The sequence below is a fragment of the Thauera butanivorans genome (assembly GCF_048398245.1).
Classification (GTDB): domain Bacteria; phylum Pseudomonadota; class Gammaproteobacteria; order Burkholderiales; family Rhodocyclaceae; genus Thauera; species Thauera butanivorans.
Map to the genome: position 1 here is coordinate 1,107,777 of NZ_CP183038.1, position 110,322 is coordinate 1,218,098.

Annotated in this window: 113 protein-coding genes, 1 other RNA gene and 1 pseudogene (1 of these 115 cut by a window edge); 85 read left to right on the forward strand and 30 right to left on the reverse strand. The window is 67.1% G+C overall.

Translation table 11 applies throughout. The features are described 5' to 3' along the window. Positions 1-25 precede the first annotated feature (25 nt). Genes ACNQFN_RS05280 through murA form a run of 6 tightly spaced genes read left to right on the forward strand, consistent with a single transcriptional unit; the run spans position 26 to position 4,181 of the window. Positions 26-661: an MlaC/ttg2D family ABC transporter substrate-binding protein gene (locus ACNQFN_RS05280; protein WP_068636983.1), complete on the forward strand. Its 636-nt coding sequence runs from the start codon at positions 26-28 to the stop codon at positions 659-661. Next, positions 658-951, forward strand: a complete 294-nt coding sequence (locus tag ACNQFN_RS05285) for an STAS domain-containing protein (protein WP_418648201.1) — start codon at positions 658-660, stop codon at positions 949-951. Before ACNQFN_RS05280 ends, ACNQFN_RS05285 begins: the two co-directional genes overlap by 4 nt. Then, positions 948-1,844 carry an ABC transporter ATP-binding protein gene (locus tag ACNQFN_RS05290; protein ID WP_068636981.1) on the forward strand — a complete coding sequence of 299 codons (897 nt, stop codon included), beginning with the start codon at positions 948-950 and terminating at the stop codon, positions 1,842-1,844. Before ACNQFN_RS05285 ends, ACNQFN_RS05290 begins: the two co-directional genes overlap by 4 nt. A 37-nt stretch (positions 1,845-1,881) precedes the next feature. Beyond that, positions 1,882-2,655, forward strand: a complete 774-nt coding sequence (locus ACNQFN_RS05295) for an ABC transporter permease (RefSeq protein WP_068637002.1) — start codon at positions 1,882-1,884, stop codon at positions 2,653-2,655. A 10-nt stretch (positions 2,656-2,665) separates the two neighbouring features. Next, entirely contained in the window at positions 2,666-2,923 is a 258-nt protein-coding gene (locus ACNQFN_RS05300; RefSeq protein ID WP_068636980.1) for a BolA family protein, read from the forward strand. A 7-nt stretch (positions 2,924-2,930) separates the two neighbouring features. Further along, positions 2,931-4,181, forward strand: coding sequence for a UDP-N-acetylglucosamine 1-carboxyvinyltransferase (gene murA, locus ACNQFN_RS05305; RefSeq protein WP_418648202.1), 1,251 nt, complete (start codon positions 2,931-2,933; stop codon positions 4,179-4,181). Positions 4,182-4,278: 97 nt separating this feature from the next. On the opposite strand, the gene rnk is transcribed toward murA, so the two are convergent. Beyond that, the gene (gene rnk / locus ACNQFN_RS05310) at positions 4,279-4,686 is read right to left on the reverse strand and encodes a nucleoside diphosphate kinase regulator (protein WP_068637001.1); all 408 of its coding nucleotides are present in this window, start codon (positions 4,684-4,686) and stop codon (positions 4,279-4,281) included. Positions 4,687-4,860: 174 nt separating this feature from the next. On the opposite strand from rnk, the gene hisG reads away from it, so the two are divergent. Together hisG and hisD are read left to right on the forward strand one after the other, a co-directional pair. Beyond that, positions 4,861-5,505, forward strand: coding sequence for an ATP phosphoribosyltransferase (gene hisG / locus ACNQFN_RS05315; protein WP_068637000.1), 645 nt, complete (start codon positions 4,861-4,863; stop codon positions 5,503-5,505). A 10-nt stretch (positions 5,506-5,515) separates the two neighbouring features. Further along, positions 5,516-6,823: a histidinol dehydrogenase gene (gene hisD / locus ACNQFN_RS05320; RefSeq protein ID WP_068636978.1), complete on the forward strand. Its 1,308-nt coding sequence runs from the start codon at positions 5,516-5,518 to the stop codon at positions 6,821-6,823. Between the two features lie 44 nt (positions 6,824-6,867). Here hisD and hisC read toward each other — a convergent pair whose 3' ends face one another. Next, the gene (gene hisC / locus ACNQFN_RS05325; protein WP_068636977.1) at positions 6,868-7,941 is read right to left on the reverse strand and encodes a histidinol-phosphate transaminase; all 1,074 of its coding nucleotides are present in this window, start codon (positions 7,939-7,941) and stop codon (positions 6,868-6,870) included. 173 nt (positions 7,942-8,114) lie between these two features. On the opposite strand from hisC, the gene hisB reads away from it, so the two are divergent. The 10 genes from hisB to tatC all read left to right on the forward strand — a co-directional run bounded on the left by hisB (position 8,115) and on the right by tatC (position 13,610). After that, positions 8,115-8,702: an imidazoleglycerol-phosphate dehydratase HisB gene (hisB, locus tag ACNQFN_RS05330; protein ID WP_068636976.1), complete on the forward strand. Its 588-nt coding sequence runs from the start codon at positions 8,115-8,117 to the stop codon at positions 8,700-8,702. 61 nt (positions 8,703-8,763) lie between these two features. After that, positions 8,764-9,402 (forward strand): imidazole glycerol phosphate synthase subunit HisH, encoded by a 639-nt coding sequence (gene hisH / locus ACNQFN_RS05335; protein WP_068636975.1) that lies wholly within the window; start codon positions 8,764-8,766, stop codon positions 9,400-9,402. Positions 9,403-9,453: 51 nt separating this feature from the next. Then, positions 9,454-10,203, forward strand: coding sequence for a 1-(5-phosphoribosyl)-5-[(5-phosphoribosylamino)methylideneamino]imidazole-4-carboxamide isomerase (hisA, locus tag ACNQFN_RS05340; RefSeq protein ID WP_068636974.1), 750 nt, complete (start codon positions 9,454-9,456; stop codon positions 10,201-10,203). 19 nt (positions 10,204-10,222) lie between these two features. Further along, positions 10,223-10,984 carry an imidazole glycerol phosphate synthase subunit HisF gene (gene hisF, locus ACNQFN_RS05345; RefSeq protein ID WP_369404207.1) on the forward strand — a complete coding sequence of 254 codons (762 nt, stop codon included), beginning with the start codon at positions 10,223-10,225 and terminating at the stop codon, positions 10,982-10,984. Between the two features lie 2 nt (positions 10,985-10,986). Continuing rightward, positions 10,987-11,376, forward strand: coding sequence for a phosphoribosyl-AMP cyclohydrolase (gene hisI / locus ACNQFN_RS05350; RefSeq protein WP_217999612.1), 390 nt, complete (start codon positions 10,987-10,989; stop codon positions 11,374-11,376). Beyond that, positions 11,373-11,699: a phosphoribosyl-ATP diphosphatase gene (locus ACNQFN_RS05355; protein WP_068636971.1), complete on the forward strand. Its 327-nt coding sequence runs from the start codon at positions 11,373-11,375 to the stop codon at positions 11,697-11,699. The genes hisI and ACNQFN_RS05355 overlap by 4 nt, the downstream gene beginning before the upstream one ends. Continuing rightward, positions 11,696-12,043, forward strand: a complete 348-nt coding sequence (locus ACNQFN_RS05360) for a histidine triad nucleotide-binding protein (RefSeq protein WP_068636970.1) — start codon at positions 11,696-11,698, stop codon at positions 12,041-12,043. Before ACNQFN_RS05355 ends, ACNQFN_RS05360 begins: the two co-directional genes overlap by 4 nt. 10 nt (positions 12,044-12,053) lie before the next feature. Further along, positions 12,054-12,281, forward strand: a complete 228-nt coding sequence (tatA, locus tag ACNQFN_RS05365) for a Sec-independent protein translocase subunit TatA (protein WP_068636969.1) — start codon at positions 12,054-12,056, stop codon at positions 12,279-12,281. Positions 12,282-12,372: 91 nt separating this feature from the next. Further along, on the forward strand, positions 12,373-12,798 hold the full coding sequence (tatB, locus tag ACNQFN_RS05370) for a Sec-independent protein translocase protein TatB (RefSeq protein ID WP_068636968.1): 426 nt from the start codon (positions 12,373-12,375) through the stop codon (positions 12,796-12,798). Further along, the gene (gene tatC / locus ACNQFN_RS05375; RefSeq protein WP_068636967.1) at positions 12,795-13,610 is read left to right on the forward strand and encodes a twin-arginine translocase subunit TatC; all 816 of its coding nucleotides are present in this window, start codon (positions 12,795-12,797) and stop codon (positions 13,608-13,610) included. The genes tatB and tatC overlap by 4 nt, the downstream gene beginning before the upstream one ends. Positions 13,611-13,727: 117 nt before the next feature. Here tatC and ACNQFN_RS05380 read toward each other — a convergent pair whose 3' ends face one another. Beyond that, a complete protein-coding gene (locus tag ACNQFN_RS05380; RefSeq protein WP_068636966.1) occupies positions 13,728-14,885 on the reverse strand; it encodes a Do family serine endopeptidase in 1,158 nt (385 codons plus the stop codon). A gap of 74 nt (positions 14,886-14,959) precedes the next feature. Here ACNQFN_RS05380 and ACNQFN_RS05385 point away from each other — a divergent pair, with 74 nt between their 5' ends. From ACNQFN_RS05385 to ACNQFN_RS05430, 10 genes are all read left to right on the forward strand, one after another. After that, positions 14,960-15,709 carry a Nif3-like dinuclear metal center hexameric protein gene (locus ACNQFN_RS05385; RefSeq protein WP_418648203.1) on the forward strand — a complete coding sequence of 250 codons (750 nt, stop codon included), beginning with the start codon at positions 14,960-14,962 and terminating at the stop codon, positions 15,707-15,709. A gap of 61 nt (positions 15,710-15,770) precedes the next feature. Further along, positions 15,771-16,325: a DUF2889 domain-containing protein gene (locus ACNQFN_RS05390; RefSeq protein WP_068636964.1), complete on the forward strand. Its 555-nt coding sequence runs from the start codon at positions 15,771-15,773 to the stop codon at positions 16,323-16,325. Between the two features lie 223 nt (positions 16,326-16,548). Continuing rightward, complete coding sequence (gene sucC / locus ACNQFN_RS05395; RefSeq protein WP_068636963.1) at positions 16,549-17,709, forward strand: ADP-forming succinate--CoA ligase subunit beta; 1,161 nt, start codon at positions 16,549-16,551, stop codon at positions 17,707-17,709. Positions 17,710-17,721: 12 nt separating this feature from the next. Further along, on the forward strand, positions 17,722-18,615 hold the full coding sequence (sucD, locus tag ACNQFN_RS05400) for a succinate--CoA ligase subunit alpha (protein WP_068636962.1): 894 nt from the start codon (positions 17,722-17,724) through the stop codon (positions 18,613-18,615). A gap of 115 nt (positions 18,616-18,730) precedes the next feature. Beyond that, positions 18,731-19,453 (forward strand): FHA domain-containing protein, encoded by a 723-nt coding sequence (locus tag ACNQFN_RS05405; protein ID WP_068636961.1) that lies wholly within the window; start codon positions 18,731-18,733, stop codon positions 19,451-19,453. A 129-nt stretch (positions 19,454-19,582) separates the two neighbouring features. Further along, on the forward strand, positions 19,583-20,350 hold the full coding sequence (locus tag ACNQFN_RS05410; RefSeq protein WP_068636960.1) for a 3',5'-cyclic-nucleotide phosphodiesterase: 768 nt from the start codon (positions 19,583-19,585) through the stop codon (positions 20,348-20,350). A 53-nt stretch (positions 20,351-20,403) separates the two neighbouring features. Continuing rightward, the gene (gene rpe / locus ACNQFN_RS05415) at positions 20,404-21,099 is read left to right on the forward strand and encodes a ribulose-phosphate 3-epimerase (protein WP_068636959.1); all 696 of its coding nucleotides are present in this window, start codon (positions 20,404-20,406) and stop codon (positions 21,097-21,099) included. Then, positions 21,096-21,779 carry a phosphoglycolate phosphatase gene (locus ACNQFN_RS05420; protein WP_068636958.1) on the forward strand — a complete coding sequence of 228 codons (684 nt, stop codon included), beginning with the start codon at positions 21,096-21,098 and terminating at the stop codon, positions 21,777-21,779. The genes rpe and ACNQFN_RS05420 overlap by 4 nt, the downstream gene beginning before the upstream one ends. A gap of 253 nt (positions 21,780-22,032) precedes the next feature. Then, positions 22,033-23,505 (forward strand): anthranilate synthase component I, encoded by a 1,473-nt coding sequence (gene trpE, locus ACNQFN_RS05425; RefSeq protein WP_068636957.1) that lies wholly within the window; start codon positions 22,033-22,035, stop codon positions 23,503-23,505. A gap of 312 nt (positions 23,506-23,817) precedes the next feature. Next, on the forward strand, positions 23,818-26,445 hold the full coding sequence (locus ACNQFN_RS05430; protein ID WP_418648204.1) for an EAL domain-containing protein: 2,628 nt from the start codon (positions 23,818-23,820) through the stop codon (positions 26,443-26,445). A 90-nt stretch (positions 26,446-26,535) separates the two neighbouring features. Here ACNQFN_RS05430 and ACNQFN_RS05435 read toward each other — a convergent pair whose 3' ends face one another. Further along, positions 26,536-27,561, reverse strand: coding sequence for an AraC family transcriptional regulator (locus tag ACNQFN_RS05435; protein ID WP_068636955.1), 1,026 nt, complete (start codon positions 27,559-27,561; stop codon positions 26,536-26,538). Positions 27,562-27,783: 222 nt separating this feature from the next. On the opposite strand from ACNQFN_RS05435, the gene ACNQFN_RS05440 reads away from it, so the two are divergent. From ACNQFN_RS05440 to ACNQFN_RS05505, 14 genes are all read left to right on the forward strand, one after another. Further along, on the forward strand, positions 27,784-27,930 hold the full coding sequence (locus ACNQFN_RS05440) for a hypothetical protein (protein WP_169802972.1): 147 nt from the start codon (positions 27,784-27,786) through the stop codon (positions 27,928-27,930). Further along, positions 27,927-29,519 carry a sodium:solute symporter family protein gene (locus ACNQFN_RS05445; protein WP_418648205.1) on the forward strand — a complete coding sequence of 531 codons (1,593 nt, stop codon included), beginning with the start codon at positions 27,927-27,929 and terminating at the stop codon, positions 29,517-29,519. Before ACNQFN_RS05440 ends, ACNQFN_RS05445 begins: the two co-directional genes overlap by 4 nt. Next, a complete protein-coding gene (locus tag ACNQFN_RS05450) occupies positions 29,516-30,568 on the forward strand; it encodes a ketopantoate reductase family protein (RefSeq protein WP_068636953.1) in 1,053 nt (350 codons plus the stop codon). The genes ACNQFN_RS05445 and ACNQFN_RS05450 overlap by 4 nt, the downstream gene beginning before the upstream one ends. 7 nt (positions 30,569-30,575) lie before the next feature. Next, entirely contained in the window at positions 30,576-31,508 is a 933-nt protein-coding gene (locus ACNQFN_RS05455) for a 3-keto-5-aminohexanoate cleavage protein (protein ID WP_418648206.1), read from the forward strand. A gap of 202 nt (positions 31,509-31,710) precedes the next feature. Further along, positions 31,711-32,493, forward strand: coding sequence for a 3-hydroxybutyrate dehydrogenase (locus tag ACNQFN_RS05460; protein WP_418648207.1), 783 nt, complete (start codon positions 31,711-31,713; stop codon positions 32,491-32,493). Between the two features lie 12 nt (positions 32,494-32,505). Continuing rightward, positions 32,506-33,051, forward strand: a complete 546-nt coding sequence (locus tag ACNQFN_RS05465) for a CoA-transferase (protein WP_068636950.1) — start codon at positions 32,506-32,508, stop codon at positions 33,049-33,051. Between the two features lie 33 nt (positions 33,052-33,084). Further along, complete coding sequence (locus tag ACNQFN_RS05470; RefSeq protein ID WP_068636949.1) at positions 33,085-33,303, forward strand: hypothetical protein; 219 nt, start codon at positions 33,085-33,087, stop codon at positions 33,301-33,303. Between the two features lie 572 nt (positions 33,304-33,875). After that, the gene (locus tag ACNQFN_RS05475; protein ID WP_068636948.1) at positions 33,876-34,463 is read left to right on the forward strand and encodes an aminodeoxychorismate/anthranilate synthase component II; all 588 of its coding nucleotides are present in this window, start codon (positions 33,876-33,878) and stop codon (positions 34,461-34,463) included. Between the two features lie 14 nt (positions 34,464-34,477). Continuing rightward, on the forward strand, positions 34,478-35,524 hold the full coding sequence (trpD, locus tag ACNQFN_RS05480) for an anthranilate phosphoribosyltransferase (RefSeq protein WP_068636999.1): 1,047 nt from the start codon (positions 34,478-34,480) through the stop codon (positions 35,522-35,524). After that, entirely contained in the window at positions 35,521-36,318 is a 798-nt protein-coding gene (gene trpC / locus ACNQFN_RS05485) for an indole-3-glycerol phosphate synthase TrpC (RefSeq protein WP_418648208.1), read from the forward strand. The genes trpD and trpC overlap by 4 nt, the downstream gene beginning before the upstream one ends. Before the next feature lie 124 nt (positions 36,319-36,442). Then, positions 36,443-40,603: a translocation/assembly module TamB domain-containing protein gene (locus ACNQFN_RS05490; protein WP_418648209.1), complete on the forward strand. Its 4,161-nt coding sequence runs from the start codon at positions 36,443-36,445 to the stop codon at positions 40,601-40,603. A gap of 31 nt (positions 40,604-40,634) precedes the next feature. Next, positions 40,635-41,204, forward strand: a complete 570-nt coding sequence (msrA, locus tag ACNQFN_RS05495; protein ID WP_169802971.1) for a peptide-methionine (S)-S-oxide reductase MsrA — start codon at positions 40,635-40,637, stop codon at positions 41,202-41,204. 70 nt (positions 41,205-41,274) lie between these two features. Beyond that, positions 41,275-41,619 carry an FKBP-type peptidyl-prolyl cis-trans isomerase gene (locus ACNQFN_RS05500; protein WP_068636945.1) on the forward strand — a complete coding sequence of 115 codons (345 nt, stop codon included), beginning with the start codon at positions 41,275-41,277 and terminating at the stop codon, positions 41,617-41,619. 79 nt (positions 41,620-41,698) lie between these two features. Continuing rightward, entirely contained in the window at positions 41,699-42,157 is a 459-nt protein-coding gene (locus ACNQFN_RS05505) for an Lrp/AsnC family transcriptional regulator (protein ID WP_068636944.1), read from the forward strand. 37 nt (positions 42,158-42,194) lie between these two features. Here ACNQFN_RS05505 and ACNQFN_RS05510 read toward each other — a convergent pair whose 3' ends face one another. Further along, positions 42,195-43,541: a sodium-dependent transporter gene (locus ACNQFN_RS05510; RefSeq protein WP_068636943.1), complete on the reverse strand. Its 1,347-nt coding sequence runs from the start codon at positions 43,539-43,541 to the stop codon at positions 42,195-42,197. Positions 43,542-43,995: 454 nt separating this feature from the next. On the opposite strand from ACNQFN_RS05510, the gene ACNQFN_RS05515 reads away from it, so the two are divergent. Continuing rightward, a complete protein-coding gene (locus ACNQFN_RS05515) occupies positions 43,996-47,583 on the forward strand; it encodes an indolepyruvate ferredoxin oxidoreductase family protein (RefSeq protein WP_418648210.1) in 3,588 nt (1,195 codons plus the stop codon). Positions 47,584-47,699: 116 nt separating this feature from the next. Next, positions 47,700-48,749, forward strand: a complete 1,050-nt coding sequence (locus tag ACNQFN_RS05520; protein ID WP_068636941.1) for a Glu/Leu/Phe/Val dehydrogenase dimerization domain-containing protein — start codon at positions 47,700-47,702, stop codon at positions 48,747-48,749. Between the two features lie 109 nt (positions 48,750-48,858). Here the strand turns inward: ACNQFN_RS05520 and ACNQFN_RS05525 are convergent, their stop codons facing one another. The 3 genes from ACNQFN_RS05525 to ACNQFN_RS05535 are packed head-to-tail and all read right to left on the reverse strand — an operon-like array spanning position 48,859 to position 50,252. Then, entirely contained in the window at positions 48,859-49,365 is a 507-nt protein-coding gene (locus ACNQFN_RS05525) for an Hsp20/alpha crystallin family protein (RefSeq protein WP_068636940.1), read from the reverse strand. Positions 49,366-49,420: 55 nt separating this feature from the next. After that, on the reverse strand, positions 49,421-49,804 hold the full coding sequence (locus ACNQFN_RS05530) for an Hsp20/alpha crystallin family protein (protein ID WP_068636939.1): 384 nt from the start codon (positions 49,802-49,804) through the stop codon (positions 49,421-49,423). Between the two features lie 16 nt (positions 49,805-49,820). Next, a complete protein-coding gene (locus ACNQFN_RS05535) occupies positions 49,821-50,252 on the reverse strand; it encodes an Hsp20/alpha crystallin family protein (RefSeq protein WP_068636938.1) in 432 nt (143 codons plus the stop codon). Between the two features lie 155 nt (positions 50,253-50,407). Here ACNQFN_RS05535 and ACNQFN_RS05540 point away from each other — a divergent pair, with 155 nt between their 5' ends. From ACNQFN_RS05540 to groL, 5 genes are all read left to right on the forward strand, one after another. Then, positions 50,408-51,346: a DnaJ C-terminal domain-containing protein gene (locus ACNQFN_RS05540; RefSeq protein ID WP_068636937.1), complete on the forward strand. Its 939-nt coding sequence runs from the start codon at positions 50,408-50,410 to the stop codon at positions 51,344-51,346. 3 nt (positions 51,347-51,349) lie between these two features. Beyond that, positions 51,350-51,658: a chaperone modulator CbpM gene (locus ACNQFN_RS05545; RefSeq protein ID WP_068636936.1), complete on the forward strand. Its 309-nt coding sequence runs from the start codon at positions 51,350-51,352 to the stop codon at positions 51,656-51,658. 124 nt (positions 51,659-51,782) lie between these two features. After that, positions 51,783-52,415: a hypothetical protein gene (locus ACNQFN_RS05550; protein WP_418648211.1), complete on the forward strand. Its 633-nt coding sequence runs from the start codon at positions 51,783-51,785 to the stop codon at positions 52,413-52,415. Positions 52,416-52,625: 210 nt separating this feature from the next. Continuing rightward, positions 52,626-52,943, forward strand: a complete 318-nt coding sequence (locus ACNQFN_RS05555; protein WP_068636934.1) for a co-chaperone GroES — start codon at positions 52,626-52,628, stop codon at positions 52,941-52,943. Between the two features lie 31 nt (positions 52,944-52,974). Beyond that, positions 52,975-54,597, forward strand: coding sequence for a chaperonin GroEL (groL, locus tag ACNQFN_RS05560; protein ID WP_068636933.1), 1,623 nt, complete (start codon positions 52,975-52,977; stop codon positions 54,595-54,597). 152 nt (positions 54,598-54,749) lie between these two features. On the opposite strand, the gene recQ is transcribed toward groL, so the two are convergent. The 4 genes from recQ to ACNQFN_RS05580 form a co-directional block, all read right to left on the reverse strand. Continuing rightward, positions 54,750-56,609, reverse strand: a complete 1,860-nt coding sequence (gene recQ, locus ACNQFN_RS05565) for a DNA helicase RecQ (protein WP_418648212.1) — start codon at positions 56,607-56,609, stop codon at positions 54,750-54,752. A 116-nt stretch (positions 56,610-56,725) separates the two neighbouring features. Beyond that, entirely contained in the window at positions 56,726-57,358 is a 633-nt protein-coding gene (locus ACNQFN_RS05570; protein WP_418648213.1) for a cytochrome b/b6 domain-containing protein, read from the reverse strand. Continuing rightward, a complete protein-coding gene (locus ACNQFN_RS05575) occupies positions 57,355-58,965 on the reverse strand; it encodes a tetrathionate reductase family octaheme c-type cytochrome (RefSeq protein WP_418648214.1) in 1,611 nt (536 codons plus the stop codon). The genes ACNQFN_RS05570 and ACNQFN_RS05575 overlap by 4 nt, the downstream gene beginning before the upstream one ends. A 282-nt stretch (positions 58,966-59,247) precedes the next feature. Continuing rightward, positions 59,248-60,957 (reverse strand): Na/Pi cotransporter family protein, encoded by a 1,710-nt coding sequence (locus tag ACNQFN_RS05580; protein ID WP_418648215.1) that lies wholly within the window; start codon positions 60,955-60,957, stop codon positions 59,248-59,250. A 283-nt stretch (positions 60,958-61,240) separates the two neighbouring features. Here ACNQFN_RS05580 and coxB point away from each other — a divergent pair, with 283 nt between their 5' ends. From coxB to ACNQFN_RS05635, 11 genes are all read left to right on the forward strand, one after another. After that, positions 61,241-62,080: a cytochrome c oxidase subunit II gene (gene coxB / locus ACNQFN_RS05585; RefSeq protein WP_418648216.1), complete on the forward strand. Its 840-nt coding sequence runs from the start codon at positions 61,241-61,243 to the stop codon at positions 62,078-62,080. A 37-nt stretch (positions 62,081-62,117) separates the two neighbouring features. Then, the gene (ctaD, locus tag ACNQFN_RS05590; RefSeq protein ID WP_068636930.1) at positions 62,118-63,698 is read left to right on the forward strand and encodes a cytochrome c oxidase subunit I; all 1,581 of its coding nucleotides are present in this window, start codon (positions 62,118-62,120) and stop codon (positions 63,696-63,698) included. 110 nt (positions 63,699-63,808) lie between these two features. Then, entirely contained in the window at positions 63,809-63,925 is a 117-nt protein-coding gene (locus tag ACNQFN_RS05595) for a cytochrome oxidase small assembly protein (RefSeq protein ID WP_217999611.1), read from the forward strand. Then, the gene (locus tag ACNQFN_RS05600; protein WP_068636929.1) at positions 63,922-64,527 is read left to right on the forward strand and encodes a cytochrome c oxidase assembly protein; all 606 of its coding nucleotides are present in this window, start codon (positions 63,922-63,924) and stop codon (positions 64,525-64,527) included. The genes ACNQFN_RS05595 and ACNQFN_RS05600 overlap by 4 nt, the downstream gene beginning before the upstream one ends. A 3-nt stretch (positions 64,528-64,530) precedes the next feature. Next, entirely contained in the window at positions 64,531-64,755 is a 225-nt protein-coding gene (locus ACNQFN_RS05605) for a DUF2970 domain-containing protein (RefSeq protein ID WP_418648217.1), read from the forward strand. Between the two features lie 34 nt (positions 64,756-64,789). Continuing rightward, complete coding sequence (locus tag ACNQFN_RS05610; protein ID WP_068636928.1) at positions 64,790-65,665, forward strand: cytochrome c oxidase subunit 3; 876 nt, start codon at positions 64,790-64,792, stop codon at positions 65,663-65,665. Positions 65,666-65,684: 19 nt separating this feature from the next. After that, on the forward strand, positions 65,685-66,521 hold the full coding sequence (locus ACNQFN_RS05615; protein ID WP_418648218.1) for an SURF1 family protein: 837 nt from the start codon (positions 65,685-65,687) through the stop codon (positions 66,519-66,521). Next, complete coding sequence (locus ACNQFN_RS05620; protein ID WP_418648219.1) at positions 66,490-67,155, forward strand: hypothetical protein; 666 nt, start codon at positions 66,490-66,492, stop codon at positions 67,153-67,155. The genes ACNQFN_RS05615 and ACNQFN_RS05620 overlap by 32 nt, the downstream gene beginning before the upstream one ends. After that, positions 67,155-68,264: a COX15/CtaA family protein gene (locus tag ACNQFN_RS05625; protein WP_418648220.1), complete on the forward strand. Its 1,110-nt coding sequence runs from the start codon at positions 67,155-67,157 to the stop codon at positions 68,262-68,264. Before ACNQFN_RS05620 ends, ACNQFN_RS05625 begins: the two co-directional genes overlap by 1 nt. After that, positions 68,261-69,157, forward strand: coding sequence for a heme o synthase (gene cyoE, locus ACNQFN_RS05630; RefSeq protein WP_418648221.1), 897 nt, complete (start codon positions 68,261-68,263; stop codon positions 69,155-69,157). Before ACNQFN_RS05625 ends, cyoE begins: the two co-directional genes overlap by 4 nt. A gap of 98 nt (positions 69,158-69,255) precedes the next feature. Continuing rightward, a complete protein-coding gene (locus ACNQFN_RS05635; protein ID WP_418648222.1) occupies positions 69,256-69,858 on the forward strand; it encodes an SCO family protein in 603 nt (200 codons plus the stop codon). Between the two features lie 12 nt (positions 69,859-69,870). On the opposite strand, the gene ACNQFN_RS05640 is transcribed toward ACNQFN_RS05635, so the two are convergent. The 3 genes from ACNQFN_RS05640 to ACNQFN_RS05650 form a co-directional block, all read right to left on the reverse strand. Next, a complete protein-coding gene (locus ACNQFN_RS05640; protein ID WP_418648223.1) occupies positions 69,871-70,005 on the reverse strand; it encodes a hypothetical protein in 135 nt (44 codons plus the stop codon). A gap of 5 nt (positions 70,006-70,010) precedes the next feature. After that, complete coding sequence (gene rpoH, locus ACNQFN_RS05645) at positions 70,011-70,862, reverse strand: RNA polymerase sigma factor RpoH (protein WP_068636924.1); 852 nt, start codon at positions 70,860-70,862, stop codon at positions 70,011-70,013. 124 nt (positions 70,863-70,986) lie between these two features. Next, complete coding sequence (locus ACNQFN_RS05650) at positions 70,987-72,255, reverse strand: OprD family porin (protein ID WP_068636923.1); 1,269 nt, start codon at positions 72,253-72,255, stop codon at positions 70,987-70,989. A gap of 158 nt (positions 72,256-72,413) precedes the next feature. Between ACNQFN_RS05650 and ACNQFN_RS05655 the strand changes: the two genes are divergently transcribed. Then, a complete protein-coding gene (locus tag ACNQFN_RS05655; protein WP_418648891.1) occupies positions 72,414-73,724 on the forward strand; it encodes a DUF4160 domain-containing protein in 1,311 nt (436 codons plus the stop codon). Between the two features lie 87 nt (positions 73,725-73,811). Here the strand turns inward: ACNQFN_RS05655 and ACNQFN_RS05660 are convergent, their stop codons facing one another. The 3 genes from ACNQFN_RS05660 to ACNQFN_RS05670 form a co-directional block, all read right to left on the reverse strand. Further along, positions 73,812-74,855, reverse strand: coding sequence for a porin (locus tag ACNQFN_RS05660; protein ID WP_418648224.1), 1,044 nt, complete (start codon positions 74,853-74,855; stop codon positions 73,812-73,814). A gap of 173 nt (positions 74,856-75,028) precedes the next feature. Then, positions 75,029-75,430, reverse strand: coding sequence for a type II toxin-antitoxin system VapC family toxin (locus tag ACNQFN_RS05665; protein WP_068636920.1), 402 nt, complete (start codon positions 75,428-75,430; stop codon positions 75,029-75,031). Next, positions 75,427-75,720: a type II toxin-antitoxin system Phd/YefM family antitoxin gene (locus ACNQFN_RS05670; RefSeq protein WP_418648225.1), complete on the reverse strand. Its 294-nt coding sequence runs from the start codon at positions 75,718-75,720 to the stop codon at positions 75,427-75,429. The genes ACNQFN_RS05665 and ACNQFN_RS05670 overlap by 4 nt, the downstream gene beginning before the upstream one ends. A gap of 50 nt (positions 75,721-75,770) precedes the next feature. Between ACNQFN_RS05670 and ACNQFN_RS05675 the strand changes: the two genes are divergently transcribed. Beyond that, complete coding sequence (locus tag ACNQFN_RS05675; protein WP_418648226.1) at positions 75,771-76,856, forward strand: porin; 1,086 nt, start codon at positions 75,771-75,773, stop codon at positions 76,854-76,856. A 453-nt stretch (positions 76,857-77,309) separates the two neighbouring features. Further along, a complete protein-coding gene (locus tag ACNQFN_RS05680; RefSeq protein WP_418648227.1) occupies positions 77,310-78,107 on the forward strand; it encodes a symmetrical bis(5'-nucleosyl)-tetraphosphatase in 798 nt (265 codons plus the stop codon). Here the strand turns inward: ACNQFN_RS05680 and ACNQFN_RS05685 are convergent, their stop codons facing one another. After that, complete coding sequence (locus ACNQFN_RS05685; protein WP_088178850.1) at positions 78,108-78,974, reverse strand: lysophospholipid acyltransferase family protein; 867 nt, start codon at positions 78,972-78,974, stop codon at positions 78,108-78,110. Positions 78,975-78,994: 20 nt separating this feature from the next. Beyond that, complete coding sequence (locus ACNQFN_RS05690) at positions 78,995-79,762, reverse strand: GNAT family N-acetyltransferase (protein WP_068635989.1); 768 nt, start codon at positions 79,760-79,762, stop codon at positions 78,995-78,997. Between the two features lie 176 nt (positions 79,763-79,938). On the opposite strand from ACNQFN_RS05690, the gene ACNQFN_RS05695 reads away from it, so the two are divergent. After that, positions 79,939-80,874, forward strand: coding sequence for a carbohydrate kinase family protein (locus ACNQFN_RS05695; protein ID WP_068635990.1), 936 nt, complete (start codon positions 79,939-79,941; stop codon positions 80,872-80,874). 11 nt (positions 80,875-80,885) lie between these two features. Further along, positions 80,886-81,341 carry a glycine zipper 2TM domain-containing protein gene (locus tag ACNQFN_RS05700; protein WP_418648228.1) on the forward strand — a complete coding sequence of 152 codons (456 nt, stop codon included), beginning with the start codon at positions 80,886-80,888 and terminating at the stop codon, positions 81,339-81,341. A 26-nt stretch (positions 81,342-81,367) separates the two neighbouring features. Here the strand turns inward: ACNQFN_RS05700 and ACNQFN_RS05705 are convergent, their stop codons facing one another. From ACNQFN_RS05705 to ACNQFN_RS05735, 7 genes and pseudogenes are all read right to left on the reverse strand, one after another. Next, complete coding sequence (locus tag ACNQFN_RS05705; protein ID WP_418648892.1) at positions 81,368-82,369, reverse strand: DUF3426 domain-containing protein; 1,002 nt, start codon at positions 82,367-82,369, stop codon at positions 81,368-81,370. 255 nt (positions 82,370-82,624) lie between these two features. Next, positions 82,625-82,726: pseudogene (locus ACNQFN_RS05710) on the reverse strand (zinc-ribbon domain-containing protein); the annotation flags it as partial. Beyond that, the gene (prmA, locus tag ACNQFN_RS05715) at positions 82,723-83,625 is read right to left on the reverse strand and encodes a 50S ribosomal protein L11 methyltransferase (RefSeq protein WP_418648229.1); all 903 of its coding nucleotides are present in this window, start codon (positions 83,623-83,625) and stop codon (positions 82,723-82,725) included. The gene prmA and the pseudogene ACNQFN_RS05710, both read right to left, overlap by 4 nt. 4 nt (positions 83,626-83,629) lie before the next feature. Beyond that, complete coding sequence (gene accC, locus ACNQFN_RS05720; RefSeq protein ID WP_068635994.1) at positions 83,630-84,988, reverse strand: acetyl-CoA carboxylase biotin carboxylase subunit; 1,359 nt, start codon at positions 84,986-84,988, stop codon at positions 83,630-83,632. 7 nt (positions 84,989-84,995) lie between these two features. Beyond that, the gene (gene accB, locus ACNQFN_RS05725) at positions 84,996-85,451 is read right to left on the reverse strand and encodes an acetyl-CoA carboxylase biotin carboxyl carrier protein (RefSeq protein WP_418648230.1); all 456 of its coding nucleotides are present in this window, start codon (positions 85,449-85,451) and stop codon (positions 84,996-84,998) included. 348 nt (positions 85,452-85,799) lie between these two features. Beyond that, complete coding sequence (locus ACNQFN_RS05730; RefSeq protein ID WP_068635996.1) at positions 85,800-86,345, reverse strand: TlpA family protein disulfide reductase; 546 nt, start codon at positions 86,343-86,345, stop codon at positions 85,800-85,802. 11 nt (positions 86,346-86,356) lie between these two features. Beyond that, a complete protein-coding gene (locus tag ACNQFN_RS05735) occupies positions 86,357-86,905 on the reverse strand; it encodes a hypothetical protein (protein ID WP_418648893.1) in 549 nt (182 codons plus the stop codon). 143 nt (positions 86,906-87,048) lie between these two features. On the opposite strand from ACNQFN_RS05735, the gene mpl reads away from it, so the two are divergent. Continuing rightward, positions 87,049-88,401, forward strand: coding sequence for a UDP-N-acetylmuramate:L-alanyl-gamma-D-glutamyl-meso-diaminopimelate ligase (gene mpl / locus ACNQFN_RS05740; RefSeq protein ID WP_418648231.1), 1,353 nt, complete (start codon positions 87,049-87,051; stop codon positions 88,399-88,401). Between the two features lie 32 nt (positions 88,402-88,433). Here mpl and ACNQFN_RS05745 read toward each other — a convergent pair whose 3' ends face one another. From ACNQFN_RS05745 to ACNQFN_RS05755, 3 genes are read right to left on the reverse strand one after another with little or no spacing between them, the layout of a single operon-like run. Beyond that, the gene (locus ACNQFN_RS05745; protein ID WP_068635999.1) at positions 88,434-89,081 is read right to left on the reverse strand and encodes a BON domain-containing protein; all 648 of its coding nucleotides are present in this window, start codon (positions 89,079-89,081) and stop codon (positions 88,434-88,436) included. Next, positions 89,081-89,674 carry an SIS domain-containing protein gene (locus tag ACNQFN_RS05750; protein ID WP_068636000.1) on the reverse strand — a complete coding sequence of 198 codons (594 nt, stop codon included), beginning with the start codon at positions 89,672-89,674 and terminating at the stop codon, positions 89,081-89,083. Before ACNQFN_RS05750 ends, ACNQFN_RS05745 begins: the two co-directional genes overlap by 1 nt. 44 nt (positions 89,675-89,718) lie before the next feature. Beyond that, the gene (locus ACNQFN_RS05755) at positions 89,719-90,147 is read right to left on the reverse strand and encodes a YraN family protein (RefSeq protein WP_068636001.1); all 429 of its coding nucleotides are present in this window, start codon (positions 90,145-90,147) and stop codon (positions 89,719-89,721) included. A 111-nt stretch (positions 90,148-90,258) separates the two neighbouring features. Between ACNQFN_RS05755 and rsmI the strand changes: the two genes are divergently transcribed. The 19 genes from rsmI to ftsZ all read left to right on the forward strand — a co-directional run. Then, a complete protein-coding gene (gene rsmI, locus ACNQFN_RS05760) occupies positions 90,259-91,092 on the forward strand; it encodes a 16S rRNA (cytidine(1402)-2'-O)-methyltransferase (protein ID WP_068636091.1) in 834 nt (277 codons plus the stop codon). 103 nt (positions 91,093-91,195) lie between these two features. Continuing rightward, positions 91,196-92,230 (forward strand): dihydroorotase, encoded by a 1,035-nt coding sequence (pyrC, locus tag ACNQFN_RS05765; protein ID WP_068636002.1) that lies wholly within the window; start codon positions 91,196-91,198, stop codon positions 92,228-92,230. An 11-nt stretch (positions 92,231-92,241) separates the two neighbouring features. Beyond that, on the forward strand, positions 92,242-92,679 hold the full coding sequence (locus ACNQFN_RS05770) for a hypothetical protein (protein WP_068636003.1): 438 nt from the start codon (positions 92,242-92,244) through the stop codon (positions 92,677-92,679). A gap of 22 nt (positions 92,680-92,701) precedes the next feature. Further along, positions 92,702-93,146: RNase P RNA component class A (gene rnpB / locus ACNQFN_RS05775), an RNA gene on the forward strand. Positions 93,147-93,620: 474 nt separating this feature from the next. Continuing rightward, positions 93,621-94,064, forward strand: a complete 444-nt coding sequence (gene mraZ, locus ACNQFN_RS05780; protein ID WP_068636004.1) for a division/cell wall cluster transcriptional repressor MraZ — start codon at positions 93,621-93,623, stop codon at positions 94,062-94,064. A gap of 8 nt (positions 94,065-94,072) precedes the next feature. Continuing rightward, complete coding sequence (gene rsmH, locus ACNQFN_RS05785; RefSeq protein ID WP_418648232.1) at positions 94,073-95,020, forward strand: 16S rRNA (cytosine(1402)-N(4))-methyltransferase RsmH; 948 nt, start codon at positions 94,073-94,075, stop codon at positions 95,018-95,020. Further along, positions 95,017-95,286, forward strand: coding sequence for a cell division protein FtsL (gene ftsL, locus ACNQFN_RS05790; RefSeq protein ID WP_068636006.1), 270 nt, complete (start codon positions 95,017-95,019; stop codon positions 95,284-95,286). The genes rsmH and ftsL overlap by 4 nt, the downstream gene beginning before the upstream one ends. Further along, positions 95,283-97,055 carry a peptidoglycan D,D-transpeptidase FtsI family protein gene (locus ACNQFN_RS05795; RefSeq protein ID WP_068636007.1) on the forward strand — a complete coding sequence of 591 codons (1,773 nt, stop codon included), beginning with the start codon at positions 95,283-95,285 and terminating at the stop codon, positions 97,053-97,055. Before ftsL ends, ACNQFN_RS05795 begins: the two co-directional genes overlap by 4 nt. After that, entirely contained in the window at positions 97,056-98,555 is a 1,500-nt protein-coding gene (locus ACNQFN_RS05800; RefSeq protein ID WP_418648233.1) for a UDP-N-acetylmuramoyl-L-alanyl-D-glutamate--2,6-diaminopimelate ligase, read from the forward strand. Continuing rightward, positions 98,552-99,964, forward strand: a complete 1,413-nt coding sequence (locus ACNQFN_RS05805; protein WP_418648234.1) for a UDP-N-acetylmuramoyl-tripeptide--D-alanyl-D-alanine ligase — start codon at positions 98,552-98,554, stop codon at positions 99,962-99,964. The genes ACNQFN_RS05800 and ACNQFN_RS05805 overlap by 4 nt, the downstream gene beginning before the upstream one ends. A 1-nt stretch (position 99,965) precedes the next feature. Then, positions 99,966-101,054: a phospho-N-acetylmuramoyl-pentapeptide-transferase gene (gene mraY / locus ACNQFN_RS05810; protein ID WP_068636010.1), complete on the forward strand. Its 1,089-nt coding sequence runs from the start codon at positions 99,966-99,968 to the stop codon at positions 101,052-101,054. Further along, a complete protein-coding gene (murD, locus tag ACNQFN_RS05815; protein WP_418648235.1) occupies positions 101,051-102,454 on the forward strand; it encodes a UDP-N-acetylmuramoyl-L-alanine--D-glutamate ligase in 1,404 nt (467 codons plus the stop codon). Before mraY ends, murD begins: the two co-directional genes overlap by 4 nt. Further along, positions 102,451-103,677, forward strand: coding sequence for a putative lipid II flippase FtsW (gene ftsW, locus ACNQFN_RS05820; protein ID WP_088178851.1), 1,227 nt, complete (start codon positions 102,451-102,453; stop codon positions 103,675-103,677). The genes murD and ftsW overlap by 4 nt, the downstream gene beginning before the upstream one ends. Further along, positions 103,674-104,744, forward strand: coding sequence for an undecaprenyldiphospho-muramoylpentapeptide beta-N-acetylglucosaminyltransferase (murG, locus tag ACNQFN_RS05825; protein WP_418648236.1), 1,071 nt, complete (start codon positions 103,674-103,676; stop codon positions 104,742-104,744). The genes ftsW and murG overlap by 4 nt, the downstream gene beginning before the upstream one ends. 96 nt (positions 104,745-104,840) lie before the next feature. Beyond that, on the forward strand, positions 104,841-106,256 hold the full coding sequence (gene murC, locus ACNQFN_RS05830; RefSeq protein ID WP_418648237.1) for a UDP-N-acetylmuramate--L-alanine ligase: 1,416 nt from the start codon (positions 104,841-104,843) through the stop codon (positions 106,254-106,256). Further along, positions 106,253-107,167 (forward strand): D-alanine--D-alanine ligase, encoded by a 915-nt coding sequence (locus tag ACNQFN_RS05835; protein ID WP_418648238.1) that lies wholly within the window; start codon positions 106,253-106,255, stop codon positions 107,165-107,167. Before murC ends, ACNQFN_RS05835 begins: the two co-directional genes overlap by 4 nt. Continuing rightward, complete coding sequence (locus ACNQFN_RS05840) at positions 107,160-108,029, forward strand: cell division protein FtsQ/DivIB (RefSeq protein WP_418648239.1); 870 nt, start codon at positions 107,160-107,162, stop codon at positions 108,027-108,029. The genes ACNQFN_RS05835 and ACNQFN_RS05840 overlap by 8 nt, the downstream gene beginning before the upstream one ends. Further along, positions 108,029-109,258, forward strand: coding sequence for a cell division protein FtsA (ftsA, locus tag ACNQFN_RS05845; RefSeq protein ID WP_068636015.1), 1,230 nt, complete (start codon positions 108,029-108,031; stop codon positions 109,256-109,258). The genes ACNQFN_RS05840 and ftsA overlap by 1 nt, the downstream gene beginning before the upstream one ends. Before the next feature lie 157 nt (positions 109,259-109,415). Then, positions 109,416-110,322: the 5' portion of a cell division protein FtsZ gene (ftsZ, locus tag ACNQFN_RS05850; RefSeq protein ID WP_068636016.1), read on the forward strand. 242 nt of this gene lie beyond the right edge of the window; the window shows 907 of its 1,149 coding nt (coding positions 1-907); it begins with the start codon at positions 109,416-109,418; its stop codon lies beyond the right edge, outside the window.

A 110,322-nucleotide genomic window follows, 5' to 3' on the forward strand; every position in this document is an offset into this window, starting at 1 on the left:
GTGCAACCCCAGACGGAAACGCGACATGAACTTCTTCAACAAGCCACTCATCCTGTTCTGCTTTCTTGTCGCCGGGCTGATGCCGGCGGCCCAGGCCGCCGCCCAGCAGGGGCCGGACGTGCTGGTGCGCGACGTGACCAACGAGGTGCTCGAGATCGTGCGCGCCGACAAGTCCATCCAGGCCGGCGATCCGCAGCGGATCAGGGAGCTGGTGGATGCCAAGGTGTTGCCGCACTTCGATTTCCGCCGCATGACCATGCTGGCGGTCGGCCCCGACTGGCGCAGTGCGTCGGCCGAGCAGCAGGCGCGCCTGACCGATGCCTTCCGCACCCTGCTGGTGCGCACGTATTCCAATGCGCTGACGCAGTATCGCGACCAGACGATCGAGTTCAAGCCGACCCGCTTCGGCGAAGCCGACAAGCGCGTGCAGGTCCGCACCGAAGTGCGCCAGACCGGCGCCCAGCCGATCGGCATCGACTACATGCTGGAAAAATCCGATGCGGGCTGGAAAGTGTTCGACGTCATCGTCGCCGGTGTCAGCCTGGTCACGAACTACCGCAGCAGTTTCGCCCAGGACGTGCGCAGCGGCGGCATCGACGGTCTGATCAAGTCGCTCGAAGCGAAGAACCGCGCACTCGAAGCGGAGCAGCAGCGTTCATGAGCGATGCAGGTGCGGTGGCGGTGTTCGCGCCGCAGGGGTCGTTGACCATGCACAGCGCCGCGTCGGTGCTGGAAGAGGGGCGGCGGCTGGCCAAGGCCGGCGCCCTGGTGGTCGATATGGCGGCGGTGCCGACTGCCGATTCCGCGGCACTGGCGCTGGTCCTCGACTGGCTGCGCACCGCGCGCGAGGCAGGCCACGACATCGTGCTGCGCAGCCTGCCGCCGGGGCTTGCCAGCCTTGCCGCGCTTTACGACATCGACGCCCTGCTGCCGCTGGAGAACGGTGCATGACGGTGCCGGCCATCAGGGTCAGCGCCGTCACCAAGCAGTACGGAACGCTGAAGGCGCTGGGCGGCGTCGATCTCGAAATCGGCCAGGGCGAATTCTTCGGTCTGCTCGGGCCGAACGGTGCCGGCAAGACCACGCTGATCTCGGCGCTGGCCGGGCTGGTACGGCCCGACGGCGGTTCGCTCGAGATCATGGGCCACGACGTCGTGCGCGACTACCGCAATGCGCGGCGCAATCTCGGCGTGGTGCCGCAGGAACTGGTGTTCGATCCCTTCTTCTCGGTGCGTGAGCTGCTGCGCATCCAGTCGGGCTATTTCGGCATCCGCGGCAACGACGACTGGATCGACGAGATCCTTGCCAGCCTGGACCTGACGCACAAGGCCGACGCCAACATGCGCATGCTGTCCGGCGGCATGAAGCGGCGCGTGCTGGTGGCGCAGGCGCTGGTGCACCGGCCGCCGGTGATCGTGCTCGACGAGCCTACCGCCGGCGTCGACGTCGAACTGCGCCAGGGGCTGTGGCAGTTCGTGCGCAAGCTCAACCGTGACGGCCACACCATCGTGCTGACCACGCATTATCTCGAAGAGGCGGAAACGCTCTGCGGCCGCATCGCAATGCTCAAGGCCGGCAAGGTCGTCGCCCTCGACACCACCGAGAACCTGCTGCACCGCTTCGCCACCCACAGCCTGCGCGTCAGCGTGGACAGGGCCGAGGCGGCCGTCGCGCTCGGCGGCATGGCGGTCGAGGACGGCTGGGTGGAGTTCGCCTTCGAGGGCTACGACAAGCTCGAGGCGCTGCTGGCGCGCCTGCGCGAGGCCGGTGCCGGGCTGCGCGAGATCCAACTGGGCGAGCCGGATCTCGAAAGAGTCTTCGTGGAGGTCATGCACCGTGCCTGAAACGCGCCGTGGCGCGACGCCGCCGCGTATCGAGCCGATGGCCGCCGATGCGCCGCTGACGGGTTTTCGTACCCTGCTGTACAAGGAAGTGCTGCGCTTCTGGAAAGTGGCTTTCCAGACTGTCGCCGCGCCGGTACTCAACGCGCTGCTGTTCCTGCTGATCTTCTCGCACGTGCTCGACCGCCACGTCACCGTGTATGGCGACGTTGCCTACACCAGCTTCCTGGTGCCCGGCCTGGTGATGATGTCGGTGCTGCAGAACGCCTTCGCCAACAGCTCGTCCTCGCTGATCCAGAGCAAGATCACCGGCAACATCATCTTCGTGCTGCTGCCGCCGCTGTCCTATCGCGAGTTCTATGCCGCCTACGTCATCGCCGCGACGCTGCGCGGGCTGTTCGTCGGTGCCGCCGTGCTGCTGGTGGCGATGCCCTTCGTCGAACTGAGCATGGCCAGTCCGTTGTGGGTGCTGGCGTTCGCCGTGATGGGTGGGGCGATCCTGGGCTCCTTCGGCGTCATCGCCGGTATCTGGGCCGACAAGTTCGACCAGCTCGCCGCTTTCCAGAACTTCCTGATCCTGCCGCTGACGATGCTGTCCGGTGTGTTCTACTCGATCCATTCGCTGCCGCACTTCTGGCAGGATGTATCGCATTTCAACCCGTTTTTCTTCATGATCGACGGGTTCCGTCATGGCTTTTTCGGCCAGTCGGACACTTCGCCCTGGCTGTCGCTCGCGGTGGTGTCCGGCTGTTTCGTATTGCTCGCGGCCTTGACCCTGGCTCTGCTCGCACGGGGCTACAAGCTGCGCTCCTAAAGGATGAATCATGTTTGAAGCTAGCGAAATCAAGCGCCTGATCGAACAGGGCATGCCCTGCGAATTCGTCGCCATCGAAGGCGACGACGGGGTGCATTTCACCGGCATCGTCGTCAGCCCGGCCTTCGAGGGCAAGCCGCGCGTGCGTCAGCACCAGGCGGTGTATGCCACGCTCGGCCGCCTGATGGGCAACGAGATCCATGCGCTGCAGCTGCAGACCTTCACTCCTGCGCAATGGGAAGAGGGCCGTGGCGAACTGGGCATGTGAGGCCGCGATGGACAAACTGCTGATCGAAGGCGGCAGCCGCCTGTCGGGCGAAGTCGCCATTTCCGGTGCCAAGAACGCCGCGCTGCCCATCCTGTGCGCGGCGCTGCTGACGGCCGAACCGGTGACCTTCACCAACGTGCCGCAGCTGAAGGACATCGGCACCCTGCTGGCGCTGCTGGCGCAGATGGGGGTCAAGGTGGCGCGCGAAGGCGACAGCGTCACGCTCGACGCGTCGGGCTTGAACAATCCGGTCGCACCCTACGAGATGGTCAAGACCATGCGGGCGTCGATCCTCGTGCTCGGCCCGCTGGTGGCCCGCTGCGGCGAGGCGCGGGTGTCGCTGCCCGGCGGCTGTGCGATCGGCGCCCGTCCGGTGGACCAGCACATCAAGGGCCTGCAGGCGATGGGGGCGGAGGTGAAGGTCGAGCATGGCTACGTCCATGCCAAGGTACCGCGGCTGAAGGGCGCGCGCCTGTTCACCGACATGGTCACCGTGACCGGCACCGAGAACCTGATGATGGCTGCCGTGCTGGCCGACGGCGAAACCGTGATCGAGAACGCTGCGCGCGAACCCGAAATCGTCGATCTGGCGAACTGCCTGGTGTCGATGGGCGCGCGCGTGTCGGGCGCCGGTTCGGATGTCATCCGGATTCGCGGTGTAGACCGCCTGCATGGCGCGAACCATCGCATCATGCCCGACCGCATCGAGACCGGCACCTACCTGTGCGCCGCCGCAGCCACCGGCGGCTCGGTGCGGCTGACCGGCACCAGTTCGAGCTACCTGGATGCCGTCATCGACAAGCTGATGGATGCGGGCTGCGAGATCCTTGCCGAGCGCGATGCGATCCGCCTCGATGCGCCGGCCCGGCTCAATGCCGTCAGCCTGCGCACCGCGCCGTATCCAGCTTTCCCGACCGACATGCAGGCCCAGTTCATGGCGATCAACTGCGTCGCCAAGGGCGTCGCGATGATCCGCGAGACCATCTTCGAAAACCGCTTCATGCACGCGGTCGAGCTTCAGCGCCTGGGCGCGGACATCCGCATCGACGGCAACACCGCCGTCGTCCAGGGCGTGGACAGGCTGCAGGGCGCGACCGTGATGGCGACCGACCTGCGTGCTTCGGCCAGCCTGGTGGTGGCCGGCCTGGTGGCCGAGGGCGAGACGGTGATCGAGCGCATCTATCATCTCGACCGCGGCTACGAACGGCTGGAGGCGAAGCTGGCCGCGCTCGGTGCCAAGGTGCGGCGCCTGGCCTGAACGGGCAGGCGCCTGCAGCGGCGATCAGACGCCGCCCACGGGGTGCCCGGAGGCCGCGGAACCTGGAGAGCGCTCGGAGATCGCGTTCAAGGATCGCTCAGAGATCGAACTGGCCGTTGGCTTCGGGCTGCCAGGTCACTTCCAGCACCTTCAGGTGCAGTTCCTTGCCGTCCGGCGTGGTCCAGTCGATCGACTGGCCGGTGGCCAGTCCGAGCAGGGCGCTGCCGGCCGGCGAGAAGATCGATACCCGGCGCGCTTCGGCGTTGGCGTCCTTGGGGTAGGCCAGCGTCAGCTCGTATTCGCGGCCGGTGCCTTCTTCGAGGAAGCGGGCGCGGCTGTTCATCGTGATGACGTCGGCCGGCATCTCCTCGGGTTCGCGCACGTCGGCCCGTTCGAGCTCTTCGCGCAGGCCGTCGAGGTCGCTGCGGCTGCGGAAGGCGGGGAGGGTCAGCAGGCCCTCGAGGCGTTCGAGGTCGCTGCTGGAAACGATGATTGGCGGCTTCATGATGTCGTCCTGCGTGATGTCCTGCGCGGAAGACCTTGCGGAGCGCGCGGACATGCAAAAGAAAAGGCCGAACTGCCGCTCGCAGTTCAGCCCATTGGGTGTGCCCAGTCGGACGAAGGTTAACAGAAGCGGTGCCGGGTTACAATGTCGGCCCGTTCGACCAAGGCTTTTCACGTGTCCAGCATCACGCTCGCCCTGTCCAAGGGGCGCATCTTCGAAGAGACGCTGCCGCTGCTCGCGGCCGCCGGCATCGTGCCGACCGACAACCCCGAATCCTCGCGCAAGCTCATCATCGGCACCAACCGGCCGGACGTGCGCCTGGTCATCGTGCGTGCCACCGACACGCCGACCTACGTGCAGTACGGTGCGGCCGACCTCGGCATCGCCGGCAAGGACGTCCTGCTCGAGCATGGTGGGGCGGGCCTGTACCAGCCGCTGGACCTCGACATCGCCCGCTGCCGCCTGTGCGTGGCGGTGCAGAAAGGCTTCGACTACGCTGCTGCCACCCGGCCCGGCGGGCGCATCCGCGTCGCCACCAAGTACATCAATGCCGCCAAGGCGCACTTCGCCGGCAAGGGCATGCACGTCGACCTGATCAAGCTCTACGGTTCGATGGAACTGGCGCCGCTGGTCGGGCTGGCCGATGCGATCGTCGACCTGGTGTCCACCGGCGGCACGCTGCGCGCCAACAACCTCGAAGAGGTCGAGGACATCATGCCGATCAGTTCGCGCCTGATCGTCAACCAGGCCTCGCTGAAGCTCAAGCGCGAACTGCTGCAGCCGGTGCTCGATGCCTTCGCCGGCGCGATCAAGCCCTGAGGAACCGATCATGAGCCAGACGCCCATCCGCCGCCTCGACGTGCGCGAGCCCGAATTCCTGTCCACGCTGGACGCCCTGCTGGCCTTCGAGGCCGAGGCCGACGAGCGCATCGACGGCGCGGTGACCGAGATCCTGCGTGCGGTGCGCACCACCGGCGACGCCGCGGTGGTCGAATACACCCGCCGCTTCGATGGCCTCGAGGTGAATTCGATGGCGGCGCTGGAACTGCCGAAAGCCGAGCTGCACGCCGCGCTCGACGGCCTGTCGTCGGCCCAGCGCGAGGCGCTGACCGTCGCTGCCGACCGCGTGCGCATCTACCACGAACGCCAGAAGGGCGAGTCCTGGGAGTTCGAAGAAGCCGACGGCACCCGCCTGGGGCAGAAGGTCACGCCGCTCGACCGCGTCGGCCTCTACGTGCCGGGCGGGCGGGCGTCCTACCCGAGCTCGGTGCTGATGAACGCGATCCCGGCCAAGGTTGCCGGCGTCGGCGAGCTGATCATGGTCGTGCCGACGCCGCGCGGCGAGAAGAACCCGCTGGTGCTGGCGGCGGCGGCGATCACCGGCGTCGACCGGGTGTTCACCATCGGCGGCGCGCAGGCGGTGGCGGCGCTGGCCTACGGCACGCAGACCCTCCCGCAGGTCGACAAGATCGTCGGCCCGGGCAACGCCTACGTCGCCGAAGCCAAGCGCCGGGTGTTCGGCACCGTCGGCATCGACATGGTGGCGGGGCCGTCCGAAGTGCTGATCATCGCCGACGGCTCCGGCCACGCCGATTGGGTGGCGATGGACCTGTTCGCGCAGGCCGAGCACGACGAACTGGCGCAGTCCATCCTGCTGTGCACCGATGCGGGTTTCATCGATGCCGTGCATGACGCGATCGACCGCCTGCTGCCGACGATGCCGCGGCGCGAGACCATCGCCAAGTCGCTGGCCAACCGCGGCGCGCTGATCCGCGTCGACAGCATCGAGCAGGCCTGCGCGCTGGGCAACCGCATCGCGCCCGAGCACCTCGAGCTGTCGCTGGAGGATGCCGAAGCCTGGATCGACCACATCCGCCACGCCGGTGCGATCTTCGTCGGCCACTGGGCGGTGGAGGCGCTGGGCGACTACTGCGCCGGGCCGAACCACGTGCTGCCGACGATGCGCAGCGCGCGCTTCTCGTCGCCGCTGGGCACCTACGACTTCCAGAAGCGCACCAGCATCGTCAACATCTCCCAGGCCGGCGCCCAGCACCTGGGCAAGGTCGCGTCCATCCTGGCGCATGGCGAGGGCTTGCAGGCCCATGCACGCTCGGCGGAGATGCGCCTGAAGGTCTGATGCTGTCCGCCACCATCCATGACCGATGGTGGCGGTGCCATTTCTCAACGCCCGAGGATTTCCCTCAGGGCTTCGATCAGGATGGCGCACTGCTCGTCCGTCCCCACCGTGATGCGCAGGAACTGATCGATGCGTGGCGCCTTGAAGTGGCGCACGATGATTGCGCGCTTGCGCAGTTCGGCGGCCAGTTCGGCGCCGTCGCGCTGCGGATGGCGGGCGAAGATGAAGTTTGCCGCCGAGGGCAGCACCTCGAAGCCCAGGGCCCGCATCCGGCCGACCAGCGTTTCGCGGGTCGCGATCACCTTGCGGCAGCTTTCCTGGAAGAACGCCTCGTCCTCCACCGACGCCACCGCGCCGGCCAGCGCCAGGCGGTCGAGCGGATAGGAGTTGAAGCTGTTCTTGACCCGCTCCAGGCCCTCGATCAGCTCGGCGTGGCCGGCGGCGAAGCCGACGCGCAGGCCGGCGAGCGAGCGGCTCTTGGAGAAGGTGTGCACGACCAGCAGGTTGGGGTACTTGTCGACCAGCGTGATCGCGCTGTCGCCGCCGAAGTCGATGTAGGCCTCATCCACCAGCACCACGGCGTACGGGTTGCCGGCGACGATGCGCTCGACGTCGGTCAGGCTCAGCAGGCGGCCGGTGGGGGCGTTGGGGTTGGGGAAGATGATCGCGCCCGGCCGTTCGCCGCCCTGCGGAAGGTAATCTTCGACACGGATCGAGAAGTCGTCGGCCAGCGGCACCACGCGCTGCCCGATGCCGTACAGGCCGCAATACACCGGGTAGAAGCTGTAGGTGATGTCCGGAAACCACAGCGGCCGGTCCTGCTTCAGCAGCGCCATGAAGGCGTGCGCCAGCACCTCGTCCGAGCCGTTGCCGACGAATATCTGCTGCGGCTGCAGGCCGTGGCGGCGGGCCAGCGCAGCCTTCAGCGCGTCGGCGTTCGGGTCCGGGTAGAGCCGCAGGCTGTCGTCGGTGGCGGCGCGGATCGCGGCCAGCGCCCTGGGCGAGGGGCCGTAGGGGTGTTCGTTGGTGTTGAGCTTGACCAGCTTGTCGAGCTTGGGCTGTTCGCCCGGAACGTAGGGGGTCAGGCCGTGGACGACGGCGCTCCAGAAGCGGCTCATGTTCTGTCTGCTGTGCGGGGTTCGAAGGCGGGGGGAAACATCTCGCGCCGTGGCTGTCCACGCTGCGAGCTGCACGCTACTGCCGACCTGATGAGTGGTCATTCGAGGCGGCCATTTTGCCGGGCGATGTTATCATGGCCCGAACCTGCAACTCTTGAGTCTCACCAGCATCCATGCGGCAAGCCGAAGTCACTCGCAACACCCTCGAAACGAAGATCTCCGTGCGCATCGACCTCGACGGCACGGGCAAGGGCAGGCTGGATACCGGCGTCCCCTTCTTCGATCACATGCTCGACCAGATCGTGCGCCACGGCCTGATCGACCTGGACATCCACTGTGAGGGCGATACCCACATCGACGACCATCACACGGTCGAGGACGTCGGCATCACGCTGGGACAGGCCTTCGCCAAGGCCCTCGGCGACAAGAAGGGGCTGCGCCGCTACGGCCACGCCTACGTGCCGCTCGACGAGGCGCTGTCGCGCGTCGTGGTGGATTTCTCCGGCCGGCCCGGCCTGCATTACTTCGTCGATTACACCCGCGCCCGCATCGGCAACTTCGATGTCGACCTGGCGCGCGAATTCTTCCAGGGTTTCGTCAATCACGCCGGCGTCACACTGCACATCGACAACCTGCGCGGCGACAACGCCCACCACCAGTGCGAGACCGTGTTCAAGGCCTTCGCCCGCGCGCTGCGCATGGCGGCCGAGGTCGACGAGCGCGCGGCGGGGACGATTCCTTCCACCAAGGGCGCGCTCTGAGCAAAAACCTTCCGCGGCCGTGCGCAACGGCCGCCATCCTGCACGAAAGCGAGTCAAGCCGATGACCATCGTGGCCATCATCGATTACGGCATGGGCAATCTGCGCTCGGTCGCCAAGGCGATCGAGCACGTGGCACCCGGCCATGAAGTCTTCGTCACCTCCGATCCTGCGCGCGTCGCGGCCGCCGAGCGGGTCGTCTTCCCGGGGCAGGGGGCAATGCCCGACTGCATGCGCGAGCTCGATGGCCGCGGCCTGCGCCAGGCGGTGCTGGATGCGGCGGCGAGCAAGCCTTTCCTGGGGATCTGCATCGGCCAGCAGATGCTGTTCGAGCACAGCGCCGAAGGCGACGTGCCCGGTCTCGGCATCCTGCCGGGAGACGTACAGCGTTTTCCCGAGCAGAAGATGCTGGCAGCGGACGGCAGCCGCCTGAAGGTGCCGCACATGGGCTGGAACGAAGTGTGGCAGCGCGGCCCGCATCCGATGTGGGACGGCATCCCGGACGGCGAGCGCTTCTACTTCGTGCACAGCTACTTCGTCGTGCCGGCCGATGCTGCGCTGGCCGCGGCGGACACCGACTATGGGGTTCGCTTTACCAGTGCGGTAGCGCGGGATAATATCTTCGCGGCCCAGTTCCACCCCGAGAAAAGCGCTGCGGCCGGCTTGCGCCTGCTGGCGAACTTCATCCGCTGGCAGCCCTGAGCACCGGCACAGGCTGCCTCATTCCTTAGTCCCATCCATTCCAGAACCGGTATGCTGCTCATTCCCGCCATCGACCTCAAGGACGGTCACTGTGTTCGCCTGAAGCAGGGCGAAATGGACGACGCCACGGTGTTTTCCGAAGATCCCGGTGCCATGGCGCGCCACTGGCTCGACGCCGGCGCCCGCCGCCTGCACCTGGTCGACCTCAACGGCGCCTTCGCCGGCAAGCCGAAGAACGGCGCCGCGATCCGCGCGATCACCGACGAAGTCGGCGAGGACGTTCCGGTGCAACTCGGTGGCGGCATCCGCGACCTCGACACCATCGAGCATTATCTCGACAACGGCATCAGCTACGTCATCATCGGCACCGCGGCGGTGAAGAACCCGGGTTTCCTGCACGATGCCTGCGGCGCCTTCCCCGGCCACATCATCGTCGGCCTGGACGCCAAGGACGGCAAGGTGGCGGTGGACGGCTGGTCGAAGCTGACCGGGCACGACGTCGTCGATCTCGCGAAGAAGTTCGAGGACTACGGCGTCGAAGGTGTCATCTACACCGACATCGGCCGCGACGGCATGCTGTCCGGCGTCAATGTCGAAGCCACCGTGCGGCTGGCGCAGGCGCTGCGCATTCCGGTCATCGCCAGCGGCGGCATCACCGACCTGCGCGACATCGACGCACTGTGCGCGGTCGAGGACGAAGGCATCATGGGCGCGATCACCGGCCGGGCGATCTACGAAGGCACGCTCGACTTCGCCGCCGCCCAGGCCCGTGCCGACGAATTGAGCGGCACCACCGAATGACCTTCTCCATCGAGTACCGCTGATGCTGGCCAAGCGCATCATCCCCTGTCTGGACGTGAGCGCCGGACGCGTGGTCAAGGGCGTCAATTTCGTCGAACTGCGCGATGCCGGCGATCCGGTCGAGGTCGCCCGCCGCTACGACGAGCAGGGCGCCGACGAACTCACCTTCCTCGACATCACCGCGAGTTCCGACGACCGCGACATCATCCTGCACGTCGTCGAGCATGTCGCCGAGCAGGTCTTCATCCCGCTCACCGTCGGCGGCGGCGTGCGCGCGGTCGAGGACGTGCGCCGCCTGCTCAATGCCGGCGCCGACAAGGTCAGCATGAACACCGCGGCGGTGAATAACCCGCAACTGGTGCACGACGCCTCGAGCAAGGTCGGCAGCCAGTGCATCGTGGTGGCGATCGACGCCAAGCAGACCGCGCCGGGCAAGTGGGAAGTCTTCACCCACGGCGGGCGCCGCAACACCGGGCTGGATGCCATCGCGTGGGCGCGCAGGATCGAAGCGCTGGGCGCGGGCGAGATCCTGCTGACCAGCATGGACCGCGACGGCACCAAGAGCGGCTTCGACCTGGCGCTGACGCGCGCGGTGTCGGACGCGGTGCGCATCCCGGTGATCGCCAGCGGCGGCGTCGGCACGCTCGACCATCTGGCCGACGGCGTTTCCGAAGGCCGCGCCGACGCGGTGCTGGCGGCGAGCATCTTCCATTTCGGCGAACACACGGTGCGCGAAGCCAAGGAGCTGATGCGCGCACGCGGAATCGAGGTGAGACTGTGAGCATGAACGCGGCCTGGCTGGACGAGATCGAGTGGGACGAGAACGGCCTGGTGCCGGTGATCGCGCAGGAAGCGTCCAGCGGCGACGTGCTGATGTTCGCCTGGATGAACCGCGAGGCGCTGCAGCGCACGGCGGAAACCGGCGAAGCCATCTATTGGTCACGTTCGCGGCGCAAGCTGTGGCACAAGGGCGAGGAGTCCGGCCACGTGCAGAAGGTGCTCGACATCCGCATCGACTGCGACAACGATGTCGTGCTGCTGAAGATCGAGCAGGTCGGCGGCATCGCCTGCCATACCGGACGCCACAGCTGCTTCTTCCAGAAGTATTTTGCCGACGGCCGCTGGGAAGCCGTCGAACCGGTTTTGAAAGACCCGAAGGAGATCTACAAGTGATCGATATCGAAGTGCTGCGCCGTGTTTCCGATACCCTGGTCGCGCGCAAGAAGGCGGACCCCGACGCCTCCTACGTCTCCAGCCTGTACGCCAAGGGTACGGACGAGATCTGCAAGAAGGTCGCCGAGGAGGCTGCCGAGACCATCATGGCGGCCAAGGACCAGGACAGGCTGCACCTGGTGTGGGAAGTCACCGACCTGTGGTTCCACTCGCTGGTGCTGCTGGCCCACCACGGCCTGTCGGTCGAGGACGTGCTGGCCGAGTTCCGCCGCCGCGAAGGCGTGTCGGGCATCGACGAGAAGAAGTCGCGGACGGCGCAATGAGCGAGTGCATCTTCTGTCGCATCGCCCGCGGCGAGATTCCGTCGAAGAAGGTCTATGAGGACGAGCACGTCTTCGCCTTCCACGACATCAATCCCGCGGCGCCGGTGCATGTGCTGGTGATCCCCAAGGTCCACGTCGATTCGATGGCGCAGCTCGGTGAGGAACACGAGGCGGCGATGGGGCGTCTGATGGTAGCGGCGGGGCGCATTGCGCGCGAGCAGGGCTGCACCGACGGTTTCCGGACCATCGTCAACACCGGAAGGGTGGGACTGCAGGAGGTGTATCATCTGCACCTTCATATTCTGGGTGGCCCCAATCCCCTGCCGCCCATGTTGAAGCATTGAGGAGAGCGGTATGGGTTCATTGAGCATCTGGCACTGGCTGATCGTGCTGGTCATCGTCCTGCTGGTGTTCGGGACGAAGAAGCTGCGCAACATCGGCTCCGACCTGGGTGGCGCGGTCAAGGGCTTCAAGGAAGGCATGAAGGAAGGCGACGCCGACGCCGCCGCGCAGCAGAAGATCGCCGAAGGGCAGACGATCGAAGGCGAGGCGCGGGAAAAGGTCGACAAGTCCGCTTCCTGAGTCTTGCGTCCGGATGGAGGGGGCGCCCATCAGGGAGCGCCCCTTCGTTTTCGTGCGGCACATGCATGATGTGCCTCCATAGCGGCGAAACATGTTCGATTTCGGCTTTTCTGAACTCGTTGTGATCGGGGTGGTACTCCTGATCGTGGTCGGCCCCGAGCGCCTGCCCAAGGTCGCGCGTACGGCCGGGCACCTGCTGGGACGGCTGCAGCGCTACGTGTCGGACGTCAAGTCCGACATCCAGCGCGAGATGCAGCTCGAGGAACTGAAGAAACTGCAGGAGCAGGTCAAGCAGCAGGCGCAGGAACTCGAAAGCTCGGTGCGCACCGGCGTGTCCGATGTCGAGAACCAGATCGGCAGCACGGTCGATGATCTGCGCTCCAGTCTGCCGGATGCGGCGTCGCTGAAGGCATCATCCGAGTCTGCCGCTGTCCCCGCGGAGGCGAGCGAAGGCCAGCTCGAACTCGGACTCGATGCCAAGCGCCAGGCCGGCGCGGCGGACAAGACCCAGGCATGAGCACCCAACAAGAAACTTTCATCTCCCACCTGATCGAGCTGCGCGACCGCCTTATCCGCGCGCTGCTCGCGCTGGTGATCGTGTTCGTCTGCCTGATGCCGTGGGCGGGCGACATCTACGACATCCTCGCCAAGCCGATGATGGATACCCTGCCGGCAGGCACGAACATGATTGCCACCGGCGTGGTGACGCCGTTCTTCGTGCCGGTCAAGGTCACGATGATGGTCGCCTTCGTGCTGTGCCTGCCCTGGGTGCTGTACCAGGCCTGGGCCTTCATCGCGCCGGGGCTGTATGCGCACGAGAAGCGCCTGGCGCTGCCGCTGGTGGCCGGCAGCACGCTGCTGTTCATCGCCGGCATGGCCTTCTGCTATTTCTTCGTGTTCGGCATGGTGTTCAAGTTCATCGCCGAATTCGCCCCCAAGAGCATCGTGCCGGCGCCGGACATCGAACAGTACCTGTCCTTCGTGATGTCGATGTTCCTCGCTTTCGGCATCACTTTCGAAGTGCCGGTGGTGGTGATCGTGCTGGCCAAGGCCGGCATCGTCAGTGTGGCGAAGCTGCGCGAGGCGCGCCCCTACGTCATCGTCGGCGCTTTCGTGGTTGCCGCCATCGTCACCCCGCCGGACGTCGTCTCGCAGCTGATGCTGGCGATTCCGATGTGCCTGCTCTACGAACTGGGCATCATCCTTGCCAACTGGATGGCGAAGCCTGCGCCTGCCGCTGCCGAGGACGGCTACGTTCCACCGTCTATCGAGGACATGGACAGGGAGCTGGACCGCATCGAAGCAGGCGAGGGCGCCGACAAGCGCTGAGTGCGCGGCCACCGATCAAGGCGAAGCCGGCACCGATTCATCATCGGGTAGCACGGGAATACCGGAGCTTCAGCCGCGAACACTGCTGCTTTCGCGGCTGAAGCCGCTTGCGAAAGTTCAGCGATTGGCAGGAGTGGGACGGCGGCCGACGGTCACTTTCAGCTCCACTTCCTTGTCGCCGCGCAGCACGCGGAAGTCCGCAGTGTGCCCGGGCGGCAGCGCGGCGACCATGTCGAGCATGGAACGCGGATCGCGGACGCTGGTGCCATCGACCGCGATCAGCACGTCGCCCGGCCGGATGCCGGCACGATCGGCCGGGCTGGCACGCAGCACGCCGGCGATCAGCGCGCCCTGCGTGCCGCGCAGGCCGAAGGATTCCGCCAGTTCGGGGGTGATGTCCTGGATCTCGACGCCCACCCAGCCGCGCGTGACCTCGCCGGTGGCGACGATCTGTTCGAGCACGTTGCGGGCAATGGAGACCGGGATGGCGAAGCCGATGCCGAGCGAACCGCCGGAACGCGAGTAGATCGCGGTGTTGATGCCCACCAGGTTGCCGGCGCTGTCGACCAGCGCGCCGCCCGAGTTGCCGGGGTTGATCGCGGCATCCGTCTGGATGTAGTTCTCGAAGGTGTTGATGCCCAGCTGGCTGCGTCCCAGCGCGGAGATGATGCCCATCGTCACGGTCTGGCCGACGCCGAAGGGATTGCCGATCGCCAGCACGACATCGCCCACGCTCAGGGCGTCGCCGCCGGCCAGGGTGATGACCGGCAACTGGTCGTCGGTGTCGATCTTCAGCACCGCCAGATCCGTCTCGGGGTCGCGTCCGATCTGGCGTGCGCTGAATTTGCGCCCGTCGTTGAGCGCGATCTCGATCTGGTCCGCGGTCTCGATGACGTGGTTGTTGGTGATGATGTAGCCGTCGGGGCTGACGATCACGCCCGAACCCAGGCCCGAGGGGCGCTGGCTGGGGCCGCTGTTCGGACGTTCGCCGAAGAAGTGGCGGAACATCGGGTCGTCGAACAGCGGATGGCGGGTACCGGCGCCGGCCTTGCTGGTGAAGATATGGACGACCGCGGGCATCGAGCGCTGCGCGGCTGCGGCGTAGGAGCCGGAGGCGGCGGCACGCGTGCCGCTGTCGGCGGGCGCCTCCAGGATGGCGACGACGGAAGCGGGCGCGGTGTCGCGCAGCCACTCGGGCTTGAGTGTGCTGAGGACGAACAGGCCGGCGACGCTGATGGTCACGGCCTGGGCGAAGATGAGCCACAGACGGCGCATAATGTGATGGGTTCGAAAGAGGGTGGAGCCTGGCGGGCGGGATGCCCGGCCAGGCCGGAACGACAGGAGGCCGCATGCAACTCGGTGAGCTCACGGCGCGTCTGGACGCACTGCTCGACGCGACGCGTTTCAAGGATTATTGCCCAAATGGTCTGCAAGTGGAAGGACGTGCCGAAGTGGCGCGGGTGCTGTGCGGAGTGACCGCCAGCCAGGCGCTCGTCGATCTCGCGGTGTCCGGTGATTATGACGCCGTGTTTGTCCATCACGGTTATTTCTGGAAGGGCGAGGACGGGCGCGTCACCGGCATCCGCCGGCAACGGCTGAAGGGCCTGCTGGCCAACGACATCAGCCTGCTCGCCTATCATCTGCCGCTGGATGCCCATCCCGAGCACGGCAACAATGCCCAGCTGGGCAAGCTGATGGATTGGGTGCCGGAAGGGCGTTTCGCCGACCAGGATCTTGGCTGGCTCGGCCGTCCGGCCAGGCCGGCCGAGCCAGCCGGGCAGATCGCCCGCGCGTTGGCCGAGCGGCTGCAGCGCGAGCCGCTGCTGGTCGGGGATGCGTCGCGGCCGGTGCGGCGGGTGGCGTGGTGCACCGGTGGTGCCCAGGGTTACTTCGAGCAGGCGATCGCGGCGGGCGCCGATGTATTCGTGTCCGGCGAGATTTCCGAACAGACGGTGCATCTGGCGCGCGAGACGGGTATCCCGTACATCGCCGCCGGCCACCATGCGACCGAGCGCTACGGCGCGAAGTCGATCGCGGCCTGGCTGGCGGGCGAGCTCGGGCTGGCGGCGGATTTCGTCGATCTGCCCAATCCGGTCTGAGCCTTCCGTGCGCGATTGGTTAGAATCCGCTTCTCCATACGTCCGCGTACGTGAATAGAAGATGCCTCTGCCCGCCAGTTCCGCGCCCCGCCGGCGCATTCACACCCGGCGCATCGAAGTCGAGGGCTTCCTGCGCGAGGACGGCCTGTACGAACTCGATGCCTCGCTGACCGACGTCAAGGATGTCGATTATCCGATTGCGTCCGGCATCCGCCCTGCGGGTGTGCCGGTCCATCTGATGCGGCTGAGGATCGTCTTCGACACCACCTTCAACATCCGCGACGCGGTGGCCTGTTCGGATGGCGTGCCCTATCCCGGCTACTGCGACACCATCGGGCCGGCGTACCGGCAATTGATCGGACTGAACCTGGTGCGTGGCTTCCGCCGCACCATCGGCGAGATGTTCGCCGACGTCCGGGGCTGTTCGCACATGACGGAGATGCTCAATTCGCTGCCGACGGCGGCGATCCAGACCATCGCCACTTTCATGCGGGACAACGAGGACAACGGCGAGAAGCCCTTCCAGCTCGATCGCTGCCATGCCCTGGATACGTCGGCGGAAGCCGTGCGCCGCTACTATCCCAAGTGGTACCGGAAGCCCGGTGCGGCCGGCTGATCCGCACCCGCAGTGCACTGCGCAAAACTGGTTATAATTACGGAGTCTTGCGGCAGGCGAGCGCTCGCGCGTGCATGTCACGAGGCCGGGCCGGCTCTGCTGGCCGAAGGCGGCGGGCGGCGGTCGAGGGAGACGACGCCTGCCGTGGAGCGGGACGCTCCGAAGCATGCCATCAACCTGTTTGCGACGGGCCTGCCGTCGTGACTTCGAACGAAGGGCAACCATGAAGATTCATGAGTATCAGGCAAAAGAAGTTCTAAGAAAGTTCGGCGTCGTGACGCCCCGTGGCATCCATTGCACCAGCGTAGAGGGCGCGGTGAAGGCTGCCGAAGAACTCGGCGGCAATTTCTGGGTGGTCAAGGCCCAGATCCATGCCGGCGGCCGCGGCAAGGGCGGCGGCGTCAAGCTCGCCAAGTCGCTCGACGACGTCCGCAAGTACGCAGGCGAAATCCTCGGCATGCAGCTGATCACCCACCAGACCGGCCCCGAAGGCCAGAAGGTGCGCAACCTGCTGATCGAGGAAGGCGCCGACATCCAGCATGAGTACTACGTTGCCGCGCTGACCGACCGTGCCACCCAGAAGGTCGCCATGATGGCCTCCTCCGAAGGCGGCATGGACATCGAGGAAGTCGCGCACAACACCCCCGAGAAGATCATCAAGGTCTTCGTCGATCCCGCCGTCGGCCTGACCGACGAGCAGGCCACCGAGCTGGCCAAGGGCATCGGCATGCCGGCCAACTCGATGGCCCAGGCGGTCGACACGCTGAAGAAGCTCTACACCTGCTACATGGAAACCGATGCCTCGCTGGCGGAAATCAACCCGCTGATCCACGAAAGCAACGGCACCGTGAAGGCGCTCGACGCCAAGTTCAACTTCGACTCCAATGCGCTCTACCGTCATCCCGAGATCGTCGCCTACCGCGACCTCGACGAAGAGGATGCCGACGAGATCGAAGCTTCCAAATTCGATCTGGCCTACATCAGCCTCGACGGCAACATCGGCTGCCTGGTGAATGGTGCCGGCCTGGCGATGGCCACCATGGACACGATCAAGCTGTTCGGCGCCGAGCCGGCCAACTTCCTCGACGTCGGCGGCGGCGCCACCACCGAGAAGGTCACCGAAGCCTTCAAGATCATGCTCAAGAACCCCAAGGTCAAGGGCATCCTGGTCAACATCTTCGGCGGCATCATGCGTTGCGACACCATCGCCGAAGGCGTGGTTGCCGCGGCCAAGGAAGTGAACCTCTCCGTCCCGCTGGTGGTGCGCATGAAGGGCACCAACGAGGAGCTCGGCAAGAAGATTCTCGCCGAATCGGGCCTGCCGATCATCGCTGCCGACACCATGGCGGACGCCGCGACCAAGATCGTCGCTGCGGTCAAGTAAGGAGAGCTTCGAATGTCCATCCTGATCAACAAAGACACCAAGATCATCACCCAGGGGATCACCGGCAAGACCGGCCAGTTCCACACCGAGAAGTGCATCGAGTACGCCAACGGCAAGAATTGCTTCGTCGCCGGCGTGAACCCGAAGAAGGCCGGCGAGAAGATCTTCGACGTGCCCATCTACGCCTCGGTCAAGGAAGCTGCCGCTGAAACCGGCGCCACCGTGTCTGTCATCTACGTGCCGCCGGCAGGTGCTGCCGACGCCATCTGGGAAGCCTGCGAAGCCGACCTCGACCTCGCCATCTGCATCACCGAAGGCATCCCGGTGCGCGACATGCTGGTCGTGCGCAACAAGATGAAGGCCAAGGTTGCCGCCGGTGGCAAGGAAACCCTGCTGCTCGGTCCCAACTGCCCCGGCCTGATCACGCCGGATGAAGTCAAGATCGGCATCATGCCCGGCCACATCCACCGCAAGGGCCGCATCGGCGTGGTGTCGCGCTCCGGCACGCTGACCTATGAAGCCGTGGCACAGCTCACCGAAATCGGCCTGGGCCAGTCCTCGGCGGTCGGTATCGGCGGCGACCCGATCAACGGCCTCAAGCACATCGACGTGATGCGCATGTTCAACGACGATCCGGACACCGATGCGGTGATCATGATCGGCGAGATCGGCGGTCCCGACGAAGCCGAAGCCGCCCAGTGGTGCAAGGCCAACATGAAGAAGCCGATCGTCGGCTTCATCGCCGGCGTCACCGCGCCGGCCGGCAAGCGCATGGGCCACGCCGGTGCGCTGATCTCGGGCGGTGCCGATACCGCCGATGCCAAGCTCGCCATCATGGAAGAGTGCGGCTTCAAGGTCACGCGCAACCCGTCGGAAATGGGCAAGCTGCTGAAGGCGATGCTCTGATCGCCTGATCGTCCGATCCGAAAAACGCCGGCCTGTCCGGCGTTTTTTTTGCTTTAGAATGTCCCCGGACGGCCGGTGGAACTGCGGGCCGCGAACATCAAAGCGGGAACAGGCAATGCCGAAGTTGATCCTCAGCATGGACGGGCTCGTCCTCAAGGAGATCGAGCTCGACAAGGAGCGGATTTCGATCGGGCGCAAGCCGGACAATGACATCCAGATCGACAATCTGGCAATCAGCGGCCATCATGCGGTGATCACCTGCATCCTCAACGATGCCTTTCTCGAAGACCAGAACAGCACCAACGGCACCTACGTAAACGGCCAGCCGGTGAAGAAGCATGTGCTGCACCACAACGACGTCGTCGAGCTCGGCAAGTACCGGATCAAATATCTCGTCAGTGCGCCGCCGGCCGGCCAGGCGGCTGCCGAAATGATCGATACCGCTGCGCTGAAGGCTTTCGAACTGCCTCCGGCCGAAGCCGGCATCGAGCCCAGGCCCGGCCCCAGCGAAACGCAGATCGCCGCCGCCGGGGCGCTCGAACGTGCGGAAAAGGCCGTTGCCGCCGGTGCCGGCCGCGTCGGCGTGATCCAGGTATTGAGCGGCGCCAACAGCGGGCGCGAACTGGAACTGACCAAATCCCTGACCACGCTGGGCAAACCGGGCAGGCAGGTGGCCGTCATCACCCGCCGTCCGCATGGCTACTTCATCACCCATGTCGAAGGGGGCGCCTTTCCCACGGTCAATGGCAAATCGATCGACGTCCAGGCACATCCGCTCAAGGACCACGACATCATCGATCTCGCCGGCGTGAAGATGGAATTCTTCCTGCGTACCTAGCCCGGCAGGCGGCCGGAGGGCCGTGATTTTTTGCCTATCGATGCCCCCGGCGGAGTGATAAGGTTTCCTCCGACGACACAACTGGGAATCGTAGCGGCGTGCGCCCTGACAGGCGCGCCGTGATCGGGCATGGAACTGACGGTGCTGGGGTGCAGTGGCGGTATTGGCGGGGTGCTGGCGCGCACCACCGCACTGCTCGTGGACGATGACATCCTCATCGACTGTGGCACCGGCGTGGGGGATCTGCCGTTCGAGGCGTTGTGCGGAATCGATCACGTCTTCATCACCCACGCCCATCTCGACCACATCGCCTCGCTGCCGCTGTTGATCGACTCCGTCGGCGAGCTGCGGACGACGCCGCTGATCGTGCATGCGCTGCCTGAAACCATCCGCATCCTGCACTCGCATATCTTCAACTGGCTGGTGTGGCCGGATTTCTCGGCGATACCGGACAGGAACCATCCCTTCATGCGCTTCCAGCCCCTGAAAGTGGGGGAAACCACCCGGCTCGGCGCGCGCGCCGTCACTGCCTTGCCGGCCCAGCATACCGTGCCGATGGCTGCCTTCTGCCTCGACAGCGGCGAAGGCCAGCTCGTGTTCTCGGGCGATACCGCCTACTGCCCCGAGCTCATTGCCGCCATCAACGCGCAGCCGGCGCTGCGCCATCTGATCATCGAGACCGCCTTCGCCGACGAGCAGCAAGGGCTTGCGCTCGCCTCGCGCCACTTGTGCCCGAGCATGCTGCTCGAAGTGCTGGCGGAGCTGACCGGGCAGCCGGAAGTGCATGTCACCCATCTCAAGCCGGGCGTGGACGATCGCATCATGGCCCAGATCGAGGCGGGCGATTCGCCGCTGAAACCCCGCCGCCTGCTGCAGGGCCAGGTGCTGAACTTCTGACTGCTGCGGCTGGCGGTTAGAATCCCGGTTCGAACGCCTTCCCGGAGATTCCCATGTACCGCATCGCCCCCAGTCTGCTGTCCGCGGACTTCGCCCGCCTCGGTGAAGAAGTCCGCAACGTCGTTGCGTCGGGCGCCGACTGGATCCATTTCGATGTGATGGACAACCATTACGTGCCCAACCTGACGGTCGGGCCGCTGGTCTGCGAAGCCATCCGTCCCCATACCAGCGCACCGATCGACGTCCATCTGATGGTCAAGCCGGTCGACCGCATCATTCCGGACTTCGCCAGGGCCGGTGCCAACATCATCACCTTCCACCCCGAAGCGTCCGAGCACATCGACCGCAGCCTCGGCCTGATCCGCGACTCCGGCTGTCAGGCCGGCCTGGTGTTCAACCCGGCCACCCCGCTGCACCACATGGACCACGTCATGGACAAGCTCGACGTGGTGCTGCTGATGAGCGTCAACCCCGGCTTCGGCGGGCAGAAGTTCATCCCCGAAACGCTCAACAAGCTGCGTGCCGCGCGCGACAGGATCGATGCCTACGAAGCGCGTAGCGGGCGCCGCATCCTGCTCGAGATCGATGGCGGCGTGAAGACCGACAACATCGCCGAGATCGCCCGTGCCGGAGCGGACACCTTCGTTGCCGGTTCGGCGGTGTTCGGCGCCGGCAGGGACGAGGACCCCAACCGCTACGATTCGATCATCGGCGCGCTGCGCGGCGAACTGGTCAGGGTGGCGGCATGAGCGGGGCGGCACGCTTTTCGCCGCGGGCGGTGCTGTTCGACCTCGACGGCACCTTGCTCGACACCATCGGCGATCTGGCCGATGCCGCCAACCTGATGCTGGCCGAGCTGGGCCGGCCGCAGCGATCCCAGGACGAGATCCATCGCTTCGTCGGCAAGGGCATCCCGAACCTGGTGCGGCGCTGCATGACCGAGGGTAGGACTGCGAGCGAGACCGAGATCGACGCTGCCGTCGACGTCTTCCGCCGCCACTACGCGGTGGTCAACGGCAGGCGCGCCAGCATCTATCCCGGCATCGAAGAGGTGCTGCGGGCGCTCGATGCCCGCGCCATCCCGCTCGCCGTGGTGACCAACAAGGCCGAAGCCTTCACGCTGCCGCTGCTCGAACGCATGGGCATCGCCGGCTACTTCGGCACCGTGGTCAGCGGCGACACGCTGCCGGTCAAGAAACCCGATCCGGCCATGGTACGGCTGGCCTGCGAGCGCCTCGGCGTCGTCCCGGCCGAAGCCCTGATGGTCGGCGACTCCGCCAACGATGCGCTGTCGGCGCAGGGCGCCGGCATGCCGGTGCTGCTCGTCAGCTACGGCTACAGCGAAGGCGTGCCGGTGGACACCATCGAATGCGATGGGCTACTATCGGACGCGCTTCAACTGCTGGATCACATCGTTCCGGCACAGTAGCCGGCCCGGGCTTCCGATGGGCCGGTCCAGGCGAGTTTCGCCAGGCACTCCACTCATGCTCGACATCGTGATGCTCGCACTCCGGGATCGCTTCCTCGCCGCTTCCGCAACCGTCCAGCTGGGCTGGCACGGCGGCTGGCGTTGGCCTTTGGGCCACTGACGCGACCTCCCCCCGCGGGGTGTCGGCTGCGCCTTGCGCACCGCCCCGCCTGCTGCAGCACCTTCCGATCGAATCGACCCACGTGGAGCCCCCATGCTCGAACAGGAATTCAATGCCCTCGCCTCGCAGGGCTACAACCGCATCCCGGTCACGCTCGAGACCTTTGCCGATCTCGACACGCCGCTGTCCATCTACCTGAAGCTCGCCAACGAGCCCTATACCTATCTGCTCGAATCGGTGCAGGGCGGCGAACGCTTCGGCCGCTATTCCTTCATCGGCCTGTCGTCGCCGACCCGCATCGAAGTCTATGGCCGTTCCGCGCTGCTGCTCACCGGCAACCGCCTGGTCGAGCGCCGCGACTACGGTGATCCGCTGAACTTCGTCGCCGAGTTCATGAACCGCATCAAGGTGCCGCCGCGCGAGCACCTGCCGCGCTTCGCCGGCGGCCTGGTCGGCTGCTTCGGCTACGACACCGTGCGCTACATCGAACCCAAGCTGGCGCAGACCGAGAAGGCCGACACCATCGGCACGCCCGATATCCTGCTGCTGCTGTCCGAGGAAGTCGCCATCGTCGACAACCTCAGCGGCAAGCTGACCCTGGTCGTCTATGCCGAACCGGAAGTGCCTGGCGCCTTCAAGCGCGCCCAGAAGCGCTTGCGTGAGCTGCTGGCGCGGCTGCGGGCACCGGTGCGGATACCGGAGGAATGCTGCGCCGAGCCCGCGGAGGCGGTGTCGAGCTTCGGCGAGGACGCCTTCAAGGACGCGGTGCGCCGCGCCAAGCAGTACATCGTCGACGGCGACGTCATGCAGGTCGTGCTGTCGCAGCGCATGAGCAAGCCCTACGCGGCCAGTCCGATGGCCTTGTATCGCGCGATCCGCTCGCTGAATCCGTCGCCCTACATGTTCTACTTCAACTTCGAGGACTTCCACGTCGTCGGCGCTTCGCCCGAGATCCTGACCCGGCTCGAGGACGAGGTCGTCACCGTGCGCCCGATCGCCGGCACGCGCAGGCGCGGCGCCACGGTGGCCGAGGACGTTGCGCTGGAGCACGAACTGCTGGCCGATGCCAAGGAAATCGCCGAGCACGTGCAACTGCTCGACCTCGGCCGCAACGACGCCGGCCGGGTGTCGCAGACCGGCACGGTCAAGGTTACCGAGCAGTTCACCATCGAGCGCTACTCGCACGTGATGCACATCGTCTCCAACGTCGAAGGCCGGCTCAAGGACGGGCTCAATGCGCTCGCCGTGTTGCGCGCCACCTTCCCGGCGGGCACCGTGTCGGGTGCGCCCAAGGTGAGGGCGATGGAGATCATCGACGAACTGGAGCCGGTCAAGCGCGGCATCTACGCCGGTGCGGCCGGCTACCTCGGCTTCCATGGCGACATGGATCTCGCCATCGCGATCCGCACCGCGATCGTCAAGGACGGCCAGATCCACGTCCAGGCGGGCGCCGGCATCGTCGCCGATTCCGACCCCGACGCCGAATGGCAGGAAACCCGCAGCAAGGCGCGTGCCATGCTGCGTGCCGCCGAGATGGCCGAAGGCGGGCTGGACACTCCCAACTGACGCGGGATTCCGTGCATGCCGGCAAGGCGGAAGCCTGCCGGCATGCACGGCCCGTGCTGCGCACACGCCTGCCGGCCACGGGCCTGCGCGAACAGGGCGTTCGGGCCGCTTCACGCCGAGCCGCTGTCCTCGAGCCATACCAATCCGCGTTCGAAAGCATGGAAGCTGTCCGGTCAACTCCGCTCACCGACCGGGCATCGTCCGGCCATTGAATGCAAGTTGCTATCAATGGCCGCTTCATGCCAATTAATGCATTTACGGTCGTTCGCGACTCCCCCATGATGGGCCTCCCCGAAAAACTCACGACGGTCCATGTTCATCGAGCTTGCCAAAGGTGTCGCCCTGCTGCTGGCGCTGTGTTTTCTGCACGGCTTCAATGTGAGGCTATGGCGTCAGCGCCCGCTTGCGGGGCAGTTCGTCTCCGGACTCATCTTCGGCGGCGTCTGCGCGGTGGGCATGCTCACGCCGCTGGTGCTGGTGCCGGGCGTGATCTTCGATGCGCGCTCGGTGGTGCTCAGCATGGCCGGACTGTTCGGCGGCCCGCTGGTGGCCGGCGTCGCGGCGCTAATGGCGGCAGGGGTACGGCTGTGGCTGGGCGGACTGGGAACGGAGACGAGCCTGCTGGTGATCATGCTGTGCACCGCGTCGGGCCTGGCGTATCATCAGGCTCGCGCGCGCGGGTGGCTGGGGGTGAAGGCGACCACGCTGGCATGCTTCGGCTTCCTGCTGCACCTGGCGGTGGTGGCCCTGTTCCAGTTGCTGCCCCCCGACGTGGTACGGAGCGTCAACGAGACGGTCGCCCTGCCTTTCGTGCTCACCTTCACCGTCGCCACGGTGGTGCTCGGGCTGCTGCTGCGCGACGTGGAGGAGCGCCTGGCCACCGCACAGGCCCTCGCGGACACGGCGGCCCGGCTGCGCGCGATCACCCAGGCCATTCCCGACGTGCTGCTGGTGCTCGATGACCGCGGGCGCTGCGCAGAGGTGCTGTCGGCCGATTTGCCGCAACTGGCCGGCAAGTGCCTGCATGACGTGCTGCCTGCCGCGCAGGCCGACCGTTTCAGGGCGCTGGTCGGCGACACTCTGCGCTCGGGCCGCATGCATGGCATCGAGTACGAGATACGGACGCATGCGGGTGTGCGCCACTACGAGGGGCGTGCCCAGCCCCTGGGCACGCTGGTGAACGGCCAGGCTGCGGTGGTCTTTCTGGCGCGCGACATCACCGAGCGCAAACTGGCCGAGAGTGCCCTGCGTGAGTCGGAGCTGCGTTTTCGCTCGGTGCTGCGCAACATCCCGTCCATCTCGGTACAGGGCTACCTGGAGGATGGCACCACGACCTACTGGAACAAGGCGTCGGAGCGGCTTTACGGCTACACGGAAGAGGAGGCGATGGGCAGCAAGCTGCTGGATCTGATCATTCCGCCCTCCATGCACGACGCGGTACGCGCGGAAATGCGCCGCATGTTCGCCACCGGCGAGGTGGCTCCGGCGGGAGAGGTGCAACTGCAGCGCAAGGACGGCTCGCTGGTGGATGTGCTCTCCAGCCACGCCTTCATCCACGTGCCCGGCCAGCCGCCGGAGGTGTTCTGCATCGACATCGACATCTCGGGCCGCAAGGCTGCCGAGGAGGAGGCCCGCTACCTGGCGTTCTACGATGCGCTCACGCAACTGCCCAACCGTCGCCTGCTGGTGGATCGTCTGCAGCAGGCGACGGTCAACGGCATGCGTTCGGGGCTGAGCACTGCGGTGTTCTTCGTGGACGTGGACAACTTCAAGACCCTGAACGACACCCGGGGCCACGAAGTCGGCGATCTGCTGCTGCAACAGATCGCCGACTGCCTGTGCGAGTGTGTGCGCGAGCAGGATACCGTGGCGCGCCTGGGGGGCGACGAGTTCGTGGTGGTGGCGCAGAACCTGAGCGGCGAAGCGCCCGAGGCCGCTGCCCAGGCCCGCATGCTGGGCGAGCTGATTCTGGCCCGGCTGCGCCAGCCCTGGAACCTGGCCGGGCGTGAACATCATCTCTCGGTCAGCATCGGGGTGACGCTGCTGAGCGGCCGCCCGGAGCCCGTGGATGAAGTACTCAAGCAGGCGGACATGGCCATGTACCGGGCCAAGGACGCCGGGCGCAATACGCTGAGCTTCTTCGACCCCGACATGCAGCAGGCGGTGAACCGCCGCGCGATGCTGGAGGCCGAACTGCGCAACGGCCTGCGCCAGTCGCAGTTCCTGCTGCTCTATCAGCCCCAGGTGGACCAGGATGGACGGGTGATCGGCGCCGAGGCCCTGGTGCGCTGGCAGCATCCGCTCCATGGCATGGTGTCGCCCGCCGAATTCATCCCGCTGGCCGAAGGGTCCGGCCTGATCCTGCCGCTGGGCCATTGGGTGATGGAAACCGCGCTGCGCCAGCAGGCCTGCTGGCGCAATGATCCGGCGCTGGCGCACCTGCACCTGGCCATCAACGTGAGCGCGCGCCAGTTCCTGCAGGAAGACTTCGTGGCGCAGGTCCTGGCGCTGCTGCGCGATACCGGCGCCGATCCCGCACGGATCAAGCTGGAGCTGACCGAAAGCATGCTGCTGCACAGCGTGGACAACGCCATCGCCACCATGAGCGCGCTCCAGGCCCATGGCCTGGGCTTCTCACTGGACGACTTCGGCACCGGCTACTCGTCGCTGAGTTATCTCCAGCGGCTGCCGCTGGACCAGATCAAGATCGACCAGGGCTTCGTGCGTGACGTGCTGCTGCATCCGAGCGATGCGGCCATCGCACGCACGATCATCATGCTGGCAGACAGCCTGGGCCTGGATGTGATCGCCGAAGGGGTGGAGACGGCGGCGCACCACCGGTTTCTGCTGGAGCACGGCTGCACGTCCTTCCAGGGCTACCTGTTCGGGCGTCCGATGGCGCTGGAGGCGTTCGAGCGGCAGGCGCGCGGGGATGGCTGACAGGCGGAAACGCCGCTCGCCTTCCAGCTTGGCCAGGAGCGCCTGCAGGGCGCACTGAAAACGCCGAACCGGGGGGCGAGCCGGCGCGGCTCAGCGCCGAAGCTCTTCCGCGCCTTTGCCCGTCCAGCGCTTCAAGGCCCTGCGGAAGTTCGCGGCATCACTGAATCCCAGCAGCATCGCAATGTCGCTGGTGTTCATCCGGGTGGTCTTCAGGTATTTCAGCGCGAGCGAGCAGCGCACGTCATCGACGATGGCCTGGAATGAAGTCCCCTCCATTTCCAGGTGGCGCCGCAGCGTCCGGACGGACATGTTCAGCATGCGTGCGATGGTGTCCATGGATGGCGATTCGCCCGGCTTGCCCACCAGGATCTGGTAGACCTTGGTCGACAGGTCCGCAGGTTCCATGGTCTGTCCGATCAATTGATCGCACATTTCCTGAACCAGTGCCGCGGTGAGCCGATGCGCCATATGTGGCTTTTGATCCAGGATCGAATTGTCGTAGATCAGTTCGCAGCGCGGCTGGCCGAAAAGGCACGGGCAGCCCAGGTATTTCGGATAGATATGGGCATGTCGGGGTGGCGGATAGGAGAAACAGGCCCGCAAAGGGGTGTATTTGCAGCCTGCAACCTCTTGCAAATGGGTGATGTTGACGCTGAATTGCAGCTCGATCAGGAATTCACGCAATTCACGCGACGGATTCGAGACAAAGACCTCTGGAAATGTCCAGACGACGGTGTCGGCATGCTCCGCGAATTCGATCATGGTGGGCGGCGTGGTCAGGCGGCGGTATTTGACGGCGAGCCTGAAATAATCGCGCAGCGACATGCAGGACATCAGCGCATAGCCATATATCCCATATGCCGAAAGATGCAGGCGGGCTCCCGCCTCGAAAGCAATGGCAGGATCGCGGGACAGGGAAATCGCATTCTCGCAAACGGTCAGATACTGGCTTACCGACGTCAATGCGAATGCATTGGAGAGGTCTTCGACCGTCACCTGGCTTCCCCTGAGGCAGTCCTCGGGAGAAATGCCCTGCTCCGCAAGAATGTCGACGATCACACCGATCTTGTAGGGAGGATAAATGCGCTCATCGGGTAGCGGAAGTGATGGCTTCATGGCTGCTCTGCAATATGACCGTTTAAGACTCGTTGATGGCCGGAATTGATCTTTCGAAATTAAGAATCTCTATCGTAGCATCATCGGCACAAGAGTAGCGCCGGCACGAGCGCGCCAATGAAAACTACAGGAGACAATCAATGAGCCAAGCCCGCCACGACTGAATATCCATTCTTCGCATGATTGGTCAACCGTCAGTTGTACATGGAGGAGGAATCCAAAATGGGGATTGCACTACTTTTCTGGGGCGCGAGCATCGTATTCTGCATCGTGCTCTCTCTTTATCTCTGCAGCAAGATCGAGGCCTCCGGCGTACGCCGCTGGGGCGCCAGCGGCAGTCTTCTCGGCTATAAGGAGAAGACAAAATGACCTTCTGGCACTACATTGTCGCTGCGGCCTACATGGCCTTTTTGATCTGGGGCTGCCTCAAGAGCCTTGGCCAGGTCGAATCGCTGTCCGACTTCACCACCGGCGGCCACCGCATGGGGCTGCTGCTGGGCGTCGGCACCTCCGTCGCGACCTGGGTCAGCGTGGCCTCGGTCATGGGTGTGCCGGGCCAACTCTACAGCAACGGCATCGCGGCGATCATCGGCTGGGTCGCGGGCTGGTTCATGGCCACGGCGGTCATGCCGCTGCTGGCCTGGAAGGTGCGCCGCCCCGAACTGCCCGCGCGCACCTTTCCTGAGTTCATCCGCATGCGCTTCGAGCCGTTCGACCGCATCAGCAAGCTGCAGCTGATCGTCGCGGTGTTGATGTTCATCGGCTATTTCATCTTCTGCCACTTGCAGGTCGTGGGCTTCGGCATCGTCTTCAACACGATCACCGGCATTCGCTATGAGTACGCGATCTTCGCCTTTCTGATCGTGCTGCTGCTGACCTCGATCGGTGGCTTCTGGTCGGTGGCGGCCACCGACATGCTCAACGCGGCGATGATCCTGATCGGGGTGATGCTGGGTGCCGGCACCATTCTTTACGCGACCGGCGGCATTGGCCCGATCATGGAGGCTGTCGCAACGACGACCGCGCCGACCAATGTCGGCGGCCCGCCGCTGGAGCCGGGCGTCCTGCTGTCGCCGGCCGGCACCTTCGGTTGGTCGGTGCTGATGGGCATCTTCATGGCGAATGCCATCGGCGCCTCGGTCGCGCCGCACTGGATCAACCGCTTCATGGCGCCCAAGAACAGCAAGGCGGCGGTGCTGCAGATGATGTGGACGCTGATCCTGCTGATTCCGATCTTCGCCTGCCTGATCGTCATCGGTCTCGGGGCCAAGGCGCTGTTCCCCAGCCTGCCTGAAGGCAAGACCACCGACTACATCATGCCGCTGATCATGCAGGACTACGCGCCGCCCTTCGTCGCCGCCGTGACGCTGATCGCGCTGCTGGCCGCAGCGGTGTCCACGGCGAACTCGATGCTGCTGAACTGCGCGACCTCGATCTACTACGATCTCTACCGCTCGCTCTATCCCGACCGCGAATTCGACGATACCCGCGCCACGCGCCAGTTGCGTTTCTCGGTCATCGGCCTGGGCGTGCTGTCGGTGATCAGCGCAATCAAGCCGCCGATGCTGCTGGCGATGGGCTTCACCTATGTCTATGGCGCTTTCGGCGCGGCCTTCATGTGGCCGGTCTGGTTCGGGCTGTTCTGGAAGCGGATGAACCGTGAGGGCGCCTATGCCGGCATCGCCGTCGGCGCCACCGCCTTCATCGTGGCCAAGGTGATGGGGGCGGACAATCCCTTCCTGATCGGCGCCACCCTCTCGCTGGTCGCGACCCTGGTTACGGTCCGCCTGACGGCGCCGCCGCCGAAGGAGGCCTACGAGGCTTATTTCGATGCCGAGGTCAGTGCTTCCACCCTGGCCGTGGCCAGGCGCATCCGTCGCGACAGCGACCATGCGCATGGGCCTGCGGCGCATGCAGCCACTCCCATCCATCCCATCGCCAAGGAGGCCAATACATGAAAGCAGCAATCATAGGAGCGGGTTCGCTCGGCACGATCATCGGCGCATTGATGGCGAAAGGGGGGAGGCCGGTCGATCTGATCGACACCAACCGCGAGCATGTGGATGCGCTGAACCGCGAGGGCGCCCGTGTCATCGGCGAGATGGATCTGCTGGTGCCGGTCAATGCGCTGACGCCCGACGAGATGAGCGGCAAGTACGATCTGGTCTTCCTGCTCAGCAAGCAGACCGCCAATCAGGCCGTGTTGTCGAACCTGCTGCCGTTCCTGCATGAGGAAAGCATCGTCTGCACGCTGCAGAACGGCATTCCCGAGCAGTCCGTCGCCGCGGTCGTCGGTGCGTCGCGCACCATCGGCGGTGCGGTGGGCTTCGGTGCGACCTGGATTGGCCCAGGGGTATCGAAGCTGACCACCACCGCCGAGGCGGTGAGCAAGTTCGCCTTCGAGATCGGCGAGCTGGACGGCGTGATGCGCCCGCGCCTGACCCAGGTGCAGGAGTATCTCGCCTGCGTCGGCCGCACCGAACTGCTGGACGGCCTGATGGGCATCCGCTGGTCCAAGGTGCTGATGAATGCGACCTTCAGCGGCATGTCTGCCGCCTTGGGCTGCACCTTCGGCGACGTCATGGACGACCCGCGCTCGTTGCTGTGCGTGGCCTTCATCGCCGACGAGACGGTGCGCGCCGCCCATGCTGCGGGCCACCGCATGGCCCACATGCAGGGCGAGGATTTCGAGCGCTTCCTGCTGGCTTCGCCTGCATCCGTGCCCGAGGTGATTCCGCTGATCCGCACGATCTGGACCCGGCACCGCCAGTTGCGCGCCTCGATGCTGCAGGACCTGGAAAAGGGCCGTGATACCGAAATCAACTTCATCAACGGCATCGTCTGCCGGACCGGGCGCGAGCACGGCGTGGCGACGCCCTTCAATGACCGGGTGGTCGAGTTGGTCAGCGAGGCGCAGGCCGCGCGCAGCGTCCCCGACTTCTCGAACGTCGAACGTTTCGACGATCTGCTGCGTCCGCACCAGGCGCTTCTCAACCCGACCGTGTGAGGAAATCATGGCAAAGAAACAACCCGTCATCATCTCTTGCGCCATTACCGGCGCGATCCACACTCCGACCATGTCGGATGCGCTGCCCTATACGGCCGACGACATCGCCAACCAGGCGATCGCGGCGTCCGAGGCTGGAGCGGCGATCCTGCACCTGCATGCGCGTCGTCCCGAGGACGGCGGCGTCACCATCGACCCCGACGCCTTCGCTACCTTCCTGCCCCGCATCAAGGCAGCGACCGATTCGGTGATCAACCTCTCGACCGGCGGCAGCCTGATGAACACCATCGACGAGCGCATCGCTCCCACGCTGCGCTTCTCGCCCGAGATGTGCTCGATGAACATGGGCTCGATGAACTTCAGCTTCCATCCGCTGGCGAAGCGCTACAAGGACTGGAAGTTCGACTGGGAGCGCGACTACGTCGCCAACTCCGACACCTACATCTTCCGCAACACCTTCGCGGACCTCGAGAATGCGGCCAGTCAGCTCGCGCCCCACAACGTCAAGTTCGAGCATGAATGCTATGACGTCGGCCACCTCTACAACCTGCGCTTCTGCATGGACATCGGGCTCTACAAGGCGCCGGTCTTCATCCAGTTCATCTTCGGCATCCTCGGCGGCATCGGTCCCGACATCGACAACCTGATCTTCATGAAGCGCACGGCCGACCGCCTGTTCGGCGACGACTACCGCTGGTCGGTGCTGGGGGCGGGCGGGGCGCAGATGCCGTTTGCCACCACCGCCAGCCAGATGGGCGGCAACGTCCGCGTGGGGCTGGAGGATTCGCTGCTGGTCTCGCGCGGCAAGCTGGCTGAATCCAACGCCCAGCAAGTGGCCAAGATCCGCCGCATCGTCGAGGAACTGGGTGCGGAGATCGCCACGCCCGATGATGCGCGTGAAATCCTGCAGCTCAAGGGGAAGCAGAACGTGAAGTTCTGACAAGGCGGGTGCCTGCAGGGCGCATGCCTGTCACGCCTGTAATTCCGGCCCCGGCCGCCGCGGCCGATCGGCGGCCGGATCACGGCTGGCGTGCGTGCGGACCCGGCACGGGAGCCCTCGGGTGCGAAGGACTGCGGCTGCAGGATGCAGAGCGCAGCTTTCAGTGCGAAAGAAAAGCAGAATTCAAAAAGGAGTGCGTTCCATGGTGCAAGGCAAAGTTGCCCTCGTCACCGGCTCGACCAGCGGCATCGGCCTGGCGGTGGCCCGCCAGCTCGCCGGTTCGGGCGCGGCGGTGATGCTCAACGGCTTCGGCGATGCCGCCGAGATCGAGAAGCTGCGCGCGGGGCTGGCGCAGGAATTCGGCGTGCCGGTGCGCTACAGCGGCGCCGACATGAGCCAGCCCGAGGAGATCGTCGCGATGGTCGAGGAGACCGAGCGCGAACTCGGCGCGGTGGACATCCTGGTCAATAACGCCGGCATCCAGTTCGTCTCGCCGGTGGATGAATTCCCGCCGGCCAAATGGGAGCAGATCCTCTCGATCAATCTTTCCTCCAATTTCTACACCATCCGCGCCGCGCTGCCGGGCATGAAGTCGCGTGGCTGGGGCCGCATCGTCAACATCGCCTCGGCCCATGGCCTGGTGGCCTCGCCGTTCAAGTCGGCCTACGTGGCGGCCAAGCACGGCGTGCTGGGGTTGACCAAGACCGTGGCGCTGGAAGCCGCCGAGGCTGCGATCACCTGCAACGCGATCTGCCCCGGCTACGTGAAGACGCCGCTGGTCGAAGGCCAGATCCGAGACCAGGCCAAGGCCCATGGCATGAGCGAGGACCGCGTGGTGCGCGAAGTGATCCTCGCCTCGCAGCCCAACAAGCGCTTCGTCGAATCGCAGGCGATCGGCGACATCGTGCTGTTCCTGTGTTCCCCGGCGGCCGATTCCATTACCGGCATCGCATTGCCGGTGGAAGGCGGCTGGACCGCGCGCTGAAAGGATACCGCCATGGCTGGTTTGCAAAGAGAAACGGTCGCCGGGCTCTCCAAGGGCGACTCCAGCAAGGTCGTTTCTGCCGCAGATGCCGTGCGCCTGATCCGACCCGGCAATACGGTGGCCACCGGCGGCTTCGTCGGCATCGGCTTTCCCGAGGCCGTCGCCGCCGCGCTCGAAGAACTGTACCTCGATCCCGCAGTGCCCGCCGACGAGAAGCCCGGCGGCCTTACCCTGCTGTATGCCGCCGGCCAGGGCGGCGGCAAGCTCAATGCGCGCACCACCGAAGACCTGGTGAGCCTGATGCAGGTGCGCGGCGAGGAATACCTGTTCTATCCGGCCATGCCGATCGACGTGGCCATCGTGCGCGGCTCCACGGCCGACCCCGACGGCAACATCACCATGGAACGCGAGGCGCTGACGCTGGAGACGCTGTCCATCGCCATGGCCGCGCGCACAGCGGCGGCCTGGTCATCGTGCAGGTGGAGCACCTGGAGATCAAGACGCCGCAAGACGTGGATGCGATTGGCGCCCGGGTCGCACAGGTCTGCGAGCCCTTGATCCGGCAGGGCCGTCGTCAATTACGAAGGCTTCGTGCTCGACCGCGACCTCGAGGACCGCTATGCGGAGATGGTGCGCGGCTGCGTGCAGCGCTATTACTCCAGCGTCACGCGCTTCACCACCAGCGCCTTCATGCGCGCCAAGCTGGGCGAAACGCTGTCGCGGCGCAAGCTGGCGCCGTATATCTTCGAGAGTGAAGCGGAGGCGGTGGAGAGCCTGGCGGCCATGCAGACGGCTGCCCATGGCGGATGATTTCCATGCCCACGCGGTGCCAGTCCGTTTTGGCCCGGGAGGCAGCAAATCATCCAGTAAATACGGATCTGCATTCGGTCGGACAAGGGGGCGGGAAACCGGACACCGTGCTGTCGCATGGCAAGGCGACCCAAGTGCCCCTGGGCGGTTGAAGGCAAATCCGTAGCGACCACCATGCCGGCCAAGGTGCGGCCTTGGTGCCAGCGCCTCGCGCCGGGCAGTTCGAACAGATGATGATTCTGGCTCCCTGCCGCCTGTGCAGTGCGCGTACATAGTTGGATCGGGGCGGCTACTGCAGCCGACTCGCCGTAAGCCACCGACGGACTTGCCCCATCGTCAGGCGATAGCGTGCGTAATTCTCCGATCAGCTCGGATCAACTCATATCTGGCTCATTTGTAGGGCTGATTGACTGACGGTTTGTGCGATGGACGATACGTGCGAAAATGCGGCGCTTGCTGCGGGCAGCTGGATCATCGGCGCGGGGTATCGAACGAAAAAGCGGGTATCCACGTGGGTATCAACCGCGAATGAGCGGCACAAGCCCTAATGAAATCAAGAGGATAGACCGCTTATGCTGCTGATGATCGACAACTATGACAGCTTCACCTACAACCTGGTGCAGTATTTCGGCGAGCTTGGCGCCGAGGTCAAGGTGTTCCGCAACGACGAGATCACGCTCGAGCAGATCGCGGCAATGAAGCCCGACCGGCTCGTGATCTCGCCCGGGCCATGCTCGCCGGCCGAAGCCGGCATCTCGGTGTCGGCGATCAAGGCTTTTGCCGGCAAACTGCCCATTCTCGGCGTCTGCCTCGGCCACCAGAGCATCGGCGCGGCTTTCGGCGGCCGGGTGGTGCATGCGCAAAAGCTCATGCACGGCAAGACTTCGCCGGTGCGCCACCATGGTGCCGGCGTGTTCCGCGGCCTGCCCGATCCGCTGGTGTGCACGCGCTATCACTCGCTCGCGATTGAACGCGACAGCCTGCCCGATTGTCTGGAAGTGACGGCCTGGACCGAAGACGGTGAAATCATGGGGGTGCGCCACAGGACGCTCGACGTCGAGGGCGTGCAGTTCCACCCCGAATCGATCCTGACCGAGCACGGCCACGAGCTGCTGCGCAACTTCCTCGACCGCAGTGCGCCCGTGCCCGCTGCCGCCTGATGCCGAACGAAACGATGCCCGACATGATCACGCCCCAGCAAGCCCTGCAACGCACGATCGAACACCGCGAAATCTTCTTCGACGAGATGCTGTCGCTGATGCGCCAGATCATGGCCGGCGAGGTGTCGCCGGTGATGACCGCCGCGATCCTGACCGGTCTGCGGGTCAAGAAGGAAACCATCGGCGAGATCGCCGCCGCCGCCATCGTCATGCGCGAAATGTCGACCAAGGTCGAGGTCGCGCCGCCGCACGAGCATTTCCTCGACGTCGTCGGCACCGGCGGCGATGGCGCCAACACCTTCAACATTTCCACCACCACGATCTTCGTCGCCGCGGCGGCAGGCGCGCGCGTCGCCAAGCATGGCGGGCGCGGCGTGTCGTCGAAATCCGGCGCGGCCGACGTCATCGAGGCGCTCGGGGTCAATCTCGACCTCACGCCGGCCCAGGTCGCCGCGTGCATCGAAGCCACCGGCATCGGCTTCATGTATGCGCCGGCCCACCACAGCGCGATGAAGAACGTCGCCCCGGTGCGGCGCGAGATGGGCGTGCGCACGCTGTTCAACATTCTCGGCCCGCTGACCAATCCGGCTGGCGCGCCCAATACGCTGATGGGCGTGTTCCATCCGGATCTCGTCGGCATCCAGGCCCGCGTCATGGAGCGCCTCGGCGCCAACCACGTGCTGGTCGTGCATGGCCTGGACGGCATGGACGAGGCCAGCCTCGGCGGCGCCACGCTGGTGGGCGAACTCAAGGACGGCAAGGTCAGCGAATACGAAATCCACCCGGAAGACTTCGACATCCCGATGGCCAGCAGCCGCAACCTGCGTGTCGGGAATGCCGTCGAATCGCGCGAGATGCTGCTCGGCGTGCTCGACAACCGCCCCGGCCCGGCACGCGACATCGTCGTGTTCAATGCCGGCGTGGCCTTGTACGCCGCCAATCTGGTGGATTCGATCGGCGCCGGCGTCCAGCGTGCGCGCGAAATCATCGCCAGCGGCGCGGCACGCGCGCGGCTGGATGAGTTCGTGCGCTTCACCCAACAGTTCCGGAACGTGCAATGAGTGACATCCTGAAGAAAATCTGCGCGGTCAAGGTCGAGGAGGTCGCTGCCGCCGCTGCCGACAGGCCGCCGTCCGTCGTCCGGGCTGCGGCCGAGGCCGGGCCGGCCGCGCGCGATTTCGTCGGCGCCATCCGCGCCCGCCATGCCGCCGGGCGGCCGGCGGTGATCGCCGAGATCAAGAAGGCCAGTCCATCCAAGGGCGTGATCCGCGCCGATTTCCGTCCCGCCGACATCGCCCGCTCCTACGAGCAGGCCGGCGCGGCCTGCCTGTCGGTGCTGACCGACCGCGAATTCTTCCAGGGCGCGCCCGAATACCTGCAGGCCGCGCGCGCCGCCTGCGCCTTGCCGGTGCTGCGCAAGGACTTTCTCGTCGATCCCTACCAGGTGTTCGAAGCCCGCGCGATGGGGGCCGACGCCATCCTGCTGATCGCCGCCTGCCTGGATCTGGCGCAGATGCGCGACATGGAAGCGATCGCCGGTGAACTCGGCATGGCGGTGCTGGTCGAGGTACACGATGCGGACGAACTGGAAAACGCCTTGCGGCTGCAGACGCCGCTGATCGGCATCAACAACCGTAACCTGCGTACTTTCGAAGTCTCGCTGCAGACCACGCTGGACCTGCTGCCGCGCATCGCCAGAGCAGGCGCCGGCCGTATCGTCGTCACCGAATCGGGCATCCTGAAACCCGAGGACGTTGCGCTGATGCGCGGCAACGCGGTGCAGACCTTCCTCGTCGGCGAGGCCTTCATGCGTGTCGACGAGCCCGGCGAGGGCCTGCGCGCCCTGTTCGGCTGAACCGCGCCCGGTCGCCGAGGGGGCGCTGGTCGCCGCCTCCGGTGGTGCATCGGTGCCGGCCCGGCTGGTCCTGGGCCGCAGCGGCGGCAGCATGTGTCCCACCAAACCGTCAGTCTGAAAGTTCATGGACAAACCGGAACAGTCTTCGACCAAGGTGCAAGCGGGGCCGTCGCCGGCGGCCGGCCGCCGGCGCGGCCTGCGCGCCTGGCTGGTCGGCGGGCTGATCACCGTGCTCGCCGTGGTGGCGCTGGTGCTGGCCGCGTCCGCCTGGCTGCTCGGCACGCGCTCGGGGCTGGATGCCGCGATCTCCCTCGGCCAGCGCGCGACGGATGGCGCGCTGCGGATCGAAGGCGCGCGAGGGCGTCTGCTCGGGCCCCTGAAGATCGATGCGCTGCATTACCACACGGAGGATCTGCGCCTGGACCTGCAGGCGCTGGAGCTGGCCTGGCAGCCCGCAGCCCTGCTCGGGCGCAAGCTGGTCGTCGATCGCCTTGCGGTCGAACGCATCGATTTCGCCCAGCGCAACGAGGAAAAGGACGATGCCGAGCGCGCACCGCTGGTGTCGCCCGAGGATTTGCAGATTCCGCTCGCGATCGAGCTGGGCCGGCTGGAGCTGGGGCGTTTCGAGCTGCACGAATGGGCGCCGGAGCCGCAGGAGGGCGATGCGCCGCCCGCGGAAGGTTTCTGGATCGCCGAACTGAGCGCTGTGCTCGGCAGCGACGGCAGGCACCACCAGGTACGCGAACTGGCGCTGAAACTGCCGCAAGGCCAGGTCATGCTCGAAGCCGCGCTCGACGGCCTCAAGCCTTTCGCGCTGACGGGTGGCATCCGTTTCGATGGCGTCATCGAAGAGCGCCCGCTCGAGGCCAGGCTTGCCGCTTCCGGCACACTGCTCGCACCGCACGTCGAGCTCACGGCCGCAGCCGAAGGCCTGAACGCCCATGCGGTGGCCGAAGCCGCGCCCTTCGAGCCGATGCCGCTGCGTGCACTGAAGCTGGAAGCGGGCGAAATCGATCCTTCGGCTTTTGCCGAAGGCTTGCCGCACGCCGTGCTGCGGCTCGAAGCCGAACTCGTGGCTGTCGCCGAGGACGGCAGTCTGCCGGCCGAGCCGCAATCGGCCGGGCCTAACCTGGCCGGGCCGTTCCGCCTGCTGAATCGCAAGCCGGCAGCCGTGGATGCGGGCGGCATTCCGGTCGCTTCAGTGTCCGGCCGGCTGGACCTGAAACCCGCCGCGATCAGCGTCGACGCGCTCGACATCCGCCTGCCGGGCGATGGCCGCATCGGTGGCCGGCTTGCCTGGCAGCCGCCGGCTGCCAGCGATGCGGGCGCGGAGACGGATCGAGCAGGGCAGTCCAGGATGGCGGACATCGGGCAGCTCGTTGCCGTGCTCGAGCTTGCCGGCATCGATACCCGCGCCCTCGATACCCGCCTGCCCAGGCAGCGCCTGGCGGGCCGCATCGACGCCGAGGCGGATGCGCAGCGCCAACAGGCAGAGCTGGCGCTGACGCTCGGTACAGCCAGGATCGATGCGCGAGCCGAACTGCTTGCGCAGGCGGCAGGAGGAGCCGTGGCCGACGCTTCGGCGGCCGGCAAACCGGCGACCGCCGGCGGCGCTCCGGCCGCAGGCGAAACCGTTGCCGCTGCGCCCCCACGGCGTTTTTCGGTCAACGCCCGCCTGCGCGAAGTCGACCCGCGCGCGCTGCTCCCTGAAGCGCCGAAAGCACGCCTCAATCTCGATCTCGATGCCTCCGGCGAACTGCCGGAAGCCGGCCTGCCGCAGGCGGTACGACTCGTCTTCCAGATTCCCGACAGCCGCCTCGAAGATCTCGCGCTCGGCGGCAAGGGCCGCTTGAGGCTGGAGGGCGAGCGTCTGCCCGAAGTGGCGCTCGATCTGAACATCGCCGGCAATTCTCTGGTGGCCGAAGGCGCCTGGGGCGCCCCCGGCGATGTGCTCAAGTTCGCTCTCGACGCCTTGAAACTCGACGCGCTCGGCCATGGCCTGGCCGGCAAGGCCAGTGCCAGCGGACAACTGGGCGGCACGCTGGAGCTGCCGTCGGGCGAACTGCAGTTCTTCGGCGAGGCGCTGCGGCTGCCGGGCGGCGTGCGCCTGCTCGGCGTCAATGGTGTCGGCCGGCTCGATGCCGGCGCCGATGGCCCGTTCCAGCTGTCGATGGGGCTGTCCGGGCTGGGGCCGACCGCAAGGGACGCCGATGGCAGGGTGCAGCCCGACTGGCTGGCCAATGCCCGCCTGTCCGCCTCGGGCACCCGGGCGCGCCACGACATCGAGCTCGATCTCGCCACGCCGGAGCTGGACGGTGCCGGCGACACGCTGAAGCTGAGCCTGAAGGGGGGCGTGCAGACGCCGACCGCGCAGCGGCCCGGCCCGCGCTGGCTGGGCGAACTGAGCGCACTGGAGAGCGCCGGCCGCTTTGCCGCCCGGCTGCTGGCGCCGGCACGGCTCGATCTGTCGCCCGAGGCCGCCAGCATCGGCGAGGCACGGCTCGATCTGGGCGAAAAGGGCCGTCTGCACCTGCAGGAAACCGCCTGGTCGCCGCAGCAGAGTGTGACGCGCGGTACGCTGACCGGCCTCGCCTTCGGTCCGTTGACCCGCGCCGATGGCCAGCCGAGGCGGGGCCCCGGCCCGCTGGTGCTCGGTGCCGACTGGAACCTGAGCGTCGGCACGACACTGGACGGCCAGGCGCGCGTGTTCCGCGAGTCGGGCGACATCACCATCGAAGGCGAAACCCGCACCCGGCTCGGCCTGGAGACGCTGGAGGCGGTGCTGAAGGCCAGCGGCAACCGCCTGAGCCTGACGGCCCAGGCGCGCGGCAGCGAAATCGGCAGCGTGCAGGCCAGTGCCGGGCTGCAGGCGCAGCGCGGCGCGGACGGCATGTGGTCGCTGCCGCCGGACGCTGCGCTGTCGGGCGCGGCCGAACTCGACATGCCCTCGATCAGCTGGCTGGGCCGCCTGACGCCCGAGAGCGTCGAGGCGGGCGGCAGCCTGAAGGGCCGTGTCGAACTGGGCGGCACGCTGGCCGCGCCGCGCGCTTCCGGCCGCGTCAGCGGCCGCTCGCTGGAGATTGCGCTGATCGATCAGGGGCTGCACCTGTCCGGCGGCGAATTCGATGCCAGCTTCGACAACGATCGCGTGCGTCTCGAACGGCTGGCCTTCGTGTCGCCGAACCGCGTGCGCCCGCGCGAGAAGCGCATTCCCTTCGATCGCCTGACCGCGACGCCGGGCAGTTTCAACGCCAGTGGCGAAGTACGGCTCGACAGCGGCGACGGCGATTTCAGCTTCCGCGCCGACCGCCTGCCGCTGCTGCAGCGCGACGACCGCTGGATGCTGCTGTCGGGCGAAGGCACGGCGCGCAGCACCTGGACCTCGCTGGTGCTGAATGCGGATTTCCGCGCCGATGCCGGCTACATCGAATTTGCCGAAACGCCGCCGCCCAGCCTGTCGGACGACGTCGTCGTGCTCGGCCGCGACGAGGAGCCGAAAGAGGGCGGCTTCGCGCTCAGTGCCGACGTCGGCGTCAGCCTGGGCAATGCGCTCTACCTGTCGGCGATGGGGCTGGAGACCCGGCTGGCGGGCGAATTGAAGCTGCGCCTGCGTCCCGGCCTGCCGATGTCGGCGATCGGCAGCATCGCCACCGTCGGCGGCTCCTACCGCGGCTACGGCCAGAGCCTCGTCATCGACCGCGGCGTGGTCAACTTCCAGGGGCCGCTGGATGCGCCGGGGCTGGACATCGTCGCGCTGCGCAAGGGGCTGGCGGTCGAGGCGGGCGTGGCCGTCACCGGCAGCGCCAAGCGGCCGCAGATACGACTGGTGTCCGAGCCGAACGTGCCCGACCCCGACAAGCTGTCGTGGATCGTGCTCGGCCGCGCGCCCGATTCCGGCTCCGGCGCCGACCTCGGCCTGCTGCTGCCGGCTGCGCAGGCCCTGCTTGGCGGTCCGGGCGGCGGCATGACGGAGGAGTTGTCGCGCAGCCTGGGCTTCGACAGCTTCTCGATCGGGCAGGGCGAGCTCAACAGCACCTCGCGCGCAGCCAGCAGCCGTGTGCTCGGCAGCGGCTCGACCGTCGCCAGCGATCCGTCGGTGGCCGGCCAGGTGCTGAGCGTGGGCAAGCGCCTGAGTCCCGAGCTGTTCCTGTCCTTCGAACAGAGCCTGGGAGGTGCCGAAACCCTGGTCAAGCTCAGCTACCAGTTGTCGCGGCGCTTGTCGGTGGTGGCGCGCGGCGGCACCGATACCTCGCTGGACCTCCACTACGGTTTTTCCTTCCGCTGAGCGTGCCGGCGGGTCTGCCAGGCAAGGGAGCATGATCATGACGACTGAAACGAATGCGAATCCGGGCTTCGAAACCGCCATTTTCGGTGGCGGCTGCTTCTGGTGTCTGGAAGCGGTCTTCCTCGAAACCGAAGGCGTCCACGCCGTGATGTCCGGCTACTGCGGCGGCCATGTCGACTCGCCGAGCTACCGCCAGGTCTGTACCGGCACGACTGGCCATGCCGAGGTGGTGAAAATCGACTTCGACCCCGCAGTGATCACCTACCGCGATTTGCTCGAAATCTTCTTCGCCATCCACGACCCGACCACGCCGGACCGCCAGGGCAACGACCGCGGCCCGCAGTACCGCTCGGCGATCTTCGCCACCAGCGGGGCGCAGCGCCAGGCCGCATCGGCGATGATCACCGAACTGGAAGCGGAGCACGTCTTCGCCGATCCGATCGTCACCACGGTGGAAGCCGCGCCTGCGTTCTGGCCGGCCGAAGCCGAGCATCACGACTACTACGCCCGCAACGGCGAGCAGCCGTACTGCCAGTACGTGGTGGCGCCCAAGCTGGCCAAGTTCCGCGCCCGCTTCGCCGGCCGCCGCCGCGACAGATAGCCTGCGGCGGCTGGAAGGCCGCACTGGCAGGTAGAATCCCAGCCTTTATCCCCCGGAGCAGGAGAAGAGCATGACCCAGACCACCACCGCCAGCGGCCTCGTCATCGACGACCTCGAAACCGGCAGCGGCGAAACCGCCGTCAAGGGCAAGATGGTGTCGGTGCATTACACCGGCTGGCTGACCGATGGCCGCAAGTTCGATTCGTCGAAGGATCGCAACGACCCGTTCAACTTCCCGCTCGGTGCCGGCCACGTCATCCGCGGCTGGGACGAAGGCGTGCAGGGCATGCAGGAAGGCGGCAAGCGCAAGCTGACGATTCCGCCGGAGCTGGGCTATGGTGCCCGCGGCGCCGGCGGCGTGATCCCGCCCAACGCCACGCTGGTGTTCGAGGTCGAACTGCTGAAAGTGCTGTGAGTTGCAGCCGGGCCGGCCTTGCCGGCCGCGGACGGGGACCGGCGCAGGCCGGTCGATGTGGAGAAGAAAGGGGGAGAACATGAAACTCGACCAAGCGCAGCGCCAGATCCTCACCCTGCTGCAGAAGGACTCCACCCTCAGCACCCAGTCGCTGGCAGAGAAGGTCGGCATGTCGCCCACGCCATGCTGGCGGCGGGTCAGGGAAATGGAAGAGGCCGGCCTGATCCGCGGGTATGTCGCGCTGGTCGACCGGCAGAAGCTGGGATTGGGCACCTGTGTGTGGGTCAGGGTCAAGCTCAAGCAGCACGGCGCCGATGTGCTCGAACGCTTCGAGCGCGTGGTCAAGGCCTGCGACGAAGTCGTCGAATGCTACGAACTGCTGGGCGAGACGGATTGCCTGCTCAAGCTCTACCTGCCCAATCTCGAAGCCTTGTCGGTGTTCATGCACAGCTTCCTGCTGAAGATCCCCGAGATCGACGTCACCCATTCCAGCGTGGCGCTGCGCGAGATCAAGAACGAAACGGCGCTGCCGCTGTGAGGCGGCAGCGCCGTCCGGGATGGCCCGCGGCGGTCTGTCAGAGGTTGTGCCAGAACACGAACAGCACGGCGATCGGCGCCACGTAACGCGTCAGCAGCTTCCATATCGCAAAGCCGCCATTGCCCAGGCGCAATTCCCGGCGCACGCTTTCCTGCTCCAGTTTCCAGGCAACGAAAACGATCGCGCCGAGGCCGGCGAGCGGCAGCATGAACTTGCTGGTGATGTAGTCGAGCAGGTCGAAGATGTTCAAGCCGGCGAACTTGACGTCGCCCCACAGATTGAAGGACAGCAGCGCGGCGATGCCCAGGGCCCAGATCGTCAGTCCGGCGATGACGGTGGCGCCGATGCGCTTGAGCGGCGTGCGCTCTTCCAGCAGTTCCACCACCGGCTCCAGCAGCGAGATCGAAGACGTCAGCGCGGCGAAGGTCAGCAGCAGGAAGAACAGGGTACCCAGTACCAGACCGCCGGAGATGTTGCCGAAGGCCAGCGGCAGGGTGACGAACACCAAGCCGGGGCCGGCGGCCGGGTCCAGGCCGTTGGCGAACACGATCGGGAAGATCGCCAGGCCGGCGCACAGGGCGAAGGTGGTGTCGAGGATCACCACGGTGCGGGCAGCGCGCAGCAGATTGACCTCCTCGCCGAGATACGAACCGTAGGCCATCATCACGCCCATGCCCAGCGACAGCGTGAAGAAGGCGTGGCCGAGCGCGGCCAGCAGCACCTTGCCGTCGAGCTTGCTCCAGTCGGGATTGAACAGATAGGCCACGGCCTCGCCGAAGCTGCCGGTGGTGATGCCGTAGCCCACGAGCACGATCAGGATCAGGCCCAGCGCCGGCATCATCAGCTTGGAGCCGCGCTCCAGGCCGCCGGTGACGCCCAGTGCGACCACGCCGATGGTCAGCAGCATGAACAGCGAATGCCAGACGAGCAGTTCGCCCGGGCGGGCGAGGAAGGCGTCGAAGGCGGCGCCGATCGCGGCCTTGTCGAGCCCGCTGAAGCCGCCGAGGGCGGCATCGCGGATGTAGGCCAGCGCCCAGCCGCCGATCACGCTGTAGAAGGACAGGATCAGGAAGGCGCCGAGGATGCCGATCGCCCCCACCAGCGCCCAGTTGCGGTGGTGGCCGTGCTCGCGGGCCAGGGCCGACATGGTGTTGATCGGATTCTTCTGCCCGCGGCGGCCGAGCAGCCATTCCGAGACCAGGATGGGCACGCCGATGAAGGCGATGCAGGCGAGATAGACGAGCACGAAGGCTGCGCCGCCGCTCTGCCCGACCATGTAGGGAAACTTCCAGATGTTGCCCAGGCCGACCGCGGAACCGGTGGCCGCGAGGATGAAGCCCAGCCGCGAAGACCATTGGGCGTGGGGAAGTGCTGTCGTCGCCATGTCATCGCCCCCCGGCCGGGCTGATGGAGCAGGATGGACGGGGCCTTCCGGACGGCCGGCAGGAACGGGCGGCAATGGGAATCATGGTGGTCTCCTCGTTTTATTGATGGCGCTCGTGGCGCGAAGTGGTCAGGGCTGAATGATTTCCCGCGCCGGTATGGCGCTGGGAGCCGGGCGATGTGTGCCCACGCCCTGTTCCGGGGCCTTCCCGGCCGCAGGTGGCGTGGCCGGGGCGGTGCTGAATAGTATTTGTGATGAGTGAAAAAATTTTTCTTATTGATCGGGTTTTGGCGTCGATTCAGGAAAAATTTTTCTTCGCTGCTCCGTAGCATGCGGAGCTGGCGTTCGGTGCTGCGAACGTGCCAAACCAACCATTCATCAAGGAGACAACGCCGACAGGCCGCTTGCGCACGCCATCAGCGTGGCGCACAAGCCTGCGGCGGTTCACGCCACCATGTCGAACACACTGCCCCCCGTCACCCTCGACGACAAGTACACCCTCGGCACCGGCCGCGCCTACATGACCGGCATCCAGGCCCTGGTGCGCCTGCCGATGATGCAGCGCATGCGCGACCAGGCCGCGGGGCTGAACACCGCCGGCTTCGTCACCGGCTACCGCGGTTCGCCGCTGGGCAACGTCGACCAGGAATTCTGGAAGGCGAAGAAATTCCTCGAGCCGATGCACATCCGCTTCCAGCCAGGCCTCAACGAGGACCTGGCGGCGACCGCGGTGTGGGGCACGCAGCAGGTCGATCTCGACCCCGATGCGCTCTACGATGGCGTGTTCTCGATCTGGTACGGCAAGGGCCCGGGCGTGGACCGCACCGGCGACGTGTTCCGCCACGCCAATGCCGCCGGCACCTCGAAGCACGGCGGCGTGCTGGTGATCGCCGGCGACGACCACGCAGCCAAGTCGTCCACGCTGCCGCACCAGACCGAGCACGTGTTCAAGGCCCTGATGATGCCGGTGCTGGCGCCGGCCGGCATCCAGGAATACCTGGAATACGGCCTGCACGGCTTCGCGCTGTCGCGCTATTCGGGCTGCTGGGTGGCGTTCAAGGCGCTGACCGACACGGTGGAGACTTCCGCCTCGGTGGATGTCGATCCGTTCCGCGTGCACACCGTGATCCCGAACGCGGACGAATTCCCGCTGCCGGCCGACGGCCTCAACCTGCGCTGGCCCGATCCGCCGCTGGTGCAGGAAAAGCGCCTGCTGCACCACAAGCTGTACGCCGCGCTGGCCTACTGCCGCGCCAACGGCCTGAACCGCAGCGTGATCGACAGCCCCAGCGCCCGGCTCGGCATCATCACCAGCGGCAAGAGCTACCTCGACGTGCGCCAGGCGCTCGAAGACCTCGGCATCGACGATGCGGTCGCCGCCGACATCGGCCTGCGGGTCTACAAGGTCGGCATGGTGTGGCCGCTGGAGGCCGAAGGCGTGCGCCGCTTCGCCGACGGGCTGGAAGAGATCCTCGTCATCGAGGAAAAGCGCCAGTTCCTCGAATACCAGCTGAAGGAAGAGCTGTACAACTGGAAGGAGGGCGTGCGCCCGCGCGTGATCGGCAAGTTCGACGAGAAGGGCGAATGGGGGCTGCCGCACGGCGACTGGCTGCTGCCGGCGGCCGGCGAGCTGACGCCGGCGATGGTGGCGCGCGCGATCGCCGCGCGCATCGCCCGCTTCTACACCTCCGACCGCATCAAGGCGCGGCTCACCTTCCTGGAAGCCAAGGAAGCCGCGCTGGCGAGGCCGCGGCTGTCGATCCAGCGCGTGCCGCACTACTGTTCCGGCTGCCCGCACAACACCTCGACCAAGGTGCCGCAGGGCTCGCGCGCGATCGCCGGCATCGGCTGCCACTACATGGCGACCTGGCTGTCGCCCGAATCGACGCAGACCTTCTGCCAGATGGGCGGCGAGGGCGTGCCCTGGGTCGGCCAGGCGCCGTTCACGAAGACGCCGCACGTGTTCGCCAACCTGGGCGACGGCACCTACATGCACTCGGGCATCCTCGCCATCCGCGCCGCGGTGGCGGCGAGGGTGAACATCACCTACAAGATCCTCTACAACGACGCCGTGGCGATGACCGGCGGCCAGCCGCACGACGGCACGCTGTCGGTGCCGATCATCGCCCGCCAGCTGCTCGCAGAGGGCGTGGGCAGCGTCGTCGTGGTCAACGACGGCACGGCGCGCGCCTACGGCCCGGCCGACCTGCCGCACGGCGTGCCGATCCGCCACCGCGACGAGATGGACGCGGTGCAGCGCGAACTGCGCACCGTGCCGGGCGCCACCGCGATCATCTACGATCAGACCTGCGCCGCCGAGAAGCGCCGCCGCAGGAAGCGCGGCAAGTTCCCCGATCCGGCCAGGCGCGTGGTCATCAACGACCTCGTGTGCGAAGGCTGCGGCGACTGCAGCGAGAAGTCCAACTGCATGTCGGTGGCCTCGGTCGAGACCGAGTTCGGGCGCAAGCGCACGATCGACCAGTCCTCGTGCAACAAGGACTATTCCTGCGTGAAGGGCTTCTGCCCCAGCTTCGTCACCGTCGAAGGCGGCAAGCTGAGGAAGGGCAAGGCCGTCGGCGGCACCGCGGCCGCGTTCGCCGACCTGCCGCAGCCCGTGCTGCCGGATACCGCGGCGCCGTGGGGCATCCTCGTCACCGGCGTCGGCGGCACCGGCGTGGTCACCATCGGCGCACTGCTGGGCATGGCCGCGCACCTGGAAGGCAAGGGCGTGTCGGTGCTCGACATGGCCGGGCTGGCGCAGAAGGGCGGCGCGGTGTGGTCGCACGTGCGCATCGCCGATCGTCCCGATCAGCTCTACGCCGCCCGCGTCGCCGCCGGCGAGGCCGATGCGGTGATCGGCTGCGACCTCGTGGTGGCGGCGAGCGACGAGTCGCTGGCGAAGATGCAGCACGGCTTCACCCGCGCCGTCATCAACCGCGACCAGACCATGACCAGCGAATTCGTGCGCGGCTTCGCCGCCCAGTCGCGCAGCGGCGACGTCGGTGCCAACCCCGACCCGCAGTTCCCCGCGCATTCGATGGAGGCGCAGATCGTCGACGCCGTCGGTGCCGGCCGCGCCGAATTCCTCGACGCCACCAACATCGCCACCGCGCTGCTGGGCGATTCCATCGCCACCAACCTGTTCATGCTGGGCTACGCCTGGCAGAAGGGGCTGGTGCCGCTGACCGGCGAGGCCATCCTGCGCGCCATCGAAATCAACGGCGCCGCGGTCGAGGCCAACAAGGCCGCCTTCCAGTGGGGCCGCCGCGCCGCGGTCGACCCGAAGGCCGTGGCCGACGCCGCGAAGCCGCAGCACGGCACGCCGGAACACCACCGGCTGTCGACCAGCGTCGACGAGGTGATCGCCCGCCGCAAGACCCACCTCGCCGACTACCAGAACGCCGCCTATGCCGGGCGCTATGCGAAGCTGGTCGCGCGCGTGCAGACGGCCGAAGCGCGCGTCGCCCCCGGCATCACGCTGCTCACCGAGGCGGTGGCGCGCGGCTACCACAAGCTGCTCGCCTACAAGGACGAGTACGAAGTGGCGCGGCTCTACACCGGCAGCGACTTCCTCAAGCGCGTCGAGGAGCAGTTCGAAGGCGACTACAAGCTCGTCTTCCACCTCGCCCCGCCGACGCTGGCCGACAAGGACCCGCAGACCGGCGAGCTGCAGAAGAAGACCTACGGCCCGTGGATGCTGAAGGCGATGCGCGTGCTGGCGAAGTTCCGCCACCTGCGCGGCTCGGTGCTCGACCCCTTCGCCCGCAGCCACGACCGCAGGCTGGACCGCGAGCTGATCGCCGACTACGAGCGCGTGGTCGACGAGATCCTCGCCGGGCTGGAACCGGCCAACCACGAAACCGCGGTGGCGCTGGCTTCCCTGCCCGAGGAGATCCGTGGCTTCGGCCACGTCCGCGAACGCTACCTGGCCGGCGCGCGCAAGCGCCAGGCGGAGTTGCTCGACGCCTTCCGCCGCCGCCAGCCGGCCGCCGGGCCGGCAGTGGTCGTCGGCCGCAAGGTCATTCCGGTGCTCGCCGGCTGAGCCGGCCCGCTGCGCCGCCATCCACCGATTCAAACCGCTGGCCGTTGCCGGCGCCGCCATCAGCGGTGCCGGCGCGGGCGGCACATTTCGACGTTCCCATGAGGAAGGAGACAAGCATGGCTGTTTTTTCACTGAGCGATTTCGCCGACCACGAGCAGGTCGTATTCGTCAGCGACGACAGGAGCGGACTGAAGGCGATCATCGCCGTCCACAATTCCAATCTCGGCCCCGCGCTGGGCGGCTGCCGCATGTGGCCCTATGCCACCGAGGAGGAAGCGATCCGCGACGTGCTGCGCCTGTCGCGCGGCATGACCTACAAGTCGGCGATGGCCAACCTGAAGCTGGGCGGCGGCAAGTCGGTGATCATCGGCAACCCGCGCACGCAGAAGACGCCCGAACTGCTCGCCGCCTTCGCCCGCGCGCTGCAGCAGCTCAACGGCCGCTACATCGCCGCCGAAGACTCCGGCACCAGCGTCGCCGACATGAAGTACATGGCGCAATTCACGCCGCACGTCGCCGGCATCGTCGACAAGCCTTCCGATGAAGGCACCCGCAGCGGCGACCCGTCGCCGGCCACCGCCTACGGCACTTTCATCGGCATCAGGGCCGCGGTGAAGGACCGGCTTGGCCGCGATTCGCTGGAAGGGCTGCGCGTGGCCGTGCAGGGCGTGGGCAACGTCGGCTTCGACCTCGCCCGCCAGCTGAAGGAAGCCGGCGCCAGCCTGTGGGTGACCGACATCCACCGCGACGCGCTGACCCGCGCGGCGAAGGAACTCGGCGCCACCGTGGTCGCGCCGGAGGATATCTTCGGCCTCGACGTCGACGTCTTCGCCCCCTGCGCGCTGGGCGCCGTCCTCAACGACCAGACCATTCCGCAACTGAAGGCCGGCATCGTCGCCGGCGCCGCCAACAACCAGCTTGCCGAAGCCCGCCACGGCGTCGAACTGATGACGCGCGGCATCCTCTACGCGCCCGACTACGTCATCAACGCCGGCGGCATCATCGACGTCTACCACGAGCGCATCGGCTTCGACCGCAAGGCCCTGCTCAGCCACATCGAAGGCATCCACGACAACCTGATGGAAATCTTCGAGCGCGCCCGCAAGGAGGAACGCCCCACCGGCGAAGTGGCCGATGCGATCGCGGAGGAACGCTTCAAGCGTTGATTGCCCGCGGTGCGCATGCTATCGACGGGGGCCGGTCCGGCTCCCGTCTTTGCCTGCACGGCCTGCAGCCCGGCACGACGGACGCCATCGTCGGCGCCCGGCGCCGCATCTATTCCACCCGGATCGTGACCGGCTGTGGCGTGCCGGGCCGGCTCTTGGGCATCTCCACCCGCAGCACGCCGTTGCGGTAGCTGGCGCGGGCGGCATCGGCCAGTACCGGCACGGGCAGTGCCACCACGCGCCGGAAGCTGCCGTAGGCGCATTGCATCACGCGCCAGCGGCCCTCGGTGCTCTCGCGCTCGAAGCGCTTTTCGCCTTCCACGACCAGTGAATCGCCCTGCACCCGGATGTCGAGGTCTTCCTTCTCCAGCCCGGGCACCTCGAGCTTCACAACCAGCCGCTGCCCGTCCTCGAACAGTTCACCGCCCAGGATCGCCCAGCCGCGGGTGGGCAGGTAGGACAGATCGTCCACCTCGGCCTTCGCTGGCAGGTTCGTCTGCTCTCCGGCCTTGAAGCGGGTCAGCGCGCTGGCGGCGAAGCGGGTGAGGTGGCGCCAGCCTTCGGCGAGATTGTCCAGCAGCGAACCGACGTTTTCCTTCAGGGATTCCAGTTTCATGTTCAGCCTCCTGGGCGGGACGCACCCGGTGCCCCGCCGTCGTGTTGCCTGCCCCTCAGGCGACCTGCACCTCGATGCGCCGCGGCTGTGCATGCTCGGCCTTCGGGATGCGCAGCGTCAGCACGCCGTGGCGGAATTCGGCGCTTACCTTCCCGGTGTCGAGTTCCTTCGACAAGGTGAACACCCGCCGGTAGCGCGGCAGCTTGACTTCCGCGTGGCTCGCTTCCATGCCTTCGGGCAGATCCAGGGCCAGCGTGCCCTCGATGGTCAGCGTGTCGGCCTCGACCTGCAGCGAGAGATTGTCCTTCGGCACGCCGGGCATGTCGGCATGCAGCGTGATGCCGCTCGCGTCCTCGATGACGTCCACCGCCGGCAGCAGGGCCGGTTCGGTGCGCGGGGTTTCGTCCGTCGTCCGGGTGAGCTTGGTGTTGTCGTTCATGGTTCGTCCTCCTCGCTTACTGGATGGCGATGCGCCGCGGCTGCGCTTCTTCCTTGCGCTGGATGCGGATGTGCAGCACGCCGTCGCGGTACTTGGCCTCGATCGCATTGGGATCGACGTCGTCGGGCAATGACACGACACGGCGGAAGCGCCCGGCGAAACGCTCGTCGATGTGGACCGCTGCCTTTTCCGGCACCTCGGCCGCCTTGCGCTCGCCGGCGATGGCGAGCGTGCCTTTCTCCAGCTGGACATCCAGCGTGGCCGGGTCCAGTCCCGGCGCAAAGGCGTAGATATCCACCGTGAGCGGCGTGCCGCCCACGTTCAGCGCCGGAAAGCCGCGCGTCAGCCCGCGGATGTTGGGGCCGACATCGAAAGCCTGCTGCATTTCGCGTTGCAGCCGGTCCAGTTCCGCGAACACGTCGCGGGGAAACAGGGAACGGTAGTACATGCTTGCCTCCTTTCGTCAGAGCCACGGGCGCCTTGCGCCGACGCCCCGATTGGCTATTTAGGGCATCGGAGAGAAATTTCAAGGTCTTGATTCGGAGCGTGTTTTTCGCCATCTTCAGAAGAGATGGGCAAACTCACGCAAGCGGGGTTCTTGTCATGAAATACCAGGATTACTACCAGATCCTCGGAGTGAGCCGGGACGCCGGGCCGGAGGAAATCAAGAAGGCTTTCCGCCGGCTGGCGCGCAAGTACCACCCGGACGTCTCGAAGGAAGCCGACGCCGAGGCGCGTATGCAAGAGGTCAACGAGGCCTACACCGTGCTGTCCGATCCGGAAAAGCGCGCAGCCTACGACCGCCTCGGCCAGGGCTGGCATGCCGGCGAGGAATTCCGCCCGCCGCCGGACTGGGGCGGCGAGTTTCACTTCGGCAGCCACGGTTTTTCGCCCGACGAAGCAACCGAGTTCAGCGATTTCTTCAGCCAGCTGTTCGGCGGCCTGGGCGGCTTCGGCCGCCAGCCGCGCGGCTTCCGCAGCCGCGGCGCCGACCATCGTGCCCAGGTGCTGCTCGACATCGAGGATGCCTTCACCGGCGCCACCCGCCAGCTCAGCCTGCAGCAGCCGCAGGCCGATGCCCAGGGCCGCGTCACGCTGGCGACGCGCACGCTCAACGTGAAAATTCCGCCGGGCGTGCGCGAGGGCCAGATCATCCGCTTGGCGGGGCAGGGCGAGCCGGGCACCGGCGGTCCGGCCGGCGATCTGCTGCTGGAAGTGCGTTTCCGCCCGCACGCCCGGCTGCGGGCCGAGGGCCGCAACCTGCACATGGCGCTGCCGGTGGCGCCGTGGGAAGCGGCGCTGGGCGCGGTTGTGCCGGTGCAGTTGCCTGCCGGTACGCTCAAGGTGCGCATCCCGGAAGGCTCGCAGAGTGGCCGCCAGCTGCGTGTGCGCGGCAAGGGCATTCCGGGTTCGCCGGCGGGTGATCTGCTGCTCGACATCCAGGTGGTGCTGCCGCGCGCCGACACGCCCAAGGCACGCCAGCTATACGAAACGATGGCGCGGGAGCTCGCATTCGACCCGCGCGACGCTGGGAGGGCCTAGGCCATGCGCGACGAAGACGTCCTGATCGGCAGTCTGCTGGAAGAAACCTGGATGACCCTGGAGCAGCTCGCTGCCGCCTGCGCGGTGGAGCCCGACTGGCTGCGCCACCACCTCGACGAGGGGCTGTTTCCGCACACCGAGAGCGTGTCCGGCGTATGGCGGTTTTCCGCCGCCGCGCTGACGAGGGCGCGTCGCATGCGCCGGATCGAGCGCGACTTCGAGGCCGTGCCGGAACTGGCGGCGCTGGTGGCCGATCTGCTGGAAGAGCTCGATGCGGCGCGTGCGAGGCTGCGCCGCGCGGGCCTCGATTGAAGCGCAGCCCTGCCAGCGCAACCGGCCGGCACCTTCTTGCGCTGACGCTCGGCGCGCCGGAGGATGAAGACTGTGCCGTTTCCCTGCGCTGTTTTCATCGCCCCTGCCCATTTGGAGGATCGCCATGGAGATACTGCAAAGCATCATCGCCCAGGTCGATACCGTGCGGCTGCCGCTCTACGCAGTGACGGTCACCGCGCTGCCGCGGCCGGACACGCCGCTCTTGCTGATACTGCACTGGCACGGCTTTCGCCGCGACGAGCGGATGCCCGCCGGCGACCCGCTGACGCGCCGGCGGCCGGTGCCGGGGTCGGCGCTGCAGCTCAATGCGCGCTGGCGGGCGCTGGAGGAAATCGATGCCGCGATGCTCGATGCGGCCTGGCAGCTCGGTGCCTGGGACATGGAACGGCACGCCCGGCGCGCCTGCGCGCGCGTGGGTGCGCCCGAGCAGGAGACGGTCGAATGCCGCCAGGCTTTCGGCGCCAATCCGCTGGCGCCCGGCGACGAATCGCATCTGCTGGCCGAGGCCCCCGACCGCAGCGAGATGATGCATTTCGCCGCGGCGAAGGGCTATGTGCGCTGGCTGTTCCGTCCGGTGCGCGGCGGCGTGTGGCGCACGGTCGCCGAGGACGACACGCTGCGCCCCGACGGCGGCCGCGAACCGCCGTGCCCGGTGGCGCCCAGGTCCGGCCAGGGCCGGCGCGGCGTGCCGCTCGTGTATCGCCTCGGCAGGGTGACCCGCATCGTCCTGCCCTGATGCCCATGCCGCAGGCCGGGCGCCGGAGTCTGCCGCCTGGCCAGGCCTTTCGCATTTTCCATGCAGCCCCTCTTGAAATCGCTCCGACACGTCCCCAGATCGATTTCCGCCGGCGGGCAGCCGGCCCCGGATCGGCCGCTCCGCTGCGGATGCGCGCAGCCTTGGAGCGGCCGATCCCATTGGTGATATGAACTCGTAAAGGAGATAGAGATGCACATTCGTCCCCTCCGCGACCGGATTATCGTCAAGCGAATCGAAGCGCAGCGCACGACGGCATCCGGCATCGTGATTCCCGACTCCGCGGCCGAAAAGCCCGAGCAGGGCGAGGTCGTCGCCGTCGGCCCCGGCCGCCGCGACGACAAGGGCGAGCTGATCCCGATGGAAGTGAAGGCCGGCGACCTGGTGCTGTTCGGCAAGTACGCCGGACAGACGATCAAGGTCGATGGCGAGGAACTGCTCGTTATGCGCGAGGACGACGTCATGGGCGTCGTCGAGCGCGAGGCCGCGGCGCTGAAGAAGGCCGCCTGATCCCCACACGCATTGCAGGAGACCAACAGACATGGCAGCAAAGATCGTCCAGTTTCATGACGAAGCCCGCGAACGCATCGTGAAGGGCGTCAACACCCTGGCCAATGCGGTCAAGGTCACGCTTGGCCCGAAGGGGCGCAACGTGGTGCTCGATCGCAGTTTCGGCGCGCCGCTGATCACCAAGGACGGCGTCTCGGTGGCCAAGGAAATCGAGCTGAAGGACAAGCTGGAGAACATGGGCGCGCAGATGGTGAAGCAGGTCGCGTCCAAGACCGCCGACATCGCCGGCGACGGCACCACCACCGCGACCGTGCTGGCCCAGGCCATCGTCGCCGAGGGCATGAAATACGTGGCCGCCGGCATGAACCCGATGGACCTGAAGCGCGGTATCGACAAGGCCGTCGCCGTTACCGTCGACGAGTTGAAGAAGCTGTCCAGGCTCTGCTCGACCAACAAGGAAATCGCCCAGGTCGCGTCGATCTCGGCCAACTCCGACGGCGCGATCGGCGACATCATCGCCGAGGCCATGGCCAAGGTCGGCAAGGAAGGGGTGATCACCGTCGAGGACGGCAAGTCGCTGGAGAACGAGCTCGACGTCGTCGAGGGCATGCAGTTCGACCGCGGCTACATCAGCCCCTACTTCATCAACGATCCCGACAAGCAGGTCGCCGTGCTCGAAGAGCCGCTGGTCCTGCTGTACGACAAGAAGATCTCCAACATCCGCGACCTGCTGCCGGTGCTGGAAGAAGTGGCCAAGGCCGGCCGTCCGCTGCTGATCATCGCCGAGGACGTCGATGGCGAGGCGCTCGCCACGCTGGTGGTCAACAGCATGCGCGGCGTGCTGAAGGTGGCCGCGGTGAAGGCGCCGGGTTTCGGCGACCGCCGCAAGGCCATGCTGGAGGACATCGCCATCCTGACCGGCGCCACGGTGATCTCCGAAGAAACCGGCAAGCAGCTCGAAAAGGCGACGCTGGCCGACCTCGGCCGCGCCAAGCGGGTGGAGGTGCACAAGGAAAGCACCACCATCATCGACGGCGCCGGCGAAGAGGACAGGATCAAGGCCCGCGTGGCGGCGATTCAGCGCCAGATCGAGGACACCACCTCCGACTACGACCGCGAGAAGCTGCAGGAGCGCGTGGCCAAGCTCGCCGGCGGCGTCGCCGTGATCAAGGTCGGCGCTGCCACCGAAGTCGAGATGAAGGAGAAGAAGGACCGCGTCGACGATGCGCTGCACGCCACCCGCGCGGCGGTGGAAGAAGGCATCGTGCCGGGCGGCGGCGTCGCGCTGCTGCGCGCCCGCGCCGCGATCAAGGCGCTGAAGGGGAGCAACCACGATCAGGATGCCGGCATCAAGATCGTGCTGCGCGCGCTCGAAGAGCCGCTGCGCGCGATCGCGGCCAACGCCGGCGACGAACCCTCGGTGGTGGTCGCCAAGGTCGAGGCCGGCCAGGGCAACTTCGGCTACGACGCGGCCAGCGGCGAATACGGCGACCTGGTGGAAACGGGCGTCATCGACCCGACCAAGGTCACCCGCACCGCGCTGCAGAACGCCGCGTCGGTCGCCGGCCTGATCCTCACCACCGATGCCACGGTGGCCGAGGCGCCGAAGGAGGCCAAGGCCGCGGCGCCGGCCATGCCCGACATGGACTATTGAGCGTCTTGCCCCCCGCCCGTGGGCGGCGGCGGGCGTGAAGTCCTGCGCGACCCGGGACGGGGTTTCGGCCCCTCCCGGGTTTTTTTGTCCGTGCGGGCACCTGCAAGGCCTGCGGTGCGCGTGCATCTCCCGTGCGCAGCGGCCGGCAGGGTTCAGGTCGTCTCGGCGACGATGCCGAGGATGGCCTCGCCGTAGGCTTCCAGCTTGCGGTCGCCGACGCCGCTGATGCCGGCCAGTTCGGCCAGCGACTGCGGCCGGGTGATGGCGATCTCGCGCAGCGTGGCGTCCTGGAAGACGACGTAGGCCGGTACGTTGCGCTCTTTTGCCGTTGCCACGCGCCAGGCGCGCAGGCGGTCGAACAGCGTGGTCGGGATGCCGCCCGGGATGTCGAGCGGGGCGGCGCTGCGGCGCTTGCCGCGGCTGCGGCTCTTTTCGCGTTCCAGGCGCAGGTGGAACGCGGCTTCGCCGCGCAGCAGCGGGCGGGCGGCGTCGGTCAGGCGCAGTGCGTTGTAGCGCTCGTGGTCCACAGCGATGAATTCGCGCGCGACCAACTGGCGGAAGATCGTGCGCCAGCGCTTTTCGTCCAGATCGCTGCCGATGCCGAAAGTGGTGATGTCCTGGTGGCCGCGTTCGACGACCTTGTCGGTCAGTTCGCCGCGCAGCACGTCGATCAGGTGCCCTGCGCCGTAGCGCTGGCCGGTGCGGTAGACGCAGCTCAGCGCCTTGCGCGCGGCCTCGGTCGCATCCCAGGTCTGCGGCGGATTCAGGCAGTTGTCGCAGTTGCCGCAGGGGCCGGAATCCTCGCCGAAGTAGGCCAGCAGGTGCTGGCGGCGGCAGGTGGTGGCCTCGACCAGGCCGACCAGCACGTCGAGCCGGTTGCGCGCCAGGCGCTTGAATTCCTCGCCGGCCTCGGACTCGTCGATCATGCGGCGCTGCTGCACCACATCCTGCGCACCCCAGGCCATCCAGGCCTGCGCCGGCAGGCCGTCGCGGCCGGCGCGGCCGGTTTCCTGGTAATAGCCCTCGATCGAGCGCGGCAGGTCGAGGTGGGCGACGAAGCGCACGTCCGGCTTGTCGATGCCCATGCCGAAGGCGATCGTCGCCACCATGATCAGGCCGTCCTCGCGCAGGAAGCGGGTCTGGTGTTCGGCGCGCACGTCCTGCGTCATGCCGGCGTGGTAGGGCAGGGCCTTGAGCCCCTGCTCCTGCAGCCAGGCGGCGGTCTCCTCCACCTTGCGCCGCGACAGGCAGTACACGATGCCGGCTTCGGCGGCGCATTCCTCGCGGATGAAGTGCAGCAGCTGGCGGCGCGGGTCGTCCTTGTCGACGATGGTGTAGCGGATGTTGGGGCGGTCGAAGCTGGAGACGAAGCGGCGCGCATGCTGCAGGTTCAGCCGCTGGGCGATCTCCTCGCGGGTCTGGCGGTCGGCGGTGGCGGTCAGCGCGATGCGCGGGATGGCCGGGTAGCGTTCGGGCAGGATCGACAGCTGCAGGTATTCGGGGCGGAAGTCGTGGCCCCACTGCGAGACGCAGTGCGCCTCGTCGATGGCGAACAGTGCGAGCCGGCCGGTGTCGCGCAGGTGGTCGAGGAGGTCGAGGAAGCGCGGCGTCATCAGCCGCTCGGGCGCGACGTAGAGCAGGTCGAGTCCGCCGGCGTACAGCGCGCGCTCGACTGCGCGCGCGCTGTCCATGTCCTGGCTGGAGTTCAGGAAGGCGGCGCCGACGCCGGCTTCGACCAGGGCGCTGACCTGGTCCTGCATCAGCGCGATCAGCGGCGACACCACGATCGCCGTGCCTTCGCGCAGCAGCGCGGGGATCTGGAAGCACAGCGACTTGCCGCCGCCGGTGGGCATCAGCACCAGCGCATCGCCGCCGGCGGCGACCTGCTCGACGATGGCCTGCTGCTCGCCGCGGAAGGCGGCATAGCCGAAGACGTGTTCGAGGACGTGCAGTGCGGTGCCGGGATGGGCAGGGGAAGAAGGCGCCGGAGAGGAGGCGAACGCGGTGTCCATGGCGCGCATTGTACCGGCTTCGCAGCCCCGGACCGGCAGCGCGGCGGTGCATTTCCTTGTGCCGCGGAGCGCTCCGCCATGCCGTGGCCAGCGCTGCCGGCTGGCGCAGGCATGCCCTATCTGGCTGCCTTGCCGGCTTTTTCCTGATGTTCGCCGATTTCCTCCCAGCCGGTGATCATGGCCTTGATGTGGGCAAAGACGGTATGGCCGGTGGTGGTGAGGTAGACGTGGGCGACGAAGAAGGTGGCGATCATGAAGGCACCCGCGGTATGGGCGATGGCGACGGCTTCCAGTGACAGATGGGTGTCGAGCCCCAGGCTGGCCCAGCTGCCATGGAACAGGTAGAGCAGGCCCGAAATCCAGATCAGCGGCGAGATCAGGGCCAGCAGCGCCAGGTAGGCCAGGCGTTGCAGCGGGTTGTGCTTCTGCACCGCGCTCTTGCGGAAGGGATGGGGGGCGTTGGAGAAGATTCCGATCGTGTAGTACCTGACCATGGCCAGCACGTTCTTCAGCGAGGGCAGGTACTGGCGCCATTCGCCGGTGGTGAATTGCCAGAAGATCGTGAATGCCCACAGCACCAGCAGGCTCCAGGCCGCCAGCGTGTGCAGGTCGACGGCCCGGCCGAAGCCGAGCAGGGTGTAGCTGCCGTGCACTTCGAAGCCGGTGATCATCATGACGATGATCAGCAGGGCCTGCGACCAGTGCCAGAAACGCTCGTAGCGCTTGTAGATGTAGATGCGCGTGTTCATCGTTCATTTCCCCTGCGGTGACGGGTGGCGATGCGGACCAGGCCATGGAGCAGGCTGACGGCGAAGGCGGCAGCCACTGCGAGCCAGCCCAGGGTGTCGACCCAGGCGTTGCGGTCGCGGCCGGGCAGGTAGATGTCGGTGATCGCGGCAAGGCGGCCGTCGGCGCTGCGGGTGTGGCATTCGCCGCAGCGCACGGCGTCTTCCTTGGGCGCGACCATGTGGGTGATGAACCAGTTCATGCGCGTCTCGATGAAGGCGAATTCGCCGCTGTACGGCAGGCCGGCGTAATCCATGCCGGCCTTGATCGATTTCGCGTAGTCGAAGTTGCCCCAGAAGGCAGTGTCGTCCTTGCCATAGACATGATTGACGACCAGCGTCTTGTTGACCGGATCGTAGGGCTGCCTGCCGTGCATCACCTTGAACGGCCAGATGCGGGCGTTCGGGTCGGCGGCCGAGCCTTCGACCCGATTCAGCTCGAGTATCCCGCTGTCGTCGATCCTGTCGGTGATGGCGATCTGGTGCACGACGCCGTTGTACCACTTGTATTCCGGGCGGACGTTCTCGCCGTATGCGAAATCGCCCTTCTCGGCCGAGTAGACCAGGCGGCCGTGCTCATCCTCGATGAACAGCGGCTTGCCGTCCGGGCCTCGCCGGCCGCCGGTCGACCAGTCCCACAGCATCTTGGTGGCGACGCCGCCGCGGGCGAATTCGGGGATGTGGCAGGTCTGGCAGGCGACCCTGCCGGTGTGGTCGTTGATCTTGGCCTGATCGTGCGGCGTGAAGCCGTGGCAGGATTCGCAGGTCGCCCGGTTGCCGTCGTCCCTGGGCAGATCGAAGCCGTGGCTGTCCTTCGCCGTGGCCGCATAGCGGCTGCCGGAAGGCTGGTGGGCATTGAAGGTGTGGCAGTCGGCGCAGACCATGTCGGCGCCGTCCCTGGCCATGTGCACGTCGAGCGGCTTCGGCGGATCGAGCAGCGAGGAGTCGAGGTCGCCGTGCTTCACCGCATCGCCGCCGCCGCCGTTGAAATGGCAGGCACCGCAGTTGCCCCGCCCGGGCTTGCCGACGTGCCGGGCGATGTGGGCGAGATCGGGGGGCTGGACGAGCTTGCCGCTGCCTGCGGGAATTTCGCGGGCTTCGTAGAGCGGGTGGCCGGCATCGGTCGAGATCTTCCGATAAGTGCCGGTCGTATCGTGGCAGGCCAGGCAATCGACGTTTTCCTGCCGGGTGAAGTCGTAGCTGCCGTCGGTCCAGCCGTAGCCGGCATGGCAACTGGTGCAGCGCGGCTCGTTGGACAGGATCGAGCCGCAGAAATTGTTCGCGGCGTGCTGCTTGCCCAGTTTCTTGCCCGTCGTCGGGCTGATCGTTTCCCAGCTCCAGTGGATACTCTTCATCACCTGATGGGCCGCCATGTTGTGGCAGTCCAGACAGGCCCTGGTGACTTCGGGGCCGCTGCTGAAGGGGCCTTGCAGCGCATCCATGCGGCTGTGGTCCGCAGTCGAGGCGGGCAGCCCGGCCGCATCGGCTGCGTTCGTGGCGGCATGAGCGCCCAGGCCGATACAGCACAGCAGGCCGATGATGCCGAGCAGCCGGCACGCTTTCGAATACATGTGCTCCTCCATGATTCTGGTTCTTGTATTCAGGAGAGCATAGCAAGTACCGGACCAGTGACTGCCTGCGTGGCAATGCCGCGCCGTGCGGCGATCCGGCCGAGGCACGGGCCCGGCATGCGCTGCCAAAGGCAGGCATTGCCGGCAAGCTGGCGGTGTCGTGGCGGTGAGTGGCAGTTCCCCTGCGCCGGCCGGCCCGAGGGCCGGTGATGCGCTGCCGGCATCCCGCAGGCGCCGGCGCATTCCGGCAAGGCAGCGGATCGCGCCGCCCGCCCGCGCGGCTCAGTCCGCGTTCTCTTCGGCTTCCTCGCTCCGTGCCGCCTCGGTGGCCGAGGTGCCTTCTTCCAGCGCGGCGATCATGCGCGCGGCCTTGGCCGCCTGCTTGGCGGCCCGGCGGGCGATGCTCGCCAGCCGCAGCCAGTCCTGCATCGCGCGGATGTCCAGGCGGGCATGCGCGCCGGCGAGGAACAGCGCCTCCTTCAGGGACTGGTAGCGCCTGTCGACTTCGTCCAGGAGAACGGACACTGCTCCGGGGCTGAAGCCCTCGCGCCGGGAGTCGGATGCGGCGGCCAATTGCGCGACGGCTTCGCGGAAGGCTTCGATTTCGCTGCCGAAGTCCTGCGATGACGGCTCGGGGAGATTCCTCACCAGGCCGGCCACCTCCTGTATCAGCACGGCAGCGGTTTCCTGGTAACGCAGCGTGCGCAGGCTGTGGGCGAGCTGCTCGACCAGTGCCTGCGGCAGGGGGGCGGCGCTGAGCCGATGCGCATAGTTGCCGATCGCGGGCGCCAGCGCCTGCAGCGCCGCAGTCTCGCGCATCAGGGCAGGGCCGTCCGCCGGCTGCTGTGCCGCCGCGCTCAGCGCCGCCACGGCGAAACCTTGCGCGCGCGCCAGCTCCAGCCGCAGCGCATGCATGGCCAGGTCGGGAATCGCCAGCGAGTTGGCGTCGAGGTGCTGCGGGCGGGCCACTTCTTCCTCGCGCGTGCGGAACATGCGGCCGAGCAGGCGCAGCATGCCGGGGGCGAGCGGTACCATCAGCAGCACGCCGAGGACGTTGAAGGTGGTATGGAACAGCGCGATCATCAGCGCCGGCGTCGCCGGCTGCTCGAGCACTCCGCGCAGCCAGTCGAGCAGGCCGATCAGCAGCGGCAGCAGCAGCAATGCCGCAGCGCCGGTCACGAGGTTGAAAATGACGTGCGCCGCGGCCAGCCGGCGGGCATTGGAGGTCGCGCCGATGGCTGCCAGGATGGCCGTCGAGCTGCCGCCGATGTTGGTGCCGATCACCACCGCGCAAGCGGCCTCGATCGAAATCAGCCCGCCTTGCGCCGCCGTGATGACGATGGCGATGACGGCGCCGGTGGCGCGCATGATGAAGGTCAGCACGACGCCGATGCCGATCAGCGCGAACCATCCGGCCAGGCCGGGCGCGATGAAGTCCTGCAGTTCGAACAGGCCGCCGGTGTCCGAGAAGCTGTCCTTCAGGACCTCGATGCCGAGGAACAGGATGCCGAAGCCGGCCAGCGCCTGTCCCAGCGAGCGTGAGCGCAGCGTGCGGCCGGCGAACATCAGCAGCGCGCCGATGCCGACGAAGGGCAGCGCGAAGACCTCGATCTTGACGCTGAAGCCGAGCGTGGCAACCAGCCAGGCGTTCATCGTCGTGCCGACGTTCGAGCCGAAGACCACCCACAGTGCGTTCTTCAGCGGCAGCAGGCCGGTGTTGACGAAGCCGATGCTGGCCACCGTGACGGCGGTGGATGACTGCACCAGCGCGGTGATCAGGTAGCCCGCCGCCAGGCCGCGCGGGGCGGTGGCGGTGCCGCGTTCGAGCAGGTCGCCCAGCGCGCGGCCGGCGGCCAGCTTTAGTCCCTCGGTCATCATCTGCACGCCGATCAGGAACAGTCCGAGCCCGCCGATCACGGCGGCGAACAGGGCGAATGGGGTCGAGGCGGCGGTTTCCAGGGCGGTTCTCCGGCGTGGCTTGCGGACAGGCAAGCGTAATACCGATACCGCTTGCGGCAAAGGGTGTGCGCATGCACTGGAAGCAGCCTCGTCCGCGATGCCGCAGGGGGCGTTTGCGCAGCCGCATTGCTGCGCCGCCAGAAACACCCCTATGGGAAAACCCCGAAGCAGCCGCCGAAGCATAGATGCGTCGCGGTCTTTAGCAGATATTGCAACGCAATATATTGACTTTTATCAGAAAACCGTGTTGCGAGCGTGTTTTTTGCTATGGCAACATCGTCCGCACAGGCCAAAACTACATGCGTAGGGGGTGGTCATGGGACGTGCCAGTCGCAGTGCGGGTGCCTTGTCGGTTGTCGGCGCTGTCTGGCCTGCGTTCGCGCAGGACGCGCCGGCGCGCTACAACCTCCAGGCTCCGGTCACCGGCATTGCCGAGCAGATCAACGACATGCATACGCTGATGCTGGTGATCTGCCTGGTGATCTTCATCGGCGTGTTCGGCGTGATGTTCTGGGCGGTGCTCCATCACCGCAAGTCCAGGGGCGCCGTCGCCGCCAACTTCCATGAGAACACCGCGGTCGAGATCGCGTGGACCATCATCCCCATCCTGATCCTGCTCGGCATGGCCTGGCCCGCGACCCGGACCGTGATCGAGATGAAGGACACCTCCAATCCCGACATCACGGTCAAGGCCACCGGCTACCAGTGGAAATGGGGCTACGACTACCTGCAGGGCGAAGGCGAAGGCATCCGCTTCCTGTCCAGCCTGTCCACGCCGCGCGAGCAGATCGAAGGCGGTGCGCCCAAGGGCGAAGCCTATCTGCTGGAAGTCGACAAGCCGCTGGTGGTGCCGGTCGGCAAGAAGGTACGGGTGCTGCTGACGGCCAACGATGTCATCCATTCGTGGTGGGTGCCGGCTTTCGGCGTCAAGCAGGATGCCATTCCCGGCTTCATCCGCGACACCTGGTTCCGTGCCGACAAGGAAGGCGTCTACCGGGGCAACTGTGCCGAGCTGTGCGGCCGCGATCATGGCTTCATGCCGATCGAGGTCCACGTGGTGTCGGCCGAGAAGTACACCGAATGGGTACGCCAGCAGCAGGCCGCGACCGCCGGCGTGGAGCAGGCATCGCTGGCGCCGCAGCCGCCGGCCCTGTAGCCGCTGTCCCGCCGCCGTTTGACAGGAGGACCTTCGCATGGCCGCCGTCACACATGATCAGATCCAGGCCCATCACCCCGGCCCGACCGGCTTGATGCGCTGGCTCACGACGACCAACCACAAGGACATCGGCACGCTGTACATGATCTTCAGCTTCATCATGTTCCTGTCCGGGGGCGTGATGGCGCTGACGATCCGCGCCGAGCTGTTCCAGCCCGGCCTGCAGGTGGTGCAGCCGGAATTCTTCAACCAGCTCACGACCATGCACGGGCTGGTGATGGTATTCGGCGCCATCATGCCGGCCTTCGTCGGCTTTGCGAACTGGATGATCCCGCTGATGATCGGCGCCAGCGACATGGCTTTCGCGCGCATGAACAACTGGAGCTTCTGGCTGCTGCCGCCGGCCGCGATCCTGCTGCTCGGTTCCTTCTTCGTGCCCGGCGGCGCTTCGGCCGCGGGCTGGACGCTGTACGCGCCGCTGTCGGTGCAGATGGGCATGGGCATGGACATGGCGATCTTCGCCATCCACATCATGGGCATCAGCTCGATCATGGGCGCGATCAACATCGTCGTCACCGTGCTCAACATGCGCGCGCCCGGCATGACGCTGATGAAGATGCCGATGTTCTGCTGGACCTGGCTGATCACCGCCTACCTGCTGATCGCGGTGATGCCGGTGCTGGCCGGCGCGGTGACGATGATCCTGACCGACCGCCACTTCGGCACCAGTTTCTTCAACGCCGCGGGCGGCGGCGATCCGGTGATGTACCAGCACATCTTCTGGTTCTTCGGCCATCCGGAGGTGTACATCATGATCCTCCCGGCCTTCGGCATCGTCAGCCACATCATCCCCGCCTTCGCGCGCAAGCCGCTGTTCGGCTACGCCTCGATGGTCTATGCCACGGCTTCCATCGCCATCCTGTCCTTCGCCGTGTGGGCGCACCACATGTTCGCCACCGGCATGCCGGCCGCAGGCCAGCTCTTCTTCATGTACGCGACGATGCTGATCGCGGTGCCCACCGGCGTGAAGGTGTTCAACTGGGTGGCGACGATGTGGCGCGGCGCGATGAGCTTCGAGACGCCGATGCTGTGGGCCACCGGCTTCATCTTCGTGTTCACGATCGGCGGCTTCACCGGCCTCATCTGTGCCATCGCGCCGATCGACATCCAGGTGCAGGACACCTATTACGTCGTCGCGCATTTCCACTATGTGCTGGTGGCGGGGTCGCTGTTCGCGCTGTTCGCCGCTGCCTACTACTGGCTGCCCAAGTGGACCGGCCGCATGCCCAGCGAGCGTCTCGGCAAGCTGCATTTCTGGTGTTCGATGGTGTTCTTCAACATCACCTTTTTCCCGATGCACTTCCTCGGCCTCGCCGGCATGCCGCGCCGCATTCCCGACTATGCGCTGCAGTTCGCCGATTTCAACGCCATGGCTTCGGTGGGTGCGTTCGGCTTCGGGCTGTCGCAGCTGATCTTCATCGCCGTGGTGCTCAAGTGCGCGCGCGGCAGTGGCGAACGTGCGGCAGCACGTGCCTGGGAAGGTGCCGAGGGGCTGGAATGGACGGTGCCTTCGCCGGCGCCGCACCACACCTTCGAGGAGGCGCCGGTCGTGAAGTGAGCCGGCGCCGCATGGACAGGGTTCGGGGTGAGCGGAGAGCGAGGGTGGAGACGACCGGGAGAGGGAGGCTTGCTCTCCGCCTCACCGCCAGCATGACGAGGATGGACGACATGACGCGCAGCGACGACCGCAGGGCAGCCAACCGGCGCACCGGCCTGGTGCTGGCCGCGGTCGCTTTCGCCTTCTTCGCGTTCGTGATCCTCAAGTACAAGGTGTTCGGCCAATGAGTGCGCATGCGAACCGCCGCCTCGCCGCGGACAACCGCCGCCTGTTGTTGCGCCTGGCCATATCGGCGGTGGTGATGTTCGGCTTCGGTTTCCTGCTCGTGCCCTTCTACGAGAAGATCTGCGAAGTCACCGGCATCAACAATTTCCTGCGCCCGGAAGCCGAGCAGGGCGCGCGCGCGGTCAATACGCAGGTCGATGCCAGCCGCAGCATCCTGGTCCAGTTCGACGCCAATCTGCACGATCTGCCGTGGCGTTTCCAGCCGTTGCAGCGCTCGATCGAGGTGCATCCGGGCCAGTTGGTCCAGGTCGAATACGAAGTGTCGAACACGCGCGACGTGCCGGTCACCGGCCAGGCGGTACCGAGCTACGGCCCGCAGGTCGCCGGGCGCCACTTCAACAAGCTGGACTGCTTCTGCTTCGCCCAGCAGACGCTGGCGCCGGGCGAGCGCCGCGTCATGCCGGTGGTGTTCGTCATCGACCCCGCGCTGCCGGAGGAGGTCACGGTCATCACGCTGTCGTACACCTTCTTCGAGCTGCAGGGGCGCAACACGACGGCCGCGGTGCCGGGCAGCGCAGCGGCAGCACCGGTGCCGGGAGGCTGAGCGGTGGGCGCGGGGCGCGACGGAGCCAGGCCTGGAACGCCGCGCCAGGCCGGTTTCTGGGCGACGATGCGTGCCGTGCTGTGGTCCTTCTTCGGCGTGCGCAAGCGGCAGGCCTGGCTGGACGATGCCGGATCGCTGAATCCGCTTGCGGTCGTCGCCGCCGGCGTGCTGGCGGGGGCGATCTTCATCATCACCATCGTCGTCGTCGTGCAGGTGGTGCTCGCCTAGCGGCACCGAACGGGGTTCGAACAGGGAGAAAGCCATGAGTCAGACAACAGCCGCTCGGGGGTTCGACCACTACTTCGTGCCCGAACCGTCGACCTATCCCCTCTTCGGCTCGGTTGCGCTGCTGCTGTTCGGCGCCGGGGCCGCGCTGTGGCTCAACGACGTACCGTCCGGGCCGTGGATTTTCCTTGCCGGCGTGGCGGTCCTGATCTACATGCTGTTCGGCTGGTTCGGCCAGGTGGTGCGGGAATCCGAGTCCGGCCGCTACGGCTGGCGGGTGGGCAAGTCCTTCCGATGGTCGATGGGCTGGTTCATCTTCTCGGAAGTGATGTTCTTCGCCGCCTTCTTCGGTGCGCTGTTCTACGCCCGCGTGCTGTCCGTGCCCTGGCTGGCCTCGGGCGACAACGAGGCGCTGCTGTGGCAGGGCTTCAGCAGCGCCTGGCCCACCGCCGGGCCTTACACGCCGAGCGGCGCCGAGGCTTTCACGCCGATGGGCGCCTGGGGCATTCCGGCGATCAACACGCTGATCCTGCTGACTTCGGGCGCCACGCTGACCTGGGCGCACCATGGCCTGCGCGCCGAGCGGCGCGGCCAGCTCAAGCTGGGGCTGCTGCTCACCATCGCGCTCGGCCTGGTGTTCCTCGGCCTGCAGATCTATGAGTACGGGCATGCCTATGCCGAACTCAACCTGCGGCTCGACAGCGGCATCTACGGCACGACCTTCTACCTGCTCACCGGCTTCCACGGCCTGCACGTCACCGTCGGCGTGATCATGCTGACGGTGATGCTGGGCCGTGCGCTGGCCGGCCATTTCAGCCCGCAGCGCCACTTCGGTTTCGAAGCCGCAGCCTGGTACTGGCATTTCGTCGATGTGGTGTGGCTGATCCTGTTCGTCGTCGTCTACCTGCTGTAGCTGCCCGGGAGCCGATGCGATGCCTGCTGCTGCCCGCCTCCGCCTGTTGCTGCCCTTGCTGGCAGGCGCGCTGGTGGCCGCCGTCACGCTGGCGCTCGGCAACTGGCAGGTGCGCCGTGCCGAAGAAAAGCAGGCACTGCAGGCCGTGCTCGACGCCGCCGCGCAGCGCCCGGCGCTGGTGCTCGACACCCTGGCGGAAGGCGCGGGCGTGATGCCCGGCCAGCGCGTCAGGCTCGAAGGCGAATGGCTGCCGGCGGCGGGCATCTTTCTCGACAACCGCACCCATGCCGGCCGCGCCGGCTATCAGGTGCTGATGCCCTTGCGGCTGGCCGACGCTTCCGGGGTGGTGCTGGTCAACCGGGGCTGGGTTCCGGCCGGCGCCGATCGCGCGATCCTGCCCGTGGTGCCGGCCGGATCGGGCCGTGTGACGCTGGAAGGGCGGGCGCAGATACCGGAAGCAGGCGCGTTCACGCTGGCACGGGACGGCGAGTTCGAGCAAGGCCGCTTGTGGCAGGTGCTGGACATCGCCCGACTGGCCGCGCGGACGGACATCGGCGGCGGCGTGACAACGCTGACGGAGCGTCCGGGCCTGCCGCTCTGCGGCGCGCGGGCAGGGGAAAGGGGGCAGGCCGGGGCCTGCTTCGCCCCCTGGCTGGTGCTGCAGACCTCTGCAGCGGCCGATGGCCTGGTGCGCGACTGGCCGGCGCCGTCGGCCGGCGTCGAACGCCATCACGGCTACGCTTTTCAATGGTACGCGCTGGCCGCGCTTGCCACCGTGCTGAGCTGCGCCTACGCCCGGCGCCTTTTCCTGCGGAGACCCGACGATGAACGGAAGCCTCGCCTCGCCGGACGCTGAGCACGGCCGCTCCGCGCTTGCGCCCAAGGAACGAAGCAGGGCACGCCGGACCCTGCTGCTGCTCGCGCTGGTCTGTGTGCTGCCGGTGCTCGCGTCCTACCTGATGTTCTACGTCTGGCAGCCGGAGGGGCGGGTGAACAACGGCACGCTGCTCGAACCGGTGCCGCTGCCGGATTCCCGCCTGCAGGGCGTCGACGGCCAGCCGGCGCTGGGCCGCGCCGATTTGCAGGGGCGCTGGACCCTGCTGCTCGCGGCGCCGTCGATCTGCGACAGTGCGTGTGCCCGTGCGCTCTACGTGTCGCGGCAGGCCCGCCTGGCGCAGGCCCGCGAGATGGAGCGTGTCACCCGCGTATGGCTGCTGACCGACGACGGCAAACCCGCCGAAGGGCAGTTGCCCGGTTCCTCGCTGGCCGATGCGCTGCACGTCGTCCGCGCCGATGCCGGTTGGCTGGCTGCGCTGCCGCCGCCGGCGTCCGGCAGTCTGACGGGGACGATCTATCTCGTCGATCCGCTGGGCAAGGTGATGATGCGTTTCGACGACCGGCTCGACGTCACCGAAGCGGCGCGTGCGCTGACCAAGGATCTGCAGCGTCTGCTGAAGTACTCGGCGCTGGGCAGGGGAGAGCGGCTGTGATGGCCATGCTCGCCTGGTATCGCCGGCTCGCGCTCGGTGCGCTGCTGCTGACCTTCGTCGTCGTCGTCTTCGGCGCCTACGTCCGCCTGGCCGACGCCGGCCTCGGCTGCCCGGACTGGCCGGGTTGCTATGGCAAGCTGACGCCGGCCCATGCCGCCGATGTCATCCGCGACGTGCATGCCGCCGAACCCCACGGGCCGGTCAGCCTGGCGAAGGCGTGGAAGGAGATGATCCACCGCTATCTGGCCGCCAGCCTCGGCCTGCTCATCCTTGCCATTGCCGTGCTGGCATGGCGTCTGCGCGACCATCCGCGCGCCGCGCCCGGGGTGGCGCTGGCGCTGGTCGGCGTGGTGGTGTTCCAGGGCCTGCTCGGCAAATGGACGGTGACGCTGCTGCTGAAGCCGGCCATCGTCACTGCACACCTGCTCGGCGGGCTGACCACGCTGGCGCTGCTGGCCTGGCTGGCGCTGCGCGCCTGTGGCGCGGGGCAAGCCCATGCAAGGGCGAGCCGGGAAGGCCCGGGACGCATCGGCCCGGGGCGCGATGGCCTGCGATCTACGCCAATGCTGTCGGTCGGGGCGCGGCTGGCTTTCGTGCTGCTCGTCATCCAGGTTGCCCTCGGCGGCTGGACCAGCACCAATTACGCCGCGCTCGCCTGTACGGACTTCCCGACCTGCCACGGCAGCTTCGCGCCCGAGACCGATTATGCCAATGCCTTCCACGTCGTGCGCGAGCTGGGCATGACGGCCGATGGCGAACTGCTGTCGAACGCCGCGCTCACCGCCATCCACTGGTCGCACCGCATCGGCGCGCTGGTGGCCGGCGGGGCTCTGCTGCTGCTGGGTTGGGCGCTTTGCCGGCGGCAGGACACTTTCGATGCCGGTGCGACGCTGCTGGCGGCGCTGGTGCTGCAGATCGGGCTGGGCATCGCCAATGTGCTGCTGTCGCTGCCCTTGCCGCTGGCGGCGGCGCACAACGCGGGTGCCGCCCTGCTGGTCGGCATCATGGTGTGGGTGAATTTCCGGCTGGCTGCGCCGGGTGTCGTGGCGCTGCCGGCGCGGCGGAGTCATGGCACGCTGCCGGTCGTGTTCGAGGAGGGGAGACCATGAAGACATTTGCCCTGGGAACGGCGCGTGCCGGCCGTCTGCGAGCTTTCTACGTTCTGACCAAGCCCAAGGTGAACACGCTGATCGTGTTCTGTGCGGTGATCGGCATGTTCCTCGCCGTGCCGGCGGGGCTGCCGGATGCGCTGACCGTGTTTGCCGCCACGCTCGGCATCGCCTGTGTGGCGGGTGCGGCGGCGGCGATGAACTGTCTGATCGAGCGCCAGATCGACGCCCGCATGGCGCGGACCCGGGGCCGTCCACTGCCGCGCGGCGACCTTGCGCCGGCCGAAGTGCTGCTGTTCGCGGGCATGCTGGGCGGCTTCGGCCTGATGGTGCTGCACCAGGCGGTCAACCCGCTGACGATGTGGCTGACGCTCGCCACCTTCATCGGCTATGCGGTGGTCTATACGGTGCTGCTCAAGCCCCATACGCCGCAGAACATCGTCATCGGCGGCGCCTCCGGCGCAATGCCGCCGGTGCTGGGCTGGGCCGCGGTGTCGGGCGAAGTCAATGCCGATGCGCTGCTGCTGTTCCTCATCATCTTCGCGTGGACGCCGCCTCATTTCTGGGCGCTGGCGCTGTACCGCACGGCCGACTACGCGCGCGCCGGGCTGCCGATGCTGCCGGTGACGCACGGCGCCGAATTCACCCGGCTGTCGGTGCTGCTGTACACGCTGATCCTGTTCGGCGTCACGCTGCTGCCCTTTGCCACGCGCATGAGCGGCGCGCTCTATCTCGGTGTGGCGGTGGGGCTCGGCCTGCGCTTCATCCTTCATGCCTGGCGCTTGTACCGCGATTACAGCGATGCCCTGGCGCGGCGCACCTTCCGCTTTTCCATCGTCTATCTGTTCGGACTGTTCGCGGCGCTGCTGATGGATCACTACCTGCCCTGGTGATGCGTCCGGGTGCGGCAGCTTGACGCATGGGCCGTGCCCGGTGTGCCGCGAACGTCTATCATCGGGGGCTGACCGAACAAGCAGCATCAAGGTGCCCGATGTCTCTTTCCCTTGCCCGTTTCCTGCGCCCGCTGGCCGCGCCCCTGCTCGCGCTCGGCCTGCTCGCGGCCTGTGCGCCGCCCGAACCCGTCTTCCACAGCACCGACATCACCGGCGCGGAGTACGGCCAGAAGCTGCGGCTCACCGACCATCATGGCCAGGAGCGCACGCTGGCGGACTTCAAGGGCAAGGTCGTGACGATCTTCTTCGGCTACACCCAGTGCCCGGATGTCTGCCCGACTGCGCTGTCCGACATGAGCATGGTGATGCAGCAACTCGGTGCCGATGGCGACAAGGTCCAGGTGCTGTTCGTCACCGTCGATCCCGAACGCGACACGTTGGCGCTGCTGGCGGAATACGTGCCGGTGTTCGACGAGCGCTTCCTCGGGCTGTACGGTACACCGGAGCAGATCGCCGCGGTTGCCAAGGATTTCCGCGTCTTCTACCGCAAGAGCGGCGACCCCGACGGCCACTACACCGTCGACCACTCGGCCGGCACCTACGTGTTCGATCCGCAGGGCCGGCTGCGCCTGTACATGAAGCATGGCGAAGAGCCGGCCAAGGTCGCGGCGGACATCGGGGCGCTGCTGGCGGGGAAATGAATCTGCCGGGCGTCAGCGGAGTTCGATGATGGATTCGCCTGCCTCAACTTGCAGAACCAGCTTGGCTTCAGTTTCAAGCCGAATGCGTGTCTGGCTCTGATCGTCGAATGGCCGATTGGAGCAGCATACGTCCAGATAGATCTTCATGCCGCTCAGACAGCGTCGGCCAGCATGCCGCGCATCTTCTGCATCGCCTTGGCCTCGATCTGGCGGATGCGTTCGGCAGAGACGCCGTATTCCGCTGCCAGTTCGTGCAGCGTGGCGCTGTCGCCTTCGCTCAGCCAGCGGCGCTGGACGATGTTGCGGCTGCGGTCGTCGAGGCTGGCCAGGGCATTGCGCAGGCCGACGTCCTGCATGTGGGCGAGCTGCGTGCGGGCCAGCGCTTCGGAAGGTTCGGCGTGCGGATCGGGCAGGTAGGCGATCGGCGCGAAGCGTTCGTCCTCGTCGTCGCCGCTGCCTTCCAGCGGAATGTCGCGGCCGCCGAGGCGGGTTTCCATCTCGACCACTTCCTCGGGCTTGACGCCGAGCTGGGTGGCGATGGCATCGACTTCGACCGGATTCAAGGTGCCGGCGTCCTGCTTCAGGCTGCGCAGGTTGAAGAACAGCTTGCGCTGGGCCTTGGTGGTGGCGATCTTGACCAGGCGCCAGTTCTTCAGCACGTATTCGTGGATCTCGGCCTTGATCCAGTGCATCGCGAACGAAACCAGACGCACGCCGCGCGTGGGGTCGAAGCGCTTCACCGCCTTCATCAGGCCGACGTTGCCTTCCTGGATCAGGTCGGCGTGCGGCAGGCCGTAGCCCAGGTAGCCGCGTGCGATCGCGACCACCACCCGCAGATGCGACATCACCAACTGGCGCGCCGCGTCGACATCCCCCTGCTCGCGCAGGCGCGTTGCCAGTTCCACTTCCTGCTGCTCGCTGAGCATGGGCATGCGATTGACGCTCTGGATGTACTGATCCAGGCTGCCGGTGGCGGGAACGGGAAACGACAGGGCTTGAGACATAGGCTTGTGTCCTCCTTGTGTGCTCGATTTTAGCACTCGCGCCTTGAGAGTGCTAAACGCGGGAGGGAGTTCCGTGCTGTTCTTGGCAGGGCGCCGATCATCCGGCACCCCGCCGCCATGCGGATCAGAACAGGTTCAGCGGATAGTCGACGAACACGCGGATCTCGTTGCCCTCGCTGTTATAGGCGCGGGCGTCCTCCGAAACGCGCAGGAAGGACGCGCGCAGGCGGATGCTCAGGTCCTTGGCTGCACCGCTCTGCACCTTGTAGCTCAACTGGTTGAACCATTCGCGTTCCTTGCCGCGGCTCGGCGCGCCGGCGTCGATGTTGTCGCCGCGGACGTAGGCGACGACGTAGCTCAGGCCGGGCACGCCGTACTCGGTGAAGTCCACCGCGTAGCTCAGTTGCCAGGAACGCTCGTCCTTGGCGTTGAAGTCGGACCAGAAGGAGTTGGCGAGGAAGATCGTGCTGCCGCCGTTGCCCACCCAGCCTTCGCTCTGGTAGAAGCCGTAGTTGAAGCCGACGTCGCCGCTGCTGCGCTGGTGTGCCACGGTGAAGGCGTGCGGGCCGGTGGCATAGGTCGCGGCCAGGCTCCAGATGCGGTTCTTGCCTTCGTCGGGGTCGAACTTCTTGTCCTGCCTGGTGTTGTAGCCGTTGAAGTCGAGCGTGAGCGAATCGCCCTGCGCCAGCGGGCGCACGTAGTTCAGGTTGATGTACTGGCGCTCGAGCACGTCCTCGATGTCAGATGCATACAGCGCGCCGCTGAACACTTCGTTGAACTGGTAGCGGCCGCCGATCAGGTCGATGGCCTTCAGCCTGCCGCCGTCGCGGCTTTCGTCGCTCTTGCGTGCTTCGGCATGGAAGCGGCCGGCGTGCAGCGTCAGGCCTTCGATCTCGTTCGAGGTGATCATCGTGCCGGTGAAGCTTTCCGGCATCAGGCGCGAGGCGTCGTGGTTGAGCACCGGCAGCGTCGGCCGCAGATCGCCGTAGGCGAGCACGGTGTTGGAAAAGCGCAACTTGACCGAGCCGCCGGCCCTGGCGACGTCGTGCTCGACCTTGCCGTCATTGCCCACGTGGAAAAAGTCGATACCCGCTGCGCCTGCACGTCCCCGGCCGCTGTCGAGGCGGACGGCATACAGGCCGAAGGCATCGACGCCGAAGCCGACCGTGCCCTGGGTGAAGCCCGAAGTGAAGTTCAGCACCGCGCCCTGGCCCCATTCGGCCTTGTCCTGCCTGCCCTGCTTGTAATCACGGCTGATGTAGGCATTGCGCAGGAACAGGTCCAGCGAGCTGTCCTCGATGAAGCCGCGCGCTTCGGATTGGCCTGCGCCCATTGCCGGGGCCGTGGCGGCCAGGCTGAGGGCGATCGAACACGCCCATTTCTTCGACGTCATTGTTTTTTCCTTGCTGTTGTTTGATGTGTGGCGGATGCGTTGCATCGAATGCAGCCGCGATCTCCCCGGCGCGGATTTTCGCATGCTTCACCGTTGCCGGATCGGATGTTTAGGCTCCCGGCCTTCTTTGATGACGCCAGGAGCCTGAAGTGAAGAACATGAACATGGGACAGTGCCACGTGATCGAGCAAGCGCCGGCCGCAACGGCTGCTACCGACGCCTATGCACTGCTGTTCGAACTGTGGCAGCGCTCGTCGCCCGGCCGCCGGGCAGCGACGGTCGCCAAGTACCGCAAGGTTCTCGATGCCTTCGCCGCCTTCACCGGCGGAATGCCGCTTGCGGATGTGCGCCGCAGGAATCTGCTGGCTTTCCGCGACCACTTGCTCGCATCGTGCCAGAGCCCGGCCACCGTCAGGCACAAGCTGGGCATCATCAGGACCCTGTTCGGAACGGCGGTCGATCATGAACTGGCCGCCTCGAATCCGGCTGCCGAACTCAGAATGCAGGAAGCGGTGCGCCGCAAGGCCCGCATCGCATTCACCGCGGACGATCTGAACCGCCTGTTCCGCGCTGAAATCCACATTGCAGGCAGGCGCCCGAAAGGCGGTGGCAGGGAGGCCGCGTTCTGGCTGCCGCTGCTGGCCCTGTTCACCGGGGCACGGGTCGAGGAACTGGCGCAACTGCTGGTCAGCGACGTCCGCCGCGCCAAGGGTCTGGGGCACTATCTGCACATCAGCGACGACGCCGGGCATGCGCAACTCAAGAATCCGGCTTCGCGCAGGCGGATTCCGCTCCATGCGACGCTGCTGGACTGCGGTTTCCTGGATTACGTTGCCGGCCTGCAGGGGGCGGGGTTGTTGTTTCCCGATCTTAGGGCGAATCCGCGCGGCAAGCTCGGCGGCTATTTCAGCACCTTCTTTTCGGGCTATCTGCGCAGAAAGGTCGGCATCGGCGACGGCCGCAAGGTCTTCCATTCCTTCCGCCATACTTTCAAGGACGCCTGCCGCGCCGTGGGCATGGAGGAGGAAGTGCATGATGCGCTGACCGGCCATGTCGCGCCGCGGGCGAGCCGCCGCTACGGCAACGAGCAGTATCCGCTCGAACCTCTGTTCGAGGCCATTGCCCGTTTCGACATCCCCGGCCTCGACATCGGGCACCTCTACACCAGGGTGCCCGCGCGGCCGCGCTACGGTGCCGCTCTCCGGCCGGTCTCGGCGTATTACGGCATCGTCATCGCCTTCGCTCCACCCAGGTCGAGGCAGGACAGCGCGCCGTTCGTGCTTGCCATCTGGCAGGGGCTGGAAGTGGGCTTCGACATTGCGTCGAACGAGCTTTTCTTCGGTGAACTGCCGCGCAACAAGCGGGTTCTCGTCGATGCGTGGATCGAGATCCACAGGGAAGAGCTGATGGCCAATTGGTACTTGGGCAGGCAGACCGGCGAGTATTTCCGGGTCGAGCCGCTGCGGTGAAGGGGAGGCGGAGTGGAGCGAAGGGCGTGGACGAAAAAACGGGCGCCGAAGCGCCCGTCTTGCTTTCAAACCTGTCTGGGAGACAGATCAGAAGGTGTGGCGGATACCGACGCCCAGCAGGTCGGCGTTTTCGCCGCCGAAGGTCGAGCCAGCCTTGTGGCCGTAGTTGACCAGACCTGCGACCTCACCGTCGTCGTTGTCGGTACGGTTGTAGGCGACATAGGCGGTGGTGCGCTTCGACAGGGCGTGGGTGTAAGCCAGGGTGTAGGACTTGACCTTGGTATCGCTCGCATTAGGAATGTCGAACTTGACTTGAGCGTAGGACAGATGGACGTTGCCGGCCGCACCGACCGGAACGCCCAGGCCGACGGTCCAGAGGTCTGCATCTTGGTCCTTCCAGCCGCTCAGGTTGTCAGCCGACTGGTAGGAGGCGTTCAGCGCCACGACACCGAAGTCGTAGCCAGCGCCCAGGCCCCATTCCTTCTGCTTCTTTTCATCGTTGATGATGTTCTTGGAGACTTGGTAAACACCGCTGACCTTCAGCGGGCCGTTGGCGTACTCCAGGCCCACACCGTAGGCGTCGTCTTCGCTCGGCTTCTCGCCGGTTTCAACACCCTTGGCCGAGTAGATGGCACGGGCAGTCAGGCCGGAGAAGCTGCCGGTGTAGGTCACCGAGTTGTTCCAGCGGGCGGGGCTGTTCGGGGTGATGGTCATGCCGGCGTAAGCCGACAGGATGGACTGCGGGCCGACCGCAGCGCCAGCCAGGCCGTCGTGGTTGAAGAAGTAGCCGGGAGCGTATTGACGACCCAGGGCCACGGTGCCGAAGGAGCCGGCGAGGCCGACGAGGGCTTGACGCTGATAGCCCGAACCCATTTCTTCGCCGGTGTCGATGTTGAAGCCCTGCTCCAGCACGAACACAGCCTTCAGGCCGTTGCCCAGGTCTTCGGTGCCGCGGAAGCCGACACGGCTGCCCGACAGCGCACCGGAACCGACGCCGCGGAAGTCGTTTTCACCATGCTTGCCGAAGCCGACGTAGGCGTCCGCCACACCGTAGATGGTGACGTTGGACTGCGCGAAGGCCGGGGCCGAAACCAGGCCGGCGATGGCCAGCGCGATCAGTTTCTTCTGCATTTGTTTCTCCTCAAATTGAAGTTGAGACCTTGGCATCTGCCTTGGTCCTACTCACCTCTCTGGCGAGAAGTTGGAGCGATTCTGCAAATCTGCCGCTGCCCTTGCAAGCTTCGCAGCGCGAAAACACCACATTCAGGGCAAGTCTGTTGCGGACGTGCAACAAGGCTGGCAAATCAGCGCCGCGCATCCAGACGAGGCAGGGGCGATTGCCAGGCCAGCAGCTTTTCGTCGGCAGTCATCAGGGTAGCGTTGCGTGCCATCGCAGAGGCAGCAATGAAACGGTCGGCGGGGTCACGGTGCAACTCGAAAAAACCCGCAGCAAGCAAGCTGATGCGCCCGTCGAGCGGGATCTCGACTAAGCCCGCTGCCAGAAATTCCGCTCGCCATACTTCGATTGCAACGGGTAGCACGATCCGTCCTCGTTGCTCCAGCAGCGCACATTCCCAGAAACTGATCGCGCTGACGGCGACGCGACCAGAGCGCCATTCCTCGGAGATGCGTTGTCGTGCCTGAGGGCCGAGAGCGGGGTCGTCCGCATCCATCCAGATCAGGGCGTGAGTGTCCAGAACGATCAAGCCAGCGCCTCCCAGTCATCTGCGGCAAGTGGCGACACGATGTCCCCCTGGATGCGTAGACCAGGGTGAAGGCCGAAAGGAGAACTTCTGTTCTTGCCCGCGTACGGGTGGAGTTCGGCAACAGGCTTGCCGTTCTTGGTTACGACGATGACCTCGCCCGACTCGGCGACCTGATCCATGATGGCAAGGCAGCGAGCCTTGAACTCGGAAGCCTGAATGGTCTGCATGGAGAGCTCTCCTGGCGGAAAATGAATGACCATAATCATGACCATGGTCAGATTGATGGTCAAGTCATGATGAAACCTTTGATTTGCCCAGAAATCGGATTTCTGGACGTTTCATGCAGAAGAAACTGATCGCGCTGGCCATCGCCGGCCTGGTTTCGGCCCCGGCCTTCGCGCAGTCCAACGTCACCATCTACGGTGTGGCGGATGCCTACGTCGGTATCGGCAAGCATGGTGAAAACGATTTCCGCGGTGTCGGTTCCGGCGCGCTGTCGGGCAGCCGTGTCGGCTTCCGCGGCACCGAAGACCTGGGCAATGGCCTGAAGGCCGTGTTCGTGCTGGAGCAGGGCTTCAGCATCGACAACGGCAGCGAAATGGGTTCGGGCTATCAGCGCCAGGCCCTCGTCGGCCTCGGCGGCTCCTTCGGCACCGTCAGCCTCGGCCGTCAGTACGCGCCGGGCTACTTCTTCAACTACGACGCCCTGTCCGGTGCCGCCATCAGTCCTCAGTCCATCCTGTCGGTTGGCGCTGGCATGACCATCACCCCGAACACCCCGGCTCGCTGGAGCAACTCGGTGGCTTACACCGGCAGCTTCTCCGGCCTGACTGCCCGCGCCATCTATTCGACCGGCGCGGACTATACGGAAGGCCCCTTCGGTCCCCGCCCTGCTATTGAAACGGCAGGCAAGCCGAGCGAAGACGACGCCTACGGCCTGGGTCTGGACTACAGCAACGGCCCGCTGAAGGTTGGTGGTGTCTATCAAGTGATCAAGAACGATTACGCGGTTGCCGGCTTGGACGACAAGCAGAAAGAATGGGGCTTGGGCACCAGCTACGATTTCGGTGTCGTGTCACTGCATGCCTCCTACCAGTCGGTTGACAACATTTACGGCGCGAAGGATTTTGATGCCGATCTGTGGCAAGTCGGCCTGATCGTTCCGGTCGGCGCAGCCGGCAACGTCCACCTCGCATACGGCGAAGTTGAATTCGACCAGCCGGGCCGCGATCCGGAAGTCAAGTCCTACACCCTGGCATACACGCACTCGCTGTCGAAGCGCACCACTGCCTACGCTGCCTTCAACCGCACCGACAACGACAATGGCTTGACCATGGGTCTGGTCGGCTACGGCCACAAGGCTGGCTCGACCTTCGGCGGCGACAACGCCGATCTGTTCGCCATCGGTGTTCGCCACACCTTCTGATCTGTCCTCCCGACAGGTTCGAAAACAAGACGGGCGCTTCGGCGCCCGTTTTTTCGTGTACGCCCAGCATGGGCGCCCTCCTGCGGGTGCAAGTTCCGCCGTAAGTTGATCACAGCGAACGAAGTGAAGCGCAACTGCGTGAGGGTGACCGAGCGTGGGGAGGAAGCGTGGAGCATAAGCTGCGAGCCGATGGACAAGAATCGGATAGAAGGCGCTGCCGAGCAGGGCGAGCGAGCACGTAATCGCGAAGCTCTCGTGATCAAGGCGAAGTGGCGTAGATCCTGCGGTTGTGCAGCGAAGGAGTGCGTTCTTACCTGGGGAGGTCTCGCCTTGTGCCTGAAAGGGCGACGGCGCTTAACCGGAGCGAGAAGTCAGAGGCCGTAGTAGCCTTTACAATCGCGATCTTTGACTCTTTTGCCGCGCATTCCATGCGGTGAGCATCCGTCCTTCAGCATGTCGACTTACGCCATCGGCGACATTCAGGGCTGCTACGCGCAACTTGCGCGCATGCTCGAACGCGTCGCCTTCGATCCTTCGTGCGACCGCCTGTGGCTGGTCGGCGATCTGGTCAATCGCGGCCCCGATTCCTTGCGGGTGCTGCGCCTGCTGCGCGAGCTGGAAGGCGCGGCGGACGTGGTGCTGGGCAACCACGATCTCTACCTGCTGATGGTGGCGGCCGGCTACAAGCGGCGCGGCAGCGACGACACCCTGCGCCAGGTGCTGGAAGCGCCCGACCGCGACGAACTGCTGCACTGGCTTGCGCGTCAGCCCCTGCTGCGGCTCGAAGGCGAGCACGTGCTGGTGCATGCGGGGCTGCTGCCGGGCTGGACGGTGGCGCAGGCGAAAGCCCTGTCCGACGAGGTGGGTGCGGCGCTGGCCGGGCCGCAGGCGCGCAAGTTCCTGCTCGAACTGGCAGGCAACGAGCCGGAGCGCTGGAGCGACAAGCTCAAGGGCTGGGACCGCCTGCGGGTGATCGTGAATGCCTGCACCCGGATGCGTTTCTGCACGGCCGACGGCCGCATGGCGCTGCGCGCCAAGGGGCCGCCCTCGCAGGCGCCGGCCGGTACCTTGCCGTGGTTCCGCGTGCCCGAGCGGCTCAGCCGGACGCATACCGTCGTCTGCGGGCACTGGTCGGCGCTGGGCTTCCATCGCGAGCCGGGGCTGATCGCGCTCGATTCGGGCTGCGTGTGGGGCGGCAAGCTGACCGCGCTGAGGATCGAGGACGGTGCGGTGTTCCAGGTGCCGGGCTGATCAGCCCGGCTCGCCGTCCGCGCGCTCAGGCAGGCAGCCGATGCTGCGCATGATCGTGGCACGTGCCGTTTGCGCCAGGCTGCGGCGGTCGCCACCGTCGCGGGTCTCGATCGGCGGTGCCGCGCTGACGCAGGCGACGGTTTCGCGTTCGGCGACGATGTTGGCAAGGCACTGGCCGAGCGTCACTTCGCCGTCGTAGGCGGGGGCGCGGCTGTAGCTGCCGTCCGGCTTGCGATAGCTCAGCGCCAGCGGCTGCACGGCGTGGCCGCAGGCGATGGCTGGCTGAAGCAAGGCGGCATGGAAGTGGAGCACGTGGCTGCCGTCGGTGGTGGTGCCTTCCGGGAAGATCGCGACATTGTCGCCGGCATCGAGCAGTGCGGCGATCTCGGCATTGATTATGCGGGCGTGGCCGCGGCTGCCACGCCGCAGGAAGATGGTGTCGCTTCTGGCCGAGAGCCAGCCGATCACCGGCCAGTTGCGTACTTCGGCCTTGCTGACGAAGGCGGACGGTGCGACGGCATTGATGACGAAGATGTCCACCCAGGAAATGTGGTTGGCGATCAGCATCGTGCCGGGCGCGATCGGAGCGCCCTGCAGTTGCAGGCGCAGTCCGAGGATGCCGAGCAGGCGCCGCGACCAGCGCCGGCGCAGGCCGAGCAGGGTGGGGCGGGCGCAGAAGGGGGCAGCCAGCAGCAGCGTCAGCACGCCGCCCAGCAGGTGCAGGGCCAGGCGCAGGTAGCGCCAGGCACGCAGCGCGGCAGGGGCGGGGCGCAGCGCCCTGCTTGCGGCCAGGGAGGGAGCGAAAGGGCGGGTGAAGGGATCGGGGGCCGGCTCCGTGCAGGCACCGGGATGACTGGCGTGTTCCATGGCCTGCCCCGATCGATCCATCAGTCCTTGCGTTCCATGAAGTGCCGCGCGTAGCGGTCGTCGACCTTGCTCATCGGCATCAGGATGGGCAGGTCGGCGGTGTTGAAGTCGGGGTCCCAGGCAGGGGCGCCGCAGATCCAGGCGCCGGCGCGCAGGTAGCCCTTGATCAGCGGCGGCGCTTCGGCGGCGAGATCGGCGCGCAGTGCCGCCAGCGGCAGCGGGCAGCGCGGGAAGACGTGGTATTCCGCAGGCGCCAGGTGCTGTTCGCGCAGGCGATTATACAGGCTGGCCGCGGCGTGCCCGCCGTCGGCCATGCTGACCGAGGCGCAGCCGACGAGGTAGTCGTAGCCGTTGTCCCGCATGTAGCGTGCCAGGCCGCCCCACAGCAGGGCGATGACGGTGCCGCTGCGGTATTCCGCGTCGATGCACGAGCGGCCGATCTCCACCAGGCGGGGGCGCAGGTGCTGCAGGCGGGTGAGGTCGAATTCGTTTTCGGAATAGTAGCCGCCGACCTTGCGTGCGGCGGCCGGCGACAGGATGCGGTAGGTGCCGACGATGCGGCCGGCGTCTTCGTCGCGGACGATGAGGTGTTCGCAGAAGGGGTCGTAGAGGTCGCGATCGACGCCGGGAGTGCGGGTGGCCAGGCGAGCGCCCATTTCGTCGGCGAAGACGCGGTAGCGCAGCTTCTGCGCTTCGAGGATTTCGGTTTCGCAATTGGCGAGGCCGACTTGGAGCCTGCGGTTCTTGCGGGCGGCGGTCTCCTGGCGTGGCTGGCGGTTCTCGAGCATGGCGTGGCTCCGTTCCGTTGGGACGGAAGCATTCTCGAAATTCCGTGTTGCGCTACGGTGACGGGCGGGTTACGGCCGCGTGACCGGGCGCTGCCAGGGCAGGGCGGAAGGCCGCGCCGGGGAATGGCGGCCTCGTATAATGACGGTTTTTTCCCTTCCTTGCCGGGCCATTCCCTATGTCCATTCTCGTCTGCGGGTCGATCGCCTACGACTCGATCATGGTGTTCCCGGATCGTTTCAGGAATCACATCCTGCCCGAGCAGATCCACATCCTGAACGTGTCCTTCCTGGTGCCCGACATGCGCCGGGAGTTCGGCGGTTGCGCCGGCAACATCGCCTATTCGCTGAAGCTGCTGGGCGGCGATCCGCTGATCATGGCGACGGTGGGCGAGGATGCCGCGCCTTACCGCTACCAGTTGCAGAAGCTCGGCTTGCGCCAGGACCACGTGCGCGAGGTGCCGGGCACGTTCACCGCGCAGTGCTTCATCACCACCGACCTGGACGACAACCAGATCACCGCCTTCCATCCGGGCGCGATGCTGCATTCGCATCTGAACGACGTGGGCGACGCCAAGGGGGTGAAACTGGGCATCGTCTCGCCCGACGGGCCCGACGGCATGCTGCGCCATGCGCGTGGATTGGCCCGGCTCGGCGTGCCCTTCGTGTTCGATCCGGGCCAGGCGCTGCCCGTGCTCGGTAGCGAAGCGTTACTGGAATGCCTGCAACTGGCCCGCTACTGCACGGTCAATGACTACGAGGCCCGCCTGATGTGCGAGAAGACCGGCCGTAGCGAGGCCGAACTGGCGGCGATGGTGGAAGGCTTCGTCGTGACGCTGGGTGCGGAGGGTTCGCGCATCCACCGCGGCGGCGAAGTGCAGAACCTGCCGGCCGTGGAGCCCGACGCGATCGTCGACCCCACCGGCTGCGGAGATGCCTATCGCGCCGGTTTGCTGTACGGACTCGCGAACGGCTGGGACATGCTGAAGGCGGGCCGCCTTGCCGCGGTGATGGGGGCGCTCAAGATCGCGCATCGCGGCGGACAGAATCACATGCCGGCGCGCGACGACATCGCCGCGCGCTATCGGCAGGCGTTCGGAGAAGATGCATGGTGAATGAGAGGTCGATGAGTCTGCGTGCCGTCACTGCTGCGCTCGCCGCAGTGCTGCTGCTGGGCGGCTGCGCCCAGGGGCTGGGCGGCGGGGCGTATTCGCGCACCGAGGCGCGGCGGGCGATGACCGTGCAGTTCGGCACCGTCGAGTCGGTGCGCGCGGTGCAGCTCGAAGGCACCAAGACGCCGATCGGCTCGGTGGCCGGCGCGGCGGTCGGTGGCATTGCCGGCAGCTCGGTCGGCGGCGGCCGTGGTGCCGCTGCGGCGGCCGTCATCGGCGCGGTGGCCGGCGGCGTCGCCGGTGCGGCGATCGAGGAAGGCGCGACACGGACGCGCGGCGTGGAAGTGACCGTGCGGCTCGACAACGGCCAGTTCCTGGCGGTCGTGCAGGCCGACGAAGGCGAGACTTTCCGCGCGGGTGAGCGGGTGCGCGTGCTGCGCGATGCCGGCACGGTGCGGGTGTCGCGCTAGGCGCCGGCTTCGGCGCGGCCGGATGATCAGGGGTAGAACTTGCCGACCCGATAGCCCGTCGGGGCGAGATCGGGGGCGGCGAAAGCGATGCGGGCATTGACCGCGCTGCGGCTGGCGAAAGTGTCGCCATGCTGCGCAGGCGGAATCCATTCGTGGGGGGCGAGCACGCGGCGCGCGACCGGCGTGTCGCGCGCATCGGTCAGGGTCAGTTCCAGATGGGGCCAGGCCTGCGCGTATCCGGCGCGGTTGCTGATCGTGGCGTACAGGATGTACTGGCCGGGCTTGCCGGGCTCCGATTGCAGATCCGAGAGGTCGACGCTGATCAGTTCCACGTCGCGCGGAAAGGGGACCGTGCAGTTGAGTGCGGCGCACGCCGTTTCCAGCAGCGGACGCAGCCCCGGCAGATCGCGCGCGATTTCCATGCGGTAGAGATAGACGCACTGCGCAGCCAGCAGGCCGCCGAGCAGGCCGACCGTCAGGCTGGCCAGGGCGCGCTGGCGCGGGCTGGCGGGTGACTTGGGGCGGCCGTATTTCGCATCGAGCTGTTCGATGTCGATGTGGGCTGCTTCGGGGGCTTCTCTGGCGGCTGCCCGAGGGGCCGGCTGGGGCGCGGCCGGCCTGAGCAGCGAGGTGTGGTCCTCCTGCTCGCCGGTGCCTGTGTTCGTGGTTCCGGCGGTGTCCGAGGCTGGCGTGCCAGAGGCAGGAGGCTCAGCTTCAGGCAGTTCCGCATCGTCGGCATCGGCGCCGATGTCGGCGCTGTCCTCGGTGGTGCGTGAGCCGGTGACGCTGTCTTCCCGGCCGGGCCGCGAAAGGCTGGGCCGGGTATCGGACGCCGTGCCGGCTGCTGCTCGCCGGCCACTTCGAAGCACTTCGGGCAGTACCGGAGGCGCGTCTTCCGCTGTCGCCTCCTCCTCGGTCGTGTCCGAACCGTGAGGCATGGGCAGGGGGGGAGGAGGAGGGAGTTCGCGCGGATCGTCGAGGACCGGATCTTCGGTGGCCGGCGCCGCTGCCGATTTTTCTTCCAGCACGATGAAGCCGGCGTCTTGCGGATGGTCATCCGCCGGGAGTCCGTCCTGATGAGGACCGGCCTCCCGATGGGTGATCTCCTGTGGTTCAGCCTCTCGCGGCCCGGCCGGGCCATGAGCGGCTGAACCACGCGGGGTCTGATGCGGCCAAGCCCGGTATGAAGCGGGCGATGGTGCCGGATATGCGTCCTGCGTCACCCGGGCTGCATGGGTGGCGCTGGAGGGCGGGACGATCTCGTGCTCGAGTGCGTTGAAGGGGTGGAAGCAATGACCGCAGCGGACTTCGCCCTGGCGCGCGCGCAGTTGCTCCGGTCCGAGCCGGAACGTCGTCTGGCAGGCGGGGCAGCGTGTCAGCATCATGCTGCGGAGCGTTGCCCCTCCAGCCGGATCCAGCCGTCGTGCGCCGCGCCGACCTGCAGCGCGATGAACGGCGCCCAGGCTTCGATGACCTGGCCGGCCTGGGTTTCGAGCACGCCGGAGAGGGCCACGCGGCCGCCCGGCGCGACGCGTGCGGCGATGGCGGGGGCGAGCACGCACAGCGGGTTGGTCAGGATGTTGGCGACGACGAGGTCGAAAGTGTCGCCCAGCGGCACGCCGGAGTGCTGCAGGCGGATTGCCGCGGCGTTGCGCTCGGCATTGTCGCGCGCGGCGTCGACGGCTTTTTCGTCGATGTCGATGCCCAGTACTTCGGCCGCACCCAGCTTGGCGGCGGCGATGGCGAGGATGCCGGAGCCGCAGCCGTAGTCGAGCAGGCTGCAGCCGGGCGTGACGGTGTCGCACAGCCATTCCAGGCACAGCCGGGTGGTTGGGTGCGAGCCGGTGCCGAAAGCCATGCCGGGGTCGAGCTCGATGTTGATCGCGTTGTCGTCCGGCGCTGCGTGCCACGAGGGCACGATCCACAGGCGGTCGGTGATGCGGATGGGGTCGAACTGGCTCTGTGTCAATTGCACCCAGTTCTGCTCCGCGACTTCCTCGACGGTGTACGGCGGGACGCCGTCCAGCCCGGCGGCCTGCGCGGCTTCGGCCAGCAGCGCCTCGAGGGCGCCGCTGCCGGTGCTGCCGTCGATCAGCGCGATCACCCGGCTGTGATCCCACAGCGCGGCCGGCAGGTGGCCGGGTTCGCCGAATTGCGGCGTTTCCGCGTCGGTGCCGGCGTCGGCGTCCTCGATGGACACCGACAAGGCGCCGACCTCCATCAGGGCGTCGGACAGGACTTCGGCGCGGGCGGCGTCAGCCTGCAGGGTGACCGAGATCCACATCGGCTCAGCTCTTCACTTCGTTGCGGTCGGCCAGCTTGTTTTCCAGGTAGTGGATGCTGGTGCCGCCTTCGATGAAGCGCGGGTCGAGCATCAGGGTCTGGTGCAGCGGCACGTTGGTCTTGATGCCTTCGACCATCATCTCGGACAGGGCGATGCGCATGCGGCGGATGGCCTGGTCGCGGCTGTCGCCGTAGGCGATCAGCTTGCCGATCATCGAGTCGTAGTGCGGCGGCACGGTGTAGCCGTTGTATACATGCGAATCGACGCGGATGCCGGGGCCGCCGGGCGTATGCCAGTTGCTGATGCGGCCGGGCGAGGGGGTGAACTTGAAAGGGTCCTCGGCGTTGATGCGGCATTCGATGGCGTGGCCGTGGAAGCTGATGTCGCGCTGGCCGAACCACAGCTTTTCGCCGGCGGCGATGCGGATCTGCGCCTGCACGAGGTCGATGCCGGTGATGTATTCGGTGACCGGGTGTTCGACCTGCAGGCGGGTGTTCATCTCGATGAAGTAGAACTCGCCGTTCTCGTACAGGAACTCGAAAGTGCCCGCGCCGCGGTAGCCGATCTTGCGGCAGGCTTCGGCGCAGCGCTCGCCGATCCTGGCGATCAGCTTGCGATCGATGCCGGGTGCGGGCGCTTCCTCGATGACCTTCTGGTGGCGGCGCTGCATCGAGCAGTCGCGCTCGCCCAGATAGACCGCGCTGCCGTGCTGGTCGGCGAGGACCTGGATCTCGACGTGGCGCGGATTCTCGAGGTACTTCTCCATGTATACCACCGGGTTGCCGAAAGCCGCCTGGGCTTCGGCGCGGGTGGTAGTGACGGCGTTGAGCAGCGCGGCTTCGGTGTGCACCACGCGCATGCCGCGCCCGCCGCCGCCGCCGGCGGCCTTGATGATGACCGGATAGCCGATGGCGCGCGCGATCCTGATGATTTCCTTGGGCTCTTCGGGCAGGGCGCCGTCGGAGCCGGGCACGCAGGGCACGCCTGCGGCCTTCATCGCGTCCTTGGCGGAAACCTTGTCGCCCATCAGGCGGATGGTGTCTGGGCGCGGGCCGATGAAGACGAAGCCGGACTGTTCGACGCGCTCGGCGAAGTCGGCGTTTTCGGACAGGAAGCCGTAGCCGGGATGGATGGCCTCGGCATCGGTGACTTCGGCCGCCGAGATGATCGCCGGTACGTTGAGGTAGCTCAGCGTGGACGAGGCCGGGCCGATGCAGACCGATTCGTCGGCGAGGCGGACGTACTTGGCCTCGGTGTCGGCCTCTGAATGCACCGCGACCGTCTTGATGCCCAGTTCGCGGCAGGCGCGCAGGATGCGGAGGGCGATCTCTCCGCGGTTGGCGATGAGAATCTTCTCGAACATGGTGCGATCAGCCGATGACGAAGAGCGGTTGGCCGTATTCGACCGGCTGGCCATTTTCGACCAGGATGGCCTTGACCACGCCGGAGAACTCCGACTCGATTTCGTTCATCAGCTTCATCGCTTCGATGATGCACAGCCGGTCGCCTTCGGCGACGGTCTGGCCGATGTCGACCAGGGGTTTGGCGCCGGGCGCCGAGGCACGGTAGAAGGTGCCGACCATCGGCGATTTGACGATGTCGCCTTCGGGCAGCGTGTCCGCGGCAGGTTCGGCTGCTGCCGGCGCAGAGGCCGCGGCGACCGGGGCCGGTACGGCGGCCGGCACCGGGGGGAGGTAGGCGGCCGGTGCGGCCACGCCCATGTGCTTGGCGATGCGGACCTTTTCCTCGCCTTCGGTGACTTCCAGCTCGGAAATCCCGGATTCCTGGACGAGGTCGATGAGTTTCTTCAGCTTGCGCAGATCCATGCTATTTCTCCATGCTTGACGATGCAGCCCTGCGGGCGGTGCTCGTCGGCGATCAGTGTTCTCGTTTCCGCAGGCATGCGCGGGCCCTTGGGCCGGCAGGCTGCGGTGCTTCGATGGGGCGAGGATGGTGCAAGGGCGCGCCTTGCGAATCTGGACGGGCAGAGGGGTTCGGCCTGCGTGGCAAAGCGAGGCTGCAGCGGCTGCTCGGACGCCTTGGGAAGTGGTGCAGCGGGCGCTTGCAGAGAGTTGCCTGTAGTGCCACGGGGCCGCGTTTTCTGCGCTTCATGGCGGCAAGTTTGCAGCAAATCGATGCAAATTGTCTACATTGGCGTTGGCCCGGCCGGTGTCTCAGGACGGCAGCAGTGCGCGGATTCTGCTCTCGAGTTCGTCCCGTTTCAAGGTGCCCAGCTTGATGTGGCGTGCCTTGCCATCGCGATCGATGATGACGGTGAAGGGCAGCGCACGGGCATTGTTGCCGAAGTCTTTCGCCAGGCTCAGGGTTTCGGGGCCGGCGATCAGCAGCGGGTAGGGGACGCCGAATTCCGCACCGAAGGCGCGGACCTTGTCGAGGCTGTCGATGCTGATGCCGACGAATTGGACCGGCTGGCCGGCAAATGCCTGGCTGGCGGCGGCGAAGTCCGGAATCTCCTCGCGGCAGGGCGGGCACCACGTCGCCCAGAAATTGGCGACGACGATCTTGCCGCGCCATTGTTCCAGCGCCTGCGGTTGCTCTTCGGTGTCCGGCAGGGTGAGGGCGAACAGGGCGTCGATCGCCGCGTCGGGCACGACATGGGTCTGGCCGGCCGGAGCGCTGCCGCGATTGGCGAAGTAGCCGGCGACGCCGGCCAGGACGGCGACGGCGAGGATCAGCAGGGTCTGGAAAGTGCGGCTCATCGGTGTGTCCTTCAGGCGTCCGTGACAGGAGGGGCGTCCTTGCCCTCGGCTTCGAGCAGGGCTTCGACCTGGGCCAGCCGCGCCCGTTCCTGGCCGCGCCGGTTGTTGCGTTCGGCGCCGGCCGGATAGATCGACAGTCGCACCGGGACTTCGTCCCAGTCGAAGCTCAGTATCGCTTCGGGGCTGTTCGGCGCCGGGCGGCGCGGCTCGCGGTGCTCGTAGTGGAAGTCCTGGTTGAGGAAGAAGATTTCCACTTCCTTGGCGCTTTCGGGGAAGAGTTCGATCTCCAGTTCGGAATAGCGCCCCGCGGTGCCGTCCAGCGCGCCACCGGTCAGATAGGGGCGGAAATCGGCCAGCAGGCGCATCACGTCGACCGCGGCGCTGCGCATCTCGTGCAGGCGCTCGGGCTGCTCCTCGTCCTGGTACAGCGCCTGCCAGGCGCGCAGTTCGGCCTCGATTTCGGCATTCGTCGGCAGGGCGTCGGAGTCGGCCGCGCCGAGTTGCTTGGCTGCCTTGCGCTTGGCGAAGCCGAAGTCGCTGATGCCGTCTTCGGCCATCATGCGGGCTGCCAGCGCGGCGATCTCGCGCCGCAGAGTGCCGTTGGGGGTCGCGTGTGAGTGCATGATGGGGGTCGGGTAGAATGCGGGCCCATTCTACACGGGCCGGTTTCATCCGGATGACGGCCTCCCGGAGCTTCTTCGCCATGCACATCCACATCCTCGGCATCTGCGGCACCTTCATGGGCGGCGTGGCGCTGCTCGCGCGTGCGGCCGGCCACGTCGTCACCGGCTGCGATGCCAACGTCTATCCGCCGATGAGCACCCAGCTCGAACAGCAGGGCATCCGCCTGATCGAAGGCTACGATGCCTCGCAGCTCGATCTGGCGCCGGACGTGTTCGTCGTCGGCAATGCGGTGTCGCGCGGCAACCCCCTGCTCGAAGCCATTCTGGACCGCGGCCTACCCTACGTGTCGGGGCCGCAATGGCTGGCCGAGCACGTGCTGGCGGGGCGCTGGGTGCTGGCGGTGGCAGGTACGCACGGCAAGACCACGACGACCTCGCTGCTGGCCTGGATGCTGGAGGATGCCGGCCTGAACCCCGGCTTCCTGGTCGGCGGCGTGCCGCAGAACTTCGGCGTGTCGGCGCGGCTGACGGAGTCGCCGTTCTTCGTCATCGAGGCCGACGAGTACGACACCGCCTTCTGCGATAAGCGCTCGAAGTTCGTCCATTACCGGCCGCGCACCGCGATCCTGAACAACCTCGAGTTCGATCACGCCGACATCTTTGCCGACCTGGCGGCGATCGAGACGCAGTTCCACCATCTGGTGCGCACGATCCCGGCGAGCGGCAGGGTGATCGCCAACGGCCGCGAGGACAGCCTGAAGCGGGTGATCGAGCGCGGCTGCTGGTCCGAACTGGAATGGTTCAACGATGCGGCGCAGTGGCAGGCCGGAACGGGTGCGTCGGAGGCCGAGGCGGTGTTCAGCCTGGGCGGCAAGGAGCTGGGGCGGGCGGAGATGCCGCTGGCGGGAAGCCACAACCGCGAGAACGCGCTGGCGGCGATCGCGGCGGCGCGACACGTCGGCGTCACGCCGGCGCAGGCCATCGCCAGCCTGGCGCGCTTCGGCGGCATCAAGCGCAGGCTGGAGCTGCGCGGCACGGAACGAGGGGTCCGTGTCTACGATGATTTCGCCCACCACCCGACGGCGATCGCGCTGACCGTGGGCGGGCTGCGGCGGCGGGAGCCGCAGGGGCGCATCCTGGCGGTGCTGGAGCCGCGCTCGAACACGATGAAGCTGGGCGTGATGAAGGCGCAGCTACCCGCCAGCCTGGCCGAGGCCGACGCGGTGTTCTGCTATGCGGGGAATCTGGGCTGGGATGCGGCGGCGGCGCTGTCGCCGCTGGGCGGGCGGGCGCGGGTGCATGAGTCCCTGGAGCGCCTGGTGGCGGACGTGGCCGCGGCCGCCCGGCCGGGCGATCACGTGCTGGTGATGAGCAACGGCGGCTTCGGCGGCGTGCACCAGAAACTGCTGGATGCGCTTGCCGCCGCTGCCTGAGGGAACTTGTCCGAGGGGGGCGCCCGAAGGGCTTACTTGCGCGCGCTGGTCGGATTGTCGAGCCGGCGCGCTTCTTCGTCGCTGACGTACTCGAACACGCGCACCACCTTGCTGACGCCCTTGCTGGTGCGGGCGATTTCGGCGGCGGCGTCGGCTTCGGCGCGGGTGACGATGCCGAGCAGGAAGACGACGTTGGCCTCGGTCACGACCTTGACGTTATGAGCAGCGAAGCGTCTGGCGTCGAGGAAGCGCGCCTTGACGTTGGAGGTGATCAGGGCGTCGTTGCCGCGCGCGGTCAGCGTCGAGTTGGGGCCGACCGCCACTTCGTTGATCACGCCGCGGACGTTTTCCACCCCGGCAACGATGCTGTCGAGCTGGCTGCGCACGGTGTCGTTCGATGCCTCGCCGGTCAGCAGCACGTTGCGGTTGTAGGAGGTGACGTTGACATGGACGGCGTCGCCGAAACGTTCGCGGATGCGGCTGGCGACTTTCCATTCGATGCTTTCGTCCTCGACGTAGGCACCACTGGTGCGCCGGTCGGCGACCATCGCGGCGCCGGCGCCGACGCCGGTGGCGACCACCGGGAAGCAGCCTTGCAGCAAGGGCAGGGTGCCCGCCGCGGCGAGGCCGAGCAGGAGACGGCGGCGGGACGGGCTGGGGGTGTCGTGCGTAGGGCGCATCAGTCTTCCACTCCAAGTAACAGACAATCGATGCCGTCGCACAGGCAATGCAGGATCAGCAGGTGCAATTCCTGAATGCGCGCCGTGCGTTCGGCGGGGGCGCAGATGTGGATGTCTTCGGGGCCGAGAAGTTCGGTCGTGGCCTTGCTGTCGGCACCGGTCAGGGCGATGACCCGCATGTCGCGCTCGTGCGCGGCGCCGATGGCTTCGAGAATGCGGGGCGAATCGCCGTGCGCCGACAGCGTCAGCAGGATGTCGCCGGGCTGGCCGAGGGCGAGGATCTGGCGCGACAGCAGGCCTTCGGGCGAGGGGTCGCCGGCGATGGGGGCCAGCGTCGAGGCGTCGGCGCTGAGCGCGAACGCGGCCAGCGAGGGGCGTTCGAGTTCGAAGCCATTGACCAGTTGGGCGGCGAAGCGCCGTGCGTCGCCGGACGAGCCGCTGCCGCCGCAGACCAGGATCTTGCCGTTGTCGAGCAGGCTGGCGGTGATGGTCTCGATCGCGCCTGCGATCGGCGCGGCCAGCATTTCGAGCGCATCGAGCGTGGTGCGTGTGTTGTCCTGGAACTGGCGTGAGATGCGCGCGATGAGATCCATGTCGCAAGAGTCGTCCGCTGGGCTGGGAAGTCTAGCATGCCGGCTCAGCCGGCATCGAAGGCGCCGCGCAGCCAGGTAATGCGGGTGTCGTCCAGGCCGTCGAGCAGCACGGCGTCGAAGCGGCAGGGGGCGGTCTGGAAGCGGCGGCCCGGACCATTGAGCCACCAGCGCGCCGCCAGCAGCACGCGGCGCTGCTTGGCGGCGGTGATGCTCTCGCCGGCGCCGCCGAATCTGGCGTTGGTGCGCAGCCGCACCTCGACGAAGACGATGCCGCCGCGCTCCATGCAGATCAGGTCGACCTCGCCGCCGCGGCAGCGGACGTTGCGGGCGAGGATGCGCAGGCCCTGCGCTTCGAGATGGCGCGCGGCCAGCTCTTCGGCAATCCGGCCGCGCGCTTGCGCCGGTGTCGCGCGGGCACCGACAATGTCGTCCGTCGCGGCGGGCGCGCGGCTCGTGCGACTGCCTGCCGTCATTCCTGAGTCCTCGCCAGGCGGCGCCCGCGCGCCGCAGCCATCGCCATGAATACCATCATTCCCCGCTCCAGCGTCGCGCTGCCCGAAAGCCCGCTGTCCAGTACGCCGTCATTGTATGTGGTGGCGACGCCACTCGGAAACATCGGCGACATCGGCCTGCGCGCGATCGCCGTGCTGAAGGCGGTCGACGTCGTTGCTGCCGAGGACACCCGCCACAGCCAGCGCCTGCTCGATGCCTTCGGCGTGGATACGCGCATGCTCGCGGTGCATCAGCACAACGAGCAGGAGGCGGCCGGGCGCCTGATCGCGCTGCTCGAAGCCGGGCAGCAGGTGGCTTTCATCACCGATGCCGGCACGCCGGCGGTGTCCGATCCCGGCGCGCGGCTGGTGGCGCGGGTGCGCGAGGCGGGGTTTGCAGTGGTGCCGGTGCCGGGGGCCTGTGCGGCGATCGCGGCGCTGTCGGTGGCGGGGCTGGCCGAAGGCGGCTTTCGCTTCGTCGGCTTCCTGCCGGCGAAGTCGGCGGCGCGGCTGGCGGTCTTGCAGCCGCTGCGCGACGAAGCGGCTGCGATGGTGTTCTACGAGGCGCCGCATCGCATCGCCGAATGTGTGGCCGACTTCGAGAAGATCTTCGGCGGCGAGCGTGAACTGTTGATCGCGCGGGAGATGACCAAGCTGCACGAGCAGATCGTGCGCATGCCGCTGGCCGAAACCGCGGCATGGTTCGCCGCCGATCCGAACCGCAGCCGTGGTGAGTTCGTGCTGGTGCTGGCGGGCAAGCCGCCGGGCGCGGGGCTGGATGCCGAAGCCGAGCGGGTGCTGGCGCTGCTGCTCGGCGAGCTGCCGTTGAAGAGCGCCGCCCGGCTTGCCGCCGACATCACCGGAGCATCGAGGAACGCGCTGTATGCGCGGGCGCTGGCCATGCGCGAGGGGAGCGGAAACGAATAATCGGCGGCGCAGCGTGATGCATGGCCGCAGCATGCGATTCCACCCGCGCCCAAGCCTGATGCGAGAGCCTATAATCAGTGCTCCGGCTTCAAGGATTCGCACAATGCAATCGATCACCCTGGTTCGTCCCGATGACTGGCATCTCCACGTGCGCGACGACGCGGCGCTTGCCGCCGTGGTTCCGCATACGGCCGAGCGCTTCGGCCGGGCGCTGATCATGCCGAACCTGAAGCCGCCGGTGACGACCACCGGGCAGGCCCTGGCCTATCGCGAGCGCATCCTCGCCGCAGCGTCCGGCACGCGCTTCGATCCCCTGATGAGCTTGTACCTGACCGACAACCTGCCGCCCGACGAGATCGACCGCGCCGTCGCGTCCGGCCATGTCGTCGCCGCCAAGCTCTATCCGGCCGGTGCCACGACCAACTCCGATGCCGGCGTGACCGCGGTCGACAAGATCTATCCGGTGCTCGAGCGCATGGAAAAGCGCGGCCTGGTGCTGTGCGTGCATGGCGAGGCGACCGGCGCCGACGTCGATGTGTTCGACCGCGAACGGGTCTTCATCGAGCGCACGCTGTCGCCGCTGGTGCGGCGCTTCCCGGGGCTGAAGATCGTCTTCGAGCACATCACCACCGCCGAGGCGGCGCAGTTCGTGCGCGCGGCGGGCAGCCACGTCGCCGCCACCGTCACCGCGCACCACCTGCTGCTCAATCGCAACGCCATCTTCCAGGGTGGCATCCGTCCGCACCATTACTGCCTGCCGGTGCTCAAGCGCGAATCCCACCGTGAGGCGCTGCTCGCAGCCGTCACTTCGGGCAGCACGCGCTTCTTCCTCGGTACCGATTCGGCGCCGCATTCGCGCAGCGCCAAGGAAAACGCCTGTGGCTGCGCGGGCTGCTATACCGCCCACGCCGGCATCGAGCTTTATGCCGAAGCGTTCGATGCGGTCGGCGCGCTCGACAAGCTGGAGGCCTTCGCCAGCCTCAACGGCCCGGCTTTCTACGGCCTGCCGCCCAATGCCGACACCATCACGCTGCAGCGCGAGGACTGGGCGGTGCCGGCGGCCTACCCCTATCTCGGCGAAGATCCGCTGGTGCCGCTGCGCGCCGGCGAGACGATCGCGTGGAAACTGTTTGCCTGAGGGAGCAATTCATGGTGACTCGTATCGCCCGATTCGGCCGAGCGCTGGCTGTGCTGGGCGTGTTGCCGGTGCTGGCGGCCTGCGAGAACAGCGCGACCGCCTACATGATCGACGGCAAGGATCATGCGCTGATCCTGGTGCGCGAGCAGAAATTCTTCTGGGATGACGAGCTCAAGCAGGCGGTGATCGCCTCGCGCCTGCCCAAGTGCCAGAAGCGCGTGTCCATCCATCCGGGTTCGACCACGCTGGTCGAGATGCGGGTGTATGAGGCGGGCGACCACCTGTGGGCGCTGCAACAGGGGCCGCGCTGGTATCTCGCCAGCACCGAAGTGTGCCGTGTGCAGGACTGGGACAACGCGGCCGGCAAGCCGCCGGGCCCTTGGGTCGGCAGTTTCGTGCTCAAGGACGGCGCGCCGGCTTTCGTTGCCGCGCCGGCCGACCAGGACTGAAGTCCCGTATAATCCGCCGCAGGAAGTTCGCCAGGCAGTCGCTGCGCACCTCGTCGTGCGTGGAGGAAAGTCCGGGCCCCGCAGAGCAGGATGCCGGCTAACGGCCGGGCGCCGTGAGGCGACGGAAAGTGCAACAGAGAGCAGACCGCCGATGGCGCATGCCGGGGAGCTTGCTCTTCGACGGCGCACAGGCAAGGGTGAAACGGTGCCGGGGTATGCGCAAGCATGCCGCGGGCCGATGCGAAAGCGTCGGCGGGTAAGAGCCCACCGCAGGACTGGCAACAGGACTGGTACGGCAAACCCCATCCGGGGCAAGGCCAAATAGGGGAGCATCGGCGTGGCTCGCGTCGCTCCCGGGTAGGCTGCTAGAGCGCCACGGCAACGTGGCGCCCAGAGGAATGACTGCCCGACGACGCCGGCTTGCCGGCGGCGTTCGACAGAACCCGGCTTATCGGCGAACTTCCTTTTCCCCCTTCGTTCCCCGATTCGGGCAGGCATGACCGCAGCCCGCGAGCGCAAGCCCGCCATTCATGGCGGGTCGGCGAGACGAGCGTGCCTGGAGGAGCCGAAGGCTCCACAAGCGCGTGGCGAGGAAACCCCGGCTGCTGGCAGGCAGCGTGGCCGCTGCGCCCGCCTTTTCCGCTCATGGGCATGCCTGCGGCACCCGCCCGGCCTTCGCTGCGGACGTTTTCCCCCACTTTCTCCCACTTGTCCCCGGTCCGGGCGCAAGTTCACCTGTTTTCGCATATCGATACATGATCTCCCTTGATTTTTCAGGGTTTATCCGATCTTTGCCGATGCGGTATAAGTCATTGTGTCACAAAGAAATTCCTGATTCGTCAGCTTGACCGGGTAAATCCTTTCCACTAAAGTGGGGCTAAGTGGAAAAAAGTGGGGAAAAGTGTCGATCAGGCGCTGCCCCAATCCAGTCAGGGGGGTCAATGTTCCAGGGGGCCGCTGCGCTCAATCTCGATGCCAAGGGTCGCCTCGCGATTCCTGCACGGCATCGTGATGCCCTGGCCGTCGAAAACGGCCAGGTGGTGCTGACCGCCCATCCCCATGGTTGCCTGCTCGTCTACCCGGTGCCCGCCTGGGTGCCGATTCGCGACACGGTGCTGGCCGCGCCCGGCCTGGATCCGACTTCCGCCATGCTCAAGCGCCTGCTCGTGGGTTTCGCCCAGGAGGAATCCCTCGATGCTGCCGGCCGTGTGCTGGTGGCGCCGTCGCTGCGCCAGTTCGCCAAGCTCGACAAGCAGGTCTGGCTGGTGGGCCAGGGCAGCCACTTCGAACTGTGGTCCGACGAAGGCTGGCAGAAGCAGCAGGAGGCCATGCTGGCGCTGATGAACGCGGGCCTGCCGCCCGGTTTCGAGAGTCTGGCGCTGTGAGCACCGCGATGAATGCTGCCGAAGTGCCTGCTGCCCACGTCACCGTGCTGCTGAAAGAGGCGCTCGATGCGCTCGACGTCAAGCCGGGCGGGGTGTACGTCGACGGCACTTTCGGCCGTGGCGGACATAGCCGCGCCGTGCTCGAACGGCTCGGGCCGGCGGGGCGGCTGATCGCCTTCGACCGCGATCCGGCGGCGATTGCGGCGGGCCGGGCACTGGGTGATGCACGGCTGACGCTGGTGCATGAGGCTTTCAGCTCGCTGGACGCAGTGCTGGGCGAGCTGGGTGTGGTGCAGGTGGATGGGGTGTTGCTGGATCTCGGGGTGTCCTCACCCCAGCTCGACGAGGCGGCGCGAGGCATGAGCTTTCGCTTCGATGCGCCGCTGGACATGCGTATGGATACCAGCCGCGGGCAGACCGTGGCGGACTGGCTGGCGGAAGCGTCCGTCGGCCGGATGACGGAGGTGATCAGGGATTATGGCGAGGAACGGTTTGCTCATGCGATTGCAAAGGCGATTGCAACTGCTCGGACAGGGGGGGCTGTTGCAACCACTGGACAACTTGCCGCGATCGTGGAAAAAGCGGTCCGTACACGCGAGCCGGGGCAGCACCCGGCGACACGCACCTTCCAGGCTCTACGGATTTTCATCAATCAGGAGCTCGAGGAGCTGACGCGCGTGCTGCCTGCCTGCGTGAACCGTCTCGGTACGGGCGGGCGGCTGGTGGTGATCAGCTTCCATTCCCTCGAAGACCGCATCGTCAAGCGTTTCATGCGTGACGAATCCCGTCCGCCAGTGCTGCCGGCCCGGTTGCCGATCCGTGCCGCCGAGCTGCCGCCGCCCCGCCTGCGCCTGATCGGCAAGGCGCTGCGGCCGGCTGCCGCGGAAGTGGCGGCCAACCCCCGTTCGCGCAGCGCGGTGATGCGGGTGGCCGAACGCGCCGGGAGCGAAGCATGAAGATGCGCTTCGATGCCGTGCTGGTGGCGCTGACGGTGGCGAGTGCGCTGGGGGTGGTCTCCGCCCAGCACCAGGCCCGCAAGCTGTATGCCGAGTTCGAGCGCGAGCAGGCGCGGGCGCACAGCCTCGAAGTGGAATGGGGTCAATTGCAACTTGAACAAAGCACCTGGGCAGCGCATGCCCGGGTGGAAAAGCTCGCGCGGGAAAGGTTGGGCATGCGCCCGCCCGTGCCGGGCCAGGTCCTGGTGGTGGAGCCGTCATCATGAAGAAGAACCAGCGCGCGGTCACCTTCAATCACAACCCCTTGCTCAAGCGCGAGCTGCCGATGTGGCGCCCGCGCTTTCTGCTGCTCGCGCTGCTGGCGGGGTCGATGACCCTGGCCGGGCGCGCCCTGTATCTGCAGGGCGTCAATAACGATTTCCTGCAGGCCAAGGGCGAGTCGCGCTATGCGCGCACGATCGAGATTCCGGCCACGCGCGGCCGCATCACCGACCGCCACGGCGACATGCTGGCGGTCAGCACGCCGGTGCGTTCGGTATGGGCAATGCCGGCCGACGCCAAGCTCGAACCCGCGCAGGTGCGCGAACTGGCGCGGATGCTGGAAATGGATGTGCGCGAGCTCAACGAGAAGCTCGCCAGCCAGCGTGATTTCGTCTACCTGAAGCGCCAGCTGTCGCCGGAAGTGGCCCAGCGCATCGCCGATCTCGAACTGCCCGGCATCCACCAGCAGCGCGAGTTCCGCCGCTACTACCCGGGCGGCGAAGTGATGGCGCACATTCTCGGCTTCACCAACGTCGAGGACCGGGGCCAGGAAGGCATCGAACTGGCCTTCGACAAGCAGCTCGCCGGCGAGCCCGGCCTGCGCCGCGTGATCAAGGACCGCCGCGGCCAGATCATCGAAGGTGCCGAGGCCGTCCGCCCGCCGCGCGAAGGCGAGGAGGTGGCGCTGTCGATCGACGGCAAGATCCAGTACCTCGCCTGGTCGGCGCTGCGCGACACGATGAAGGAGCACAAGGCCAAGGCGGGCGCGGCGGTGGTCATCGATTCGCGCAGCGGCGAGATCCTCGCGATGGTGAATGCGCCGACCTTCAACCCCAACAACCGCCGCAACCTGACCGGTGAACAGTTGCGCAACCGGGTGTTCACCGACAGTTTCGAGCCGGGCTCGATCATGAAACCGTTCATTGCCGGGTTGGCGCTCGACCGCGGCAAGGTCAGGCCGACGACGATGATCGATGCGACTGCTGGCCGCATGACCATCGGCACGGCGACGATTTCGGATTCGCATCGCCATGCCAAGCCGATGACCGTCGCCGAGGTCATCCAGAAGTCCTCCAACATCGGCACGGTCAAGCTCGCCCAGCATTTCACGCCGACCGAGATGTGGCAGCTGTTCGACGACCTGGGCTTCGGCAAGCCGCTCAATCTGGGCTTCCCGGGTGAAAGCGGCGGGCGGCTGCGCCCGGCCAAGAGCTGGAAGCCGATCGAGCAGGCGACGATGTCCTACGGCCACGGCATTTCGGTCAGCCTGATCCAGATGGCACGCGCCTATCTCGCCTTTGCACGCGATGGCGAACTCGTTCCGCTGTCGTTGACCCGCCTCGAAGGCAGGCCCAGCAATGGACGGCGGATCTTCTCGGTCGAGACCGCGCGGGCGATGCGCACGATGCTGGAGTCGGTGACCCAGACCGGCGGCACCGCGACCAGGGCCCAGGTGGCCGGCTACCGCGTCGGCGGCAAGACCGGCACCGCGCTGAAGATCGAGAACGGCCGCTACGTCAAGCGCTACATCGCCTCCTTCGTCGGCTTCGCGCCGGTTTCGAACCCGCGCCTGGTCGTCGCCGTGATGATCGACGAGCCGAGCGCCGGCAGCTACTACGCCGGCACCGTGGTCGGACCGCTGTTCTCGCGCATCATGGAAGGCTCGTTGCGCTCGCTGGGCGTGGCGCCGGACGCGCCGCTGACGCCGCTGCATCTTGCCCGTCGCCAGAGCGAAGAAAGCGAGGCGGCCGGCGTGGCGCAGGAGAGCATGTAAATGGGCAGGGTCGCCTCGATCCTGGCCTGCCTGCGTGCGGCGGGCGTGCAGCCTGCCGGCATCACCGCCGACTCGCGCAAGCTCGGCGCCGGCGAAGTGTTCGCGGCATGGCCGGGTTTTCGTACCGACGGCCGCCGCTACCTGGCTTCGGCGATCGAGGGGGGGGCTGCGGCCGTGCTGTGGGAAAGCGCCGACGGCTTCAACCCGGGTCACCTGCCGGTGCCGTCGCTGCCGGTCGAAGGTCTGCGCGAGCTTGCCGGGCATCTCGCTCACGAGATCTACGGCCATCCGTCCGAAAAGCTCTGGCTGGCGGGCGTGACCGGGACCAACGGCAAGACGACGGTGAGCCAGATGCTCGCTGCCGCGCTGCAGGGCCTGGGGACGTGCTGCGGCATCGTCGGCACGCTCGGCAACGGCTTTCCGGGGGAACTGGAGAGCGCGCTCAACACCACGCCCGACGCACTGGAACTGCATCGGCTGCTGGCCGGCTTCGTTGCGGCCGGCGCGGGCGCGGCGGTGATGGAAGTGTCGTCGATCGGCCTCGACCAGGGCAGGGTGAACGGCGCCTGCTTCGATGCGGTGATCTTCACCAACCTGAGCCGCGACCACCTCGATTATCACGGCTCGATGGAAGTCTATGGCGAGGCCAAGTCCCGCCTGTTCGCGCTGGGCAGCAGCGCGGCCGCGATCATCAACATCGACGATCCGTTCGGGCTGATGCTGGCGCGGCGCCTGGCCGGCGAAGGCCGCGAGGTGATCGCCTGCACGCTGTACCAGGCCAATGCCGATGCCGTGCCCGGCGCGCGCGTGCTGTTCGCCGACCGGCTGCAGTCGTCCGCCACCGGCTTCCGCTTCGCGCTGCACTGGGACGGGCGCACTGTGGACGTCCAGGTGCGCGTGGTCGGGCATTTCAACGTCTCCAACCTGTTGCTGGTCGCCGCGGCCCTGCTCGTCCACGGTCTTCCGTTCGACGAACTGGCACCGCATCTGGCGCGCCTGCAGCCGCCGGAAGGGCGCATGCAACTGGTGGGCGGCGTCTGCGAACCGCTGATCGTGATCGACTACGCGCATACGCCGGACGCGCTCGCCCAGGTGCTCGAATCCCTGCGGCCGACGGTGAACTCGCGCCAGGGCAGGCTGGTCTGCGTGTTCGGCTGCGGCGGTGATCGCGATCCCGGCAAGCGGCCGATCATGGGCGAGGTGGCGCGCCGGTTGGCCGATCGCGTCATCGTCACCAGCGACAATCCGCGTACCGAGGATCCGCAGAAGATCCTCGAAGCGGTTGCGGCCGGGGCGGGGCCGGCAGCCGAGTGCATCGTCGATCGCGCCCGGGCGATCGGCTTCGCCGTCGCCGAAGCGGCGGCGGACGACGTGGTGGTGATCGCCGGCAAGGGCCACGAGCCTTACCAGGAAATCCATGGCCGGCGCCTGCCGTTCTCCGATCTCGAACAGGCCGATCTTGCCCTGCGCGCCTGGCATGCCCGAGGTGCGCAGCGATGATGAGCCTGCAGGATGCGGCCCGCGCGCTCGCCGCGCACGGCGCGCATGCCACCGCCATGGTGCGTTTCGGCAGTGTCGGCAGCGACAGCCGGGCGCTGGTGCCGGGCCAGCTGTTCGTCGCTCTGCGGGGCGAGCGCTTCGACGGCCATGCTTTCGTCGGCACCGCGGCCGAGGCCGGCGCGGCGGCTGCGCTGGTGGATGCGCGCTGGTTCGCCGAAAACCCCGCGCCGGCGCTGCCGGTGGTGGTGGTCGACGATACCCGGCGCGCGCTCGGCACGCTGGCCGCGGCCTGGCGCGCGCGCTTCGCACTGCCGCTGATCGGCATCACCGGCAGCAACGGCAAGACCACGGTGAAGGAAATGTGCGCCGCCATCCTGCGCGCCCAGGCCCGCCGCGAGGGCTTCGGCGACGAGTCGGTGCTGGCGACGCAGGGCAACCTGAACAACGACATCGGCCTGCCGCTGACCCTGCTCGGCCTGCGCGACTTCCACCGCGCCGCGGTGATCGAGATGGGCATGAACCAGCCGGGCGAGATCGCCTATCTCACCGGGCTGGCGCAGCCGACGGTGGCGATCGTCAACAATGCCCAGCGCGCGCACCTGCAGGGCATGGGCACGCTGGACGAAGTCGCGCAGGAGAAGGGCGCGATCTACGGCGGGCTCGGTACGGCCGGCGCCGCCGTGATCAATGCCGACGATCCGCATGCGGACGGCTGGCGCCGCCTCAACGACGGGCGCCGGATTGTGACATTCGGTATCGACCGCGCTGCCGACGTGCGCGGACAAGCTACCCTTCGCGGCCTCGGCTCGCGGGTGGGACTCGACACGCCGCAGGGCCGCATCGAATTCGCGCTGCAGGTGCCCGGCCTGCACAACGTGCGTAACGCCGTCGGCGCCGCCGCGGCCTGCCTGGCGGCCGGTGCGACACTCGAAGCGGTGGCCGAAGGCCTGGCTGCCTTCGCCGGCAGCCGCGGCCGCCTGCAGCGGCGCGAAGGCTTGAGCGGCGCGGTGATCCTGGACGATTCCTACAACGCCAATCCCGACTCCGTGCGTGCCGGGATCGACGTGCTGGCGGCGATGCCGGGCCATACCTGGCTGGTGCTGGGCGACATGGGCGAAGTGGGCGAAACCAGCGCCCAGGTGCACGACGAGATCGGCGGCTACGCCAAGAGCAAGGGCATCGACGGCCTGTTCGCGCTGGGCGACATGACGGCGGTGGCGGTGCGCAATTTCGGCGAGGGCGGACACCACTTCAACTCGCCCGAAGCACTGGTCCGGGCGCTGTCGGCACGGCTCGATGCGGACTCGGTGGTGTTGGTGAAAGGCTCGCGCTTCATGCGTATGGAAAGAGTGGCGGATGCGCTTGCGGCAGTGCACAATCCTGCCCCTTCGAACGGAACCGGCTCCTGACATGCTGTTGGAAATCGCACTCTGGCTAGGCCAGGACATTCGTGGCTTCAACGTCTTCGGCTACATCACGCTGCGGACGGTGCTGGCCGCGCTGACCGCGCTGGCGATCTCGCTGATCGCCGGCCCCGGCGTCATCCGCTGGCTGGCGGCCAAGAAGATCGGCCAGGCGGTGCGCGACGACGGCCCCAAGTCGCACCTGACCAAGGCCGGCACGCCGACCATGGGCGGCGCGCTGATCCTGATCTCGATCGGCATCACCGTGCTGCTGTGGGGCGACCTGAAGAACGACTACGTCTGGGTGACGCTGCTCGTCACCCTCGGCTTCGGCGCCGTCGGCTGGGTGGATGACTGGCGCAAGGTCGTGCACCGCGACCCCAAGGGGCTGGCCAGCCGCTGGAAGTATTTCTGGACCTCGGCGATCGCGCTGGCGGCGGCGATCTACCTCGGCCTCAGCGCCGACACGCCGGCGCAGACCGAGCTGATCGTGCCCTTCTTCAAGGCCGTGGCCTATCCGCTGGGCATCGTCGGCTTCGTCGCGCTGACCTATTTCGTCATCAACGGCACCAGCCACGCGGTCAACCTCACCGACGGCCTCGACGGCCTGGCGATCATGCCGACGGTGATGGTGGCCGGCGCGCTGGCGATCTTCGCCTACGTCGCCGGCCATGCCGGCTTCGCCAAGTACCTCGGCGTGCCCTACGTTGCCGGCGCGGGCGAACTGGCGGTGTTCTGCGGCGCGATCTGCGGCGCCGGGCTGGGCTTCCTGTGGTTCAACGCCTATCCGGCCGAAGTGTTCATGGGCGACGTCGGCGCGCTGGCGCTGGGCGCGGCGCTGGGCACCATCGCGGTCATCGTGCGCCAGGAGATCGTGCTCTTCATCATGGGCGGGCTGTTCGTCGCCGAGACCCTGTCGGTGATGGTGCAGGTGCTGTACTTCAAGGCCAGCGGCGGCAAGCGCATCTTCCGCATGGCGCCGCTGCACCACCACTACGAGCTGGGTGGCTGGAAGGAAACGCAGGTGGTGGTCCGCTTCTGGATCATCACCATCATGCTGGTGCTGTTCGGGTTGTCGACGCTGAAACTGAGATGAGCGAACTGACGGGCAAACACGTTCTGGTGCTCGGGCTCGGCGAATCGGGCCTGGCGATGGCGCGCTGGTGCGCGCTGCGCGGCGCGCGCCTGCGCGTCGCCGACAGCCGTGCCGTGCCGCCCGGCCTCGAGGCGCTGCGCGAGGACGCGCCGCTGGCCGAAATCGTCAGCGGCGGCTTCGGCGCCGAAGTGCTCGATGGCATCGATCTCGTCGCTCTCAGCCCCGGGCTCGATCCGCGCACCGGCGTCGCCGCCGAAGCCTGCCGCCGCGGCCTGCCCGTCACCGGCGAAATGAGCCTGCTGGCGCAGGCGCTGGCCGAACTCGGCGTGCGCGGGCGCAGCCGCATCCTCGCCATCACCGGCACCAACGGCAAGACCACGACCACGGCGCTGACTGCCGCGCTGGCGCAGTCGGCGGGCATCGACGCGGTCGCCGCCGGCAACATCAGCCCGGCGGCGCTCGACGTGCTGATGGAGCGCCTGGAACTGGGCATCGAGCTGCCCGCCTGCTGGGTGCTGGAGCTGTCCAGCTTCCAGCTCGAGACTCTGGACGGCCTGGATGCCGAGGCGGCGACGGTGCTGAACGTCAGCGACGACCATCTGGACCGCTATGCCGGCGTCGAGGCCTATGCCGTGACCAAGGCCGCGATCTTCCAGGGGCAGGGCGTGCAGGTGCTGAACCGCCAGGACGCGCGCGTCGCGGCGATGGCGCTGCCGGGCCGCCGGGTGATCCGCTTCGGTGTCGACGCTCCGCACGGCGCCGAGACGGATTACGGCATCGCCTGCCACGACGGCGCCGACTGGCTGGTGCGCGGCCACCAGCCGCTGCTGGCGCTGGCCGAGCTGGCGCTGGCCGGGCGTCACAACGCCGCCAACGCGCTGGCCGCGCTGGCGCTGTGCGAAGCCGGACTGGACATGGCACCCGCGCAGTTGATTGCCGGCCTGCGTGCCTTCCGCGGCTTGCCGCACCGTGTCGAGCTGGTCGCCGAGCGCGCCGACGGCGTGCGCTTCTACGACGATTCCAAGGGCACCAACGTCGGCGCGACGGTCGCCGCGCTGGACGGCTTCGACCGTCCGGTGGTGTTGATCGCCGGCGGCGACGGCAAGGGTCAGGATTTCTCGCCGCTCGCGCCCGCGGTCGCCGGCAGGGCGCGCGCGGTACTGCTGATCGGCCGCGATGCGGCCCTGATCGAAGCTGCATTGGCAGGTACAGGTGTTCCGCTGGAGCATGCTGCCGATCTCGAAACCGCGGTTGTTCGTGCCGCTGAACTGGCGCAGCAAGGGGATGCGGTGCTGCTGTCCCCCGCCTGCGCCAGCTTCGACATGTTCCGCGGCTATGCCCATCGCGCCGAAGTGTTCATTGCCGCGGTGCGGCGCTTGCCGGAGGTCGACGCGCGATGAAACTCGGCTCCAGCCTGACGAACATGTTCTCCGCCGTTTCGGGCAAGTCCGCGGCGCCGAGAGGGGGCGATCGCTTCGCGCGCGGCGGCAACTCGATGCGCGAACTCGATCCGCTGCTGATCTGGTCGGCCATCGGCTTGCTGCTGCTCGGACTGGTGATGGTGTATTCGGCTTCGATCGCGATCGCCGAAGGCAGCCGTTTCACCAACTACCAGCCCTATTACTTCGTCGCGCGCCATGCGGTGTTCATGGCCGTCGGCATCGGCTGCGGGCTGCTCGCCTTCCAACTGCCGATGGCGCGCTGGCAGCAACTGGCGATGCCCTTGTTCGTGGCCGGTGTGGTGCTGCTGATCGTGGTGCTGATTCCGGGCGTGGGGCGCGAAGTCAATGGCGCGCAGCGCTGGCTGTCGCTCGGGCCGGTCAACCTGCAGCCGTCGGAGTTGATGAAGATCTTCGCCGCGCTGTATGCCGCCGACTACACGGTGCGCAAGCTCGACGCCATGAGCAGCTTCAAGCGCGGCTTCCTGCCGATGATGGCGGTGATCCTGTTCGTCGGCTTCCTGCTGCTGCGCGAGCCGGACTTCGGCGCCTTCGTCGTCATCACCACGATCGCCTTCGGCGTGCTCTTCCTCGGCGGCATCAATGGCCGCGTGTTCGCGCTGCTGGCGATCGCCGCGGTGATCGGTTTCGTCATCCTGATTCTGGTGTCGCCCTACCGCCTGGAGCGCGTGCTCGGCTTCATGGACCCGTGGAAGGATGCCTTCGGCAAGGGCTACCAGCTGTCGCACGCGCTGATCGCGTTCGGCCGCGGCGAATGGTTCGGCGTCGGCCTGGGGGCGAGCGTGGAGAAGCTGTTCTACCTGCCCGAGGCGCATACCGATTTCCTGCTCGCGGTCATCGCCGAGGAGCTCGGCTTCGTCGGCATCATCGCGGTCATCGCCATGTTCGCGGTGCTGGTGCAGCGCGCCTTCGTGATCGGCCGCGAGGCGATCCGGCTCGAACGCTACTTCGCCGGCCTGGTGGCGCAGGGCATCGGCCTGTGGATCGGCGTGCAGTCCTTCATCAACATGGGCGTCAACATGGGCCTGCTGCCCACCAAGGGCCTGACCCTGCCGCTGATGAGCTTCGGCGGCTCGAGCATCGTCGCCAACTGCATCGCGCTGGCGATCCTGCTGCGCTGCGACTGGGAAGTGCGGCAACTGAAGCGCGGGGTCCAGCCATGAAGACGCTGATGGTCATGGCCGGCGGCACCGGCGGCCACATCTTCCCCGGCATCGCGGTGGCCGAAGCCCTGCGCGAGCACGGCTGGCGCATCGTCTGGATGGGCAATCCGGACGGCATGGAAGCCCGCATCGTGCCGGCGCGCGGCTACGACACCGCCTGGGTGCGCTTCGGCGCGCTGCGCGGCAAGGGCCTGGTGCGCAAGCTGATGCTGCCGCTGAACCTGCTGTCCGGCTTCTGGCAGGCGCTGCGCGCGCTGCGCCGCAGCCGGCCCGACGTGGTGCTGGGCATGGGCGGCTACATCACCTTCCCCGGCGGCATGATGGCGGCGCTGCTCGGCCGTCCGCTGGTGCTGCACGAGCAGAACTCGGTGGCGGGGCTGGCCAACCGCGTGCTGGCCGGCGTCGCCGAGCGGGTGCTGACGGGTTTCCCCGAGGTGCTGGGGAAAGGCCGCTGGGTCGGCAACCCGGTGCGCGCCGAGATCGCCGCAGTGGCGCCGCCGGGCGAGCGTTTCGCCGGCCGCGAAGGGCCACTGAAGCTTCTCGTCGTCGGCGGCAGCCTCGGCGCGGCGGCGCTCAACGACGCGGTGCCGGCCGCGCTCGCCCGCCTGCCGGCCGACGCCCGGCCGCAGGTGCTGCACCAGGCGGGCGAGAAGCAGATCGAGGCCTTGCACGCCGCGTATGCGAGCGCGCAGGTGGAGGGCGATCTACGTCCCTTCATCGACGACATGGCGAGCGCCTACGCGGAGGCCGACCTGGTGATCTGCCGCGCTGGCGCGCTGACGGTGTCCGAACTCGCTGCGGTGGGGGCGGCCAGCCTGCTGGTGCCCTTCCCGTACGCGGTGGACGATCACCAGACCGGCAATGCCCGCTTCCTCGCCGATCGCGGCGCGGCCTATCTGCTGCCGCAGACCGAACTCAACGCCGAACGGCTGGCCGGCATCCTCGCCAGCATCGACCGTCCGCGCCTGCTGCAGATGGCGGAGAACGCCCGTGCCCTGGCCTGCCCGCAGGCGGCTGCCGAAGTGGCGCGCGTCTGCGAGGCACTGGCCGGCGGAGACAGGACATGAAGCACAAGCTCGGGAACATCCATTTCGTCGGAGCATGGGCTCGCGACGCCAAGGCGCCGTTCGGGGCGCTGCTCGACCGCCATGAGGAATATGGCCGTGAAGCATAAGGTCAGGAACATCCACTTCGTCGGCATCGGTGGCTCCGGCATGAGCGGCATCGCCGAAGTGCTGGTGAACCAGGGCTATGCGGTGAGCGGCTCCGATCTCGGCGACAACGCCGCGACGCGCCGGCTGCAGAAGATGGGCGCTCGCGTCATGCGCGGCCATTCGGCTGGCAACGTCGCCGGCGCCGACGTGCTGGTGGCTTCCACCGCGGTCAAGCCGGACAACCCGGAAGTGGTGGCGGCGCGCGAGCGCAACATCCCGGTCGTGCCGCGCGCGCTGATGCTGGCCGAGCTGATGCGCTTCAAGCAGGGCATCGCCATCGCCGGCACCCACGGCAAGACCACCACCACCTCGCTGGTGGCGAGCATCCTCGCCGAAGGCGGCATCGACCCGACCTTCGTCATCGGCGGCCGGCTCAACGCTGCCGGCGCCAACGCGCGCCTCGGCAAGGGCGAGTACCTGGTGGCCGAGGCCGACGAGTCGGATGCGTCTTTCCTGCTGCTGAGCCCGATGGTCGCGGTCGTCACCAACATCGACGCCGACCACATGGACACCTACGGCCACGATTTCGGCCGGGTCAAGCAGGCTTTCGTCGATTTCCTGCAGCGGCTGCCGTTCTACGGCGTCGCCGTGCTGTGCGAGGACGACGCCAACGTGCGCGAGATCATGCCGCAGGTGTCGAAGCAGATCGTGCGCTACGGCCTGTCGCCGAGCGCCAGCATCCGCGCCGAGAACGTGCGCGCTGACGGCGGGCGGATGCTGTTCGACTGCGTGCGGGTCAATGGCTCGACCACGCGGCTGCCGATCGAGCTCAACCTGCCCGGCATGCATAACGTGCTCAATGCGCTGGCGGCGATCGCGGTGGCGACCGAAGTGCAGGTGCCGGACGAAGCCATCGTCAAGGCGCTGGCGGACTTCAGCGGCGTCGGCCGCCGCTTCCAGCGCTACGGCGAAGTGCAGTTGGTCGATCTGGACGGCGACGAGGCCGGCAGCTTCACGCTGGTGGACGACTACGGCCATCACCCGGTGGAAATGGCGGCGACGATCGCTGCGGCGCGCGGCGCTTTCCCGGGCCGTCGCCTGGTGCTGGCCTTCCAGCCCCATCGCTACACCCGCACGCGCGACTGCTTCGAGGACTTCGTCAAGGTGCTGTCCTCGGTCGATGGCCTGCTGCTGGCCGAAGTCTATGCCGCCGGCGAAGCGCCGATCGTCGCCGCCGACGGGCGCTCGCTGGCGCGTGCGATACGCGTCGCCGGCAGCGTCGAGCCGGTGTTCGTCGAGGACATCGCCGACATGCCGAAGATGATTTTGTCCACCGCGCGCGACGGCGACGTGGTGATCACCATGGGCGCGGGCAGCATCGGCGCGGTGCCGGGCAAGCTCGCATCGATCGAGGACGTGACGTGAAGGCGCGCTTCGGCAAGGTTGCGGTGCTGTTCGGCGGAACATCGGCCGAACGCGAGGTGTCCTTGATGTCCGGCGCGGCGGTGCTGGCCGCGCTGCAGGGCGCCGGCGTGGATGCGCATGCCTTCGATCCGGCCGAGCGCGACCTGCACGCGCTGAAGGACGAAGGCTTCGAGCGCGCCTTCATCGCCCTGCACGGCCGCGGCGGCGAGGATGGCACGGTGCAGGGCGCGCTGGAACTGATGGGCATTCCCTACACCGGCAGCGGCGTGATGGCTTCGGCGCTGTCGATGGACAAGTGGCGCACCAAGATGGTGTGGCTGGCCTGCGGCCTGCCGACGCCGCGCTACGCCATTCTCGATGCCGGCACCGACTGGGATGCGGTGGTGGCCGAGCTCGGCCTGCCGATCTACGTCAAGCCGGTGCATGAAGGCTCGAGCATGGGCGCGACCAAGGTCGTTGCCGCGGAGCAGTTGCAGGCGGCCTGGGAGCTGGCGGCGCGCTACGACAGCCTGGTGATCGCCGAGGAATTCATCGAAGGCCAGGAGCTGACCGCGCCCTTCCTCGAAGACCAGGCACTGCCGCTGGTGCGCATCGTCGCGCCGGACGGCAACTACGACTACCAGCACAAGTATTTCACCGACGACACCCGCTACGACTGCCCCTGCGGCCTGCCGGCCGGGCAGGAGGCCGAACTGCGGGCACTGGTGATGAAGTCCGCGCGCGTGCTCGGCTGCCGCGGCTGGGGCCGCGGCGACCTGATCCTGACCGTCGAAGGCAAGCCCTACCTGCTGGAAATGAACACTTCGCCCGGCATGACCAGCCATTCGCTGGTGCCGATGTCGGCGCGTGTGGCCGGGCTGGAGTTCGACGCCCTGTGCCTGAAGATTCTCGAAGGAGCCCGTCTTGGCTGAAGTCGGTGCCCGGCCCGCGGCCGTTCGTCCTGCCGCCATCCGTTCCGCCCGACCGGCGGCGCGGGCGGCCGCGGCGCGCGACGGCAAGGGGCTGTGGCACAGGCCGGCGCTGCTGAACCTGATTTCCGACCTGCTGACGCTGCTGGGGGCGGTCGGCCTGGGCTGGGCGCTGGTGATCTGGTTCGTGTCGCGGCCGCTGTTCCCGATCGGCGAGGTCGTGGTGCTGACGCCGCCGGCGCAGGTCACCGGGGAGCAACTCGAGTACGCCGCGCGTACCGCGATCGACGGCAATTTCTTCACCGTCGATCTGGAGGCGGTGAAGGCGACCTTCGAGAAGCTGCCCTGGGTGCGCAAGGCCGAGGTGCGCCGGCGCTGGCCCGATGCGCTCGAACTGCGCATCGAGGAGCACCAGGCGGTGGCCTACTGGACGGTGTCCGACAGCGGCGACGCGCGGCTGGTCAATGCGCAGGGCGAAGTCTTCGTCGCGGCCAGCGACGCCGACATGCCGCATTTCGACGGGCCGCAGGGGACCTCGGGCTGGCTGCTGGCGCGCCATGGCGAATTTTCCGAACTGCTGCAGCCGATGGGCGTGCGGCTGGTCGGACTGGTGCTGTCGGCGCGTGAAGCCTGGCAGCTCAAGCTCGACAACGGCCTGGTGATCATGCTCGGCCGCGAGCAGGAACGGTCTCTACTCGCCGACCGGCTCAAGCGCTTCATCGCGGTGTGGCCGCGAGTGCGCGAGCAGGTCGACATCGACATCAAGGTGGCGGATCTGCGCTACCCGAGCGGGTTTGCGCTGACGCCGACCGACGGCACGGTGCTGCTGCAAGCCGCGCCGCAAAGTGGCAGAAAGGGCAGGTAATGAGCAAGGAATACAAGGAACTGATCGTCGGACTCGACATCGGCACGACCAAGGTGACCTGCATGGTGGCCGAGGTGCGGCCCGACGGCCGGCTCAACGTCGTCGGCCTGGGCACCCAGCCCACCAACGGCCTCAAGCGCGGCGTGGTGGTCAATATCGAAGCCACGGTGGATGCGATCTCGCGCGTGCTGCAGGAGGTCGAGCTGATGGCCGAATGCAAGATCCACGACGTCTATACCGGCATCGCCGGCAGCCACATCAAGAGCTTCAACTCCAGCGGCACCGTGGCGATCAAGGAGAAGGAAGTCACGCCGACCGACGTCGATCGGGTGATCGAGGTCGCACGGGCGATGCCGATTCCGGCCGAGCAGCAGATCCTGCACATCCTGACCCAGGAATTCATCATCGACGGCCAGGGCGGCGTGCGCGAGCCGATCGGCATGAGCGGCGTGCGCCTGGAGGTGAAGGTGCACATCGTCACCGGCGCGGTGTCGGCGGCGCAGAACGTGATCAAGTGCGTGCGCCGCTGCGGCCTGGAAGTCATGGACCTGAGCCTGCAGCCGCTCGCTTCCAGCTATGCGGTGCTGACCGAGGACGAGAAGGAGCTGGGGGTCTGCATGGTGGACATCGGCGGCGGCACGACCGACATCGCGGTGTTCACCCAGGGCGCGATCCGGCACACCGCGGTGATTCCGGTGGCGGGCGACCAGATCACCAACGACATCGCCATGGCGCTGCGCACGCCGACCGCCGAGGCCGAGGAAATCAAGATCCGCCACGGCGTGGCGATGCACCAGATGGCCGACCCGGAAGAGATGATCGAAGTGCCCGGCGTGGGCGACCGGCCGCCGCGCAAATTGTCGCGCCAGGCGCTGGCCGACGTCATCGAGCCGCGCGTGTCCGAGCTGTTCGAACTGGTGCAGGCCGAGCTGCGCCGCAGCGGCTACGAGGAACTGCTGTCGTCCGGCATCGTGCTGACCGGCGGTTCGGCGGTGATGCGCGGCATGGCCGAGCTGGGCGAGGACGTGTTCCACATGCCGGTGCGCGTGGGCGCGCCGCAGTACGACGGCGGCCTGGCGGACGTGGTCTGCCAGCCGCGCTACTCCACCGCGATGGGCCTGGTCATGGAAGGCGCGGCGCAGCGCCGGCGGGGTTTCCAGGCACGCGACACGCGCAGCGTGAAACAGTTCTTCGGCCGCATGAAGTCATGGTTCGAACGCAATTTCTGAGCGGACGCGAAAAGTCCAGGAATTTTGTCATGGTGTCATTTTGTATGAAGGCCGATTTGGCAGCCCGTATTTAGTATTACACTTTCCGAAATTTACTAGATGCAGGCGGATCGGCATTCGTTGTTGAGCAGGGCCGTTAATTCAGGAGGCGAGGCAAATGTTTGAAATCGTTGAGAAGGAACCGTCCGGTACGGTCATCAAGGTGATCGGTGTCGGTGGCGCGGGTGGCAACGCCGTCGACCACATGATCCGTGAAGGGGTGAAGGGGGTGCATTTCATCACCGCCAACACCGACGCCCAGGCGCTGAACCGCTGCCTGGCGTCCCACAAGGTCCAGCTCGGCAGCACCGGCCTCGGCGCCGGCTCCAAGCCGGAAGCCGGACGTGCCGCGGCGCAGGAGTCGCGCGAGGAGATCGCCGCCGCGCTGGAAGGCGCGCACATGGTGTTCATCACCGGCGGCATGGGCGGCGGCACCGGCACCGGCGCTGCGCCGGTGGTGGCCGAGATCGCCAAGGAGATGGGCATCCTGACCGTCGCCGTGGTGACCAAGCCATTCGACTTCGAGAACCGCATCCGCGTCGCCGAAAGCGGCGTCGAGGAGCTGACCCGCCATGTCGACTCGCTGATCGTCGTGCTCAACGACAAGCTGCTCGACGTCTATGGCGACGATGCCGGCTTCGAGGAGTGCTTCCGTTCGGCCGACAACGTGCTGCGCTCGGCTGTCGGCGGCATTGCCGAGATCATCAACGTCCCCGGCCTGGTCAACGTCGACTTCCAGGACGTGCGCACCGCGATGGCCGAAATGGGCCGCGCGATGATGGGCTCGGCCGAAGCCGCCGGCATGGACCGCGCCCGCATCGCCGCCGAACAGGCCGCGGTGTCGCCGCTGCTCGAAGGCACCGAGCTGTCGGGCGCGCGCTGCGTGCTGATCAACATCACCGCCAGCAAGTCGCTGAAGATGTCCGAAGTGCGCGACGCGGTGAAGACCGTGCAGGCCTTCGCCGCGCCCGAGGCCTTCGTCAAGTACGGCACGGTGTTCGAGGAAAGCATGGAGGACCGCATCC

Coding starts and splice junctions, on each gene's coding strand:
- ACNQFN_RS05505 (WP_068636944.1), top strand. CDS start 41,699: ATGAAACTCGACCAAGCGCAGCGCCAGATCCTCACCCTGCTGCAGAAG.
- rsmH (WP_418648232.1), top strand. CDS start 94,073: ATGAATGCTGCCGAAGTGCCTGCTGCCCACGTCACCGTGCTGCTGAAA.
- cyoE (WP_418648221.1), top strand. CDS start 68,261: ATGAAGACATTTGCCCTGGGAACGGCGCGTGCCGGCCGTCTGCGAGCT.
- ACNQFN_RS05695 (WP_068635990.1), top strand. CDS start 79,939: ATGTCCATTCTCGTCTGCGGGTCGATCGCCTACGACTCGATCATGGTG.
- ACNQFN_RS05610 (WP_068636928.1), top strand. CDS start 64,790: ATGAGTCAGACAACAGCCGCTCGGGGGTTCGACCACTACTTCGTGCCC.
- tatB (WP_068636968.1), top strand. CDS start 12,373: ATGTTCGATTTCGGCTTTTCTGAACTCGTTGTGATCGGGGTGGTACTC.
- murG (WP_418648236.1), top strand. CDS start 103,674: ATGAAGACGCTGATGGTCATGGCCGGCGGCACCGGCGGCCACATCTTC.
- ACNQFN_RS05445 (WP_418648205.1), top strand. CDS start 27,927: ATGACCTTCTGGCACTACATTGTCGCTGCGGCCTACATGGCCTTTTTG.
- ACNQFN_RS05600 (WP_068636929.1), top strand. CDS start 63,922: ATGAGTGCGCATGCGAACCGCCGCCTCGCCGCGGACAACCGCCGCCTG.
- ACNQFN_RS05700 (WP_418648228.1), top strand. CDS start 80,886: ATGAGTCTGCGTGCCGTCACTGCTGCGCTCGCCGCAGTGCTGCTGCTG.
- ACNQFN_RS05545 (WP_068636936.1), top strand. CDS start 51,350: ATGCGCGACGAAGACGTCCTGATCGGCAGTCTGCTGGAAGAAACCTGG.
- ftsL (WP_068636006.1), top strand. CDS start 95,017: ATGAAGATGCGCTTCGATGCCGTGCTGGTGGCGCTGACGGTGGCGAGT.
- accC (WP_068635994.1), bottom strand. CDS start 84,988: ATGTTCGAGAAGATTCTCATCGCCAACCGCGGAGAGATCGCCCTCCGC.
- ACNQFN_RS05465 (WP_068636950.1), top strand. CDS start 32,506: ATGGCTGGTTTGCAAAGAGAAACGGTCGCCGGGCTCTCCAAGGGCGAC.
- hisC (WP_068636977.1), bottom strand. CDS start 7,941: ATGAGCCGCTTCTGGAGCGCCGTCGTCCACGGCCTGACCCCCTACGTT.
- rpe (WP_068636959.1), top strand. CDS start 20,404: ATGTACCGCATCGCCCCCAGTCTGCTGTCCGCGGACTTCGCCCGCCTC.
- trpE (WP_068636957.1), top strand. CDS start 22,033: ATGCTCGAACAGGAATTCAATGCCCTCGCCTCGCAGGGCTACAACCGC.
- msrA (WP_169802971.1), top strand. CDS start 40,635: ATGATCATGACGACTGAAACGAATGCGAATCCGGGCTTCGAAACCGCC.
- ACNQFN_RS05620 (WP_418648219.1), top strand. CDS start 66,490: ATGAACGGAAGCCTCGCCTCGCCGGACGCTGAGCACGGCCGCTCCGCG.
- ACNQFN_RS05555 (WP_068636934.1), top strand. CDS start 52,626: ATGCACATTCGTCCCCTCCGCGACCGGATTATCGTCAAGCGAATCGAA.
- ACNQFN_RS05450 (WP_068636953.1), top strand. CDS start 29,516: ATGAAAGCAGCAATCATAGGAGCGGGTTCGCTCGGCACGATCATCGGC.
- trpC (WP_418648208.1), top strand. CDS start 35,521: ATGAGTGACATCCTGAAGAAAATCTGCGCGGTCAAGGTCGAGGAGGTC.
- ACNQFN_RS05300 (WP_068636980.1), top strand. CDS start 2,666: ATGTTTGAAGCTAGCGAAATCAAGCGCCTGATCGAACAGGGCATGCCC.
- hisH (WP_068636975.1), top strand. CDS start 8,764: ATGACCATCGTGGCCATCATCGATTACGGCATGGGCAATCTGCGCTCG.
- ACNQFN_RS05625 (WP_418648220.1), top strand. CDS start 67,155: ATGGCCATGCTCGCCTGGTATCGCCGGCTCGCGCTCGGTGCGCTGCTG.
- ACNQFN_RS05360 (WP_068636970.1), top strand. CDS start 11,696: ATGAGCGAGTGCATCTTCTGTCGCATCGCCCGCGGCGAGATTCCGTCG.
- ftsW (WP_088178851.1), top strand. CDS start 102,451: ATGAAACTCGGCTCCAGCCTGACGAACATGTTCTCCGCCGTTTCGGGC.
- ACNQFN_RS05385 (WP_418648203.1), top strand. CDS start 14,960: ATGCAACTCGGTGAGCTCACGGCGCGTCTGGACGCACTGCTCGACGCG.
- ACNQFN_RS05490 (WP_418648209.1), top strand. CDS start 36,443: ATGGACAAACCGGAACAGTCTTCGACCAAGGTGCAAGCGGGGCCGTCG.
- tatC (WP_068636967.1), top strand. CDS start 12,795: ATGAGCACCCAACAAGAAACTTTCATCTCCCACCTGATCGAGCTGCGC.
- ACNQFN_RS05515 (WP_418648210.1), top strand. CDS start 43,996: ATGTCGAACACACTGCCCCCCGTCACCCTCGACGACAAGTACACCCTC.
- ACNQFN_RS05420 (WP_068636958.1), top strand. CDS start 21,096: ATGAGCGGGGCGGCACGCTTTTCGCCGCGGGCGGTGCTGTTCGACCTC.
- ACNQFN_RS05675 (WP_418648226.1), top strand. CDS start 75,771: ATGCAGAAGAAACTGATCGCGCTGGCCATCGCCGGCCTGGTTTCGGCC.
- ACNQFN_RS05730 (WP_068635996.1), bottom strand. CDS start 86,345: ATGAGCCGCACTTTCCAGACCCTGCTGATCCTCGCCGTCGCCGTCCTG.
- recQ (WP_418648212.1), bottom strand. CDS start 56,609: ATGGACACCGCGTTCGCCTCCTCTCCGGCGCCTTCTTCCCCTGCCCAT.
- ACNQFN_RS05650 (WP_068636923.1), bottom strand. CDS start 72,255: ATGACGTCGAAGAAATGGGCGTGTTCGATCGCCCTCAGCCTGGCCGCC.
- hisB (WP_068636976.1), top strand. CDS start 8,115: ATGCGGCAAGCCGAAGTCACTCGCAACACCCTCGAAACGAAGATCTCC.
- mraZ (WP_068636004.1), top strand. CDS start 93,621: ATGTTCCAGGGGGCCGCTGCGCTCAATCTCGATGCCAAGGGTCGCCTC.
- ACNQFN_RS05405 (WP_068636961.1), top strand. CDS start 18,731: ATGCCGAAGTTGATCCTCAGCATGGACGGGCTCGTCCTCAAGGAGATC.
- ACNQFN_RS05530 (WP_068636939.1), bottom strand. CDS start 49,804: ATGAACGACAACACCAAGCTCACCCGGACGACGGACGAAACCCCGCGC.
- ACNQFN_RS05805 (WP_418648234.1), top strand. CDS start 98,552: ATGATGAGCCTGCAGGATGCGGCCCGCGCGCTCGCCGCGCACGGCGCG.
- ACNQFN_RS05520 (WP_068636941.1), top strand. CDS start 47,700: ATGGCTGTTTTTTCACTGAGCGATTTCGCCGACCACGAGCAGGTCGTA.
- ACNQFN_RS05570 (WP_418648213.1), bottom strand. CDS start 57,358: ATGAACACGCGCATCTACATCTACAAGCGCTACGAGCGTTTCTGGCAC.
- murA (WP_418648202.1), top strand. CDS start 2,931: ATGGACAAACTGCTGATCGAAGGCGGCAGCCGCCTGTCGGGCGAAGTC.
- ACNQFN_RS05750 (WP_068636000.1), bottom strand. CDS start 89,674: ATGGATCTCATCGCGCGCATCTCACGCCAGTTCCAGGACAACACACGC.
- coxB (WP_418648216.1), top strand. CDS start 61,241: ATGGGACGTGCCAGTCGCAGTGCGGGTGCCTTGTCGGTTGTCGGCGCT.
- ACNQFN_RS05540 (WP_068636937.1), top strand. CDS start 50,408: ATGAAATACCAGGATTACTACCAGATCCTCGGAGTGAGCCGGGACGCC.
- ACNQFN_RS05440 (WP_169802972.1), top strand. CDS start 27,784: ATGGGGATTGCACTACTTTTCTGGGGCGCGAGCATCGTATTCTGCATC.
- accB (WP_418648230.1), bottom strand. CDS start 85,451: ATGGATCTGCGCAAGCTGAAGAAACTCATCGACCTCGTCCAGGAATCC.
- ACNQFN_RS05280 (WP_068636983.1), top strand. CDS start 26: ATGAACTTCTTCAACAAGCCACTCATCCTGTTCTGCTTTCTTGTCGCC.
- ACNQFN_RS05660 (WP_418648224.1), bottom strand. CDS start 74,855: ATGCAGAAGAAACTGATCGCGCTGGCCATCGCCGGCCTGGTTTCGGCC.
- ctaD (WP_068636930.1), top strand. CDS start 62,118: ATGGCCGCCGTCACACATGATCAGATCCAGGCCCATCACCCCGGCCCG.
- ACNQFN_RS05390 (WP_068636964.1), top strand. CDS start 15,771: ATGCCTCTGCCCGCCAGTTCCGCGCCCCGCCGGCGCATTCACACCCGG.
- hisI (WP_217999612.1), top strand. CDS start 10,987: ATGAACGCGGCCTGGCTGGACGAGATCGAGTGGGACGAGAACGGCCTG.
- ACNQFN_RS05525 (WP_068636940.1), bottom strand. CDS start 49,365: ATGAAACTGGAATCCCTGAAGGAAAACGTCGGTTCGCTGCTGGACAAT.
- ACNQFN_RS05435 (WP_068636955.1), bottom strand. CDS start 27,561: ATGAAGCCATCACTTCCGCTACCCGATGAGCGCATTTATCCTCCCTAC.
- ACNQFN_RS05475 (WP_068636948.1), top strand. CDS start 33,876: ATGCTGCTGATGATCGACAACTATGACAGCTTCACCTACAACCTGGTG.
- ACNQFN_RS05800 (WP_418648233.1), top strand. CDS start 97,056: ATGGGCAGGGTCGCCTCGATCCTGGCCTGCCTGCGTGCGGCGGGCGTG.
- ACNQFN_RS05430 (WP_418648204.1), top strand. CDS start 23,818: ATGTTCATCGAGCTTGCCAAAGGTGTCGCCCTGCTGCTGGCGCTGTGT.
- ACNQFN_RS05460 (WP_418648207.1), top strand. CDS start 31,711: ATGGTGCAAGGCAAAGTTGCCCTCGTCACCGGCTCGACCAGCGGCATC.
- rpoH (WP_068636924.1), bottom strand. CDS start 70,862: ATGTCTCAAGCCCTGTCGTTTCCCGTTCCCGCCACCGGCAGCCTGGAT.
- mpl (WP_418648231.1), top strand. CDS start 87,049: ATGCACATCCACATCCTCGGCATCTGCGGCACCTTCATGGGCGGCGTG.
- ftsA (WP_068636015.1), top strand. CDS start 108,029: ATGAGCAAGGAATACAAGGAACTGATCGTCGGACTCGACATCGGCACG.
- mraY (WP_068636010.1), top strand. CDS start 99,966: ATGCTGTTGGAAATCGCACTCTGGCTAGGCCAGGACATTCGTGGCTTC.
- ACNQFN_RS05690 (WP_068635989.1), bottom strand. CDS start 79,762: ATGCTCGAGAACCGCCAGCCACGCCAGGAGACCGCCGCCCGCAAGAAC.
- ACNQFN_RS05455 (WP_418648206.1), top strand. CDS start 30,576: ATGGCAAAGAAACAACCCGTCATCATCTCTTGCGCCATTACCGGCGCG.
- ACNQFN_RS05510 (WP_068636943.1), bottom strand. CDS start 43,541: ATGGCGACGACAGCACTTCCCCACGCCCAATGGTCTTCGCGGCTGGGC.
- sucD (WP_068636962.1), top strand. CDS start 17,722: ATGTCCATCCTGATCAACAAAGACACCAAGATCATCACCCAGGGGATC.
- ACNQFN_RS05735 (WP_418648893.1), bottom strand. CDS start 86,905: ATGATGGCCGAAGACGGCATCAGCGACTTCGGCTTCGCCAAGCGCAAG.
- rnk (WP_068637001.1), bottom strand. CDS start 4,686: ATGAAGCCGCCAATCATCGTTTCCAGCAGCGACCTCGAACGCCTCGAG.
- hisD (WP_068636978.1), top strand. CDS start 5,516: ATGAGCCAGACGCCCATCCGCCGCCTCGACGTGCGCGAGCCCGAATTC.
- ACNQFN_RS05410 (WP_068636960.1), top strand. CDS start 19,583: ATGGAACTGACGGTGCTGGGGTGCAGTGGCGGTATTGGCGGGGTGCTG.
- ACNQFN_RS05770 (WP_068636003.1), top strand. CDS start 92,242: ATGGTGACTCGTATCGCCCGATTCGGCCGAGCGCTGGCTGTGCTGGGC.
- ACNQFN_RS05575 (WP_418648214.1), bottom strand. CDS start 58,965: ATGTATTCGAAAGCGTGCCGGCTGCTCGGCATCATCGGCCTGCTGTGC.
- ACNQFN_RS05795 (WP_068636007.1), top strand. CDS start 95,283: ATGAAGAAGAACCAGCGCGCGGTCACCTTCAATCACAACCCCTTGCTC.
- sucC (WP_068636963.1), top strand. CDS start 16,549: ATGAAGATTCATGAGTATCAGGCAAAAGAAGTTCTAAGAAAGTTCGGC.
- ACNQFN_RS05655 (WP_418648891.1), top strand. CDS start 72,414: ATGAACATGGGACAGTGCCACGTGATCGAGCAAGCGCCGGCCGCAACG.
- tatA (WP_068636969.1), top strand. CDS start 12,054: ATGGGTTCATTGAGCATCTGGCACTGGCTGATCGTGCTGGTCATCGTC.
- hisA (WP_068636974.1), top strand. CDS start 9,454: ATGCTGCTCATTCCCGCCATCGACCTCAAGGACGGTCACTGTGTTCGC.
- ACNQFN_RS05635 (WP_418648222.1), top strand. CDS start 69,256: ATGTCTCTTTCCCTTGCCCGTTTCCTGCGCCCGCTGGCCGCGCCCCTG.
- ACNQFN_RS05755 (WP_068636001.1), bottom strand. CDS start 90,147: ATGACGGCAGGCAGTCGCACGAGCCGCGCGCCCGCCGCGACGGACGAC.
- ACNQFN_RS05500 (WP_068636945.1), top strand. CDS start 41,275: ATGACCCAGACCACCACCGCCAGCGGCCTCGTCATCGACGACCTCGAA.
- ACNQFN_RS05685 (WP_088178850.1), bottom strand. CDS start 78,974: ATGGAACACGCCAGTCATCCCGGTGCCTGCACGGAGCCGGCCCCCGAT.
- pyrC (WP_068636002.1), top strand. CDS start 91,196: ATGCAATCGATCACCCTGGTTCGTCCCGATGACTGGCATCTCCACGTG.
- ACNQFN_RS05295 (WP_068637002.1), top strand. CDS start 1,882: ATGGCCGCCGATGCGCCGCTGACGGGTTTTCGTACCCTGCTGTACAAG.
- ACNQFN_RS05290 (WP_068636981.1), top strand. CDS start 948: ATGACGGTGCCGGCCATCAGGGTCAGCGCCGTCACCAAGCAGTACGGA.
- ACNQFN_RS05680 (WP_418648227.1), top strand. CDS start 77,310: ATGTCGACTTACGCCATCGGCGACATTCAGGGCTGCTACGCGCAACTT.
- ACNQFN_RS05550 (WP_418648211.1), top strand. CDS start 51,783: ATGGAGATACTGCAAAGCATCATCGCCCAGGTCGATACCGTGCGGCTG.
- ACNQFN_RS05640 (WP_418648223.1), bottom strand. CDS start 70,005: ATGAAGATCTATCTGGACGTATGCTGCTCCAATCGGCCATTCGACGAT.
- murD (WP_418648235.1), top strand. CDS start 101,051: ATGAGCGAACTGACGGGCAAACACGTTCTGGTGCTCGGGCTCGGCGAA.
- groL (WP_068636933.1), top strand. CDS start 52,975: ATGGCAGCAAAGATCGTCCAGTTTCATGACGAAGCCCGCGAACGCATC.
- ACNQFN_RS05615 (WP_418648218.1), top strand. CDS start 65,685: ATGCCTGCTGCTGCCCGCCTCCGCCTGTTGCTGCCCTTGCTGGCAGGC.
- ACNQFN_RS05745 (WP_068635999.1), bottom strand. CDS start 89,081: ATGCGCCCTACGCACGACACCCCCAGCCCGTCCCGCCGCCGTCTCCTG.
- ACNQFN_RS05380 (WP_068636966.1), bottom strand. CDS start 14,885: ATGCGCCGTCTGTGGCTCATCTTCGCCCAGGCCGTGACCATCAGCGTC.
- trpD (WP_068636999.1), top strand. CDS start 34,478: ATGCCCGACATGATCACGCCCCAGCAAGCCCTGCAACGCACGATCGAA.
- prmA (WP_418648229.1), bottom strand. CDS start 83,625: ATGTGGATCTCGGTCACCCTGCAGGCTGACGCCGCCCGCGCCGAAGTC.
- ACNQFN_RS05285 (WP_418648201.1), top strand. CDS start 658: ATGAGCGATGCAGGTGCGGTGGCGGTGTTCGCGCCGCAGGGGTCGTTG.
- ACNQFN_RS05535 (WP_068636938.1), bottom strand. CDS start 50,252: ATGTACTACCGTTCCCTGTTTCCCCGCGACGTGTTCGCGGAACTGGAC.
- ACNQFN_RS05595 (WP_217999611.1), top strand. CDS start 63,809: ATGACGCGCAGCGACGACCGCAGGGCAGCCAACCGGCGCACCGGCCTG.